This window comes from Janthinobacterium woesei, from assembly GCF_051380875.1.
Lineage (GTDB): Bacteria > Pseudomonadota > Gammaproteobacteria > Burkholderiales > Burkholderiaceae_D > Janthinobacterium.
This window is the reverse complement of the sequence record NZ_JBNYXW010000003.1, coordinates 112,121-224,816: the sequence shown is the minus strand read 5'-3', so window position 1 is coordinate 224,816 and position 112,696 is coordinate 112,121. Positions and strand designations below refer to the sequence as shown.

Genomic DNA, 112,696 nt, shown 5'->3' with positions numbered 1-112,696 from the left:
GCATCACGCCCACCTTTCTTACTCAACTGCTTTTCCACTTTTTCCAGTTCTTTAAAATCTGCACTGTCCGCTTCCATGGCATCGGCCTTGCGCCGCTGTCCATCAAACTCCTCATATCGCTCATGGGCAATCTTCAGCATGGCGTCATGGCTCATGCGTCCAGCGCCTTTTAACAATGGGCTTTCATTGAACTGAATGAAGTTGTCCACGTATTGGCGCCAGTCGGCCATCCTCAACTGCTTGCGCTGGCGGATGCGCAGTTCGGCAAACTCCAGGAAGGCGGTGACCATGCGATTCAGGTGATCGATTTCTTCCCCGTTGAGGTAATTCTTGGCAACGATGACATCCGTCTTGCGGATGCGCTCCGCCTTCCATGCCGTCAGCGCCATATTGGATTGACCAGAGTCGGCGCGATTGACGATCAGTTCTGCGGCGGTTTGCTGGGTGACGGCGTACAACATTTTATTTTGTACTTCTGCAAAGAAATATTTCAATGTCTCGGCGTTGTCTTTGTAATCCACGGACAAGGCAAGCAGGTCGCGCACTTTTTGATAAAAGCGTTTTTCGGAAGCCCGTATCTCACGGATACGTTCGAGCAGTTCGTCAAAGTAGTCCCAGCCCACCGGGTCTTTCATGCGCTCGTCATCCATGACAAAGCCTTTGACCAGGTATTCGCGCAAGTGCGTCGTTGCCCATTGGCGGAACTGGGTGCCACGCGGTGACTTCACCCTGTAGCCGACTGCCAGGATCATGTCCAAATTGAACAGTTTGGTACGATAGCGCTTGCCGTCTGCGGCAGTTGTCAAGTCTTCCTTGACAACTGAATTGACGTCCAACTCGCCTTCTGACAACACGTTTTTAACGTGCAGACTGATGTTCTGCTTGGTGGACTGAAATAGTTCCGCCAATTCCATTTGGGTCAACCATACGGTGCCCCCTTGCGCCCGTAAAAAGAAGGTCGCACTACCATCCTCGGAGGCATACAGCACCAATTCACCTTGGTCTACAATCGGCTTGCTGGCATCACTCATAGCCCAACTCCTTCAAGTACACCGCCATCTTCGCTTCCAAAACTGCCAGCTCTGCCTTGAGTTGCTCGCGCTCCTTGCGCACAGCCATCAGGTCAATCTCAGCCTCTTCCTCGAAGGTATTTTTCACGCTTTGCGCGTCAACGATCAACAGCGTCGGCTTGGCGCTGCGCTCCAGTCTCTCGCGGGCCGCGCCAACCTGATTTTTTTAATGCCCGCTCCAGCACGCTGATGCCGTGCTGGTCGGGCTCACTCCATTTGGCAAAGTACGAATGCACCGTCCTCCATTTCGGAAAATCCCATGGTAGCATCCTCCACTGGCAGCCACTGCGCAGCAGATACAGCACCGCGCAGAACACTTCGTACAAGTCCACCGTGGTCGGCTTCGTGCGTTTCCTCACGCTTTGCAGCAGCGGCAGGATTTCTTCAAACTTCTCTCGAATGATGTCGCTGGCGTAAGGCTTTCTCATCCCGCCATTATCCGGCCATTCGGATAGATTGTGAACCCGTTCTAAGAACGTGATGCACATAAATGACAAAATTATGCTCCTCATCTGAAGCGTTCATCACAACTACTTGGTTTGTTATTTATCTACGCATAAAAACCACGTCGACTGGTTTCTGCGCGCCGCACTATTGAATTTCCTCAACTGCCCCCCAAGATATAAAGTTAACAACAGGAAACCATTCTGTTCAGGACGAAAGGGGCACATGGTCGCGCCGCAAGATCACGAGTATTTGGTAATGGGAGGAGCCAATCGAGCCGGCGTTGGGCGGCTCTTAAGCTTTGCCGCGAGCGTGATTTCTGGTGGCCTGGTCTTTGGAATCCTTTACGCAATAGATTTAGCAGAACAATTGGGATGGAACGTCAACGCACCACCAACCCTGTTGTCATTGGTGGGCGCCGGTGCCGTCTTCGGCATCCTGTACTGGGTACTGAACAAATGGGCGTGGAGGTGGCCCGGTATCGGTACGTTTCTGAAGGTTCCCGATATATCGGGAACCTGGGACTGCCAGGGAAAAACCCTCGCTCCGGATGGATCAACTAAATTCGACTGGCAGGCTGAAGTTACGATCGTCCAATGCTGGGACAAGCTGCGTATCCGCCTGGCTACTAAGACCTCTGGTTCGAGCAGTATCTCCGCCGCGCTAGCTCACGATAGCGTCGACGGCTTCGTACTGCTATACCACTATCGGAACGACCCGCGGCCTGAGGCCGTTGAATTAAAACCGCATACCGGATGCGCTGTGATAACGATCGCCAAGGATCTCAAATCCGCCGACGGTGAGTACTTTAATGGCCGTGGTCGAATGACCTTCGGCACAATGACTTGGACGAAGAGGAACTAATGACCACAGATATCAACAAGCGCCTGATCCAGCTTAGGGCACGACGCACCGGCATGTCTACTGGCATGGAAGCATTTGCGAAGGCGGGCTCGGTCTTCGATAGCATCACCGAAGACGCGGCCGGCCCAGAATCGTGGGAGATTCGCGGAACTGCGACCCAGCAATGGACGAAATACACGATTGGAGCCATGGAGGCTGTCGGAAAAACTTACACCAAGGTCAGTTTGGCCACTGCAGATCGAGTGGCGGACCAACTACGCGGGCGCCTGGCCGCCGCCGGCATCAAAGTCGAATTCAAGCTGCAAGGCTCCGTACCGCTGGATGTTCACATTAAGCGCGTCAGCGACGTGGATCTGTTGACTATCCGAACCGACTTCCTGACCTACTCGTCGAATGGTGTGAAGGCGAGGCTGGGGAAATATGGTAATTCGAGTGATACGTCTAGCGAGAGAGTTCTGGCGACCCTCCGCACGCAGGTCGAATTAGATCTCCCTGAAGCGTTTCCTGCTGCCGATGTTGACAAGTCGGGGGCCAAGGCTGTGAAAATTTCCGGCGGCTCGCTTCAACGGTCCGTCGATGTCGTCCCAGCGCATTGGCTCGATACTGAGCCATACCAGCTTAGTGAACGAGAAGAGGACCGTGGAGTTCGAATCTACAACAAGAAGACCGGCGAGACTATCAAAAACCAACCCTTCCTGCACATCCATCTCATAGGCAGCAGATGTAATTTAATTCAAGGCGGTCTACGCAAAGCCATTCGGCTGTGCAAGAGCGTGAAGGCAGACTCAGATCGAGACATTCAGCTGTCAAGCTTTGACATTACCTCGATTATGTACCATGCCGACGTGAACGCGCTGCGCGCCGGACAGTTCACCGACTTGGCCGTGCTAGCCGAGACACAGCGCCACTTGGACGCGCTCTGGAAAGATCAGGCTAGAGCGGAAAAATTACTCGTTCCGGACGGTAGCCGCCGAATCTTCGATGCGCCCGAGAAGCGCAATTGGCTGGGCCTCTTGTCGAAAGAAATCGATGAGCTGCTCAGCAACGTCTATATGGAAATCGAGCCAGGCCGACGCTCGCCAAACCAGACGCTGGACGTTAAACGCAGCTTAGTGCAAGCAACAGCCATCTAAGGCCGCCACGATATCGGCATGACTCGCATTGCGGTGATACGGCCGACGCACGTCGGCCAGCACCTGCATCTGTGGTGGCTGGCCGAGTTGCCTTGCCCTACTATTGGTCGAAGTTACGCGGCGAGTAAGCCCACGCTGCCCCAAACTTATTTATAACTCATTTTCCTGGATGCCTTCCAGTCAGGAAAATGCTGGTGCAGGCAATTACAAGCCGGGAAAAAGCAACGTGCAACCACTCAAGGTCGCAGCGTACCAAGCGCATCGTCATGCATATCGTGACTGCTCACAGGCAGGCAGAAAGCAATGGACCGGATGAAGCACAGGTCGGCGCGCATGGTCATGACGACGGCATGCTCTTGAGGAGTCAAAGGTTTGTAGATTTTTTCCATGGCGGCACCTTACAACTAGAAGGTATTACACTTGGTCTTTGAGAACGCACGCTCTGCACACTCATATCAGACAACGAACCAAGCTAGACGACTTGACCGATACCCCGACCAATTTTATTAGCTCTAGTCACAACGCCAAGAAAAATCACTTTTGTTATACGGGCCAAATTAGGAATAGGGGCAGGGGCGGCCGCCCCTGCGCTTTGTCAAACTTTATTATTTTTTGTCAGACTTTATTATTTGCCGACACACTCGATTGATGTAAAAATTTAAATTACTCCACCGTCACCGACTTGGCCAGATTGCGTGGCTTGTCCACATCCGTGCCGCGTGCCAGTGCCGTGTGATAGGCCAGCAATTGCAGCGCCACCACGTGCAGGATAGGCGACAGGTCGCCGTAGTGCTCGGGCAGGCGGATGACGTGCAGGCCTTCGCCGGAGCTGATGCGCGAGTCGACGTCGGCGAAGACGTACAGCTGGCCGCCGCGGGCGCGTACTTCCTGCATGTTCGATTTGAGCTTTTCGATCAGCGCATCGTTCGGCGCGATGGTGACAACAGGCATTTCATTGGTCACCAGGGCCAGCGGGCCGTGTTTCAGTTCGCCGGCCGGGTACGCTTCGGCGTGGATGTAGGAAATTTCCTTCAGTTTCAAGGCGCCTTCCAGGGCGATCGGGTAGTGCATGCCGCGGCCCAGGAAGAGGGCGTTTTCCTTGCGCGCGAATTCTTCCGACCAGGCGATGATTTGCGGTTCCAGCGCCAGCACGGAGGCGATGGCGACGGGCAGGTGGCGCATGGCTTTCAGGTGCGCCGCTTCCTGTTCTTCGGACAGGCGGCCGTTCACTTGCGCCAGGCACAAGGTCAGCAGGAACAGTCCGGCCAGCTGCGTGGTGAAGGCCTTGGTCGAGGCCACGCCCACTTCCACGCCGGCACGCGTGATGTAGGCCAGCGCGCATTCGCGCACCATGGCGCTGGTGGCCACGTTGCAGATGGTCAGGGTGTGATGCATGCCCAGGCTGCGCGCATGTTTCAGGGCGGCAAGGGTGTCGGCCGTCTCGCCGCTTTGCGAAATAGTCACTACCAGGGTGTTCGGGTGCGGCACGCTGTCGCGGTAGCGGTATTCGCTGGCCACTTCCACGCTGACGGGCACTTTGGCGATCGATTCGATCCAGTATTTTGCCGTCATGCCGGCGTACGAGCTGGTGCCGCAGGCGAGGATCAGGACGCGGTCGATCTGCTTGAAGACTTTATACGCGTCGTCGCCGAACAGTTCCGGCATGATGGCCGTCACGCCTTCGAGCGTGTCGCCGATGGCGCGCGGCTGCTCGAAGATTTCCTTCTGCATGTAGTGGCGGTACGGGCCCAGTTCGGCCGCGCCCGTGTGCGCATGCACGGTTTTCACTTCACGCTCGACAGGTTTGCCATCGACGTCGACGATCCAGCAGCGCGACAGTTGCAAGTCGACCACGTCGCCTTCTTCCAGGTAGATGATCTGGTCGGTCGTGCCGGCCAGCGCCATGGCGTCGGACGCCACGAAGTTTTCACCGTTGCCCAGGCCCACGATCAAAGGCGAACCCTGGCGTGCGGCGACCACGCGGTGCGGCTCGTCGCGGCAGAAAACGGCGATCGCATACGCGCCGTCGAGGCGTTTCACGGCTTGCTGCACGGTCTCGAACAGGTCGCCGTTATACATGTGCTCGACCAGGTGGGCGATCACTTCCGTGTCCGTCTGGCTCTGGAAGACGTAGCCGAGGGCCGTCAGTTCGGCGCGCAGTTCGTCGTGGTTTTCGATGATGCCGTTATGCACCAGCGCCACGCGGGCGTTTTCTTCCGTTGGGGAAAAATGCGGATGCGCATTGAACGAGACAGGCGCACCATGCGTGGCCCAGCGCGTGTGGGCGATGCCCGTGAAGCCGCTCAAGCCTTCTTCGCCGATCTGCTTTTCCAGTTCTGCCACGCGCGAGGTGGAGCGCGAACGTTGCAAGTGGCCGTCGACGTGCAGGGCGATGCCGCAGGAATCGTAACCGCGGTATTCCAAGCGCTTCAAGCCTTCGAGCAGGATGGGAGTAATGTTACGTTGCGCTACTGCGCCGACGATGCCGCACATGGAAACCTCTGTTTAGTATTTAATCAATGCACGCATGCTAATGCAGAGCGCATGAAATAAGCTTTCTAAATCCATGTATTTTTGAACGAATATTTCACGCATATTTCATGGTGAAATATAATTTCATATAAACTCAATTTATTTGCCAATTCATCAAACCATGAGCGAGCACAACATTATCCTCGACGAGATCGATCGTCGCATCCTGAATGCGCTGCAAGTTGATGCATCGCAAACCAACAGCGAGCTGGCGCGATCGGTGCATGTGTCTGCGCCCACCTGTTTGCGGCGCGTCAAGCATTTGATCGAGAGCGGCGTGATCGAGCGGCAAGTGGCCATCGTTGCGCCGCAACTAGTGGGCGCGCGCCTGACGGCCATCGTGGAAATCACGCTCGACGTGCAAGCCTTCGAACGCATGGCGCAATTTGAACAGCTGGTGGCCAGCGAGCCGGCCGTGCTGCAATGCTATCGCGTCTCGCCCGGGCCCGACTTTGTGCTGATGGTACAGGTTGCCGACATGCCGGCCTACCATGCGCTGGCGCACCGCCTGTTTGCCGCGCACGCCAATGTGCGCAACGTGAAAAGCTATTTTTCCACCTTCCGCAGCAAGTTCGAGACGCGCATCGCCGTCTGAGGCAAGCTGGCTGACACTTATCCCGGGTTATCCTCGCTTCTCAGCCTGCTTATGCACACTGTTATCCACAGTTTGAAAATCATCCATTTTCACAACTGCAGCACCTGTGGCAATCTGCGGATGGCAGAAAGCGGTACTACGTACGTCCAAAGAAACTTATCCCGACTTATGCGCGGCTTACCCACCAGTTAGCAACATGCTTTTGCACAGATTTACCCACAGGCAGCACCCGGTTATGCTTCTTAAATAGCATTCAAATTCAATGACTTAAAAGTTATTCCTGGATTATCCTGGAATTACACACAGACTTATCCACACGCCAGGCAAACAACCTTGGAGATCTGCCTGATGTGTGCGTACAGCCTGGCCATCGCCATAACAATGCGAATGGCCAGCAAAACTTATCCCGCCTTTTCCACCGCTTATACCTGGCTTATCCCTGGCTTATCCAATACTTTTCAGCATGCTTGTTCACATCTTTATCCACACGCACAACTTCACCTGAAAAAATCGTTGCGCATGCATCCTTCAGTTATCCCGGGTTGCCAGCCATTTTTCCACAGGATTATCCACAGGCGTAAAAAACGCCACCAGCCCGGGCAGGCTGGCGGCGTCATGCATACTGAGCGCGGTACGGCTTATTTCGGAATTTTCACAGGACGCGCCCAGCCGTCGATGGTCACTTGCCGCGCGCGCGATACGGTCAGCTTGCCTGCTGGCGCATCTTTCGACAGGGTCGTGCCGGCGCCCAGGGTGGCACCCTTGCCCACCGTCACGGGAGCGATCAGCTGGCTGTCGCTGCCGATGAAGACATCGTCTTCGATGACGGTGCGGAACTTGTTGACGCCATCATAGTTGCAGGTAATCGTGCCGGCGCCGATATTGACCTTGGAACCGATGGTGGCATCGCCGATATATGCCAGGTGGTTGGCCTTGCTGTGCGCGGCGATCTGGCTGTTTTTCACTTCCACGAAATTACCAATGTGCACGTCTTCCGCCAATACCGTGCCCGGGCGCAGGCGCGCGTATGGGCCGATGATGGAGGCGGCGCCGACGACGGCGTCTTCGATATGGCAAAACGGCTTGATGTGCGCACCGGCCGCCACCTTGGCATTGATGATGACATTATTGGCGCCCACGCGCACGCCGTCGCCCAGTTCCACCCGGCCCTCGAACACGCAACCGACATCAATGGTGACATCGCGGCCACAAATGAGTTCGCCACGCACGTCGATGCGGGCCGGGTCGAGCAGGGTCACGCCACGTTCCAGCAGGGCCTGCGCGATATTATTTTGGTGAATGCGTTCCAGCTGGGCCAGCTGCACCTTGCTGTTGACGCCCGCCACTTCCCACACGGCACTCGGATGCGCAGAGGTGACGGCGACGCCATCGGCAACGGCCTGGGCAACGATATCGGTCAGATAGTATTCCCCTTGGGCATTGTTATTCGACAAGGCCGACAGCCATTTCTTCAAAGGCGCGGTGGGCACGACCATGATGCCGCTATTGATTTCGCGGATGGCGCGCTCGGTTGGCGTGGCATCCTTTTCCTCGACGATGCGCACGATGGCGCCCTGCTCGCGCACGATGCGGCCCAGCCCATACGGATCATCCTGTTCCACGGTGAGGATGGCCAGCTTGTCGCTGCCGGCCGCCTGTACCAGATGCTGCAAGGAAACTACGCTGGTCAGCGGTACGTCGCCATACAGGATCAAGGTGGGTACCTTGTCGTCCAGCAAGGACATGGCTTGCTGCACCGCATGGCCGGTGCCCAACTGCTGCGCCTGCTCGGCGGCGTCGATCTGCACGGCATGGCTGGCGTTGTAGCCATCGAGCAACTTCAGCACCGCTGCGCCCCCATGCCCATAAATCACGCATAATTTGGACGGCGCCAGGCTGCGCGCCGTATCGATTACGTGCGACAACAGGGGCTTACCAGCCAGCGGGTGCAGTACTTTTGGCAAGGCAGACTGCATGCGTTTGCCCATACCGGCAGCGAGAATGACAACGTTCATAGACCGTATTTACTTATTAAGTTGAGAATATGAAAAAGTTTAACACGCAGCCCCCTTATTTCACTCCCTTCAGCCGCTTTCGTTACGCCGTGCTGGCCTTGCTGTTGGTCATCATGGCCGGCTGCAGCGGCTTGCGCCTGGCCTATAACAATGGCGATACGGTGCTGTACTGGTGGCTCAATGCTTATGTCGACCTGGACCGCGACCAGAAAGGCTGGGTGCGCGAGGATATCGACAAGCTGTTCGACTGGCACCGCAAGACGCAACTGAAGGATTACGTGGAAATCCTGCGTACGGGCCAGAAGCAGCTGCAGGGCAATGTCACCCAGGCGGACTTGCTGGCGGACTATAGCGAGGTCAAGCAGCGCACCCAGGCGCTGCTACTGAAGGCGGCGCCCGAGCTGGCCGATCTGGCGCGTTCGCTGAAACCCGAACAAGTGGCGCAGATGGAAAAGAAGTTCAAGTCGAACAATGATGATTACCGCAAGAAATACCTGAGCGGCGACAAGGACAAGCGCCAGAAGCTGCGCTACAAGAAGGCCATGGAGCAATTCGAACTGTGGTTCGGCAGCTTCAGCAGCGAGCAGGAAGCCCACATCCGCCAAGCCTCGGACGCGCGTCCGCTGGACAACGAGATCTGGCTCGACGAACGCATGCGGCGCCAGCAAAATGTGTTGAATCTGGTCAAGAAAGTGCAGCAGGAAAAACTCGGCAAGGACGCCACCGTGCCCCTGATCAACACCTTGGTCAAGGACAGTTTTGCACGCCTGGACCACTCCGAGCGCAAGGCCTTTTTTGACGCCTACGAAAACAGCACGGCGCAGATGGTCTTGACGGTGATCAAGGTCGCCACGCCGGCGCAAAAAGCCCACGCCATCAAGCGCATGCAGGGCTGGATCGACGATTTCAATTCCCTCGCCAGCGAACCTAAATAGGAGCCTGTGGAACCTTTCGCCAGCCGGGGGGCTGGCAATGGGCGAGGAGGCCATATGCTATAGTGGCCGCCATCGAATTGAAGAAATCCCCCATGCAAAAGAAGATCAAAAAACCTGCCAAAGTCCCCGTCCACCACGCGCCGCCACCGAACCAGGTGCGCATCATCGGTGGTCAATGGAAACGTTCCGTGCTGCCTGTTTTGCAGGCACTGGGCTTGCGCCCCACGCCGGACCGCGTGCGCGAGACCGTGTTTAACTGGATCAATCACTTGCGCGACGGCGACTGGGCCAATGCCCAGGTGCTCGACCTGTTCGCCGGCAGCGGTGCACTGGGCTTCGAGGCGGCCAGCCGCGGCGCGGCGTCCGTCACCATGGTCGATACGCACACGCCCGTGATCCGCCAGCTGGAAGAGAACAAAGCCAAATTGCGCGCCGAGAATGTGCAACTGCTGCGCGGCGACGCGCTGCTGACGGCGCAAGGCCTGGCGGCACGCGGCCAGCGCTTCGACCTGATCTTCCTCGACCCGCCTTACCAGCAGGATTTCCTGGCGAAAGCCCTGCCGCTGTGCGCGAACCTGCTCAAGGAAGGCGGCATGGTGTATGCGGAATCGGGCTTGCCGCTGGTCTTCGATGCCGACAGCGAAGTGGAAAAGCCGGAGTGGATGGCGCCGTGGGAAGTCATCCGCGCCGACAAGGCGGGCACCGTCTACTATCATTTGCTGACTTACAACAAAGTGCCGTCAACGGCCTGAATCTGCTTATAAATTAAGCAGAAAAGGGCCCCAAGCCAAGGCGATGCACCAAAGTGGGCACCATTTTCAGGCATAATGCGCGTCTATATTGGTGCATCGTTAGGGAGCCGCAATGGTTGTAGCCGTTTATCCAGGAACATTCGATCCGCTCACGCGCGGTCATGAAGATTTGGTACGCCGCGCATCGGGTCTGTTTGACAAGCTGATCGTCGGTGTGGCCGACAGCAAGAACAAGCAACCGTTTTTCTCGCTCGACGAACGCCTGGAAATCGCCAACGAAGTGCTGGGCCATTACCCGAATGTGCAAGTGGAAAGCTTTTCCGGCTTGCTCAAGGATTTCGTGCGCAAGCACGAGGCGCGCGTCATCGTGCGCGGCTTGCGCGCCGTCTCCGATTTCGAATACGAATTCCAGATGGCGGGCATGAACCGCTACCTGCTGCCCGATGTCGAAACCATGTTCCTGACGCCGTCCGACCAATACCAGTTCATTTCGGGCACCATCGTGCGTGAAATCGCGGCCCTGGGTGGCGACGTCTCCAAGTTTGTCTTCCCCTCGGTGAACCGCTGGCTGCAAAACAAGATTGCTGCCAATGCTGCCTTACCCGAATAAGCTAGAGTTGAATTAAGCCATGGCACTACTGATCACTGACGAATGCATCAATTGCGACATTTGCGAGCCCGAGTGCCCGAATGACGCGATCTACATGGGCGCGGAAATCTACGAAATCGATCCCAGCAAGTGTACCGAATGCGTGGGCCACTTTGACGAGCCGCAATGCCAGCAAGTGTGCCCCGTCAGCTGTATCCCCTTCAATCCCGCCTGGCTTGAAAGCCCGGAACAGCTGATGGCCAAGTACGAACGGCTGCAAGCTGAGCTGCCAGCGGCAAAAACTTAAGCTTTTCTCCTGCGCCACTTCTGCGTGGCGCCAACTTCTGCCAACTGTTCTACACTGTGTGCTTGTGCAAACTTATCCACAGCACGGGGTTTCCACGGAGGTAGAAGATGCACATCAGCACATCCCGTTTGCGCCGCTGCCTGGCCGCCGCCTGCCTGTGCGGCGCCCTGGCGCCGCCCGCGCTGGGCGTCGAGGTGGGCGGCGTCAAGCTGGACGACACGGTACAGCTGGCCAACCACGAACTCAAGCTCAACGGTGCCGGCGTGCGCTACAAGGTCATTTTCAAGGTCTACACGATCGCGCTGTACCTGCCGGAAAAGAAAACCCAGCTGGCCGACATCCTGGCGCTGCCCGGGCCGCGCCGTCTCGAGATCGTCATGCTGCGCGACATCACCTCCGACGAACTGGGGCAAGCCTTCATGCAGGGCTTGATCCGCAGTTCCGAGCAAGCCGACCGCACGCGCCTGCTGAGCCAGACGATGCAGTTTGGCGCCATGTTCGAGATGGTGCCGGGCCTGAAAAAGGGCGACATCCTGACGGTGGACTGGCTGCCGGAAGAGGGCACCTTATGCAAACTGAACGGCAAGCAGGTGGGCGACAGGGTGCCGGAGCTGGCTTTCTACAATGCACTGCTGAAAATCTGGATCGGCAGCCATCCGGCCGACACCCAGCTGAGAGCACACTTGCTGGGCGAAGTAGCGTAACCGGCCAGCTACGGACGTAAAAAAAGCCGGTGCGCACACCGGCTTGTCTTTCTGCAACAGTTTCAGCTTAGGCGCGGGTCGACAAGGCGCGCAGTTCGGCGGCATTGCTCGGCGACACGCCACCCATCTTGCCCAAGGTACGCTGCAAGGCTTGCGCTTCGCGCATCTGCTGGCGGGCCAGGCGCTCTTCGCGGCTCAGCTTGGGGCGCACCACCAGCACCATGGCGCGCGCGATGCCTACCAGCAAAGGTTTGAACAGCAGGGCGAACGCGCCCACGGCGACGATCACCAGCACGATTTGCAGGGCGTTGAGCAGGGAAATCTCCAGCACGGGTGCGGATACTGCGTACAGGGCGGAGGCGAAGGTAGACATAGTGTTCCAGTGCATTATAGAATTTGACTGTACTATAGTGCAGTGCAACATATAAATCTAATTCCATTTCCTGATACCAATTATATGAATCATGAATGGGAAAGTGTAATATTTTTTAACGAGTGAAAATATTCGTGCCCGGCGCGGTTTACACTCTTAACTAATCTGATTATCTGAATTCAACTTTTATCTGGGCTTTCCATGAGTTTTCTGACGCTGGATCTGAACTTGCTGCGTGTTTTCGACGCCGTCATGACGGAACAAAACCTGACGCGCGCAGCCGGCCACTTGGCGATGACGCAGCCGGCGGTATCGAACGCCATCAAGCGCCTGCGCGAGAGCCTCGGTGACGAATTGCTGATCCGCACGGCGTATGGCGTGAAGCCCACGCCGCGCGCCGAAGCGCTGTGGCCTTCCGTGCGCTCGGCCCTGGCCAGCCTGGAAGCGGCCGTCACGCCGGAAACCTTCGACGTGTCGAAGACCCACGCCACCTTCCGCATGGCCATGGCCGACGCCACCGCCGCGTTCTGGCTGCCTTCCCTGATGCGTTCGATCGAACGCGAAGCGCCGGGCGTGAACGTGCGCATGATGCCTTTGACCACGCGCGAACCGCGTCCGATGTTGCTGCGCGGCGATATCGACCTGGCTGTGGGCTTCTTTCCCGGCGTGGCGGCGCAGTTGTCGAGCGACACCAGTTCGCCCATCCGCCACGAACGGCTGTATTCCGGCAAGTATGTGTGCGTGATGCGGCGCGGCCATCCGCTGGCGAAAGTGGAACTCAACCTGGACAATTACTGCGCCGCGAATCACTTGCTGGTGAGCTTTTCCGGCCGCGCCCACGGCCTGGTCGATGAGGCGCTGGCGCAAATCCACCGCGAACGGCGCATCTTGCTGACGGTGAACCAATTCTTCACGGCAGGGCGCGTGGTCGCCAATTCCGACCTGATCACCGTCTTGCCGCGCCATTTGATCGCTTCGACGGGCATGACGGAATCTTTGCTGCACAAGGATTTGCCGTTCACCTTGCCGGCCGTCCACCTGGACATGCTGTGGCACGAGCGCGACGCCCGCAGCCCCGCCCACAAATGGCTGCGCAACCATCTGGAAAGCATGAACACGCCAACTTTACGTACGGCAACGGCCGCCGGCGGCGGCGTGGCACCCAAGCCGTATGATGAGTAAGCCATAGGCAGGCACCCATAAAAACACCGGATGATCACTCATCAGGTGTTATGCATGGCTGCTGGAGCGGTAACCTACTCTAAACCCGCCCCAATGCTTGCCATCGACGTGGATGGGCACGGATAAATCATGCATGACTTCACCCGTGTCGCGCTTGTACGTCTGCAACAAGAACGCTTTCGTGTTGCTGCCGCAGCGCGTGCCAGTGCGGTCGCTGAAGATGCGCTTGGTACGGTTGTTAACAATATCGGTAGCGTAATCGCCCGTCAGCGGCTGGGAAAACTTCTTGTTGTGCGTAGGAAAGTAGCCATTATTGTCGACGGCGCCCGCATACGCCAGATGGGGCAGGGCGGCCAAGACGCCTTCCTGCAGGTCTGGCAAGACCTTGTCCGTAAATGCGTCGAATTTCGTGTTGTGCTTGGGCGGATTGGTATTCGGGATGGGGCGGTAGTGGCGGTCGAACAGCGCTTCGCGCGTGATGCGGCCCGCAGCGATGGCTTGTTCGAACAATTTCCCCACCTCGTGCGCGGCACGCTGGGCGGCTGCGCGGATTTCGTCGTGCGGCGTGGCCACCTTGGCTTCACCGAGGGCGCCGGCGATCACTTCGGCCCGCTCGGCCAGGGCCATCGCCGATTGCGTGGCGCGCGGCAATTCGGCATTGGTCGACAGCATGCTGTCGCGGATTTGCAAGATGGCGTCGGCGATCACTTGCGTCGTATCAACATGTTCACGCGAGGCGCGGGCGATCTGCCCGATCTCGTCTTCCGACACGCCCGACGATTCCTCGATATGGCTCAATGAAGCGTGCACGCTTTCCACATTGCGCGCCGCCTCCGTCACGCCCAGGGCCAGCGAGCTCATGCCGCGTGCGGCTTTTTCCGACTGTTCATTGATTTCGCGCACCATCACGCTGATTTCATCGGAAGCTTCCTTGGTGCGCTGCGCCAGTTGCCGCACTTCGCCGGCCACTACGGCAAAACCGCGGCCATGTTCGCCGGCGCGCGCCGCCTCGATGGCGGCGTTCAGCGCCAGCAGATTGGTGCGCGCGGAAATATCGGAAATGGCTTGCGTAAAACCGCTGATGCGTTTGGATTTTTCCTGCAAGCTCAGCATGGCGCTGGAAGCGCCCTGGGCTTCTTCGCGGGCGCTAATGATGCGCCGCAAACCCTGGTCCACTTCTGCCCGCGCCGCCACGCTTTCCACGCGCACGCCGGCAGCCACCTTGGCGGCCCGTTCCGCATTGGCGGCGATCTTTTCCGTCATCACGGCATTTTGTTCAGAACTGTCGGCGATGTCGCTGGCCGTCTGCACGTCGAGCTCCACCTTCTGTTTGACGGAATCGACAAAGTACGAGGTTTCCGCCGCGCCGATCATGATGGCGTCGATGGCATTGCCGACGGTGCCGGCGAACTGGAGTAAGTCTGACTCGCCGCGCGGGCGGCCGGCGAACGCCAGCAACGCGGCGCCGGTAACGGCAGCCACGCAGGCAATCAGATAGGGATATTCACCGCCGCCCAGCGCCAGCAGCAGAAAGACCAGGCAACAGGCCACGGCCATGGCCAGGATCGTGCATACAAAGAAACGCACCAGCTGATGCTGCAACTGCTTCATTTGTCCCCCGCTGCGAAAACCCGTCACGCCCCAGGCAGGGACGTGCCGTAACCGTATGCGGGGGGCACAATTGCCCGCCTTGCACCCTGAACTGACGTCTGCGCGTTGTTTCAGGCGGCTACCGGATAGCAGAATAGTAGTTCTACCCTACAACATTTGTTCCGATAGCTCAATCAGAAAAGTGGACCGGCTACACTTCGGTCACTTAATCGGCAGTTTAGTCGTGTTTTTGACCTCTTCCATGACGGCATAAGTGTGGGTTTCCCGCACACCCTTTTGCAACAGCGTCTTGCCCAGGAATTCGCGGTAAGCGGCCATATCCTTGACGCGCGCCTTGACCAGGTAATCGAAACCGCCAGCGACCATATGACATTCCAGTACCTCTGGAATGATTTGTACGCTATGCTTGAAGGCGTCGAACACTTCCGGTGTGGTGCGATCGAGCACGACTTCGATAAATACCAGCAACGACACGTCGAGCAACTGCGGGTTCAACTGAGCCGTATAGCCCATGATGTAACCGGATTCATGCAGCTTGCGCACGCGCTCCAGGCAGGCAGCCGGCGACAAGTTCACGCGCGCGGCCAGTTCCACATTGCTGATGCGTCCATCGCTCTGCAATTCCATCAAGATTTTCTTACTTATCTTGTCCAGCATTCGAACCACCCCCATATAAATATTATTTGGTTAAATTGTCGCATCAAAAACTATCTATTGCTAGTCCTCTGTATTACCAGAATTAATCCATAAGAATCCCCTTTACAATCGAATCATCTTAACGTTCGACTTTCTGTATTTTTTTGCACCAAAAAAGAGCAAAAAATACCGCAAGTTTCGTCTCCTTTTTCTTGTAAAGAGTTCCTATGCACCCTGCTGGTCCTTCGGCTTTTACCCCGATTCCATTTGCTGCGCTCCAGGCCGAAATCCTGCCCGAAGCGACGCCACAACGCGCCGCCATCACCGCTGCCTATAGGCGCGAAGAGGTTTCCGCCGTGCAGTGGCTGTTGCAACAAGTGCGCGCCAGCAGCACCGAAACGACGGCCGAAGGACAAGCGCTGGCGCACCGTCTGGTATCGAACGTGCGCCAAAAACGCACACGCGCGTCGGGTGTCGATGCACTGATGCATGAGTTCTCCCTGTCCTCGGAAGAGGGTGTGGCATTGATGTGTCTGGCCGAAGCGCTGTTGCGTATACCCGACACTCAAACGGCAGATCGCCTGATCGCCGACAAAATCAGCAAGGGCGACTGGCGCAAGCATCTGGGCGAATCGCCATCGCTATTCGTCAATGCGGCCACCTGGGGACTGTTGATTACGGGAAAATTGGTCAGTACCAGCAGCGAATCGGGCCTCGGTTCGGCCATGACCAAACTCATCGCCAAGGGCGGCGAGCCATTGATACGCAAAGGCGTCGATTTGGCCATGCGCATGCTGGGCAACCAGTTCGTGACGGGGCAAACCATCGAGGAAGCCTTGAAAAACAGCCGCGACAACGAAACACGCGGCTACCGTTACTCGTACGACATGCTGGGCGAGGCGGCGCTGACGGAAATCGATGCGGCCAACTACTATGCCTCGTATGAAACGGCGATCCACGCCATCGGCAAGGCATCGAATGGCCGCGGCATCCGGAATGGCCCCGGCATTTCCGTGAAACTGTCGGCCCTGCACGCGCGCTACAGCCGTGCCCAGCGCGCCCGCGTCATGGAAGAATTGTTGCCGCGCGTCAAAGCGCTGCTGTTGCTGGCAAAGCAGTACAACATCGGCTTCAACATCGATGCGGAAGAAACGGACCGTTTGGAACTGTCGCTGGACCTGATGGAGGCATTTGCTTTTGATACAGATTTGGCCGGCTTCGAAGGCATCGGCTATGTGGTCCAGGCGTATCAGAAACGTTGCCCGTTCGCCATCGATTACCTGATCGACCTGGCCCGCCGCAGCAACCGCAAGTTCATGGTGCGCCTGGTCAAGGGCGCGTATTGGGATGCGGAAATCAAACGTGCGCAAGTCGATGGCCAGGAAGGCTATCCCGTCTACACGCGCAAGGTTTACACAGACGTCTCCTACCTGGTGTGCGCGCAAAAACTGCTGGCCGCCAGCAGCCTGATCTACCCGCAATTTGCCACGCACAATGCGCAAACCTTGTCGACCATCTACACCTGGGCCAAGCGCGACGGTGTCGCCGACTACGAATTCCAGTGCCTGCACGGCATGGGCGAGACGCTGTACGACCAGGTTGTCGGCCCGGCCAACCTGGATAAACCTTGCCGCATCTACGCCCCTGTCGGCTCGCATGAAACCTTGCTGGCTTACCTGGTGCGCCGCCTGCTGGAAAACGGCGCCAACTCGTCGTTTGTGAACCAGATCGTCGACGAAAGCGTGGCCATCGATAGCCTGATCCGCGATCCACTGGAACTGGCGCGCCTGCAGGGTGGTTTGCCGCACCCGTCGATTCCCTTGCCGCTGGACATGTTTGGCAGCGAGCGCAAAAATTCCGCCGGTCTCGACCTGTCGAATGAAGACACCTTGCGCACCCTGGCCGTGGGCCTGGCGCAGCAGCACGAATGGCACGCTACGCCACTGATCGATGGCGCCGTCAGCCTGAATGCGCCCACGCAAACGCTGCACAACCCTGCCCGCCAGGACGATATCGTGGGCAAGGTCACGCAAGCGGGCCCGGCGGACGTGGAAACGGCCCTGGCCAGTGCCAGCGCGTATGCCATGGATTGGCAAAGCACGCAGCCGTCGCTGCGCGCGCAAGCGCTGCAGCGCGCCGCCGACCTGTTCGAGGAACACCATATCGAGCTGATGGCCCTGGCCGTGCGCGAAGCGGGCAAGTCGCTGCCGAACGCGATCGCGGAAATCCGCGAAGCCGTCGACTTCCTGCGCTACTACGCGGCGCAGGTCGAACACGCGCCCAACACCCTGGCACTCGGTCCCGTCACCTGCATCAGCCCGTGGAACTTTCCGCTGGCCATCTTTACGGGCCAGCTGGCCGCCGCCCTGGCAGCGGGCAACGTGGTGCTGGCCAAGCCGGCCGAGCAAACGCCGCTGATCGCCCACCGCGCCGTACAACTGCTGCATGCGGCAGGCGTGCCGCGCGGCGCGCTGCAATTCTTGCCAGGCAGCGGCGAGGTAGTCGGCGCCGGCCTGTGCAATGATGCACGCGTCAAAGGCGTGATTTTCACGGGCTCGACGGAAGTGGCGCAGTTGATCAATCGCCAGCTGGCTGCGCGCGCCGTGGCCGAGTCGATCGACATTCCCCTGATCGCCGAGACGGGCGGCCAGAACGCCCTGATCGTCGACTCGTCCGCCTTGCCGGAACAGGTGGTGCAGGATGTGATGTCGTCCGCGTTCGATAGCGCCGGCCAGCGCTGCTCGGCCTTGCGCGTGCTATTCCTGCAAACGGAAATCGCCGACAAGACCATCCATATGCTCAAAGGCGCCATGCAGGAATTGCGCGTCGGCAATCCTGACCACCTGGCCACTGATATCGGCCCCGTCATCGATGCCGAAGCGCAAGGTAATCTGCTGGCGCACATCAACAAGATGAAAACAGTGGCCATCGACCACTATTCGCTCGACTTGCCGACCGTTAATGGCACGTTTGTCGCACCGACCGTGCTGGAAATCAAGTCACTGGAGCAATTGACGCACGAAGTCTTCGGCCCCGTGCTGCACGTGATCCGCTACAAGCGCGCCGAATTGCCGCAATTGGTGCAATCGATCAATGACAGCGGCTACGGCTTGACCCTGGGCATCCATACGCGCATCGATGAAACCATCGACTTCATCACCAAGCGTGCGCATGTGGGCAATATTTATGTCAATCGCAATATCGTCGGCGCCGTGGTGGGTGTGCAGCCGTTCGGCGGCGAAGGCAAGTCGGGCACCGGGCCGAAGGCGGGCGGTCCTTTGTATCTGAAACGCTTGCAGCGCAATGCGCCAGCCGGTGCGCAGCACCAGCGCCAGGCGGCGCCGGCGCTCGACGCGCTGACCGTGTGGGCGAAGATGCATGGCCACGACAAGGTACAGCACCTGGCGCAGGAATACGCCCGCACGACCTTGCTGGGCAGCACCATCGTCTTGCCAGGCCCGACGGGCGAGCGCAACACCCTGAGCTTCGCCGCACGGGGCACCATCCTGTGTGCGGCGGCCACGACGGGTGTGCTGATGAATCAATTGGCGGCCGTGCTGGCCACTGGTAACCAGGCCCTGGTGCTGGCCCTGTCGCCAGCGCTGATTCCCAGCGATCTGCCGTCTGCATTGCAAGACCGCATTCAGGTGATCCACGATATCGCCTCGCTCAGGCATGACATCCACATCGCCATGATCGAGCCTGGCCTCGATAGCCAGCTCAAAGCGCTGCTGGCGGCCCGTGAGGGCGCCCTGGTGGGCACCATCGCGACGACCGAGGATGCAGTCATCCCCCTGTGGCGTCTGGTCGCTGAGCGGGCGCTGTGCGTGAATACGACGGCGGCGGGCGGGAATGCGAGTCTAATGATGCTGGGTGTCTAAAGGTTTTAAGATAAGTATTGGAATAGAAAATGGCAGAACCGCTGGTTCTGCCTTTTTTTTATGCACGCTTGAATACACTCAGCCAGCCAGGCGCTGGCACAGCTTTTGAATCACGGTAAACGCATAAGGCGAGGCGACGGTTTGCACAAAACGCATGAAGTCGACGGCCGCTTCTTCATTCGCGTTGTCGGAAATCGTGCGCATGACGGTAAACGGCACGCCCAGTTCAAAACACACTTGCGCCACGGCGGCGCCTTCCATTTCGAGCGCCAGCAAATCGGGCAAGTCCTGTTTCAACTGACGCACATGCGCGGCGCTGCTGATGAACTGGTCGCCGCTGGCAATCATGCCGCGGTGCACCTGTGCGTGCTGCAGCGCAAATTGCGCAATTTCCACGCCATGCAATACCTTCGCAAGGTCGTCGCGCAGGAAATCTTCTGCGGCAGCGGCCAGCTGTGAACTCAGTTCCAGGTCCGTGGCAAAGCGCTGCAGCCCCGTCAATGGCACTTCGAAGCGGGGAAACAGGGGCCGGGCATCCATGTCGTGCTGCAGCAACGCTTCGGCCACCACGATATCACCCACTTTCACGTTCTTATCTCCACTGCCAGCCACGCCCGTGAAGACGATGTGGGTAACTCCGTACTTTTCCACAAGGATAGAAGCTGTCATGGCAGCGGCAACCTTGCCCAGACGCGACAGGACGCACACAGCGTCGATATTCCACAGGGTTCCCAGGGTGTAGTCCCGCATGCCGTGCGAACGCTTCTGGGGGCCTTGCATGGCTTCTACCAGCCCCTGCTGTTCTTCGTGCAAGGCACTGATGATGCCTAAACGCATCTTTTTGCTTGAATTCATGCTTTTTTTACAGGGTTTTTAGGTTGGAAGACTTAAAAGACGGTGTTAACAGCCGTTTTGGCGACTTTTCCACCGTTCGCGTTTGTCTCTGTGTTTTAAATAAAGAGGTATACATAAAAATAGTAGTAATAGTAAACGCCTGTTTTTTTGTGGATAAGTCGGTATACCACCAAAGAATCATCAACTTAGCGTACAAAAAAGTACGCGCATAAACATTGTATCGAGATAGGACTTGTTTGGGATAAAAGTTCGCCTGTGGACAAAGAAGGAGTTTCCCCACATCTCATCCTGTGGATATGCAGGCACTTATCCACACCTGCGAGCCAAAAGCACCGTTTTTCTTGCCGTAGTGGTCAGTTTGTAGCGGGTCATGCGCGATGCCAGTGCCTGGCAATGCCTGTTGGCAAACCAGCGGCATGGTTTTGTCGCTGACGTTGGTGTCCAGGTGATTCCTGGAAGACGGTTTTGCAGTGAGCCGCGATGTTGCCGTGGGCATTTTTCTTGACGTTTTTTGTATGTTTTTTTGAAATATTCCCGGACTTCTGTTTTTTTTGTCGGTTTACAATAGATCTATATATAAAAATAGTAGTAATAGTAAACGCGCTTTTTTCTGTGGATAAGTCACTTTTTTTCAACAGGATCAAGCGTTTACGCTAAAAATAAAGCATGCATAATCGCTGTATCAGGCAAGGAGCAAAATTGTATAAAATGCGGGCCTGCGCATAACTTCGTGTTTACTCACAAGTCATCCTGTGGATATCAAGTGACTTATCCACAATCGTCTCAAATTCCCCCTGATTGATATCAAATTGCCGATTTGCCTGTAGGCCTGGCAGGACCGTTTGCATCTGTCTTTTGCAAAACGGTTTGGTAGTGCCGTGCGCGCGATACCGGCCGTGCCGCTTTTCGTCGCGTCTTGTTGGCCTGCTTTTTTTTTCTTGTGGAGCAAGTGTTTTTTTTGATGGCGCGTAGCGCAGAGGGGTGTGGACGCGAACAATGGCGAACAGGACAAAGTTCGCGTTGTCGGGTTTACCTTAACAAGCTTGTATACAAGCATAGTAATAGTAGTTAACGCGGACAACTTCTGTGGATAACTCTCAATTTATCCTTGTAAACAATCGCTTGGCGCGCGGATAAACGCTGAGTAAGCGCTGTATGCCGACAGGATGGTTTCTGGACAAAAAGAAGCGCCTGAAAAATTTTTTCGTTTACGCACATTTCGTCCCTGTGGATATCCATATGCTTATCCACAGCCTGTAGCCCTGTTTTCTTGTCTTTTTATCTGTCCGCTTGCAGCGCCAAAAATGCCTTACAGCACGATTAGTGTCGCCCTCGCATGGCACTGGTGGTAATCTCACTTGCGGCTCAGTAGCCATGCATGAACGAATACAGACTCTGGTAATGGGATGCGGCGGGGAGACACGCCGCGCGACCGTGCGACAGCACTCAAGACATACTTGAAGGAGCTTCATTGGAATCGGCAGGCGAATATGACTACATCATCGTTGGCGGCGGCACGGCAGGTTGCGTGCTGGCCAACCGGCTTACGCGCGACAAGGACGCCAGCGTCTTGCTGGTAGAAGCGGGCGGCAAGGACGATTACGTCTGGATCCACATCCCCGTCGGTTATCTGCATTGCATCGGCAATCCCCGCACGGACTGGCTGTATTCCACGCAAGCGGACGCCGGACTGGGCGGGCGCAGCCTGATTTATCCGCGCGGGAAAGTGCTGGGCGGCAGCTCTTCCATCAACGGCATGATCTATATGCGTGGCCAGGCGGGCGATTATGACCACTGGGCCGACCTGACGGACGACGCTTCCTGGCGCTGGGACAAAGTCTTGCCGCTGTTTAAACAAAGCGAGGATTATTACGGCGGCGCCTCGGAAAACCATGGCGCCGGCGGTGAATGGCGGGTGGAAAAACAGCGTCTGTCGTGGGATATCCTGAATGCGTTCCGCGATGCGGCGCAGCAAGTGGGCATCCCGAAAACCAGCGATTTCAATGGCGGCGACAACAGCGGCAGCGCGTATTTTGACGTCAACCAGCGCCGCGGCATCCGCTGGAATACCTCGAAAGCATTTTTGAAACCGGCTGCGCGCCGGCCCAATCTGACCATCATGACCGGTTGCCACGTGGAACGTTTGCTGCTCGAAGCGACGGACGCAGGGCCGCGCTGCACCGGTGTGGTATTTACGGGCGGCGGCACGCAATGGCAGGCCACCGCCAGGCGCGAAACCCTGCTGACGGCGGGCGCCATCGGTTCGCCGCAATTACTGCAATTGTCCGGTATCGGTCCGGCCGCCCTGCTGCAGCAGCACGGCATTGCGCCCGTGTTTGACGCGCCTGGCGTGGGCGGTAACCTGCAAGACCATCTGCAGCTGCGCATGGTGTTTAAAGTGCAGGGCGTCAAGACATTGAACATGCTGACTGGCAATTTGCTGGGCAAGATGCAGATCGGCTTGCAATATGCGCTATTCCAGAGCGGGCCCATGTCGATGGCGCCGTCGCAGCTGGGCGCATTTGCCAAGTCCGACCCGCAGCAAGCCACGCCGAACCTGCAATACCACGTGCAGCCGCTGTCGCTGGATAAATTTGGCGAGCCACTGCATGCGTTCCCCGCGTTTACGGCCAGCGTCTGTAATTTGCGGCCCACCTCGCGCGGGCGGGTAGACATCGCTTCCGCCGACAGTTATGCGGCGCCGAAGATTGCCCCCAACTATTTAAGTACGCCGCAGGACCGCGTCGTGGCGGCCGATGCCTTGCGCCTGACGCGGGCAATCGTTGCCGCGCCGGCCCTGAAGAAATTTTTGCCGGAGGAATACAAGCCAGGCCTGCAATTCCAGAGCGAGGAAGAGCTGGCGCAGGCGGCCGGCCAGATCGGCACCACCATCTTTCATCCGGTGGGCACTTGCCGCATGGGCTTGGCCAGCGACCCCTTGAGCGTCGTCGACAGCCAGCTGCGCGTGCTCGGCGTGGCTGGACTGCGCGTGGTCGACGCCTCCATCATGCCCTACATCACCTCGGGCAATACCAACTCGCCGACGGTGATGATTGCGGAAAAAGCGGCGCAAATGATACACGCGGCCTGGAAATAAGCAGGCTCAAATGTGAGTTTGCGCCATTCGGGCCGCCGCAAAATCCCCGTAGTTATACTGTATTGTGCGTTAAATTTAAGTTGTGTATTATAAAAATGACTAAGTAGTGCAAAAAGTACAACTAGGAGACACGATGTCAAACGTAATCTTGGAAACAAGAAATTTGACCAAGGAATTCAAGGGCTTCACCGCTGTCAGCGATGTCAACTTGAAAGTAGAGCGGGGCCACATCCACGCCTTGATCGGTCCGAACGGCGCCGGCAAGACCACGTGTTTCAACTTGCTCACTAAATTCCTGGTCCCTACTTCCGGACAGATCCTGTTCAATGGGAAAGATATCACTGCCGCCAAGCCGGCCCAGATCGCCCGTATGGGCGTGATCCGCTCATTTCAGATTTCCGCCGTTTTCCCCCATTTGTCCGTGCTGCAGAATGTACGCATCGGCTTGCAGCGCCAGCTAGGCACCTCGTTTCACTTCTGGCAAAGCGAACGCGCCCTAAACCAGCTCAATGACCGCGCCATGGCCTTGCTGGCTGAAGTCGATTTGACGGAGTTTGCCGACACCATCACGGTCGATATGCCGTATGGACGCAAACGGGCGCTGGAAATCGCCACCACGCTGGCGATGGAACCGGAAATGATGCTGCTCGACGAACCCACGCAAGGCATGGGCCACGAGGACGTGCACCGCGTCACGGAACTGATCAAGAAGGTCTCGGCCGGGCGCACTATTTTGATGGTGGAGCACAATATGAACGTGGTGTCGGGTATCTGTGACAAAATTTCCGTGCTGCAACGCGGCGCCATGCTGGCCGAAGGCACTTACGCGGAAGTGTCGCGCAATCCGCAGGTGATGGAAGCATACATGGGCACGACCCAGGCCGAACTGGAAGGGGCGCATTGATGGCGGCTACTAACAAGGCACCGGCGCTGGAAATTGCACAACTGCATACCTGGTATGGCGAATCGCACATCTTGCATGACGTCAATTTGACGGTGCAGCAGGGCGAAGTGGTGACTTTGCTGGGCCGTAATGGCGCCGGCCGCACGACCACCTTGCGCGCCATCATGGGCTTGACGGGCGCACGCACGGGTTCCATCAAGGTCAACGGCGTCGAAGCGATCGGTTTGCCTACGCACAAGATCGCCCACCTGGGCATCGGCTATTGTCCCGAGGAGCGCGGCATTTTTTCATCGCTGTCGACCGAAGAAAATCTGATGCTGCCGCCCACCCTGGCCAGCGGCGAGAAGGGCATGTCTGTGGAGGAAATCTACGCCATGTTCCCGAACCTGCAGGAGCGCCGCCACAGTCAGGGTACGCGCCTGTCGGGTGGCGAACAGCAGATGCTGGCCGTGGCGCGCATCTTGCGCACGGGCGCGCGCCTGCTGCTGCTCGATGAAATTTCCGAAGGCCTGGCGCCCGTCATCGTGCAGGGCCTGGCGCGCATGATCACCACCCTGAAGGCGAAGGGCTACACCATCGTCATGGTAGAACAGAATTTCCGGTTTGCCGCACCGCTGGCGGACCGGTTTTATGTGATGGAGCACGGTCAGATCGTCGAGACTTTTGCTGCATCCGAACTGGAGGCCAAGATGCCGGTATTGACCGAGCTGCTTGGCGTGTAGTCCCATGTAGTACCCGTCATCGTCCAGCAATCGTCTGAATAGCACACAATAATCCCAACGGAGACACTATGAAACGTAACGCTATCGCCATTGCCACCGCCACCCTGTGTACCCTGTCTGCACTGGGCTTTTCCGCTGCGGCGCACGCCCAGGTATCGGGCGACACCATCAAGATTGGCTTTATTTCCGACATGTCGGGCGTGTACTCCGACGTCGACGGTTTAGGGGGCGCGGAAGCCATCAAGATGGCCATCGCCGATGCTGGCGTCGTGCTGGCTGGAAAAAAAGTGGAATTCATTTCCGCCGACCATCAAAACAAGGCCGACATCGCCGCCTCGAAGGCGCGCGAATGGTTCGACCAGCAGGGCGTCGACATGCTGATCGGCGGCACCAATTCCGGCGCCAGCCTGGCCATGGCCAAGGTGGCGGCGGAAAAGAAAAAGATCTTCATCGCCATCGGCGCCGGTTCCTCGCGCCTGACGAATGAAGAATGCACGCCGTACACCGTGCATTACGCCTACGACACGGTGGCGCTGGCGCGCGGCACGGGCGGCACCATCGTCAAGCAGGGCGGCAAGAGCTGGTATTTCATGACGGCCGACTATGCGTTTGGCCATTCGCTGGAAAAAGACACGGCCGAGGTCGTCAAGGCGGCCGGCGGCAAGGTGTTGGGCAGCGTCAAGCATCCGCTGGGCGCTTCCGACTTTTCCTCGTTCCTGCTGCAGGCGCAAGCGGCCAAGCCGCAAATCCTGGGCCTCGCCAATGCCGGTGGCGACGCCATCAACAGCATCAAGGCGGCCAACGAGTTCGGCTTGACGAAATCCATGAAGCTGGCCGGCTTGTTGATCTTCATCAATGACATTCATTCGCTGGGCTTGAACCTGACGCAAGGCATGTACCTGACGGACGGCTGGTACTGGGACTTGAATGCGGAAACGCGCGCCTGGTCGAAGCGCTACTTCGCCAAGATGAAGAAGGAGCCGTCGATGCTGCAGGCGGCCGACTATTCGGCCGCCGCCAATTACCTGAAAGCCGTCAAGGCGGTCGGCACGGACGACACGGAGAAGGTCATGGCCTACCTGAAAAAGACCAAGATCAACGACATGTTCACCCAGAATGGCGAAGTGCGTCCCGATGGCCGCATGGTGCACGATATGTACTTGATGGAAGTGAAGAAGCCGTCCGAATCCAAATACCCATGGGATTACTACAAGGTGGTAGCCACCGTGCCCGGCGCGCAAGCGTACGTGACCAAGGCGGAATCGAAGTGTTCGCTGTGGAAGTAACGCTGTAGTAACACCTACGGATTGCCCGCCTGTGCGCGGGCAGTCTGTCCTGCACGCTCTTCGCTCGCAGGGTTCGCCTTGCGTCGCCGTGCCAGTGAGCGGCGGCGTATTTCCCTTGATACCACACCGTCACCCGGCGGTGCTTTTTATACTGTGATGCCATGGAAATTTTCGGCGTTCCATTACAAGCGATGATGAGCCAGCTGCTGCTGGGCCTCGTCAACGGCTCGTTCTATGCCATGTTGTCCCTCGGTCTGGCCGTCATTTTCGGCTTGCTCAACGTTATTAATTTCTCGCACGGCGCCATGTACATGATGGGCGCCTTTTTGGCCTGGATGGGCCTCAGCTATTTCGACATCAATTACTGGGCCATGCTGGTCATCGCGCCTGTCCTGGTTGGCCTGTTCGGCATCCTGATCGAAAAGACCATGCTGCGCTGGCTGTACAAGCTTGACCACCTGTATGGCTTGCTGTTGACCTTCGGCATCACCCTGATCATGGAAGGCGTGTTCCGCTCGTTCTACGGCGTCTCGGGCCAGCCGTATGCGGTGCCCGAAGCGCTGGCCGGCGCGACGGACCTGGGCTTCATGATCCTGCCAAACTACCGCGCCTGGGTGGTGGTCGCCTCGCTGTCGATTTGCCTGGCAACCTGGTTCGTCATCGAGAAAACCAAGCTGGGCGCCTACCTGCGCGCTGGCACGGAAAACCCGAAACTGGTGGAAGCGTTCGGCATCAACGTGCCGCTGATGGTCACGCTGACGTTCGGCTTCGGCGTGGCGCTGGCCGGTTTCGCCGGCGTGCTGGCCGCGCCCATCATCCAGGTGTCACCGTTGATGGGCTCGAACCTGATCATCGTCGTGTTTGCCGTGGTGGTGATTGGCGGCATGGGTTCCATCATGGGCTCCATCCTGACGGGCCTGGGCCTGGGCGTGATCGAAGGCCTGACCCGCGTGTTCTACCCGGAAGGCTCGGCCACCGTGGTCTTCGTGGTGATGGTCATCGTGCTGCTGCTGCGTCCCGCCGGCCTGTTCGGCAAAGAAAAGTAATTCTCATCAGTCATGTATTGGAGCTACCACGATGAATAAGAATGTAGGCTACGCCATCGCCTTGCTGCTGGCATTGGCCGCCCCGTTTTACGGCTATCCCGTCTTCCTGATGAAGTTGCTGTGCTTTGCCCTGTTTGCCTGCGCCTTCAATTTGCTGATCGGCTACACGGGCTTGCTCTCGTTTGGCCACGCTGCCTTCTTTGGTGGCGCCGGCTATGTCACCGGCTATGTGCTGCGCACCTGGGGCTGGCCGACGGAACTGGGACTGCTGGCCGGCGTCGCCACGGGCGCCTTGCTGGGCCTGCTGATGGGCGGCCTGGCAATCCGCCGCCAGGGCATCTACTTTACGATGATCACCCTGGCGCTGGCGCAGATGGTGTATTTCCTCGCCTTGCGCCTGCCGTTCACGGGTGGCGAAGATGGCTTGCAGGGTGTTCCACGTGGAACCTTGCTGGGCATGATCGATCTGGGCAACGACACCGTCTTGTACTATGTTGTGCTGGCCATCTTCATCGCCGGCTTCGCCCTGATCGTGCGCACCATCCACTCGCCGTTCGGACAAGTGCTCAAAGCGATCAAGGAAAATGAACCGCGTGCCATTTCGCTCGGTTACGACGTCAACAAGTACAAGCTGATGGCCATCGTGCTGTCCGCCTCGCTGACCGCGCTGGCCGGTGCCACCAAGACGCTGGTGCTGGGCTTTGAAACCCTCACCGACGTCTACTGGGGCATGTCAGGCCTGGTCGTGCTGATGACCCTGGTGGGCGGCATGGGCACCCTGGCCGGCCCCATCCTCGGCGCCGTGCTGATCATCGCGTTGGAAAACAAGCTGGGCGATGTGGGCACTTTTCTCGCTACCCACACCGGCATCGAGTGGTTCAGTACGCTGGGTGAATCGGTGGGCATCGTCACCGGCATCATCTTCGTCATTTGCGTGCTGATGTTCCGGCGCGGCATTGTCGGCGAAGCCATCGCCCGTTTCGGCGGCAGGACGGCCAAAGCCGCTGTCTGAGTTTCCAGCAACGCCGGACTGCCAGTCCGGCGTTTTTCATTGTGCGTCCAGTGTTACCTCAACGGAGAGAACCACCATGCAAACGACGATCACGCGCGCGGGCGGCAGCCTGTGCACCTTGCTGGCATTGACAGCCTGCGGCAGCAACCATGCACCGGAAGAACTGAACCAACTGCCCGCTTACCTGGGCAGCATCACGCAGGCAGACTATGACGGCAAGAGCAACGATTTGTTGACGGCCGGCCTGGGCAAGACGGGACTGGCTGCAGCGGCTCCCGCGTATGCCAATGCAGACCAGCCGACGCCGCAAGAGTTGCGCCGCAACGCCATCCACGCCAATTACCGTGCCGTGCTCGACATCGGCGCCAACAGCGGCTACGGCACGCTGTACGGGCCAAATGTCGATAGCAGCGGCAATGTGGGCGCGGGCGAAGGGCTCATAGGCGGCAGCGAATACATCGCCTATGCCGATGATGGCACGGGCAAGAAAAACGTCACCCTGATGGTGCAGATACCTGCCAGCTTCGATCCCGAGCGCGCCTGCATCGTCACGGGCACGTCGAGCGGCTCGCGCGGCATCTACGGCGCCATTGGTAGTTCCGGCGAATGGGGCTTGAAAAAAGGCTGTGCCGTGGCGTATGCCGACAAGGGCTCCGGCACGGGACTGTATGTGTTCGAAGATGACAGCGTCAACTTGCAAAACGGCCAACGCGCCGGCAGAGCCGCTGCCGCCAAGAACGCCATCTTCGCACCGGACTTGAGCGACGCCGAGCGGCTGGCCTTTGCCACCGCCAACCCGAACCGCATCGCCTTCAAGCATGCGCACTCGCAGCAGAACCCGGAAAAGGATTGGGGCAAGGCAACCTTGCAGGCCGTCGAGATGGCCTATTACGTCTTGAACGAACGCTATGGCGTGCTGGCGCGCGACAGTAGCAAGCACCTGGTGCGCCTGACGCCAAAGAACACCATCACCATTGCCTCGAGCATTTCCAACGGCGCCGGCGCGGCGCTGCTGGCGGCAGAACAAGATACCAAAGGCTTGATCAGCGGCGTTGCCGCCAGCGAGCCACAAGTCCAGCCTGCCGCATCGATTGCCTACAGCGTGCGCCAGGGCGGGGTGGCAGTGGCCGGTCCCGGCCGTGCGCTGTTCGACTATGCGACCTATGCGGCGCTGTATCAACCGTGCATCGCGTCAGTGGCCGGCAGTGCGGGACGCTGCACGGCGCTGGCCGCCAAGGGCCTGCTCACTGGTGCCGACCTGGCGGCGCAGCAGGCGGACGCGAAAAAGCGCTTGCAAGCCTATGGCTGGTTGCCGGAGTCCGATGCACTGCAGGCTGCGCATGCGGGCACGAATATTTTAGTAGCTGTCACGTATGCCTATGCCTACGGCAAGTTTTCCGTGACAGATAAAGTGTGCGGGTTCAGTTTTGCCCAGACGGACGGGACAGGCAATCCGACACCGTTGACCTCGGCGCAAAAGGCGGCCAGCTTTGCCGCGCAAAACGGCATCCTTGGCAGTGTCTTCTACGAGAACAGCGTCGGCGGGGCGAAGGTCTATACAGCGGGGGTGTCGCCATCGAACACGCTGGCGGACCAGTCACTCGATGGTTTCCTGTGCCTGCGCAGCCTGGCGACGGGACAGGATAGTGTCAGTGGCAGCGCCCTGCAGGGCGCGCTGGCCGCGCAGAGTGCCAGGGTGCGCGCCGGCATGGTCGAGGTGCAGGTCAGCGGTAAATTGAATGGCAAGCCGGCCATCATCGTGCAGGGCCGTAGCGATACCTTGATTCCCGTCAATCATGCCTCGCGCGCGTATCTGGGGCTGAACGCCGCGGTCGAAGGGGCAAACAGCAAGTTGCGCTATATCGAGGTGACCAATGCCAACCACTTCGATTCCTTCAGCAGCGCCTTGCCGACTTTGATCGTGCCCCTGCACGTATACCTGAACCGTGCGCTCGATGCCATGTATGCGCACTTGAAAACCGCGCAAGCCTTGCCGCCATCACAAGTGGTGCGCACGCTGACGCGGGCCGATGCCACGACGGCGATCACGAATGTCAACCTGCCGCCGATTGCAGCGGCACCTGTGCCGGGCAACCTGATCAATGTGACGGGAACGGTGGTGGACGTGCCGAACTAGCTTGCTGTCGTGTCTGCCACGCGAGCCACGTGTTTCACGTGGCTTTTTTATTACAGGGCCGCCGCATAGATGGCACGCGCATCATGGCGCGTGACGGCACGGGGATTATTGCTCAGCAAGCGCGTCTGCAGCATGGCTTCGTCGGCCAGGCGGTCCAGGTCACTGGCGGCGATGCCTACTTCGCGCAGGGTGCGCGCGATGCCGGTGGCAAGCGCCATGTCTTGCATGGCGTCGATCAGGACGTTCGCCCGCGCCTCGTCGCTGCCTGTGATGCCGGGCTGGAGAAGGGTGGCCAGCTCCGCATACAGGGGAGCGGCGTGGGACAGGTTAAAACGCAGTACATGCGGCAGCACCAGCGCATTCGACAGTCCATGTGGCACGTGGAACAGGCCGCCGATGGGATAGGCGAGGGCGTGCACGGCGGCGACGGGTGCATTCGAAAACGCCTGGCCGGCCAGCATGGCGCCCAGCAGCATGGCCTGGCGTGCTGGCAAGTTGGCGCCATCGTTGCATGCCGGGATGAGATTGGCGGACAGCAGCGACAGCGCCTGCTTTGCCAACATGTCGGACAAGGGATTCTTGTGCAGGCGGCTGGTGTAGGCTTCGATCGCATGCACCATGGCATCGATGCCAGTGGTCGCCGTGATCGCAGGCGGCAAGCCCAGGGTCAGGCTGGCGTCGAGGATGGCCAGGTCCGCATATAGTTGCGGTGCAACCACGCCCAGCTTGGTGGTGGCTCCCGTGGTGACGATGGCGATGTTGCTCACTTCGGAGCCGGTACCTGCCGTGGTCGGCAATTGCACCAGCGGCAGACGCTGACCGTGGACTTTGCCGATGCCATACAGCTGCGCCAGTTCCTGGCGACCGGGTGCCAGCACGGCGATCAGCTTGGCCACGTCCAGTGAGCTGCCGCCGCCTAGACCAATGATGAGTTCCACGTGAAACATCTGCGCCATCGCCACCCCGGCGTGCACGACGGCTTCCGCTGGATCGGCTTGCACCTCGGAAAATACATGCACCTCGATCCCTGCCGCCCGCAGGCTGCGCAGGGGAGCGTCGGCCAGGCCCGTGCGCAAAAAGCCCGCATCGGTGACGAGGAGGGCGCGGCGGACAAACGGGAAGTGGTGGCCGATGTGCGGACCAAGCTGAGCGGTAGCGCCTGCTTCAATGATCAAATGGGGCACGGTGCGAAACTGGAAGGCGGACATGCATACTCCTGTCAGTAGGGACAGGGATAAGCTTACTCCGCTTTACCGTACGGTGCATGTTTCACGTGGAACCAATTTCCCGCAGCAACAGGCTGGCCAGCACGCTGAGAAAACCCATCACGGCCCAGAAGCATGGACACGATACCGACCTGGATGCCGACGAGGATAAACAGCCGGACGGGAAAGTAGTTTTCAAGGAGCATGGGAATCCTGTGCAGTGCAGTGAAATGCTGGACAAGGAGGTAGCGCGGCGGACGTGCTTGCGCCCGGCGCTACCTCGTTCAGTTTGATTAATGTGCGGAGGACATCTTCATCAGCACGATGCCGCAGACGATGAGGATGGCGGCGCAAACGCGCATAAAGCTCAGCTGTTCGCCCAGGGCAACGATACCGACGATGAAGGCGCCGATGGCACCGATGCCGGTCCAGATGGTGTAGGCCGTACCCAGCGGAATGCTGCGCATGGCAAATGACAGCAAGCCGAAGCTGGCGATCATCATGACGAGCGTAACCAGGGAGGGGATAGGTTTGCTGAAGCCCTCGGAGAGCTTCATGGAATATGCCCAGACGACTTCAAAAATACCGGCGATGAATAAGAGTATCCAGACCACAGTGGCTCCTTGTGCAGAGCGGGCCGTCCCGGTGTGTTCCCATGGTGGGGGAGGCCGTCCTCCAGAGCATCGTTCCCTTGGGCACAGGCGTGGCCACGGTTGCGAACGATGCAGCAATTGTAGCGAAAAATGGCCACGACGGCTATAGCGCTGGCGCCCTGCCAGCCACGGGCGCCACAGCATGATTGTGTTTCACGTGGAACAAAATGGGCTGTTCCGCACGGCTTGCTGAGTAAAAATTAAGCAAAATATGGCCTGTGGAAGGTTGCGCCTGCAAAAAGACTCTATAATCGGAGCTCAATCCTCGCATTTTTACTCGCACTGTTACCTATTAATCATGTTATTTCCTACAGAATTCGACGTCATCGTTGTCGGTGGTGGTCACGCCGGTACCGAGGCGGCCCTCGCTTCGGCCCGCATGGGGCAGAAGACGCTTTTGCTCACGCATAATATTGAGACACTGGGCCAGATGTCGTGCAATCCCTCCATCGGTGGCATCGGCAAGGGCCACCTGGTCAAGGAGGTCGATGCCATGGGCGGTGCGATGGCGATTGCCACCGACGAGTCCGGCATCCAGTTTCGTATCCTCAATTCCTCGAAAGGCCCGGCAGTTCGCGCCACGCGCGCCCAGGCCGACCGCATTCTCTACAAGGCTGCCATCCGCTCGCGCCTGGAAAACCAGCCCAACCTGTGGCTGTTCCAGCAAGCTGTGGATGATCTGATCGTCGAAGGCGACCGGGTCGTCGGCGCCGTGACGCAGATCGGCTTGAAATTCCTCTCCCGCGCCGTCGTGTTGACGGCCGGTACCTTCCTCGATGGCAAGATCCACGTGGGCCTGAATAACTACTCGGCCGGCCGCGCCGGCGACCCGCCTGCCATTTCCTTATCAAGCCGCTTGAAAGAACTGAAGCTGCCGCAGGGCCGCTTGAAAACGGGCACGCCGCCGCGCATCGATGGCCGCACGATCGACTTTTCCGTGATGCAAGAGCAGCCGGGCGACCTCGATCCCGTACCCGTCTTCTCGGTGATGGGCAACACATCCATGCATCCGCGCCAGGTGCCGTGCTGGGTCACGCACACGAACGCACAGACGCATGACATCATCCGCGCCGGTCTCGACCGCAGCCCCATGTACACGGGCGTGATCGAGGGCGTTGGCCCCCGTTATTGCCCGTCGATCGAAGACAAGATCCACCGCTTCGCGGGCAAGGAATCGCACCAGATCTTCCTCGAACCGGAAGGCTTGACGACGCATGAATTCTATCCGAACGGCATTTCCACGAGCCTGCCATTCGACGTGCAGATCGCCCTGGTGCAGTCGATGAAGGGCATGGAAAACGCCCATATCCTGCGCCCCGGCTATGCCATCGAATATGACTATTTCGACCCGCGCGGCTTGAAAGCGTCGCTGGAAACGAAGGCCGTGGCGGGCCTGTTCTTCGCCGGCCAGATCAACGGCACCACCGGCTACGAAGAAGCGGCTGCGCAAGGCATGCTGGCGGGCCTGAATGCAGCCTTGTTGACGCAGGACAAGGACGCCTGGGTACCCGGCCGCTCCGAGGCTTACCTGGGCGTGCTGGTCGACGATTTGATCACCCAGGGCGTGCAGGAACCGTACCGCATGTTTACCAGCCGCGCCGAGTACCGTTTGAGCCTGCGCGAAGACAATGCCGACATGCGCCTGACGGAAATCGGCCGCAGCCTGGGTTGCGTGGGCGACGCCCAGTGGCAAGCGTTCGAGATCAAGCGCGAAGCGGTGGCGCTGGAATTGCAGCGCCTGCGTTCCACGTGGGTCAATCCACGCATCCTGGCGGCCGCCGAATCGGAGCGTATCGTTGGCCAGGCCATCGAGCGCGAATACTCGCTGGCGGACTTGCTGCGCCGCCCGAACGTCACCTATGACACCTTGATGAGCATGACGGGCATCGAAGGCCAGGCCCTGGCCGGCCCCGGCGTGATTGACCCCGCAGTGCGCGAGCAGGTGGAAATCCAGCTCAAATATGCGGGCTATATCGAGCGCCAGAGCAAGGAAATCGAGCGCCACGAACACTATGAAAACCTGGCTTTGCCCGAGGGTTTTAACTATCTGGATATCGGTGCGCTGTCGATCGAAGTGCGGCAAAAACTCGACAAGCAGCGCCCTGAAACGCTGGGCCAGGCATCGCGCATTTCTGGCGTGACGCCAGCGGCAATTTCGCTGCTGCTGGTCCATTTGAAAAAGCGCGGCTTCGGTGGCGCGCAAACGCAGACTTTAAAGGATGAGGTTGTTGAATGAAGCAGTTTGACCGGGCCGCACTGGCCCTGATCTTGAATGAAGGAATCGCCGCGCTGGAGCTGGACTTGAGCGCGGATCAGTCGGAAAAACTGCTCGATTACCTGGCCTTGCTGGCCAAATGGAATAGCGTGTACAACCTGACATCGGTGCGTGATCCGCTGCAGATGCTGACCTTGCATGTGCTCGATTCGCTGGCGGCCATTCCCGCCTTCGCCGACGCGAAAAACGTGCTCGACGTGGGTGCCGGCGGCGGCTTGCCAGGCATGGTATTGGCCATCGCGCGGCCCGATGTGAAGGTATCGATGATCGATACGGTGCATAAGAAGACGGCATTTTTGACGCAAGTGAAGGCCGAACTGGGCCTGGCCAACGTTACCGTGTACACCAAACGCGTTGAACAGCTGGAAGTGCAGCAGAAATTCGACGTGATCACCTCGCGCGCCTTTGCCGACCTGTCCGATTTCGTCAACTGGTCGAACCACGTGCTGGCAGAGGGCGGTCAATTCATCGCCTTGAAAGGGGTGGCACCACCAGACGAGAGAGAGAGACTGCCGGCAGACTGGCAAGTGACGCAATTATGGCCTATCCAGGTGCCAGGGCTAAATGCAGAGCGCCATCTGGTATTTATAGCAAGAATTTAAAAGATGAAAAATTAAACGATATAAATCGTATAAATAGTTTATACGGTATAAATTATATAAACCGTATAAACGATTTATATCGTATAAATGAAATAAACAGTATAAATCGTTTCGGTGAAATGCCGGGGCGCACGATGAAGTTTGCATCTCTTTACAACTAGAAGATACATGGCCAAAATTTTTTGTGTAGCAAATCAAAAGGGTGGTGTTGGTAAAACCACAACAAGCGTCAACCTCTCCGCCGGTCTGGCCAAGTTGAACCAGCGCGTGCTGCTGGTCGACCTCGATCCGCAAGGAAATGCGACCATGGGCGCCGGCATCAACAAGGCCGGCTTGAAGGCGTCCACCTATGAAGTGATGCTGGGCGAGTCCGATGTCAAAACGGCACGCCAGCGTTCAGAGGCGGGACGCTTCGATGTCTTGCCGTCGAACCGCGAGCTGGCCGGCGCCGAAGTGGAGATGGTCGAGCTGGACAATCGCGAGCGCCGTCTGAAAGATGCGCTGGCCGAAGTGGACAGCGAATATGACTTCATCCTGGTTGATTGTCCACCGGCACTATCGATGCTGACCCTGAACGGCCTGTGCGCCGCGCATGGCGTGATCATCCCGATGCAGTGCGAGTACTACGCATTGGAAGGCTTGTCCGATCTGGTCAACACCATCAAGAAGGTGCATGCCAACCTGAACCCGGATCTGAAGATCATCGGCTTGCTGCGCGTGATGTTCGATCCACGCATGACATTATCACAACAAGTGTCGGCCCAGCTGGAACAGCACTTTGGCGACAAGGTCTTCAAAACCATTATCCCGCGCAATGTGCGCCTGGCCGAAGCGCCATCGTACGGCTTGCCCGGCGTGACCTTCGATCCCAGCTCGAAAGGTGCCCAGGCGTATATCGCCTTCGGCGCCGAAATGGTGGAACGCATCAAACATATGTAAACAAGAGGCAAGCGCCATCAGTAATATGATGTAAGCGCTTACTTCGAAAACACGATTAGGACAGCATGGCTACGAAAAAACTAAAAGGACTGGGTCGCGGACTCGACGCCCTGTTGGGCGGCGGCGGCGACTTCACCAGTTCCGAGCAACATCAACCCTCCAGCTTGCCCGTGTCACAAATGCAAGCCGGCAAATACCAGCCACGCACGCGCATGGACGAGGGGGCCTTGAATGAGCTGGCCGCCTCGATCAAGGCGCAAGGGCTGATGCAGCCGATCCTGGTGCGCCCGATCGGGCAGGACACCTTGAGCGGACTTGTTAAATATGAAATTATCGCCGGTGAGCGCAGGTTCCGTGCTTCGCAACTGGCCGGCCTGACGGACGTGCCGGTACTGGTGCGCGATGTGGATGACCTGGCGGCCGCTGCCATGGCGCTGATCGAGAACATCCAGCGCGAAGACTTGAACCCGCTGGAAGAAGCGCAGGGCATCCACCGCCTGATCGCCGACTTCAGTTTTACGCATGAGCAAGCGGCCACTGCGCTGGGACGCTCGCGCAGCGCTGTCTCGAACCTGTTGCGTCTGATGAACCTGGCCAGCCCCGTGCAGACCATGCTGATGGCCGGCGATATCGACATGGGCCATGCGCGCGCCTTGCTGGCCGTCGACGCGGCCAGCCAGATCAACCTGGCGAACCAGGTCGTGGCCAAGCGCTTGTCGGTGCGCGAGACGGAAAAGCTGGTGACTCGCACGGCCGAGGAAGCGGCTAACCCGGTCGCGCCGCGGCAAAAGGAAAAGTCGGGTGATATTGCGCGCCTGGAAGAAGAGCTGTCCGACGCTCTTGCCACGCCCGTCATTTTCAAGATGGGCAACAAAGGCCGTGGGCAATTGGTGATCGATTTTGCGGATCTTGACGTGCTCGATGGTTTGCTGACCCGTTTGCGTGGTTAAATAGCAAGCTGCAAAGACAGGGGGAGAATCGCGATCTAGACAGGCAGTCAACGCTTTCCAGGCGCATCGCGTGATCGCTTGATAACATGGCTGGAAGCGGCCAGGCAAGCGACTTTGCCATATATCGGTGCAAATGGCAGCGAATAGTCGGTAAAGCGTCAGTTTCGCGCAGCAATTGCCCTGCTGCGGTGCAGCAACGTTTGACTCCATAGATCAAAGCCAACTATAATCCCGTGTCTTTGCGTGTGTCGATTTTTCTGGGAACTTGGTAATTGAGTGATTCACAACAAAATATTGCCAAACCAGTCTACAAAGTAGTTGCTTTGCAGCTAGCAATCGCTATCAGTTTTGCAACGGTCACCCTGTTTTTTGGTGGCAGTGTCAGAGGTTGGTCCGCCGCATACGGCGGCGCTATCGCAGTCATCGGTAGCCTGGTATATGCCATGTTGGTGGTTCGCGGTTCTAGCGATGCCAACAAGGCATTCCGGGCGCATTTGCGCGCAGAAGTGGTGAAAATATTTATCACAGCGGTGCTGTTTGTATTGGCACTGGTGTTGTTTCAGTCGGCCGCCTGGTTATGGCTGATCTTGGGTTTCGCGGTGGCAACCTTAGCATACTGGTTTTCATTGCTCGCTGTTTAATCATTGGTTTTGGGGCCTGTTGTGCTCTGGAACGACAAATCTAAATTCATTATGACCACAGAACACGCTATTGAAGCGGGCCATGCTGCCCCGGCCAACGCCACAGAATACATCAGCCACCACCTATCCCACTTGAAAAGTGCGGATGGCGCTTATAACCTGGATACCTTCTGGGTCTCGGCTATCCTGGGTTTTGTTTTTCTTGCCGTTTTCTACATGGCATCGCGCCGCGCGACCGCCGGTGTCCCTGGAAAGTTGCAAAATTTCGTCGAAATGATCATGGAAATGGTCAATGAAACTATTAATGGGGCCTTTCACGCAAAAAGCAAGATCATCGCGCCGCTGGCCATCACGATTTTTGTCTGGGTCTGGCTGTTGAACGCGATGGACTTCCTGCCGGTTGACTTGCTGCCGATGATTTTGAGCTGGTTTGGCGTGCACAAGCTGCGCGTTGTAGCAACGGCCGACGTGAATCACACCTTCGCCATGTCGTTCTCGGTGGTGCTGTGCATTATCGCTTTCTCGATCAAGGCCAAGGGCCTGGGCGGCTGGATCAAGGAATTGTTCACGGCGCCGTTCCATGCAAGCGGCATCATCGGCACGATCTTGCTGGCCCCTGTCAATTTCTTGCTGCAAATGGTTGAGCTGGTTGCAAAACTGATCTCCCTGTCGCTGCGACTGTTCGGCAATATGTATGCCGGCGAACTGATTTTCATCTTGATCGCGTTGTTGCCTTGGTGGGCACAGTGGGCGTTGGGTGGTCCATGGGCAATTTTCCATATCTTGATTGTAACTTTGCAAGCTTTTGTGTTTATGGCGTTGACGGTTGTGTATCTGAGCCTCGCGGTTGAGAAGCATTAATCATTAACTTTATATTTTGTTTTTTTAGTATCTTTCGTTTTTAAATTTAGGAGAATTTTATGCAAGCTCTGATCGCACAAGTACAAAGCATGACCGTTCTGGCAGCAGCAATCATCATCGGCCTGGCCGCAATCGGCACCGCTCTGGGCTTCGCTATCTTGGGTGGCAAATTCCTGGAAGCTTCGGCACGTCAACCAGAACTGATGCCACAACTGCAAACCAAACTGTTCGTTATCGCTGGTCTGCTGGATGCCATCTCGATGATCGGCGTTGGTATCGCTCTGCTGTACACGTTCGCTAACCCGTTCCTGTCCGCTCTGACGGCTGTTGCTCAGTAATTCGCTCCAACCCTAGGAGAAACTTTTAGTTAGGAGCAAAGGTATGGACATCAATATGTCGCTCATCGGCCAGATGATCACCTTCGCGGTGTTGGTCTGGTTCTCGATGAAGTTCGTATTTCCAGCGCTGAACACAGCGTTGGATGAGCGTGCCAAACGAATCGCGGATGGATTGGCTGCGGCCGATCAAGGTCAGGCTTCGATGGCTGTCGCTGAAAAGCGTGCGCAAGAGGCATTGAACAGTGCACGTGAAGAAGCTTCGCAACGCGTTGCGGACGCTGAAAAGCGCGCCCAGCTGGTTGCTGAAGAGATCAAGCAAAATGCACAAGCTGAAGCTGCGCGTATCATTGCGCAAGCCCAGTCGGACGCCGAACAGCAACTGTCGAAAGCACGCGAACAATTGCGCGCTCAGGTGGCTGACCTGGCGGTCAAGGGTGCCGAGCAGATCTTGAAGCGTGAAGTAAACCCTGCGGCTCACGCCGAAATGTTGCAGCGTCTTGCTGTCGAGCTGTAATCATGGCAGAACTCGCAACCGTCGCCCGTCCCTACGCGGAAGCTTTGTTCCGCGTAGCCCAAGCTGGTAAGGAGTCAAGCAACCTCGCGGCGTGGTACGAACTGGTGTCCGAATTGGCACAGATCGGTAGCCACCCCGAGGTACAGGCGTACGCGCGCAATCCGAAAGTTTCGGAAAGCGACGTCGCCGCCACCATCCTGTCGTTGTTGAAATCGCCGCTCAATGAAGAAGTGAAAAACTTCGTCACCTTGTTGATCGAAAATGGCCGCATCAGCCTGCTGCCGGAAATCGGCGCGCAATTCCATCTGTTGAAAAACAGCATGGAAGGTGCGGCTGACGCCGAGATCACGAGCGCTTTCGATCTGAGCGAAGGCCAAACGGCCGAGCTGGTCGCAACGCTGGAAAAGAAATTCAGTCGTAAGCTCAACCCTGCCGTCACAGTGGATCCATCGCTGCTCGGCGGCGTGCGCGTGGTTGTTGGCGACCAAGTGCTCGACACCTCGGTGCGCGCCAAGCTGCAGCAGCTGCACGCTGCACTGGTGTCGTAAGACACGCGCTTCGGCAGGCCAGCTAAGACAGACCCTTACCCCTCGCGCAAGCTGAGAGAAACACTTTTAGGAGTTAGTATGCAACTCAACCCATCTGAAATCAGCGAGTTGATCAAGAGCCGGATCCAAGGTCTTGATGGCGGCGCTGAAGTGCGTAATCAAGGCACGGTTATTTCCGTCGCCGACGGTATCTGCCGCATCCACGGTTTGTCGGACGTGATGCAAGGCGAGATGCTGGAATTCCCAGGCAACACGTTTGGCCTGGCCATGAATCTGGAACGCGACTCTGTCGGTTCCGTGATTCTGGGTGCCTACGAGCACATCTCCGAAGGCGACACGGTGAAATGTACCGGCCGCATTCTGGAAGTGCCAGTCGGTCCTGAACTGCTTGGCCGCGTTGTCAACGCGCTGGGTCAGCCTATCGACGGCAAAGGCGCCATCGATACCAAACTGACGGCGGCGATTGAAAAAATCGCTCCGGGCGTGATCGCCCGTGAATCCGTTTCGCAACCTATGCAAACCGGCCTGAAGTCGATCGATGCGATGGTTCCAGTTGGCCGCGGCCAGCGTGAACTGATCATCGGCGACCGTCAAACCGGTAAGTCGGCTGTGGCGATTGATGCGATCATCAATCAAAAAGGCCAGGGCATGAAATGTATCTACGTCGCGATTGGCCAAAAAGCCTCGTCGATCAAGAACATCGTGCGCTCGCTGGAACAGCACGGCGCGATGGAATACACCATCGTTGTCGCCGCTTCCGCTTCGGAATCGGCCGCCATGCAATACATCTCGCCGTACTCCGGTTGCGCCATGGGCGAATACTTCCGTGACCGCGGTGAAGATGCACTGATCGTCTACGATGATCTGTCCAAACAAGCTGTTGCATACCGTCAAATCTCGCTGCTGCTGCGCCGTCCACCAGGTCGCGAAGCGTACCCAGGCGACGTGTTCTACCTGCACAGCCGCCTGCTGGAACGCGCAGCACGCGTGAACGCCGACTACGTCGAGAAGTTCACCAACGGTGCCGTCAAAGGCAAGACCGGTTCCCTGACGGCTTTGCCGATCATTGAAACGCAAGCTGGCGACGTCTCCGCATTCGTTCCAACCAACGTGATTTCGATTACCGATGGTCAGATCTTCCTGGAAACCTCGCTGTTCAACGCCGGTATCCGTCCTGCCATTAACGCCGGTATTTCCGTATCGCGCGTCGGTGGCGCCGCCCAGACCAAGGTCATCAAAAACCTGTCCGGTGGTATCCGTACCGACTTGGCGCAGTACCGTGAACTGGCCGCGTTTGCGCAGTTCGCTTCCGACCTGGACGAATCGACCCGCAAGCAGCTGGACCGTGGTGCACGCGTAACGGAATTGCTCAAGCAAGCCCAATACTCGCCACTGTCGATCTCGCTGATGGCCGTATCGCTGTTCTCGGTGAACAAAGGCTTCATGGACGACGTGCCAGTCAAGCAAGTGCTGTCGTTCGAAGCTGGTGTCCACGCTTACATGAAGACCAAGCAAGCTGCTCTGCTGGCCAAGATCGAAGAAACCAAGCAACTCGACAAAGACAGCGAAGCAACTCTGTCGGCGGCCATTGCTGATTTCAAGAAATCCGGCGCATATTAAGCGGCCAGGCGGCGCCCACCTCGAGTGAGGCGCCGCCCTACGCGCAGAAGGAGTAAGGACTCATGGCATCAAGCAAAGAGATACGGGGCAAGATCAAGAGCGTAGAGAATACGAAGAAGATCACCAAGGCGATGGAAATGGTCGCCGCGTCCAAAATGCGCAAGGCGCAAGAACGGATGCGGGCCGCTCGTCCCTACAGTGACAAGATTCGCAATATCGCCGCCAATCTGGCGACCGCCAATCCGGAATATACGCACCCGTTCCTGGCAGCAGCCCAGGGTACGCAGGCGAAGGCAGTGGGTTTCATCGTTGTCACGACCGACAAGGGTCTGTGCGGCGGCATGAACACCAATATCTTGCGCCAGGTGACGTCCAAGTCGCGTGAGCTGGAAGCAGCCGGCAACAAGATTGAAGCAGTCGCCATCGGTAACAAGGGTTTGGGTTTTTTGAATCGCATCGGCGTCAAGGTCATCGCTCACGCGATCCAGACCGGCGACACGCCGCACCTGGATAAATTGATCGGACCTGTCAAGGTCATGCTCGAAGAGTTCCAGGCAGGCAAGATCGATGCAGTTTACCTGTGCTACACCAAATTCATCAATACGATGAAACAGGTACCAGTCGTGGAGCAGTTGTTGCCACTGACGGCCGACAAGATCGTCGCCGACAAGGGTGCTCACTCGTGGGATTACATCTACGAGCCGGACGCGCAAAGCGTGATCGACGAATTGCTGGAGCGCTATGTAGAAGCGCTGGTGTACCAGGCAGTCGCGGAGAATCTGGCGTCCGAGCAATCGGCACGGATGGTCGCGATGAAAGCTGCAAGCGACAACGCGGGTAGTGTGATCGGCGAATTGAAGCTGATTTACAACAAGACCCGCCAAGCTGCGATTACCAAAGAACTCTCCGAAATCGTCGCCGGTGCGGCTGCGGTTTAAACGAATTTAACTATATTGAAGGAACGAACATGGCTGATGGCAAAATCGTTCAGTGTATTGGCGCTGTGGTGGACGTTGAGTTTCCCCGCAACGCTGTGCCCAAGGTATTCGATGCCTTGAAAATGGAGGGCTCTGCACTGACCCTGGAAGTACAACAGCAGTTGGGCGACGGCGTGGTGCGTACCATTGCACTCGGCTCGTCCGATGGCCTGCGTCGCGGCATGATGATCCAGAACACCGGCAAACCTATCATGGTGCCAGTCGGTAAAGCAACCCTGGGTCGCATCATGGACGTGCTGGGTAACCCGATCGACGAATGCGGCCCAGTGTCGCACGAGCAGATCGCGTCGATCCACCGCACCGCTCCTGCTTACGACGAACTGTCGCCATCGCAAGAACTGCTGGAAACCGGCATCAAGGTGATCGATCTGGTTTGCCCGTTTGCAAAAGGCGGTAAAGTTGGTCTGTTCGGCGGCGCTGGCGTAGGCAAGACCGTGAACATGATGGAACTGATTAACAACATCGCCAAGGCGCACAGCGGCGTGTCCGTGTTCGCCGGTGTCGGTGAGCGTACTCGTGAAGGTAACGACTTCTACCACGAGATGGCTGACGCGAAAGTGGTCGATCTGGAAAACCCAGAGAACTCCAAAGTAGCGATGGTCTACGGTCAGATGAATGAGCCGCCAGGTAACCGTCTGCGCGTTGCGCTGACCGGCCTGACGATCGCTGAATCTTTCCGTGATGAAGGCAAGGATGTTCTGTTCTTCGTCGACAACATCTACCGCTTCACGCTGGCCGGTACCGAAGTATCGGCACTGCTGGGCCGTATGCCGTCGGCTGTGGGTTACCAACCAACCCTGGCTGAAGAAATGGGCCGTCTGCAAGAGCGCATTACGTCGACCAAGACCGGTTCGATCACCTCGATCCAGGCCGTCTACGTTCCTGCCGATGATTACACCGATCCGTCGCCTGCTACCACGTTTGCTCACTTGGATTCGACCGTTGCGCTGTCGCGTGATATCGCTTCCCTGGGTATCTACCCAGCCGTGGACCCACTCGATTCGACCTCGCGTCAATTGGATCCGCTGATCGTTGGTCAAGAGCACTACGACACCGCGCGTGCCGTGCAAACGACCCTGCAACGCTACAAGGAATTGCGCGACATTATCGCGATTCTGGGTATGGACGAGCTGGCACCGGAAGACAAACTGCTGGTCGCCCGTGCACGTAAGATGCAGCGTTTCCTGTCGCAGCCTTTCCACGTCGCTGAAGTCTTTACCGGCGCGCCTGGTAAATACGTTTCGCTCAAAGACACGATCAAGGGCTTCAAAATGATCGCTTCGGGCGAACTCGATCACCTGCCGGAACAAGCGTTCTACATGGTCGGCACGATCGAAGAAGCAATCGAAAAAGCCAAGAAACTTAACTAAGTTAAGTTTGGGCCTAACCCCGCCCGTTAAACGGCGGGGTTCTTCAACCCGATAGGACACACATGGCACACACAATTCACGTTGACGTGGTTTCCGCTGAAGAACTGATTTTTTCAGGCGAAGCAGAATTCGTCGCGTTGCCGGGTGAGCAGGGCGAGCTGGGTATCTACCCACGCCACACGCCTTTGATTACCCGCATCCGTCCGGGCGCGGTCCGCATCAAGGTAGTCGGCCAGGCTGAAGAAGAGTTCGTCTTCGTTGCCGGCGGCCTGCTGGAAGTGCAGCCCGGCACCGTGACCGTCCTGGCCGATACCGCGATCCGCGGTCACGACCTGGATGAAGCGAAAGCGCTGGAAGCGAAGAAGTTAGCGGAAGAAAACATCCACAACAAGGATTCGGGCATCGACTACGCGCAAGCGCAAGCCGAGCTGGCCAGCGCGATTGCGCAGCTGGCAGCGATCCAGAAGCTGCGCAAGCATTAATTTGCATGCAAGCAGCAATGCAAAAAGCAGCCTTCGGGTTGCTTTTTTTTTGCGCCATCGTTAGTGCATCAGCTGCACATGCCGTAGGCGCTGCGTTCGGGGAAATAGCGGTACGTAAAGGTGCGTACCGGATAGCGCTTGCCGCCGACCAGCATGTCGGGCATGGACAAATCAAAACGCTGCGGCAACTGGCGTGGCAGTTGCAAGCGCAAGCGCCATTGGGTTTCGGCGCTGGAACCCACGGCGGAAAACATGATCGGCAGTTTTTCGATGACGTCGACGATCTCCGCTTTCCGGTTCATGCCGCGCTGATAGATGGTCAGCACTTTCGCTTCGGCGAATGGTGACTGGTGCGGCTCCTCCAGCAAAAAGGACAGGCGCGTGAAGCTCGCCTGCGTACCGATGGGCAAGGTAAAAATCAGCGCCAGTTCCGTGCCGCCTTCCTTCAGGGTGACGGGTGGCGTGGCATACACGCTGATTGAGCGCGGCAGTTCGAAGCGCGAACCTTCTGTCCACGTCTTGCACTCGGGCGTGGTGGCCTGGTACAGGCTGGGCGCCGTGTAATCATTGCAGGCGGAGACCAGCAGCAGGGGCAGCAGGGACAGCAGGGGCAGGGCGGAACGGCGCATGGGAGTCATGGTTGGAGGATGAGCCGACAGTGTAAGCGATCCATCCCTGATCTACCAGCGCGCCTAGGCTTGCCCTGGCGGTGCACGCCGTACCGACTGCAGCTGGCATTGCGCCGCCTGCAGCGCGCCGCCGATGACGTCGAGCACCAGCTGCCGACGAATTGCTGGCACTGGCCAGCAGCGACTTGAAAACGGCGTATGGATGCGACTTTGCTAACTGCGTCGAGCGCGTCGACATCACCGTGCGCCTAGTGGCCGTCTGACCGACAGCGCATAAAAAAAGGCCGGCGCAAGCGCCGGCCTGAGCCCCCTAAGGCTCGAACTGGTCTACTTGTTCTTGTTGATCACATCGATGAACACGGCCGCCAGCAGCACCAGGCCTTTGATCACTTGCTGGTAATCGATGCCGATGCCCATGATGGACATGCCGTTGTTCATGACGCCCATGATGAAGGCGCCGATGACGGCCCCCATCACCTTGCCGACGCCACCTGACGCCGAAGCGCCACCGATGAAGCAGGCTGCGATCACGTCCAGTTCGAAGCCGGTACCGGCTTTTGGCGTGGCCGTGTTCAGGCGTGCGGCGAAGATCAGGCCTGCCAGCGCGGCCAGCATGCCCATGTTGACGAAGGTGTAGAAGCTGACGCGCTCGGTCTTGATGCCGGACAGGCGCGCCGCTTTTTCATTGCCACCCACGGCATACACGCGGCGGCCCAGCACGGTGCGATTGGCGATGAAGGTGTAGGCGACGATGAGTACCGACATCACGGCCAGCACGTTTGGAAAACCGCGGTACGACGACAGCAGATAGCTGAAATACACCATCACGGCGGCGAAGATAGCGTTTTTCAGCAGGAAGAAGGCGCGCGGCTCGTTTTCCATGCCGTGTTTCATTTGCTTGGCGCGGCTGCGCAGCGAAGTGAAGATCAGCGCGCAAGCGGCGATCACGCCCAGCAGCAGCGAGAAGCCGCGCAGGTTTTCACCGCCGAACGGGTCGGGCAAAAAGCCTGAGCTCAGCATCTGGAAGCCTTCCGGGAAGGGACCGACCGATTGGCCTGCCAGCAGCGCCAGGGTCAGGCCCTTGAAGACCAGCATGCCGGCCAGCGTGACGATGAACGACGGGATCTTGAAGAAGGCGACAAAGTAGCCTTGCGCGCCGCCGATGACGGCGCCGGCGATCAGGCAGATGATGCTGGCGGCAACAAAGTTCATCTCATAGTTGACGATCAATACGGCCGCCAGCGCACCGACGAAGCCGACCACTGAACCGACCGACAGGTCGATATGGCCGGCCACGATGACCATCAGCATGCCCAGTGCCATGATGACGATGTAGCTGTTTTGCAGCACCAGGTTGGTCAGGTTCAGCGGCTGCATCAAGGTGCCGTCGGTCATGTACTGGAAAAATCCCATGATGACGAGCAAGGAGAGCAGCATGCCGTAGTCGCGCATATTGTTTTTCAAAAAGCCGGCGTAGCTTTTCGCTTCCGGTGCGGCGCCTGCAGCCGTAGTTGCTCGCGCCTGCGCTCCCGCTGTCAGTTTATTGTCCATTGTTCTCTCCGTGTGTGACGATCGCGCGCATGATTCTTTCCTGCGACGCTTCTGCTGCGCTTAATTCGGCCGCAAAGCGGCCTTCGTTCATGACATAGATCCGGTCGCACATGCCCAGCAATTCCGGCATCTCCGAGGAAATCATGATGATGCATTTACCTTCGGCTGCGAGCTCGCTGATGATGCTGTAGATCTCGTATTTTGCGCCGACGTCGATGCCGCGGCTCGGTTCATCCAGGATGAGGATATCCGGGCGTGAAAACAGCCACTTCGCCAGCACCACTTTTTGCTGATTGCCACCGGACAGGTTAACCACTTTTTGCAAGATGCTCGAGCAGCGGATTTTCAGCTTGCGGCGGAAATCGTCGGCCACCGCGAATTCGCGCTCCTCGTCGATGACCAGATTTTTCGATACCGCGTCCAGGTTCGCCAGGCTGGTGTTTTTCTTGATGTCTTCTTCGAGGATCAGGCCCAGGCCCTTGCGGTCTTCGGTGACGTAGGCCAGGCCGTGGGCGATCGCCTTGCCGATCGTGCTGACGTCGATTTCCTGGCCGTTCTTGAGCACCGTGCCACTGATGCGCTGGCCGTAGGCGCGTCCGAAAATGCTCATTGCCAGTTCGGTGCGCCCGGACCCCATCAAGCCGGCGATACCGATGATTTCGCCCTTTTTGGCATGCATGTTGATGCCCTTGATGACTGGGCGGTCGGCGTGCTCGGGATGGAACACTTTCCAGTCGCGCACTTCGAAAATGGTCTCGCCGATTGTGGGCGTGCGCGGAGGATAGCGGTCGGCCATCTCGCGCCCGACCATTTTTTCGATGATGCGGTCTTCACTGACGGGTTCGACCCGGCAGTCGAAACTGTCGACAGTATTGCCGTCGCGCAGGACTGTGATGGCGTCCGCGACGCGCGAAATTTCATTTAATTTGTGCGAAATCAGGATCGATGCAATGCCCTGGCGTTTCAGCTCCAGCAGCAGATCGAGCAGGGCCGCGCTGTCGCTTTCGTTCAGGCTTGCAGTCGGCTCGTCGAGGATCAGCAGCTTGACGTCCTTGCACAGTGCCTTGGCGATTTCGATCAGTTGTTGTTTACCGACGCCGAGGTTGGTCACCAGGGTGTCCGGCGACTCCTTCAGGCCGACTTTTTTCAGCAGTTCGCGGGTTTTTCCCTGCGCGTATTCCCAGTCGATCACACCCCTTTTGGAGGGTTCATTACCGAGGAAGATATTTTCGGCAATCGACATCAACGGCACCAGTGCCAACTCCTGATGAATGATGATGATACCGATTTCTTCGCTGTCCTTGATGTCGCGAAACTCGCGGGTCTGGCCCTGGTAATCGATGTCGCCCGTGTAGGTGCCGTGGCCGTAGACGCCGCTCAGCACTTTCATCAGGGTCGATTTGCCGGCGCCGTTTTCACCGACGATGGCGTGGATTTCGCCGCTGCGTACCTTCAGGTTGACATTATCGAGCGCAACCACGCCCGGGAAGGTCTTGCGTATCCCGCGCATTTCCAGGATAGTGTTTGTCATATAACCTCTCTGGCACAGCCGTGCGCTGGTCGGCGCGCCGGTCGTGCGGCAGTCTTGTCTTGAATTCTGTGCAGCGAAAGGCCCGGCGTGGCCGGGCCTTCAGTACCGTGTACGTGTTATTTCACTTGCGCTTCGGTGTAATAGCCGCTGCCGCTGACCAGCACTTGTTTCCAGTTCGCCTTGTCGACGGTGACGGGTTTCAACAGGTACGATGGCACGACTTTCACGCCGTTGTTATAGGTCTTGGTATCGTTGACGGTGGGCGTTTTGCCAGTCATCATCGCGTCGACCATGTTCGCCGTTACCTTGGCCAGTTCGCGCGTGTCCTTGAACACGGTTGATGCCTGCTCGCCGCGGATGATGGATTTGACGGAAGGGATTTCCGCATCTTGGCCCGTGACGATTGGAAAGGGTTGTTTCGGCGTGCCGTAGCCGACGCCTTTCAGCGACGACAGGATGCCGATGCTCAGGCCATCATACGGCGACAGCACGGCATCGACCCTGGCATTGCCGTAATAGGCGCTTAGCAGGTTATCCATGCGCGATTGCGCCACGGCGCCGTCCCAGCGCAAGGTCGCTACCTTGTCCATGCCCATCTGCTTCGAGCGCACCACCAGCTTGCCGCTGTCGATATACGGCTTCAGCACGGACATGGCACCGTTGTAGAAGAAGTGCGCGTTATTGTCGTCGGCCGAACCGCCGAACAGTTCGATATTGAATGGACCCTTGCCTTCTTTTAGCTTCAGCGCCGATTCGATATAGCCCGCTTGCAGCACGCCCACCTGGAAGTTGTCGAAGGTGGCGTAGTAATCGATGTTCTTCGTGCCGCGGATCAGGCGGTCATAGGAAATGACCTTGATGCCCTTGTCGGCCGCTTTTTGCAGCACGTTCGACAGCGTGGTGCCATCGATGGCGGCGATCACCAGCACCTTGGCGCCCTTGGTGATCATGTTTTCCACTTGCGCCAGCTGGTTCGGGATATCGTCGTCGGCGAACTGCAAGTCCGTCTTGTATCCCCGTTCCTTGAATACCTTGACCATATTGTCGCCGTCGGCGATCCAGCGCATCGACGATTTGGTTGGCATCGAAATGCCGACCGCGCCCTTGTCGGCGGCGTTCGCCATTGGTACCACGGCCATGCCGGACATGGCCAGCGCCAGGCTCGCGGCCAGCATTTTCATTGTTGTTTTCATTTCGGGTCTCCACCGTCTTTGATAGTTGAAGGTGCCAGGGGCGCGGTCTCTGTGGCCGGCTCCGTGCGGATGGCTAAATGCAGGCCACGGCAGATACTAGTTTGTCCACCCCGGACCCACCAATCAATTTTTTTACATCGGTGATATCCAAAACGGTATCGCCGTCGCAATTAATGCGATGCACCATTGGCTATCCCAAAACCCGAAATGGGCGTTGTGGCGTGTATGTAAAGCGTTTTTTGTTGCGTTGCAATACAAATAATCATCATGCAATTTGGTGATTTTCGTAATTGCGGCTGCCGATGGCGGCGCGCAGAATCGGTTCGGACTTGACTTGATTTCTCCCTGTAACCGCATTTCTGAAAGCCGCCATGCTGCCGATTTCTCCCGCTTCCCTGCTGCCCTTCGACCTTGCGCAGGCCACCCTGATTGGCCGCATGTGGCGCGACGGACCTTGCGTCGTCGCCGTGCGCGGCGGCGAAGTGGTCGACATCACCGCCACGGTACCGACGGTGGCCGAGTTGTTCGAACGCGCCGACGCGCTCGATATCGCCCGCCATGCGCCGGGCATCGCCCTTGGCCCCGTGCAGGCATTGCTGGAGCAGGCCCTCGCAGCCCCGCTGGATCAGCCGCTGCTGCTGGCACCGTGCGACCTGCAAGCCGTCAAGGCATGCGGCGTGACGTTCGCCGTCAGCCTGCTCGAAAGAGTGATCGAGGAGCAGGCGGGAGGCGATGCTGCAAGGGCTGCCAGCCTGCGCGCCGCGCTGCAAGAGACCCTGGGCAGCGACCTGTCGGCCTTGCGCCCTGGTTCGGATGCGGCGCAGCGCCTGAAACAGCAACTGCAGCAGCGCGGCGCCTGGTCGCAGTACATGGAAGTGGGCATTGGCCCCGATGCGGAAGTGTTCACCAAGGCGCAAGCCATGTCGTCCGTCGGCTGCGGTGCGCAGGTGGGCTTGCTGCCATCTTCCGCCTGGAACAACCCGGAACCGGAGATCGTTCTTGCCGTCAACAGCCGTGGCGAGGTGCTGGGGGCAACCCTGGGCAACGACGTCAACCTGCGCGATATCGAGGGACGCAGCGCGCTCTTGCTGGGCAAGGCCAAGGACAACAACGGTTCCTGCGCCATCGGCCCCTTCATTCGCCTGTTCGATGAACGCTTCACGCTCGACACCGTGCGCCAGGCGGAAGTATCCCTGCTGATCGAAGGCGCGGACGATGGTTTTGTATTGGAAGGCGCCAGTTTCATGCGCGAGATCAGCCGCGACCCGCTCGACCTGGTGCGCCAGACGGCGGGTTCGTACCACCAGTATCCGGACGGCTTCATGCTGTTTTTAGGCACCATGTTCTCGCCCGTGAAAGACCGCGATGCGCAGGGCGGCGGCTTTACGCACCACCTGGGCGACCGGGTCACCATCGCCAGCCCATCATTGGGCGCGCTGGTCAACGAAGTGCAGCGCTGCGATGCGATTGCTCCCTGGACGTTTGGCGTGCGCGCGCTGTACCAGAGCCTGGCCCAGCGCGGGCTGGCCTGATCCTATTTTTCAAACATTGAAATGAGAGACACCATGCAGCATGCAACCTATCCCAGCCTGGCCAACAAGCGCGTCGTCATCACGGGCGGCGGCACCGGCATCGGCGTGGCCTTCGTCGAAGCGTTTGCGCGCCAGGGCGCCCATGTGACCTTCGTCGATATCGCCCAGGACGCCGCGCGCGCGCTGGAAGCGCAACTGGTGGACCTGCCGCACCCGCCGCGTTTCCGCCATTGCGACCTGACGGACCTCGATGCGCTGGCCGCGACCTTTGCCGACATCGAAAGCAGCGCCGGTCCTACCGATATCCTCATCAACAACGCGGCCAACGACGACCGGCATCAGTTGCAGGAAGTGACGCCGGCCTACTGGGACGAGCGCATCGCAGTCAACCTGCGCCACCAGTATTTCTGCGCCCAAGCCGTGGCGCCTTCCATGCGTGCCAAGGGCAGCGGCGTGATCCTCAACCTGGGTTCGATTTCCTGGCACCTGGCGCAGGCAAACTTGTCGATCTATATGACGGCCAAGGCCGGCATCGAAGGCTTGACGCATGGCCTGGCGCGCGACTTGGGCGTGCACGGTATCCGCGTCAACTGCATCATTCCCGGCGCCGTGCGCACGCCGCGCCAGGAAAAACTCTGGCATACGCCGGAAGCGGAAGCCGTGATCCTGCAAGGCCAATGCCTGCAGGTGCGCGTAGAGCCGCACGACGTGGCGGCGCTGGCGCTGTTTCTCGCCTCCGATAACGCGGCCAAGTGCACGGGTCGCGAGTATTTTGTCGATGCGGGATGGTACGGCGCATGAGTATTTCCGCCAACCGCCCGGCACGGCGTTTCCGCTCGCAGGACTGGTTCGACAATCCCGATCATATCGACATGACGGCGCTGTATCTGGAGCGTTTCATGAATTACGGGATCACTGCCGAGGAACTGCGCTCGGGCCGGCCCATCATCGGCATCGCGCAAAGCGGCAGCGACATCAGCCCTTGCAACCGCATCCATCTGGAACTGGCCCAGCGCGTGCGCGATGGCATCCGCGACGCGGGCGGCATTCCCATGGAATTCCCCCTGCATCCCATCTTTGAAAATTGCCGCCGTCCCACGGCGGCGCTGGACCGCAACCTGGCCTATCTGGGCCTGGTGGAAATCCTGCATGGCTACCCGATCGATGCCGTGGTGCTGACGACGGGCTGCGACAAGACCACGCCGGCTCAATTAATGGCCGCCGCCACGGTGGATATTCCCGCCATCGTGCTGTCCGGTGGCCCCATGCTGGATGGTTGGATGGATGGTGAATTGGTGGGTTCCGGCGCCGCCATCTGGAAGGGCCGCCGCCAACTGGCCGCTGGGGTCATCGACAATGACAAATTCCTGCAGATTGCCGCTGCCTCGGCGCCATCGGCCGGTCACTGCAACACCATGGGCACGGCGTCGACCATGAACGCGCTGGCCGAGGCGCTGGGCATGTCGCTGACGGGCTGCTCGGCGATTCCCGCCCCGTACCGCGAGCGAGGCCAGATCGCCTATGAAACAGGGCGCCGCATCGTCGGCATGGCATTCGAGGACGTGCGGCCGTCCAGCATCCTGACGCGCGAGGCATTTCTTGATGCGATCATCGTCAACGCCGCCATTGGCGGCTCCACCAACGCGCAGCCGCATTTGATGGCCATGGCCCGTCACGCGGGCGTGGCACTGCATTCGAGCGACTGGATGGAACACGGCTATGACGTGCCGCTGCTGCTGAATATGCAGCCTGCCGGAAAATACCTGGGCGAGCGTTTTCACCGTGCCGGAGGCGTACCGGCCGTGATGTGGGAACTGCAGCAGGCGGGCTTGCTGCACTCGGACCGTCCAACCGTTACGGGCCAAAGCATGGCGGCCAACCTGGCCGGGCGCGAAAGTGCTGATCGCGAAATGATCCTCCGATTCAAGTCTCCGCTGAAGGAAAAGGCGGGCTTCCTGGCACTGCAGGGCAACCTGTTCGATTTCGCCATCATGAAGACCAGCGTGATCTCGCCGCAGTTCCGTGAACGCTACCTGTCGCGCGTCGGCAGCGAGGGCGTGTTCGAGGCGCGCGCCATCGTCTTTGACGGCTCTGCCGATTATCACGCGCGCATCAACGACCCGGCGTTGGCGATTGACGACAGCTGCATGCTGGTCATGCGCGGTGCCGGCCCCGTGGGCTGGCCCGGCTCGGCCGAAGTGGTCAACATGCAGCCGCCCGACGCGCTGCTCAAGGCGGGCATCCTGAACTTGCCGACCCTGGGCGACGGACGCCAGTCGGGTACTTCGGACAGCCCCTCGATTCTGAACGCCTCGCCGGAAAGCGCCGTAGGCGGTGGCCTGGCGCTGCTGCGCACGGGTGACATCATCCGCGTCGATTTGAACGCAGGCCGTTGCGACATGCTGGTGGACGCGCCGGAACTGGCGCGCCGCGCTACGGCGCTGCCGCCCCCCATCAATGACAGCGCCACGCCGTGGCAGGAAATCTACCGCGCCAACGTGGGCCAGCTGGAAACGGGCGCCTGCATGGAGCTGGCGCTGAAGTACCGCGCTGTGGGACAGACCCTGCCCCGGCACAATCATTAAGGAGCCATTTTTTGTCGTACCCTGTAGTTAAAAACGTTGTTAATAAAATCCAACAAGGAGACACGTAATGAACAAGATCATCAGTGCAGCCATCATGACCGCCATGCTGGCATTGAGCAGCAGCGCCGCCCTGGCCGACGCGAAAAATCCGAAGATCGGCTTTTCCATCGACGACTTGCGCGTGGAGCGCTGGACGCGCGACCGCGATTTCTTCATCGCCGCAGCCGAAAAGCAGGGCGCCAAGGTCTTCGTGCAATCGGCCGATGCCAGTGAGCAGCGCCAGATTTCGCAAATCGAGAATCTGATTTCGCGCGGCGTGGACGTGCTGGTCATCGTGCCATTCAACGCGACCGTCCTCAATAACACCATCAAGGAAGCGAAAAAGGCCGGTATCAAGGTGCTGTCGTATGACCGTTTGATCCTCAACGCCGATATCGACGCGTACATCTCGTTCGATAACGAGAAAGTGGGCGAGATGCAGGCCGAGGGCGTCGTCAAGCTGCAGCCGAAGGGCAATTACTATCTGCTGGGCGGCGCGCCGACCGACAACAACGCCAAGATGCTGCGCGAAGGACAGCTGAAGGTCTTGAAGCCGTACATCGACAAGGGCGATATCAAGGTCGTGGGCCAGCAGTGGGTGAAGGACTGGAGCGCCTCGGAAGCGCTGTCCATCGTGGAAAACGCGCTAACGGCCAACAACAACAAGATCGATGCCATCGTCGCTTCGAATGACGGCACGGCAGGCGGCGCCATCCAGGCCCTGGCCGCGCAAAAACTGGCGGGCAAGGTGCCGGTATCGGGCCAGGACGCCGACCTGGCAGCGGTCAAGCGCGTGATTGCCGGTACGCAGGCGATGACCGTCTACAAGCCGCTGAAAACCATCGCTGCCGAAGCGGCCAAGCTGGCGATCCAGTTGGCGCGCAATGAAAAGCCGGCCTACAACTCCAGCTATGACAATGGCCTGAAAAAAGTCAGCACCGTGCTGCTCAAACCGACGCCGCTGACCAAGGCGAACGTGAATATTCTCGTCGATGACGGCTTTTATACGAAGGCGCAGCTGGGGAATTGATTACCCGCTAAGGGCCGGGGGCGGTTCCGTTGGAACTGACCCCGGTTACCGCTTCGTACTGCAACGAGAGTGAGCATGTCTGATTATCTGCTTGAAATGAAAGGCATCGTCAAACAGTTTGGCGGTGTCCGTGCGCTTGACGGTATCGACCTTCAGGTGCGGGCTGGCGAGTGCATCGGCCTGTGCGGCGAGAATGGCGCCGGCAAGTCGACCCTGATGAAGGTACTGTCTGGCGTCTACCCGCACGGTAGCTGGGATGGCGAAATTCTGTGGGAAGGCAAGCCTTTGCGCGCGCAGTCCATCCGCGACACCGAGGCGGCCGGCATCATCATCATCCACCAGGAGCTGATGCTGGTGCCGCAGCTGTCCGTGGCCGAGAATATCTTCATGGGCCGCGAGATCACCCTGCCCGGCGGGCGCATGCATTACGCGGCCATGTACAAGCGCGCCGATGAGCTGCTGCGCGAATTGAAGATACCCGAATTGAACGTGGCGCTGCCTGTGATGAACTACGGCGGCGGCCACCAGCAGCTGGTGGAGATCGCCAAGGCGCTCAACAAGAATGCGCGCCTCCTGATACTTGACGAGCCATCGTCGTCGCTGACGGCGTCGGAAATCGCCGTGCTGCTTGACATCCTGCGTGCATTGAAGGCGCGCGGCGTCACCTGCATCTACATCTCGCACAAGCTCGATGAAGTGGCCGCCATCTGCGACACCATCGTCGTCATCCGCGACGGCAAGCATATCGCCACCACGCCGATGAAGCAAATGAATGTGGAGCGCATCATCGCGCAGATGGTGGGCCGCGAAATGAGCCAGTTGTATCCGCAGCGCGCGCAGCAGCCGAGCATCGGCGAGGTGCTGTTCGAGGCGCGCCATGTGACGTGCATCGATGCAGACAACCCGCAGCGCAAGAGGGTCGACGATGTGTCGTTCAGTTTGCGCCGTGGAGAAATCCTCGGCATCGCGGGGCTGGTGGGGGCGGGGCGCACGGAGCTCGTTTCCGCCCTGTTCGGCGCCTACCAGGGGCCGTGCCAGGCCGAAGTGTGGCTCGATGGTTGCCGCATCGATACCTCGACGCCGCAAAAGGCCATTGCCATGGGCCTGGCCATGGTGCCGGAAGACCGCAAGCACCACGGCATCGTGCCCGACCTGGACGTGGGGCAGAACATCACTCTGGCCGTGCTGGGAGAGTTTGCGCGCGCCACGCGCATCGATGGCGAGGCGGAACTGGCGGCCGTACGCGGCGAGATCGCGCAGCTGGAACTGAAGGCCGCCAGCCCGTCGCTGCCGATTACCAGCCTGTCGGGCGGCAACCAGCAAAAGGCCGTGCTGGCGAAGATGCTGCTGACGCGTCCGCGCGTGCTGATACTCGATGAACCCACGCGCGGCGTGGACGTGGGCGCCAAATATGAAATCTACAAGCTGATGCTGGCGCTGGCCGACCAGGGCGTGGCCATCATCATGGTCTCGTCGGAGCTGGCCGAAGTGCTGGGCGTGTCCGACCGCGTGCTGGTGATGGGCGAAGGCCGGCTGCGCGGCGACTTTATCAACGATGGCCTGAGCCAGGAAACCGTACTGGCTGCGGCGCTCGACCAGCGCCCGGCGCCAGGCGCCAATACCGACCACAAGGAACCCGCCGCATGAAACCGCATAGCATCAAACAGTTGTTCACCCAATACAAGATGCTGGCCCTGCTAATCGCCGTGGCGCTGATCTGGGCCTTCTTTTCGTGGAAGACGGAGGGCAGTTTCCTGACGCCGCGCAACCTGTCGAATTTGCTGCGCCAGATGTCGGTCACCGGCATCCTCGCCTGCGGCATGGTGCTGGTGATTATCGCTGGCGAGATCGACCTGTCCATCGGTTCCCTGCTGGGGTTACTGGGCGGCATCGCCGCCGTGCTGGACGTGACGCAGCACTGGCCGCTGGCGCTGAACCTGGCGGCCGTGCTGGGCTGCGGGCTGGTGATCGGCCTCTTGAACGGCTACCTGACGGCGTATCGGGGCATCCCGTCCTTCATTGTCGGCCTGGGCGGCATGCTGGCCTACCGCGGCATTTTGCTGGGCATCACGGGCGGCATCACCATCGCCCCCGTCTCCGAGCCGCTGGTGTACCTGGGACAGGGCTACTTGCCTGCGCTGCCCGGCATCGTGCTGGGCATCGGCCTGTTTGTATTGGCCGCCTTCTTGACATGGCGGCAGCGCGCCAGCCGCGCGCAGCATGGCTTGCCGCAGACGGCGGCGTGGGCGGATGGCTTGCGCCTGGCCGTCATCGGCGCCGTGCTGTACGCCTTCGTGCAAACTCTGAATGGCTATGAAGGCATTCCGCTGCCGGTGCTGATGTTGCTGGCGCTGCTGGGGCTATTTAGCTATATCACCAGCCAGACCGTGTTCGGGCGGCGCATCTATGCCGTGGGCAGCAATATGGAGGCGACGCGCCTGTCCGGCATCAATGTGAAAGCCGTCAAGCTGTGGATCTTCGGCATCATGGGGCTGATGTGCGCGCTGGCGGGCCTGATCAACACGGGCCGTTTGGCGGCCGGTTCGCCGTCGGCCGGCACCTTCAGCGAACTCGATGCCATCGCCGCCTGTTTCATCGGCGGCACCTCGATGCGCGGCGGCTCGGGCACCGTGTATGGCGCCCTGATCGGCGCGCTGGTCATGGCCAGCCTGGATAATGGCATGTCCATGCTGGACGTGGACACCTACTGGCAGATGATCGTAAAAGGCAGTATCCTCACCCTGGCCGTGTGGGTCGATGTCAGCACGCGTGCCGGACGCCGATAGCCGTGAAGAAATCTGGCACGCGAGGAGACACCATGAAGATGCCGACCGCGCACCGGATCGCGCTGCTATTTAACGGGAACAAAATCTACGACCGCGACATCATCGCGGGCATTGCCGCCTACCTCAATACTACGCGGGTGTCGTGGGATTTGTTCCTGGAAGAGGATTTTCGTTGCCGCCTGCCCGGCATCGAGCGCTGGCAGGGCGACGGCATCATCGCCGATTTCGACGATCCTGCCGTGTGCGCGGCGCTGGCACACAGTAATATACCCGTGGTGGCCATCGGCGGCTCGTATGCGCGCGAGACCGACTATCCCGTGGGTATTCCGTACGTCGCGACTGATAATTTCAAGATCGTCAAGCTGGCCTACGACCACCTGGTGGAAGCGGGATTGACGCGTTTTGCCTGTTTCAGCCTGCCCGAGGCGGATGTCAACCGCTGGGCCCAGGAGCGTGAAACGGCGTTTTGCACGCTGATGCAGCGTGACCACATGCGCGCCGACGTATACCGTGGCGTCGCCACCAGCGCGCCCGCATGGGACGAGGCGGTGGAGCAGCAGATCGCCTGGCTCAATAGCCTGGAAAAGCCCGTCGGCATCATCGCCGTCAGCGATGCGCGCGCGCGCCAGTTGCTGCAAGCCTGCATGCATGCGGGCATCGCAGTACCGGAGCAGGTAGCGCTGATCGGCATCGACAATGACCCACTGGCGCGTATGCTCACGCGCATCCCCTTGAGTTCCGTTATTCAAGGCACTGAGGAAATGGGGCGCACGGCGGCCCATCTGCTGCACCAGATGCTAAATGGCGCGCGCCTGTCCGGCACGCGTATTCTCGTGCCGCCGGCCGGTCTGAACGTGCTCGCTTCCACGCGTCACCAGCCTTTCCAGCATCCGCAGGTGATGCAGGCGCGCCATTTCATTCGCCAGTATGCCTGCCAGGGCATCAAGACGGAGCAGGTGGCTGATTACGTGGGTGTATCGCGCTCTTCGCTGGAGGCGCATTTTCGGCATGAGCTGGGACGCAGCGTGCATGATGAAATCCTGCACTTCAAGCTCGATGCGGCCAAGACCCTGCTGACGCGCGAACCGGGCCAGGTGGCAGAGGTAGCCGTGCGCTGCGGCTTTACCACGGTGCAGTACATGCACGCCGTTTTCAAGCGCGAACTCGGTTGCACGCCGCGTGAATTCCAGCAGCGCAGCCGGCCCCCGCCACCGGCCGGGCCTGCGCCATGAGCCATACGCTGCGCAATGGGCGCGGCATGCGCGTGGAGGTCAACACGCATAATGCCAGCCTGTTGTCGTGGCAGGCGCCCGACCGTTATGGCCGCATGGCCGACGTGCTGGCCGCAGTGCCCCTTGCCGCGCCATCGCTGACTGGCTGGTGGTGCACTGCACTGGGCGAGGCCAGCATGCTGCTGCAATTGGCGCACGAAGGGCGGCTCCTCGCGCTGCATTTTCAGCTCGATGGCGATGGCACATTGCACATCGAAGGCGATGCCATTTTTCTGCCGGCGCCGTGCTTCAACCTGCAGGGCCATGGCGCCGGCGTGGGTGACCACGTGCTGCGCCTGGCCGCCAGCCGCTATTTTCCGGGGGCGGTGGCACAAGCGCGCGAGGTGGCCGGTTCCGCCTTCGATTTTCGCCAGCCCGCGCCGCTCGGTGCGCGCCTGGTCTGGCCAGAGCTGGCGGGTGCGCCCGGCTTTGCGCATGACTTCTGCCTGGCAGGCACCAGCGGATTGCACGAAGCGGCGCGCGTCAGCGATCCTGCATCAGGCCGCATTTTGCGTTTCTCCAGCACCTTGCCAGCCCTGCATCTGCGCTCCGATGGCGGCTGTTTTTGCCTGGCCTCCCCGAGGCTGGGGAGGGCATCTGGCAGCACGCTGCAGGCCAGCGTGGCTTACCGTTTAGGGGTACAGGATATGGATGTCTTTGACATATCCGAAGCGGTATCAATGATGTTAAATAAGTGATTGGTCAGATATACGGAGCGGTTCTACCATGGGGTAGTTTCCTTCCTTTTATCCTTTACCGACGCTGTGAATCTGCCCATGAATATAGTCACCATCGATGCCGGCACCACCAATACGCGCACCCTGTTATGGCGCGACGGCGTCGTGCTCGCCCAGGCGCAGCTGGAAACGGGCGTGCGCAATACGGCCATCGATGGCCATAACGGTGCGCTGAAGCAGGCACTGCGCGAGTCCATGGCCACGCTGCTGGCGAGTGCCGGCATCGCGCCATCCGAAGTGCATCTGGCGCTGGCGTCAGGCATGATCAGCTCGCCCATGGGCGTGCAGGAAGTGCCGCACCTGCCAGCACCGGCCGGCCTGGCGCAGCTGGCGCAAGGCATGCACGCAGTGGCGCTGCCCGACGTGCTGCCGCAGCCCCTGTGGCTGATTCCCGGCGTGCGCAACCAGCATGGCGCCATTGGCTTGCATAACGTCGAAGCGATGGACATGATGCGCGGCGAAGAAACGGAAGTCATCGGTTTGCTGGACCGGCTACAGCTGCGCGGTGCGGCCACCATCATCGTGCCTGCCTCGCACACCAAACTGATCAGCGTGGACGACCAGCGCCGCATCCTTGGCTGCAGCACCACCATCGCCGGTGAACTGTTGCAGGCGATTTCGCAGCATACCCTGATCAGACAATCAGTCGATGGCGGCTTTGCGCAGACACTCGTGCCGAAGATGCTGCTGGCCGGCGCCGCTGCAGCGCAAAAAACCGGCCTGGCGCGCGCCTGTTTCAGCGTGCGTACCCTGAGCCAGTTCAGCGCCGTCGAATGCAATGAACGGGCTAATTTTCTGATGGGCGCCGTGCTCAGTGGCGACTTGCTGGCGCTGCGCAATAGTACGGCGATCCAGATGCGCCCCGATATGCCGCTCGTCATTATGGGCAAACCCATGCTGCGCCAGGCACTGTCCCTGCTGATCGAGGAGCAGGGCTTCTTTTATGGCAAGCACATCGTCGTCGACGACCGGCAGCAAGATTGTCTGGCGGGTCACGGCGCGCTGCTGATCGCTGCCGCGCGCGGCCTGATTCCCCGCCAGGAAGCGGCTTGATAAATACAGAGCAAAAAGGAAAAAAGATGGGGGCACAGGCTCAATTACTGGTCGACGCGCAGGATTTTCTGGGCGAGGGTGTGCGCTGGTGCGAACGCAGCGGCCGCGTTTTCTGGACGAATATCGAAGGCTGCCAGCTGCATGCGCTGGTGCTGGCCACGGGCGAGCGCCACAGTTGGGATATGCCCGAGCGCCTGGCCTGCTTCGCGCTGACGGACAGCGATGAGGTACTGCTGCTGGGATTGGCCTCGCGCCTGGCGTGGTTTGACGCACGTAGCGGGGCCGTCACGCCCTTGCATGCGGTGGAGGCGGACTTGCCCATGACGCGCCTGAACGATGGCCGCTGCGACCGGCAGGGACGCTTTGTCTTCGGTACGCTTGATGAACGTCCGTGCCGTGATGCCATCGCCAGCTTCTACCGCCTCAACCTGGATCTGACGCTGGAACGACTGCCGCTGCCGCATATCGCCATTTCCAACAGCATCTGCTTTAGCGTCGATGGCACGGCCATGTATTTTTGCGACTCGATGAAGAAGGCGATCTACCGGTGGGATGATTACCTGGGGGGCGATGCCAGCCGGGTGCGTGTGTTTGCCGTGCTCGATGCGGGTCCTGGTGCGGCCGATGGCGCCACCATCGATGCGCACGATCACCTATGGAGCGCACAGTGGGGCGCAGGGCGCGTGTTGCGCTTCGCGCCCGATGGCAGCATCGAGCGCACGGTGCATCTGCCCGTGTCGCAGCCCAGCTGCGTGAGCATGGGTGGCCCGGAATATGACGAATTGTTCGTCACCACGGCGCAGGAGAGCCTGGCGCCAGCGCAGCTGCAGTGCGAACCCCTGGCCGGTGGCCTGTTCCACGCGCGCCAGCCCGGTGTGCGCGGCTTGCCGGAAGTGCGCTTCGGCGCGGTGCCGGCCTGAGAGTAAAAATCAGGTACGCCTCCAGGCTAGCTCCAAGGATGGCTCCCAAGCACGGATAATTCTGCTACGCTAGGCGGGCAATGTCGCACGCCTAACTACGCACAATATGTCCAACATCGCCCGCATCTTGCAAGACAGCCGCATCATCGCCATCGTTGGCATGTCCAACAAGCCGGAACGCGCCAGCCACGAGGTGGCCGACTATCTGCTGCAGCATGGCTACCGCGTGCTGCCCGTCAATCCTGCCATTGCCGGCCAGGAGGTGCTGGGCCAGCGCGCCTATGCCACCCTGGCAGAGGCCGCCGCCTTTGTCGCGCCGGCGCGCATCGACATCGTCGATTGCTTTCGCAAGTCGGCAGATATTGCGCCCATCGCAGAGGAAGCCATAGCCATCAAGGCGGGCTGTTTGTGGCTGCAACTGGACGTCATCAACGAGGAGGCGGCGCAACTGGCGCGGGCAGCGGGACTGGAGGTGGTGATGGATCGCTGCACAAAAATTGAGCACCGCAACCTGGCGCTGGCAGCATGAAGGCGCGCACGCAGTTCCGCGCCGGCAAGGGCTTCGACCTGCAAGAAGACTATGCGGGCAAGCGCTTGCTGGGCGCGGCCATCAAGGCGGCGAATAAAAAGCTGACAGTGGCCCAGTGCAAGGCCATGGATCGCGAGGAAACCGTGGCGCTGACGGCGCAGATCGCCGAGTGCCAGAGCATGCTGTACGCGCAGCACAAGAAAAAAGTGCTGCTGGTCTTGCAGGGCATGGATACCTCAGGCAAGGATGGCACGGTCAAGGCCATTTTCAGCAATATCAACCCGATGGGCATCCGCGCCGTGGCGTTCAAGAACCCCACCGACATCGAACTGGCACACGATTATCTGTGGCGCGTGCACCAGCAGGTGCCCGTCAAGGGAGAGATCGCCATCTTCAACCGCAGCCATTATGAGGATGTGCTGATCACGCGCGTGCAGGACATGATCGACAAGCCAGAATGCCAGCGCCGTTATGCGCAGATCCGCGATTTCGAGCGCATGCTCAGCGAAACGGGTACCGTCATCCTGAAAATTTTCCTGCATATCTCCAAGGACGAGCAACGCGGACGGCTGCAGGAGCGGCTCGATGATCCCGACCGTCAATGGAAGTTCGATCCCAACGATATCGCCCAGCGCAAGAAGTGGGATGCCTACCAGCGCGCCTATGAAACGGCGATCCGCGAGACCGATGCCGATCACGCGCCCTGGTATGTGGTGCCGTCCAATTCCAAGACCCAGCGCAACCTGGTGGTGGCGTCCCTGCTGCTGGAAACCTTGCAGGCCATGAAGCTGGCTTACCCGCCGCCGGACCCGAAGCTGTCGTCCTTCAAGGTTGAGTAAAAGGAGGGGCAGTTCGGCTGCCCGCCTGCGAAATTGGCCGCGCTGTGGCATAGTATCTCCCGTCGATAATTCAAACCAGACCGGAGATCCATATGCTGCAGTTGAAAGATCCTACCTTGTTGCGTCACCAGGCTTACTTGAACGGTGCCTGGGTTGACGCCGACGGTGGCCAGACGCTGAACGTCACCAATCCTGCCACCGGCGAGCATATCGGCACAGTGCCCTTGATGGGCGCGGCCGAGACGCGCCGCGCCATTGAAGCTGCCAACGCGGCATGGCCCGCCTGGCGCAAGAAGACGGCCAAGGAGCGCGCTGCGGTGCTGCGCCGCTGGCATGACCTGATCCTGGAAAATGCCGACGACCTGGCGCTGATCATGACCACCGAACAGGGAAAACCCCTGGCGGAAGCGAAGGGTGAAGTGCAGTTTGGCGCCTCGTTCATCGAATGGTTTGCCGAGGAAGGCAAGCGCGTTTCGGGCGATACCCTGCAGTCGCCATGGCCGGACCGCCGTCTGGTGATCACCAAGGAGCCGATTGGCGTGTGCGCCGCCATCACGCCGTGGAATTTCCCTGCCGCGATGATCACGCGTAAAGTTGGCCCGGCCCTGGCGGCCGGCTGCCCGATGGTCTTGAAGCCGGCCGAGGCGACGCCGTTTTCCGCACTGGCGCTGGCAGTGCTGGCCGAGCGTGCGGGTGTGCCAGCGGGCGTGTTCAGCATCGTCACCGGCGCGCCGAAAGAGATCGGCGGCGAAATGACCTCGAATCCCATCGTGCGCAAGCTGACGTTTACGGGCTCGACCCAGGTCGGCCGCTTGCTCGCTGAGCAGTGCGCGCCGACGATCAAGAAACTGTCGCTGGAACTGGGCGGCAATGCGCCCTTCATCGTCTTTGACGATGCCGACCTCGATGCGGCCGTGGAAGGCGCCATCGCCTCGAAATACCGCAACGCGGGCCAGACCTGCGTCTGCGCCAACCGCCTGTACGTGCAGGACAGCGTGTATGAAGCGTTCGCCGAGAAACTGGTGGCGGCTGTGGCCAGGCTGAAAGTGGGCAATGGCATCGAGGCGGGAGTGACGCAAGGCCCGCTGATCGATGGCAAGGCAGTGGCCAAGGTGGAAGAGCACGTGGCCGATGCGCTGGCCAAGGGCGGGCGCCTGCTGGCCGGTGGCAAGCGCCATGCACTGGGCAATGGCTTCTTCGAGCCGACCATCATCGCCGACGTGACGAACGACATGCGCGTGGCGACCGAAGAAACCTTCGGCCCGCTGGCGCCGCTGTTCCGCTTCAAAACGGACGATGAAGTCATCGCCCTGGCCAACAACACTGAATTTGGCCTGGCCGCTTACTTCTATTCGCGCGACATCGGCCGTATCTGGCGTGTGGCAGAAGGTCTGGAAACGGGCATGGTCGGCGTCAACACGGGCCTGATCTCGAACGAGATCGCGCCCTTCGGCGGTGTCAAGCAATCGGGCCTGGGCCGCGAAGGGTCGACCTACGGCATTGAAGACTATCTGGTCATCAAGTACATCTGCATGGGCGGTATCTAACTAAGCCGCCTAACGCGAGCCGCGGCGCGCGGCGAGGCGGTCCAGCATGCCCTTGACCGCTTCCATTTGCGTGCCGCTCTTGCGGTAGAAATCCGGGTCGATCGGGTTGATGCTGGTGTAGCCCCAAAAGTCCCAGCAGCCCTTCGGGTTGTAGGGATGGATCGGGCTCGGTTCGGCCTGCGGATACAGCACGATGATCTTGTTGGCGTCGGCTACCTGGTTGTAACCGGTGCTGGTGTAGAAGCGCTCGCCGATGGCTTGCGTCGTTTGCAGGCAGCCGTGGAACACCACGTGCACGCGGCAGCTCTCGCTGTCGCAGATTTTCGGGATGTAGGCGTAGGCCGTATTGCTCATGCTGGAGTAAGCGCCCTGGATAAAGCGGCGCTGGTTGAAGGCAATCACCTTGCCCGTCAGGGTGGTCGACGATGGCAGCAAATCCGGATACAGGTGCTGCAGGATGTCGCGTGCCTGCACGTAGTTGCAGTCGTTGATGAACGGTGATTGCGTCGCGGCGCACGGCTTGTCGCCGCTGCTGTCCGTCAAGATGGCGTGGCCTGCGCCGACATTGTCGACGAAGCGGATCTGCGCCGCCGGCGTGCCTGCCAGCGCATAGAACTTCCCCACCTGCTCGACGACCGGCCGTGTCACGGTGCGGTCTTTCGTTGCGCTGAACAGATATACGCGCTGGCGTTTCAGGTTGGCCGTATCGTCGATCAGATTGGCGCGCGCGAAGTCGTTCGCTGCGCGCAGCAATTCGCTCGCCACGGGCGGCGCCACCTGCGTCTCGCCCGGATTCATGCAGGTCGTCAGGGCATTCGTCAGATACGGAATGTAGGGAAAGCGGCCCGGCTGGCCCGAGCAGAAATACGGGCCGCCCGCGATGATGCCGGCACCGGCAACGGTGGCAGAGTAGGCGACGGCAAACTGCGCCGCCATGAAGCCGCCCGACGACAGGCCGGAAACGGTGGTCTGGCTCAGGTCGGCCTGATACGCGGGCAGGGCCGGTGCGTCTTTGGTTGCGGCGGGCTTGATGGCCGTGGCGGCGTGCACGCCGGTCGGCGCCAGGGTGAGCAGGCTGGCGGCCAGCAAGGCAGTGGGTAGTGCAGTCGGGTGCGGGAAGGACATGGCAACTCCACGTGGCAAGGAAAGGGGCAGGAAGGCCGAGCATAGGTAAAAAAAACTATCCGCTGGGCAAGTACTGCACCGTCCTTGATGTGGCTCAAGCAATCACTGTTGTTGTTGTCCTCATACGCGCGCGCGGCGTTTGGCATAGAATGGTTTTTTCCTTTTCGACCATGGTATCGCTCATGTCCAAGACCCTTGCCCAGCTGTTTGTGCTGACCACACTCGCCGCCAGCGCCAGCCTGGCCGTACCGGCCCATGCTGCCGATGCTGCCACCACCGCTGCCGCGCCCGCAGCCTGTCCCGCCATCCTCAAGCAGACCTTCAACCGCCTGCAGGACGAAGCGCCACAAAACTTGTGCCAGTACGCGGGCAAGGTCGTGCTGGTGGTCAACACCGCCAGCTATTGTGGTTTTACCAATCAATATGAAGGGCTCGAGGCGCTGTACGCCAAATACGGCAGCAAGGGCCTGGTGGTGCTGGGCTTCCCATCGAACGATTTTGGCAAGCAGGAGCCGGGCAACAGCAAGGAAATCGCCGATTTTTGCTACAACACCTACGGCGTGAAGTTCCCCATGTTTGCCAAATCGGTGGTCTCCGGCCCGACGCCGAATCCGCTGTATGTGGATTTGATCAAGCAGACAGGCAAGACGCCAGCCTGGAATTTCCACAAATACCTGATCGACCGCCATGGCAAGGTCGTCGATAGCTTCCCCAGCAAAGTGACGCCGGACGATAAAAAACTCGTGGGCGCGGTGGAAAGAGCACTGGCGCTGTGAAGGTAAGGAAGCAGCAGGCCACCAGCCTGCTTTTTTTTATGCTGAGCTTGTTGTCTGGCGATCATTGTCCTAAGCTGTTTATTCGTGTTTGTAAAAATAACAGTCAAGGAGATCATCATGGCGTATGTCGATGGATTTGTGGTGCCTGTACCGAAAGCCAAGCTCGATGCCTATCTGGCCATGTCGCGTAGCTGCGGCGCCGTCTGGCGCGAATACGGCGCGCTGGAGTTTCGCGAATGCGTGGGCGATGATGTCAGGCCGGGCAAGCTGACCTCGTTCCCGCAGGCGGTGGACTTGCAGGATGGCGAAGTGGTGGTGTTTTCCTGGATCGTGTACGAATCGCGCGCCAAACGCGATGAAATCAATGACAAGGTCATGAAGGACCCGCGCCTGGCCGACATGATGGACCCGAGCAAGCTGCCATTCGATGGCAAGCGGATGATTTATGGCGGCTACGAGATGCTGGTGGATGCTTAAATAAGCACGGCCGCTATCGCGCCGCGCAGTGCATTGCACACGACAATGGTTTGCGCTTGCGCCAGCATGGCGCGTGTGATGATGGTTTCCTGTGCATCCCACGCGGGATCGGCCAGCATGGCGGCACGCTGCACGCCGGGCAGCAGGCCGCAGGAGAGCGGCGGCGTATGCCAGCGGCCGTCCAGCTGGACGAATACATTGCTGCGCCCACCTTCCGTCAGTTCGCCCCGTTCGTTAAAGAACAGCATGTCGAAGCCGCCTTGCGCCTCGGCCGCGCGCCAGGCGGCATCGTAGCGCGTGCGCACGCTGCTCTTGTGGCGCAGGAACAGGTCGTCTGCCGCCGTGGTGTCGGACGCCAGCATGATTTTCACCGTCTCCGGCAAGGCTGTCAGGGTGCCGCTTTGCACGCTGAACCGGCCTTCCAGCACCAGCGCCAGGCGCAGGCGGAATGGCAGGTCGTCAGGGCGCGTCGTGCATGCTGCCAACAAAGCGGCGCGGGCAGCGCTTTCATCCCAGGTAAAACCAAAGTAGGCGCTGGAAGCGGCCAGGCGCGCCAGGTGGCGCTCTTGCTGGCGGCAGCCATCGGCACGGCTGGCATGCAGGGTTTCAAACAGCTCGAAGTCGTTCGTCAACCCCGTCAGGAAGCGCGCCTTGAGCTGGCATTCCGCAAATTCATCTTGTGGATCGCTGTCGAGCACGATGCCGGCGCCCACGCCCATCTCGCCGCGCCGTATGCCACTGGTGCCGTCCGCAGGCGGCTGCAGGGCCAGGGTGCGGATCGGCACGGACATGCAAAAGTCGCCCACAGCGTGGCTGGCGCCTGCTGCCGGTGGATCGAACCAGCCGATGGCGCCCGTGTAGATGCCGCGCGGTGCCGGCTCCAGTTCGGCGATGATCTCCATGGTGCGGCGTTTCGGCGCGCCCGTGATCGAGCCGCACGGGTACAGTGCCTGGAAGATCTCGGCCAGGCTGGCGTCATCGCGCAGGCGCGCCTGCACGGTGGACGTCATTTGCAGCACGCTGCTGTAGCGCGTCACCTGGAACAGCGCTGGCACCGTGACGGTGCCGGTGACGGCGATGCGGCCGATGTCGTTGCGCAGCAGGTCGACGATCATCAGGTTTTCCGCGCGGTTTTTTGGGTCATTTGCCAGGGCGCTGGCGCGGCGCGCGTTCTCTTCCACCTGTCCGGCAGGGGCGGCCGGCGCCGTGCCTTTCATGGGCCGCGCCGTCAGCTCGCCTTGCGCATGGCGCACGAACAGCTCGGGCGACAGCGACAGCAGGGCGCCGCCATCGGGCAGCATCACCAGCGCGCCATACGGCACCGGCTGGCGTGCGCGCAGCCGCGCGTACAGCGCCAGGGGCGAGCCGAAGGCGTCGAAGCGCAAACGATAAGTGTAGTTGACCTGGTAGGTGTCGCCAGCCACGATGTAGTCGTGGATGCGCTGCAATGCCTGCGTAAATTGCGCCTGGCCGACATTCGCGCGGATGCCGGCCACGCCGGCCGGTGCCCCGGTAGCCGGCGCAGGTGCATTCGCGGCCAGCCACTGCGCCACGTCTTCCTGCGACAACTGCCGGCAGTGTTCAAAGACGAGAATTTGCGCCAGCGGCGGCGCGTCGGTGCTGGCCGTGCGCGGCGGCATGGCCAGCAAGTGCGCACCGAGTTCGTAGCTGCATACGCTGACGGCGTACTGGCCGCGCTGTAAGGCCTCTTGCAGCCCTTCGAGCAAGGCTGGCCACTCGCTGCCCTCGGTGCAGCGCAACACCGCCGCCAGGCCCGTGTACAGGCGCGAACCGGCGCCGGGTGTGCTGGCGTCGTCGAGCAGGGCGAAACAGTCGGTGTGCATGGGGACAGCTACGGCAGTGATTTATCCCAACAGCATGGCGATTTGCAGCGCCGCTTCCTGGGATGGATTGATCTTGAAGCCGCTCTTGGCGTAGCGGTGCCAGCGTCCGATGACGAAGCTGACGATCAGGGTAGCACGCGCCGCCACTTCGCTTTCCTTGCCGTGGCCTTCGGTGGCGGCCACGCGCAAGGCCTGCTTGAGTGCCAGTTCCACGCGGTCGTAGAACTGGTTCATGCGTACTTGCAGGCGCTCGTCTTCATTCACCAGCGCGTCGCCGATCAGCACGCGCGTCATGCCCGGGTTGCTGATGGCGAAATTGAGCAGCATGCCGATAATGTCGCGCGTTTGCGTCATGCCGTCGCTGTGCTTCTCCGCGATCTGGTTGATCAGGCCGAAGACGCTCGACTCGATGAACTCGATCAGCCCCTCGAACATTTGCGCCTTGCTGGCGAAATGGCGGTACAGGGCCGCTTCCGATACGGCCAGTCTGGCAGCCAGTGCGGCAGTGGTGATCTTTTCGCCTTTCGGCTGCTCCAGCATTGCGGCGAGGGCCTGAAGAATTTGTAGCCTGCGTTGGCCCGGCGGTGTGCTTGCCATATTTTCTCTTGTCGTTAAAAAAATGCTGCCTTGATGGGGAGTGCCAAAACCGCCGCTAGCGGTCCGGCTTCCGGTGTCAACCGAAGGCCCAGGAGTTCCCTTTCAACGCAGGCGGTGAAGGCGGCGTGCCAAATGCCGGACAGATTTTACTTTGACATCGACGTAAGCGGGGCGATTTAACGCCTTGGGCAACTTTGCTACGCCGATCGGATCGGCCATTTTCAGGTATTGGGTGACCCAGGCCGTGCGCAAGCCCAGTCTTTTTGCGCCCTTCAGGTTGGCCAGGGTATCTTCCACCAGGATGCAACGGCTTGGCCGAATCTGGTGCTTGCGCAGTAATTTGCGCAGCATCAGGGTCGATGGCTTGGGCCGCAGCTGGCGGTGCACATGCATCGCTTCGATGGCGATGTGCTGCGAAAAATGCTGGCGCAAGCCCAGGTGGCGCATCACGTCGCTCGAATAGCGCAGCGGCGCGTTGGTGAGTAAAATTTTACGGCCAGGCAGGCGTTTGAGTAAAGCACCCAATCCCCGTTCGGCGCGTATCATTGCCCGCAAATCGTCAAAGGTGTGCGTCTCGTGCAAAAAATGCGCAGCTTGCACCTGGTGGTGCTTGACCATGCCCAGCAAGGTCGCGCCATAGCGGTGCCAGTAGGCCGCGCGCGCCGCATTGACGATAACGTCATTGGCCGGCGTCACGCCGTCGCCCAGCACGCGGGCAATATACGTGTTCATATTAGCCGTGATGGTGGGGAAGATGGCGTGCGAAGCATTGTGCAGCGTGTTGTCGAGGTCAAACAACCAGACCGGCGACGAGCGGTTAATAGGGGACACAGGCACAAGAGTCTTTGCTAGCTAAGATAAGATAAGATGAAAAATTCAACAATCAGGAAAACCATGCGACGCCAGATTATAGTGATGTTTTGCGGATTATTCTTGCTGCCGTTGCAGGTTACCCGCGCCGAAGCACCGCCCGTAGCACAAAACCGGGGCGCCCTGTTCAAGGTGCACGATGCCAGCCACACCCTGTATCTGTTTGGCACCATCCATGTTGGCGCGCCCGATTTCTATCCGCTCGAGCCGACGGTGACGCAGGCATTGGAAGGTGCAGGCGCGCTGGCGCTGGAGATCGATCCCGGCGTCGATCCGCGCGCCGCCGTCAGCGCTGTGCTGAAATACGGCATGGAGGCGCCGGGTAGCGAGGTTCCCTCTGATTGCCGCCAGACCCTGGCGCCGCGTTTGGCGCCGCTGTTGCAAAAATACGGCATACCACTTGAAGCGATGGCGCCAATGAAGCCGTGGATGCTGGCCAGCATGCTGGCCATCGGCGAATTTGCCACGCTGGGCTACCGCTCCGAGCTGGCCGTCGATAATTACCTGTCGCAGCAGGCCAAGGCGCGCAAGATCCCCGTGGTGGAACTCGAATCGATGGAAAGCCAGATGGCGCTGTTCGGTGCAATGACGCCGGCTGACGAGTGTCGCTTCCTGGAAGACGGCGTGGCTTCGATCGAAGACCAGGAGCAGGGCCAGGAAGCGCGCGAGATCGCCCAGGCCTGGCGCACGGCCGATGCGCAAGCGTTCGACAGGCTGGCGGCGAAAGCGGCGCAGGACCCGTCGTTTGCCGCGCAGTTTGTGCAAAAGGTGCTGCTCGACGGACGCAATCCGGCGCTGGCTGACGGCATCGCCAAATTGCTGGCGCGCGAAAAGAACAGCCTGGCGGCGATCGGCGTGCTGCATCTGGTGGGCGAGAAAAGCGTACCGGACTTATTGCGCAAACGCGGGCTGACGGTCGAGCGGGTGTATTGAACCGGTGGCTTAGCCGCGCAAGAAACGGCGGCAAAGTAGATGGAAAGTGTTCAGGGCAAGGCGCCGAGCCGAAGACAGTACGAATGGTCGGCGAGGCGAGGCAACGCAGCCATGGACATTTTTCAGATACGGGGATAAGTCGATGGTGCCCTTGACGTGGATCGAACACGTGGCCTCTCCCTTACCAAGGGAGTGCTCTACCACTGAGCTACAAGGGCAAAATAAAAGCGGCGCCTGGTTATCTGCGCCGCCAAACTACTCGCTGTGATGCTTGCGATTTTTTTAGTGCGAACGGATCATAGTACCAAAAGCCTGCTCGGTCAACACTTCCAGCAATAATGAGTGTTCGATGCGGCCATCGATGATGTGTACCGTGTTCACGCCGGACTTGGCAGCGTCGAGCGCCGACGAGATTTTTGGCAGCATGCCGCCCGAGATCGTGCCATCGGCGAACATTTCATCGATTTCGCGCGCCGACAGGTCGGTCACCAGGTTGCCCTGCTTGTCCTGGACGCCAGCGATGTTGGTCATCATGATCAGCTTTTCCGCTTTCAGGATTTCCGCGATCTTGCCCGCCACGACATCGGCGTTGATGTTGTAGGCCTGGCCATCCTGGCCGAAACCGATCGGCGAGATGATGGGAATGAAGGCATCGTCCTGCAGCGCCTTGACGACAGCCGGGTTGATCGCGTCGATCTCGCCGACAAAACCGATGTCGAGGAACTCGCCCGGATGTTCGCGGTCCGGCATCTGCATCTTGCGCGCACGGATCAAGCCGCCATCCTTGCCCGTCAGACCGACAGCCTGGCCGCCGTAATGGTTGATCAGCATGACGATGTCTTGCTGGACTTCGCCGCCCAGCACCCACTCCACCACTTCCATGGTTTCTTCATCGGTGATGCGCATGCCCTGCACGAAGGTGCCTTGCTTGCCGATTTTTTTCAGCGCGTTGTCGATTTGCGGGCCGCCGCCGTGGACCACGACGGGGTTCATGCCGACCAGCTTGAGCAGAATGACGTCGCGCGCGAAGCCGTGCTTCAGGCGTTCGTCCGTCATGGCATTGCCACCGTATTTGATGACGATGGTTTTGCCATGGAAATTGCGAATGTATGGCAGGGCCTCGGCCAGAATCTGCGCCTTGATTTGCGGCGACACCGCCGTCAAGTCGTCATTCGTGTCCAGGTTCAAGTTAGCTAGTTGATTCATGGCGAGTCCGGAAAATTGATTTGTGAGATTTTACAGGGAAGACGAAAATCTTGGAGGCATTATAGGGCGATCTTGTTGTATTTTTCCTGATGATCCTATAGTCTGGCCTGATATGTGTCCCAGCCAGCCCTTTTACTGCCAGTTACATGTGCGTCACACCCTACTGTCGCGTGTCACACACTTGCCAATTCACACATAGCCATGAGCCAATGTAGCCTCTGCGGCGCCACGTTCCAGTGTGGCCAGCTTGACCCGCATGCCAGCGAACCGTGCTGGTGCACGACTCTGCCGCCGGCCGTCCCCATGCCTGGCAACACGGCAACCGCATGCTGGTGCCCGGCCTGCCTGCAAACCCACATCGCCAGCCTCGGCAGCGACGGAAAAGCCCCAACTTCGGCCAAATAAGCGTATCGGCGCGCAATTGTTTCGCAATAAACCTTGCAATCTGTAGGGGAATACGGTCAGACTGCGTTTTTTAAGAATTTCTGACGGGAATGTCATGCGTTTCAGGGATATCCGGATCGGCGTGCGCATCAACGCGGGTTATGCCATTCTGATTGGACTGATGCTGGTCGTCATCGTGCTGTCGGGCAGCCGCATCTATGCGATCCGCGCCGAGACCGACGATATCTTGCAGCGCGACTGGGTCGCCGCCAAGGCCACCAGCAAGATCCATGGCTTGGCGCGCGAGGCGGCCACGCGCATTGCCAGCCTGCCAATCCAGCACAAGCTGGCGCTGCGCCAGGCGAATCAGGCGCGCCTGGAAACGATCAAGCAAGGCATTGACGAACAGGTGCGCATCCTCGATGGCCTCGATGCGCGGCCCGGGGAACGGCGCTTGCTGGAACTGATGCACCAGGCCCGTGCCGACTATTATGCATCGCTGCAGGCCATGTTCGCGCTGGTCGAGCAGGGAGATGGCGCCGCTGTCGAGCAGGCGATGCAGACGCAGACCTTGCCCGTGCTGGAAAAAGTGCTGCTGTACGTGGGCCAGCTCGATGACCTGCAGCAGCAGCAGATCCGCGATAGCGCGGCCAGGATACGCACTGACATCGACACCTCGTTGATGCTGATGGCAGGGATCGGCCTGGCCGCCTTGCTAGTCGGGCTGGCCTTTGCCTGGTCGGCGCGCTCGATCACGCGGCCGCTGGGCGAAGCGGTGGCGATCGCCACGCGCGTGGCTAATGGCGATTTTAGTTCCGCCATCGAAGTGACGTCGCGCGACGAGACGGGCGAATTGATGCAGGCGCTGAAAAACATGAGTACCAGTCTGGCAGTCGAGCAGGACTTGCGCCACGCCGTCGAGGTGGCCGAGGATGCGACCAAGATGAAGTCCGATTTCCTGGCCAATATGTCGCACGAGATCCGCACGCCGATGAATGGCATCATCGGCATGACCCACCTGGCGCTGCAGACCGAGCTGACGCCGACCCAGCGCAACTACCTGGAAAAGGTGGAGTCGGCATCGAAGAACCTGCTGGCCATCATCGACGACATCCTGGATTTCTCGAAGATCGAAGCGGGCAAGATGGCCTTTGAAAAGGTCGATTTTTTTCTGGAAGACGTGCTGGCGCAGATCGCCAACCTGTCCGTGATGCGGGCCCAGGACAAGGGGCTGGAGCTGCTGTTCGATATCGCCCCGAACGTACCCAATGCGCTGCAGGGCGACCCGCTGCGCCTTGGCCAGGTGTTGATCAATCTCACCAACAACGCCATCAAATTCACGGACAAGGGCGAGATCGTCGTCAGCATCCGTTTGCAGCAGATCAACGACCATGCAGCGGTGCTGCGCGTTGATGTGCGCGATACGGGCATCGGACTGACGCCGGTCCAGCGCAGCAAACTGTTCCAGGCGTTTACGCAGGCCGATACCTCCACTACGCGCCACCATGGCGGCACGGGCCTGGGGCTGACCATCAGCAAGCGCCTGGTGGAAATGATGGAAGGCGAGATCGACCTGGTCAGCGAAGCGGGCGTGGGCAGCACCTTCTTCTTTACTGCCCGCTTCGGCCTGGCTGCCGTGCGGCGCGACAGCCTGCCGCAACTGCAGCATCAGCAGCAGCGGTTCAAGGACCTGCGCGTGCTGGTGGTTGACGATAACCCCAGCGCGCGCGACATCTTCGTCAGCATGCTGACGGCGCTGGGCTTCGAGGCGCGCGCCGTGCACAGCGGCGTGCTGGCCATCGGCGCCGTGGCGCAGGCGCGCGCCGAAGGGCGTCCCTATGGTTTGGTGCTGATGGACTGGAGAATGCCGGGCATGAATGGCTTGGATGCCCTGGCAGGTATTCGCGCCGCCGCCGGCATCGATGCGGTTCCAGCCTGCATCATGGTCACCGCATACCATCGCGAAGCGTTGCTTGAGGCGGCGCGCCAGCGCGAGCTGCCGCTCGATGGCGTGCTGACCAAGCCGGTCAGTGCCTCGACGCTGCTCGATCAGATTGCGTTCGTATTTGGCGGCGTGACGGGACAAGGCCGCAAGACGCAGCGCCAGAGCAGCTACCGCGACGACGGGCGGGCCTTGCGCGGCGCCTGGCTGCTGCTGGTGGAAGATAATGAGGTGAACCAGGAAGTGGCTCAGCACATTCTCAGCGCTGCAGGCATTCGCGTCGATATTGCCGGCAATGGCGCCATCGCGCTGGCGAAAATCGAGGAAAACGCCTATGACGGCGTGCTGATGGACTGCCAGATGCCGGTGATGGACGGCTACCAGGCCACGCGCAAGCTGCGTCAGGACCCGCGCTATTCCAATTTGCCCGTGATCGCCATGACGGCCAACGCCATGGTCGGCGACAAGGAGAAATGCCTGGATGCCGGCATGAACGATTTCATTGCCAAGCCGATCGACGTGGCCCAGCTGTTCGCTATCCTGGCGCGCTGGATCGCGCCGGCCGTGCCGCAGGACGTGCACCTGGCGATGGCACAGACGCAGTCGGAAGAGGAGCTGCCCGCGATCGCCGGCCTGAAAATGGTGGAGGCCATGCGCCGCGTGGGCGGCAACGCCGCTTTGATGCGAAAATTGTTGGAGCGTTTTGTGGAAACCCAGTTCGACGCCATGCCGCGCATTGTCGCCGCCATCGAGAACCAGCAGTTGGAAACGGCTATCCGCGAAGCACATACCTTGAAGGGCTTGGCCGGCAATATCGGTGCCGGCGGCCTGGCTGACAGCGCGGCGCGGGTCGAATATTTGCTCAGCCTGGGCTCGCACGATGGCTTGCCGCAGGCGCTGGCCGCCTGCACCCTGGCGCTGGGCGAACTGGTGCCGAAGATCGTGCTGGCCATGCAGGCGCGCACCAGCATGGGAGAACCGGGCGGCGCGATGTTGACGCCCGTGGCGCCGGTGGACAGGGTGCAGCTGGAGGCAGGCTTGCGCGAACTGTCGCAGCTGCTGCTGCAGGATGACGCGCAGGCGGTCAGGCATCTCGATGGCATCGGGCCGGTGCTGGTCGCCGCTGGGCAGGCTGAACACGCGCGCCAGTTGAAGCGCATGCTGGGACAATACGATTTCGAAGGTGCGCTGGCGCAGCTGGGCGAGGTTGCCGAAGCGCTGGAACTGACACTGTGACAAGGATAGATATGCAAAGCGAAGGACGGGCATGAGAGCGCCGGTAAGCAAGCCAACCATCCTGGTGGTCGATGACACGCCAGACAATATCGATTTGCTGCGCGCCGTGCTGGAAGACGATTACCGCACCAAGATTGCTGTCAATGGCGAGCGCGCCCTGAAGATCGCCGGCGGCAGCGACCAGCCAGACCTGATCATGCTCGACATCATGATGCCGGGCATGAGTGGCTATGATGTGTGCCGCGCGCTGAAGGCCAATCCCGCCACCGCCGGCATTCCCGTGATTTTCGTCACGGCCATGAGCGAAGTGGCCGACGAGCAGCTGGGCCTGGCCTTGGGGGCCGTCGACTACATCACCAAGCCGATTTCCGCGCCCATCGTGCTGGCGCGTATCAAGACGCAGCTGGGCATGAAACAGATGCAGGATTTTTTGCGCGACCAGAACCAGTATCTGGAAACTGAGGTGGAGCGGCGGGTGCAGGAAGTCAAGGCACTGCAGGACGTCACCATCCACGCCATGGCCTCGCTGGCCGAGACGCGCGACAGCGAGACGGGCAACCATATCCGCCGCACTTCGCATTACCTCAAGGCGCTGGCGGAAAAAGTACGCGACCTGCCCCGCTTCCGCGATTTTTTGACCGACAAGAATATCGAACTGCTGTTCAAGACGGCGCCGCTGCACGACATCGGCAAGGTAGGCATTCCCGACCATATCCTTCTCAAGCCCGACCGTTTCGAGCCGCATGAAATGGCCATCATGAAGACGCATACCACGCTGGGGCGCGACGCCATCCTGGCGGCCGAGCACGAGCTGGGCATCGAGGTTGATTTTTTGAAGTATGCCAAGGAGATCGCCTATAGCCACCATGAAAAATGGGATGGCAGTGGCTACCCGCAAGGGCTGGCGGGCGAGTCTATTCCGATTTCGGCGCGCCTGATGGCGCTGGCCGACGTGTATGACGCCCTGATCAGCCGGCGTATCTATAAGCAGGGCATGGGCCATGCGCAGGCCGTGCAGATCATCGTCGAGGGACGCGGCACGCATTTCGATGCCGAGATCGTCGACGCCTTCCTGGAGATCCAGGAGCAGTTCATCGCCATCTCCAGCCGCTACGCCGACGGTGTGTGCGAGATCGCCGACAAGCAGCGGCAGATCGCGCCGTTCGTTGAAAAAGTCAGCTGACGGTCTTGAAAAAACGCAGCATCTCGCGGCTGGCGTCCGGCCCCTTGCCGTCCGTGTAGCTGCCATTGCCGCTGCCGCCCGACCAGGCATGGCCGGCGCCGTGAATGACCCAGTACTCACCGAGTGGCGAGCCGTCGGCCTGGCTATGCATGGTGCGTGTGTAGCGGTGGCCATTCGGTACGCTGCCGCCGACGGAGGCCGCCTTGGCCGCCTTGCCACCTGCCTGGCTGCGCACGCCCTGGGCAATCAGTTCATCGCCATTGCGCAAGTTGACGGTGGTGTCGCGGTCGCCGTGGAAGACGATGATGGGTACGCCGCCGGCAGGTGCCTGGCGTTTGGGGTTCGGCATGGCGCCGCCCTTCATGGCCGCCAGGGCCGACGGCAAGTCTTGCGCCGAGGCGAAGGGCAGGCCCGAATGCACGCCGACGGCGGCAAACAGTTCCGGATACAGGGTACCGACGATGACGGCCATGGCGCCACCCGCCGACAGGCCGGCGACGAACACTTCGCGTTCATTGACCGGGTATTCGTCGATCACCTGCTGCGCGATGCCGGCGATCAGCGACGGTTCGCCCTGGTCGCGTTGCTGGTCGAGCGCATTGAACCAGTTCCAGCAGCGCGAACTGTTGGCGCCCTGTGTTTGCGCCGGATAGACGACAAAACACTCTTTTTCTTCGGCCAGTGCGTTCATCTGCGTGCCGGCGGCAAAATCGTCGGGGTTTTGCGTGCAGCCGTGCAGCATGACGATCAGCGGCATGGCCTGGCCCTGGTAGCTGCTGGGGATATACAGTTTGTACGTGCGCGTGCCCGCATGGTTGCGGTACACGCCGTCGAGGAATTGCGCGCCCACTGGTAGTTCCACCGGCGTGGTGGCCGGCGTGTTGAAAGCGGGCGGGTGGAAGTTCGGCATCTCGAAGCTGGGCATGTCAAAGCTGTGTTGACCCAGGCCGGCGGGCACGCCCAGGCGCGCCATGAAATCCTGCGCAAATTCCTGCGCCGCCTGTGCTGGCGTGGGCGGTGCGCAAGGGGTTTCTGGCGTGGCGGCCGGCTGCGGCTGCGCCCCCGCTGGCGGCGGCGCTGGTGGTGGATTAATATCGTGCATGGGTTGCTGCGGCTGCGGCTGCGCAGCTGCCTGCGGCGCCAGGCCTGCTGCGGCCAGCGCTTGCTGGATGGCTACGGTGGCGGCGGCGGGACCGCTGCCCATCAGATTGCGGGTTGCTGCGCGCATTTGCGCGAACATGTCTTGAGCTAGTTTCATGACCATCCTTAACGGTGCGGCGCATCGGCCGGGCCATCGCCACAAACCAATACGCTAGTGAATTCGCCCTGCGAGCGCCGTCTTGACGACGGTGCTGGCGTGCAGGGCACCTAATACGAAGATAGACTCGATGGTGGCAAGTGCCAGTTCCACGGAGACGTCGGTGGCGATGCTGGCCAGTCCCAGCACTTGGATCTGCAGGCGCTGGCCGGCTGCCTGGATCGCTTCCAGGTCGGCGCGTGAATAATGCTGCATGCCCAATACCAGGCTTTTACGGGCGACGGTTTGCCTGACCACGTCGGCGTGAATACCCAGCTGGTTGCGGATGGCCGTACGGATCAGATCCGTGCGGTTGGAATAAAATCCTTCCTGCACCAGTAGATCAATCTGCCCCAGGTCGATCAAACCCAGGTTGATCGTGATTTTTTCTGATTCCCCAATTTTGGGCTTGCTGTCTTGCTTGGCCATAAGTCTCCAGAAACTCCGTGTGGCATCCAATTGCCATCTACATGGATGGTAGTATAGTTCTGAAATATCTCAAGTCAAGCAGGATTTGGCCACGTCAAGGTGTAGGACGGACGCCCGCAGAGTGAAAGCACGGCATAAAATAAATGACGAAAGATGACTTTTCAATCATGTTTCCCCTAAAAGATATAGCGACAGAAACATTGCCTAAGCTGCACACTGCATCACGGCGTCACTTTCGCGGCATAATGAAAGCCTGTACATTTACCGATGCCGCTCCATGATGGTCGATACCACGCCAGCCGTTCCGCTCCCCTTGCCGTCACCGGTGCCGTCGCCGTGCGTCAGCCTGTGCAAGATGAACCGCAACAGTGGTGTGTGCGAAGGCTGTCTGCGCACGCTCGACGAGATCATCGCCTGGGGCAAGGCCGACGATGATTTCAAGCGCACCGTGTGGGCCCAGCTGCCGGGACGCGAATCCCTGCTCGATTTCGAGCCCGACTACTGAGGATGCGATGACGCTGCTGCCCGCGCTCTTGCCTGCGCTTTTGCCTGATGCGATTCAGGTATTCGAACGCGGCTGGCTCTCGTCGAATAACATCCTGTTCAAGGGGAAGGGTGACGCGGCCCTGATCGACAGCGGCTATGTTACGCATGCGCCGCAAACCCTGGCCCTCCTGCGCCATAGCTTGGCCGGGCAGCCACTGGACCGGCTGTTCAACACCCACCTGCATTCCGACCATTGCGGCGGCAACGCGCTGCTGCAAGCCGAATACGGCTGCCACACGGCCATCCCCGTGACGGAGGCGGACAAGGTGCGCACCTGGGATGTCGACGCCCTCAGCTTCCAGGCCACGGGCCAGCAATGCCCGCGCTTCGGCTTTGATGCCACCGTCTCCCCTGGCGACACGTTGACTCTGGCAGACATGCGCTGGCAGGCGCTGGGCGCACCTGGCCACGACCCGCATTCATTGATCTTCTATTGTGCCCAAGAGGGCATCCTCATCTCCGCCGACGCGCTGTGGGAAAACGGTTTTGGCGTGATTTTCCCCGAACTCGATGGCGGCTCCGGTTTCAGCGAGGCGCGCGCCACCCTGGACCTGATCGCCAGCCTGGACGTGCGCGTCGTCATCCCCGGTCACGGCCGGCCGTTCCAGGATGCCGCCGGCGCCCTGCAGCGCGCCTATTCGCGCCTCGACTACCTGTCGTCGGACCCCGTGCGCAATGCGCAGAACGCCGTCAAGGTACTGCTGAAATTCCTGCTGCTGGAACGCCAGCGCATCGCCATCGCCGACGTGCCGGCGCTGCTGCGCGGCATGCCCATCTTCGAGGAAGCCAACCGGCGCTTCTTGCGCCAGGAGGCGGCCGCGCTGGCCGAGTGGGCAGTGTCCCAATTGATCAGGGCTGCAGCGGCGCGCGTCGAGGGTGAGTACTTGCTTAACGAGGGCTGAGGCGGCTGGCAATTAAATTCAGCACGATCGTACTTTTTTTGCACTATAATCGTTGCTCTAGTGTTTAATCTATTCGTCCGATCAACTTTTCAGCGAGTCCGCCATGGCACTGCCTGTAGCGTTGCAAAACCTCTCCTTACCCGTTATCGCCTCGCCGATGTTCATCGCCAGCGGCCCGGCCCTCGTCGCGGCGCAGTGCAAGGCCGGCATCGTCGGTTCCTTTCCGGCCCTGAACGCGCGTCCCGCTGAATTGCTCGACACCTGGCTGACCGATCTGCAGGCCGAACTGGCCGCCTTCCAGGCTGCCAATCCGGACAAGAAGGTAGGGCCAATCGCCGTCAACCAGATCGTGCACCAGTCGAACGACCGCCTCGCGCATGACGTGGCCGTGTGCGTCAAGCACCAGATCCCCATCATCATTTCCTCGCTGCGTGCGCCGCCCAAGGAAATGCTCGACGCCATCCACAGCTATGGCGGCATCGTGCTGCATGACGTGATTTCGATCCGTCACGCGAAAAAGGCGCTGGAAGCGGGTGTCGATGGCTTGATTCTGGTGGCCAGCGGCGCCGGTGGCCATGCGGGCACCCTGTCGCCGTTCGCGCTGGTGGGCGAAGTACGCAAGTTCTTTGACGGTCCGCTGGCGCTGTCCGGCTCCATCGCCACCGGCGACGCCGTGCTGGCGGCACAGGCCATGGGCGCCGATTTCGCCTACATCGGTTCGCGCTGGCTGGCGACGCAAGAGTCGAATGTCAGCGACAGCTACCGTGATGCCATCGTCGATTCTGCCGCGGCCGACATCGTCTACACGAATCTGTTTACGGGCGTGCATGGCAATTATCTGAAGAAATCGATCGTCGCGGCCGGACTCGATCCGGAAGCCTTGCCCGAGGCGGACAAGAGCGCGATGAATTTTGGCTCGGGCAGCGCCAAGGCCTGGCGCGACATCTGGGGCGCTGGCCAGGGCGTGGGCTTGATGGATGACGTGCCGAGCGTGGCGGAGATGGTGGCGCGCCTGAAGGGCGAATACGATGCAGCGCGCGCACGCTTGAAATTGTAACTGCGGGTGCCGGACGACGCCATGCGTCATCCGGCAGGATTTAATCCTGCTTCAAATCCTCGGGCTTGATGGCCCACAGGCCCGGCAGGTTGCGCCAGTAGCCATATGCATCCATGCCGAAGCCGACGACGAAGCGGTTCGGGATCACCAGGCCGACGATGTCGGCTTGCACCGGCTTCTTCTTGCCGATGGCCTTGTCGGCAAACACGGCCAGGATCACTTCGGAAGCACCCATGTCGAGCAGGCGCTGCTTGACGTGCGCCAGGGTTTCGCCCTCGTCGAGAATATCGTCGAGCACGATGACGGTGCGGCCCGCTACGTTCGAGCGCGGGATGACTTTCCACACCACTTCGCCACCCTTGTCGTCGTCGCCATAGCGGCTCACATGGATATAATCGAATTCGAGCGGGAAGCTCAGTTGCGGCAGCAGGTTGCCCGTAAACACGACCGCGCCGCCCATGACGCCCAGCACCAGCGGAAATTCCTTGGAATCGGCGGCGTTGAAGCGCGTGTTGAGCACATCGGCCATGCGCGTGATCGACGCCTGCACGGCATCTTGGTCGAACAGCAGTTCCGCGTTCTTGATCAGGTCACGGGCACGGTTGTGATGAAATTCTTGCATGGACTCTTGCATGGCGATGAATGGGGCTGATGGTCAATGCCGGTATTATCCCGCAAATTTCCATCAGCGTGCTACGCGCGTTATTTGTAATCGCGGATATCGTCGATGACCTTGCCATCCTGCGCCAGGCTGCCCACGGCCACCAGCACGACGTCGCCACGCAGCTTGGTCAGTTCGCGGATCGAGCCGATGATGGCCTCGGTGCCGCTGGCATCCGTCGGATCCTCGACTTCGCAATGCAAAGTCATCTCGTCGTTGGCCATGCGCCCCGACACCACCAGCCGCGCCTTCTTGATTTGCGGATGGCGGCGCGCGATCTCGTGCACCTGCGACGGATGCACGAACATGGCGCGCACCTTGGTGGTCTGGTCGGCACGTCCCATCCAGCCCTTGATGCGCGTATTCGTGCGCCCGCATGCCGAGGCTGGCGTATCGAGCAGCACAGCCGACAAATCGCCCGTGGCGAAGCGGATCAGCGGATAGTCGGAATTGAAAACGGTGACGACCACTTCGCCCACTTCGCCCGGTGCGACGGGCATGCCGCTGCCCGGATGGACGATTTCCAGCAGCACGTTTTCGTCGATGACCATGCCCGGATTGAGCTTGCCGTTGCTGGCCGTTTCATAGGCGATGCTACCGATATCGGCCGAGGCATAGGTCTGGAAGACGTGCGGTACGCCATTCTCGGCAAACCAGCTGCGCAAGGATTCGGGCAGCGCCTCGGCGCCCATCACCGCTTTCGTGACGCTGCTGATGTCGGCGCCCATTTCGCGCGCTTTCTCGATGATCAGTTTTAAAAAGGAGGGCGTGCCGATATAGGTATCCGGCCTCAGGTTCACCATCGCCTGCACCTGCATTTCCGTCTGCCCGATGCCGGCCGGGATCACCGTGCAGCCGATGCGCGCAGCGCCCCCTTCGACCATGAAGGCGGCCGGCGTGAAGTGGTAGGAAAAGCAGTTTTGCAGCAGGCCGCCAGCGCGTACGCCAGCCGCATACATGGGCCGCGCGAAGCGCCACCAGTCGGGCCCCCGGCCTTCCGGATCGAAGATGGGGCCGGGCGAGACGAAGACGCGCGAGAGGGCATTTTTCGGCGTCGTGTTCAGGCCGCCGAACGGCAGTTCCGCGTGCTGCAATTGCTTGAGGTCGGACTTGCGCGTGACGGGCAGTTGTGCCAGCGCCGCGCGGCTGGTGATGTCCTGGGCATGGATGCCGTCGAGGATGCGGGCCCAGCCCGGCGCCTTTTGCGCGCGCGCGATCAGCTGCGGCAGGCCGGCCATCAATTCGCGTTCGCGGGCATCGGGGGCGCGCGTTTCCAGACTGTCGAGCGTATCGGTCATGTTACGGATTCTCCAATGTCAATTGCAGTTTTTTTGTCAGCCCGGCAAAGGCCAACTTGTATGAGCGGCGGAGCAGGACTTGCCCCTCTGTTCAGGCCAGCCAGCGCTTGCGGCGGCGGTAGAACTTCATGTCGCGGAAGCTCTTGCGCCCGGCGCTGGAGACGCCCAGATAAAACTCCTTGACGTCTTCGTTGCTGGCCAGATCCTGGGCTTGCCCTTCCATCACGACCCGCCCGTTTTCCAGGATGTAGCCGAAGTCGGCGTAGCGCAGGGCCACGTTGGTATTCTGCTCGGCCAGCAAAAAGGAGACGTTTTCCTTCTGGTTCAAATCCTTGACGATGCCGAAGATCTCCTCGACGATCTGCGGCGCGATGCCCATCGATGGCTCGTCGAGCAGGATCATGGAGGGCTTGGCCATCAGTGCGCGGCCGATGGCGCACATCTGCTGCTCGCCGCCCGAGGTATAGCCGGCCTGGCTGCTGCGGCGCGTTTTAAGACGGGGGAAATAGTGGTACACCTTTTCCAGCGCGTCTTTCAGTTCGCCGCGCGAAATGCTGCGCGTGTAGGCGCCCGTCAGCAGGTTTTCCTCGATCGTCAGGTGGCCGAAACAATGGCGCCCTTCCATCACTTGCGACAGGCCCCGCTTGACCAGTTCATTCGGTGTCAGCTGGTCCACGCGTTCACCCTTGAACTGGACTTCGCCCTTGGTGACGTCGCCGCGTTCGCCGCGCAGCAGGGTCGAGATGGTTTTCAGGGTGGTCGACTTGCCGGCGCCGTTCGCGCCCAGCAGGGCGACGATCTTGCCCTGCGGGACTTGCAGCGAAACGCCCTTCAAGACCAGGATCACGTGGTCGTAGATGACTTCGATATTGTTCACCGACAGGTAGGGCGGCGGCGCGTCTACCTTGGTGGCGGGTGCGGTGGCAGTGAGTGTCATGGCTGCTTCTTCATCATGTAATGGTGACTGCGGGTGACTGCGCGGGCCGGATTGGCCTGTACGCCAAGCCGGCCAGCACATTTAGTTCAAACCCTGCGTGCTTAGTTCAAACAGGCCGGCGTGATGTTTTTCTCGGCCGCGTACTTGGCCGACGATTCGTCGACCAGTTTGCGCACGAGCGCCCGGTCGCCGACGATCCATTTCGGCGTGATGGCGGTCCACTTCTTGCCATCCCACTGCTGCACCTTCACGGCGCCCGAGCCTTCATGGTCGTCGCAGCTGGTCTTCACGGTGGGGAACATGCCCAGCGCGCCGACGGCTTTTTGGCGCGCATCGTCGACGTTCAGGTTTTCCAGGCCCCAGCGCATCTGCTCGCCCGTGACCGGCTTGCCCTTGCCGAATTTTTCCTGCGCCACGCGAATCGCTTCCACCCACAGGATGCCGGCCGTCACGCCGCGCATGTGATAGACGGAGCCGATGCGAGCCTGGTCGGCCAGGTTGCCCTTGCCGGCGGCGTAGACTTTTTTACGGATATCGTCCAGCACGGGGTAGTTGCCCGGCGTATTGAAGCTCATCGCCGTGTAGCCCTTGGCCGCATCGCCCGATGGAATCGTGTCTTCCTCGGAACCGGCCCACCATACGCCCAACATTTTTTCGCGCGGGAAGCCGTTGCGCTGCGCCGTCTTGATGGCGACGGAATTCATCACGCCCCAGCCCCACAGGATCACGTGGTCCGGCTTGGCTTGGCGGATCTGCAGCCATTGCGATTGTTGTTCGCTGCCTGGTGGCGCGACGGGAATTTTCACCAGTTCAAAACCGTACTGCTTGGACAGCGCTTCGAGCACGGGCATTGGCTCTTTGCCGAAGGCCGAATCGTGGTACAGATGAACGATCTTCTTGCCTTTGAGCTTATCCATGCCGCCGTCCTTGTCGCCCAAATACTTGATCATGGCGGCTGCCTGGCTCCAGTAGCTGGAAATCAGCGGATACACATACGGGAAGACCTTGCCGTTGGCGGCGTCCGAGCGGCCGTAGCCGATCATCGTCATGGGGATCTTGTCCTGCGCCACGCGGTCCAGGATGCCGTAGGCGACGCCCGTGGACAGGGTTTCCACCAGGGTGGCGCCGCCCTGCTTGGTTTTCAGGCGTTCATAGCACTCGACGCCACGCGACGGGTTGTATTCGGTTTCGCATTCTTCCCAGCTGATTTTCACGCCATTGACGCCGCCGGCCTGGTTGACCAGGTTGAAGTAGTCGATGATGCCGCCGTAGAAGCCCGAACCGCCGGCCGCGTATGGACCCACGCGGTAGGACGGCAGGGCGATGTACTGCTCCTTCACTTGTGCCTGCGCGCTGGCGGAGATGGTGAGTGCGGCACTGGCGATGGCGGTGGCCAGCATGAGCGATTTGATGTGTTTCATTGTGTCTCCTCTTGTTTTATGTAGTTATCAAGTGAACCGACATCCAGACTGCAAAGTAAAGCGGTTAATGCGGGAAAGGCCAGAGTCTTAATTTTTCTTTCGCGATCTGCCACAGCCTGGCCAGGCCGTGTGGTTCGACGATCAGGAAGAAGATGATCAGCGCGCCGAACACCATCAGCTCCAGGTTCGAGGCCACGTTGGTAGGCAGCGACAGGCCGTGCGCGACGATGTTCAGGAAGACGGGCAGCAGCACGATGAAAGCGGCGCCGAGGAAGGAGCCGAGGATGGAGCCGACACCGCCGATGATGATCATGAACAGGATGCGGAAGGACAGGTCCAGGTTGTACGCTTCCGGCTCCACCGTGCCCAGGTAGGCATATGCATACAGGGCGCCGGCCACGCCGCAATAGAAGGAGCTGACGGCGAACGCCAGCAGCTTGGTGCGCATCAATCGAAAACCGATCACCTCGGCCGCCATGTCCATGTCGCGCACGGCCATCCACGAGCGGCCCACGTTCGAGCGAATCATGTTCTTGGCCAGCAGCGCCATGCCTGCGACGATGGCCAGCACCAGGATGTATTTGCTTTGCGGCGTATCGAAGTGGTAGCCGAGTATCGTCATCTTTTGCACCGTGATCACGCCCGAGGAGCTGTAGTTGGTCAGGTACGGGATCTTGGTCAGGCACCAGACGACGAAGAACTGCGTCGCCAGGGTCGAGGCGGCCAGGTAAAAGCCGCGGATGCGAAGCGACGGCAGGCCGAAGGCGATACCCACCATGGCCGCGCATAGGCCGCCCAGGATGAACGACACCAGCAGGGGCAGGCCGGGCAGGCGCGCCATGAAGTTATACGAGGCGAAAGCGCCGACGGCCATGAAGGCGGCCGTGCCCAGCGACAGCTGGCCCGCATAGCCCGTCAAAATGTTCAGGCCCAGCGCCGCCAGGGCGAAGATCAGGAAGGGAATCATGATCGCCGACAGGATGTAGGGCGAGGCGAAATACGGCAGGAGGAAGACGGCGGCGATCAGGGTTGCCGTCAATGCCAGGCGGTCTTGCCGGATTGGGAAGATCTGGTTGTCAGCCTGGTAGCTGGTCTTGAATTGTCCTGCTTCACGATAAATCATGGCGTGTCCTTTGCGATGGAGCGGGTGCGTTGTGCGTGATATGCGGCGTGGGTGGCGTCAGATGCGCCGGATGATTTTTTCGCCAAACAGGCCTTCCGGGCGCACCAGCAGGAACAGCAGGGCCAGCACATACGGGAACCAGCCTTCGATGCCGCCGCCGACCATGGGGCCCAAATAAACTTCAGCCAGTTTTTCCGAGGCACCGATGATCAGGCCGCCGACGATGGCGCCCGGCACCGAGGTAAACCCGCCGAGTATCAGCACGGGCAGGGCCTTTAATGCGATGAAGGTGAGGGCGAACTGCACGCCGTTGCGGGCGCCCCACAGCAAGCCTGCCACCATGGCCACCAGGCCCGCCACGCCCCACACCACGGCCCAGATGCGCTGCAGCGGGATGCCGACCGCCAGTGCCGCCTGGTGGTCGTCGGCGACGGCGCGCAGGGCGCGGCCCACCTTGGTTTTCGAAAACAGCAAGGCCAGGCAAATCACCAGCAGCGCGCAGATGCCGGCCGCCACCACGTCGAATTGCGAGACGATGATATTGAAGTGATCCATCAGGAACGGCATCGGTACGTCTTCGATGGGCAAGTCCAGCTTGTGCACCTGCGAGCCCCACATCAGTTGCGCCAGGCCTTCGATGAAGAAGGCCAGGCCGATGGTGGCCATGAAGAGGGTAATTTCAGGCTGGTTGACGAGCGGGCGCAAGACCACGCGCTCGATCGCCATGCCCAGCACGATCATCGTCACCATCGTCAGCGGGATGGCCAGCCACAGCGACAGGCCGAACTTGTCCATGATGCCGACGCAGGTGAGGGCGGCAAAGAACACCATCGCGCCCTGGGCAAAGTTGAATACGCCCGAGGCCTTGTAGATCAGGACGAAGCCGATGGCCACCAGCGCGTACATGACGCCCGACAGCAGGCCGCCGATCAGCACTTCAAAGAAAAAATTGATATTCATTTCGATCCCTATGTGCGTGGAGCCCTGCCCGATTACGGGCAGGTCGTTTCGCCGGCAGGCAGCGCGCTGCCCGAATTCCCGGCTACACTGCCGAGATACGCGTTGATGACATCCTGGTTGCTGCGCACCTCGTCGGGCGTGCCGTCGCCGATCTTCCTGCCGTAGTCGAGCACCACCACGCGGTCGGAGATATCCATCACCACGCCCATGTCGTGCTCGATCAGTACGATGGTCGTGCCCAGCTGGTCGTTGACGTCGAGGATGAAGCGGCACATGTCCTGTTTTTCTTCCACGTTCATGCCGGCCATCGGTTCGTCCAGCAGCAGGATTTCCGGCTCCGCCACCAATGCGCGGCCCAGTTCCACGCGCTTTTGCAAGCCATACGGCAGGCGCCCCACGGGCGTCTTGCGTATCGCCTGGATTTCCAGGAAGTCGATGATTTCCTCGGCCTTCTTGCGGTGTTCGATTTCCTCGCGCCGCGCTGGGCCCCAGTACAGGGCTTGCAGCAGGAAGTTCGACTTCATCTTCAGGTTGCGCCCCGTCATGATGTTGTCGAGTACCGTCATGCCTTTGAACAGGGCGATGTTCTGGAAGGTGCGCGCGATGCCGGACTTGGCGGCCGCATAGCAATCCATGCCGCGCCGGTGTTCGCCGCGGTAGATGATCTCGCCCTGCTGCGGGCGGTACACGCCGTTGATCACGTTCAGCATCGAGCTTTTTCCGGCGCCGTTCGGGCCGATGATGGCGCGGATTTCATGCTGCTTGACGTCGAAGGAAATATCGGTCAGGGCCTTCACGCCGCCGAACGACAGCGAGATGTTCTTCAGGTCGAGAATCACGGGGCCGGTCTTGCGTGCCGTGCCGAAGTGGGCGTCGGGTTCGTTCATTTGCATCGTGCTGTGCTCCATCATGCGGCCAGGCCCTGGGGCCGATACGTTTTGCTGTCCCAGATCTGCAGGTCGGCACTGGTCGAACCAGTGCGGCCATCCTCGAATTTCACCTGGGTCTCGATGTATTGCGTTGCCTTGCCTTCATACAGGGCCGAAATCAGCACCGCGTATTTTTCGGCGATGAATTTGCGGCGCACCTTGCGCGTGCGGGTCAGTTCGTCGTCGTCCGGGTCCAGCTCCTTGTGCAGCACGAGGAAGCGATGTACCTGCGTGCGATCCATCAGCGGGTCGGCGGCCAGTTCCGCGTTGACTTGCTCGATGCAGTCGCGGATCAGGCCATAGGTTTCGGCGCGCGCCGCCAGGTCGGTGTAGCCGGCATAGGCGATGCCGCGCCGTTCGGACCAGTTGCCCACTGCTTCGATGTCGATATTGATGAAGGCGCAGACCTGGTCGCGCGCATTGCCGAAGGCCACCACTTCCTTGATGAAGGGGAAGAACTTGAGCTTGTTTTCGATGTAGTTGGGGGCGAAGATGGCGCCGCAATTCATCTTCCCCACGTCGGCCGCGCGGTCGATGATTTTCAGGTGGCCTTCACTGTCGAACACGCCCGCGTCCCCCGTGTGGAAGTAACCATCGGCGTCGATCACTTCGTTTGTCGCCTCGGGACGCTTGAAGTAGCCGCTCATGGTGGCTGGCGACTTGACCAGCACTTCGCCATTCGCCGCCAGTTTTACTTCCACGCCCGGCGCCGGCAAGCCCACACTGTCGAACTTGATGTTACCGTCCGGTTGCAGGCACACATAGGCGCAGGTTTCGGTGGAGCCGTACAGCTGCTTGAGGTTGACGCCGATGGAGCGGTAGAAGCGGAACAGGTCGGGGCCGATGGCGGCGCCTGCCGTGTAGGCGACACGTACGCGCGACAGTCCCAGCACGTTTTTCAGGGGGCCATAGACGAGAAGTTCGCCCAGTTTGTAGCTGATACGGTCAGTCATGGAAACGGGTTTGCCATCCAAAATCTGTGCGCCGCAGCGCTTGGCCACGTCCATGAAATGGCTGAACATGCGGCGCTTGATGGCGCTGGCGTCTTCCATGCGTATCATCACGCTGGTGAGCATGTTCTCGAACACGCGCGGCGGCGCAAAGTAGCAGGTGGGGCCGATTTCGCGCATGTCGATCATCACCGTGTCGCCCGACTCGGGGCAATTGACGGTGAAGCCGGCCACCATCGCTTGCGCCAGCGAGAACAGGCAGTCGCCCACCCACGCCATGGGCAAATAGGACAGGATATCTTCCTTGTCCGTCAACTGGTCGAAGGCCACGCAGCCAACGCCTGCTGCCAGCAGCGCCGTGTGGCTCTGGCACACGCCCTTGGGCTTGCCCGTGGTGCCCGAGGTGTACAGGATGACGGCTGAATCGCTACCCCGTCCCGCTTCCACGGAGGCTTCGAAAAAGCCCGGGTGTTCGCGGTCGTACGTCCTGCCCAGCGCCTGCAGTCCGGCAAAGGAAATGAGTTCGGGCTGGCGGTAATGGCGCATGCCCCGTTCATCGTCATAGACGATGTGGGCGATGTGCGGATACAGGGCCTTCACTTCGAATAGCTTGTCGACCTGCTCCTGGTCTTCGACGATGGCATAGCGGATTTCCGCATCTTGCAGCACATAGGCCATGTCGGCCGCCGGCGCATCCTGATACAGGGGCACGGGCACGCCGCCGAGGCTTTGCGCGGCCAGCATGGCCCAGTACAGGCGGGGCCGGTTGTCGCCGATGATGGCCAGGCTCATGCCGCGCTGGAAACCGATGGCGGCCAGGCCGCATGCCAGCGCGCGCACTTCGTCGTTGACCTGGGACCAAGTCCAGGTTTGCCAGATGCCCAGGTATTTTTCGCGAAATGCGGGCTTGTCGGGCCGTACAGTCCCGTGTTGCAATAAGCGCCGCGGAAAAGTCGGCATAGCTGCAGTGGTATTCGTTTGCACCAGTGTCTCCCTGTTGCTTGTCTCAGGCGCCACCTCGTTGGATGGTGCTCTGTGTTTTTTGTATGTAAGGCGTTTGTGCAATGATAGTAGCTTGCGTTAGTTTGACGAGTTGTCTTTTCGGGGACATTTACCCACCTTTCGATGGTGCATTGCACAATGACCACACCTGATATCAGTCTCAAGGATGCCGTGCGCGCGGCCCACTGGGCGCAGCTGCTCGACGCCCATCAAATGGCGCGGGTCGAGGCGGATGTGTTTGAAACCTTCGTGCCGAAAGGCGGATTTGTCTGCCGCAAGGGCGAACCGGTGGAGCACTGGATCGGCGTCATCAGCGGCATGGTGAAAATGAATAATTTTTCCGCCTCCGGCAAGGCCATGACCTTCATCGGTGTGCCACCGGGCAGCTGGTTCGGCGAAGGCTCGCTGCTGAAGAGCGAAATCCGCAAATACGACACCATGGCCCTGCGCGACACGCGCGTGGCGCGCCTGCCCGGCGCCACCTTCCACTGGCTGCTGGAAACGAGCTTGCCGTTTACGCGCTTCCTGCTGATGCAGCTCAACGAGCGGCTGGGCCAGTTCATCGGCATGGTGGAAAACGAGCGCCTGATGGACTTGAACACGCGCGTGGCGCGCTGCCTGGCGTCGATGTTCAACTCGCATTTGTACCCGGGCGTCGCTACGCTGGTGCAGCTGTCGCAGGAAGAAATCGGCCTGCTTTCCGGCTCTTCGCGCCAGCGCGCCAACCAGGCCTTGCAGGTGCTGGAAAAGAAAGGCTTGCTGCGCCTCGATTACGGCGGCATCCGCGTGCTGGACCTCGACGGCTTGCGCCGCTATGAAGCCGATGATGCGCAATGAGGCAATACTGCTGGCGCAGCAGGCATGCTAATCGCGGTATCATAGGCACTTCCCAGCATCGCTCTTTCGCTCCCATGCAGACACCTGACCTCGCCGCCCTCCCTGCCACTCCCGCCGCCCGCCTGGCGCAACTGCGCAGCGCCATGCGCGCCCAGCATATCGACGCCTGCATCGTGCCCTCGGCCGACCCGCATTTGTCTGAATATCTGCCGGCGCGCTGGCAGGGCCGCGAGTGGCTGTCGGGCTTTACGGGTTCCGTCGGTACCTTGGTCGTCACGCAGGATATGGCTGGCGTGTGGACCGATGGCCGCTACTGGGAACAGGCAGAGACGGAACTGGCCGGCAGCGGCATCGCCTTGAAAAAAATCCCGTCCGGCGCCAGCGTGCTGTATATCGACTGGCTGGGCGAGACCATGCAGCCGGGGCAGACGGTTGCCGTCGACGGCGCCGTGCTGGGCCTGGCCAATGCGCGCCTGCTGCAGCAGGCGCTGGGCGCGCAAGTGTTACTGCGCACCGATACCGATTTGCTGCAAGCCGTATGGCCCGAGCGCCCGGGCATGCCCGCCGCGCCGGTGTATGAACATGTGCCCGCGTATCCGGCCCTGTCGCGCACGCAAAAACTGGCGGCCCTGCGCGCCAGCATGGCCGCGCATGGCGCCAGCCACCATGTGATTTCCACCGTCGACGATATCGCCTACCTGTTCAACCTGCGCGGCGCCGACGTGAACTACAACCCGGTCTTTCTCGCCCATGCGTTGCTTGGCCCCGAGCGTGCCACCCTGTTCGTTGCCGATGGCAAGCTGCCGTCCGCCCTGCGCGCCACACTCGAAGAACAGGGCGTGGACGTGGCCGCGTATGCTGGCGCTGGCGCTGCACTGGCGGCATTGCCCGCCACGGCAACGTTGCTGCTCGATCCGCGCCGCATCACCTTCGGCACGCGCCAGGCGGTGCCAGAATCGGTGCGTGTGGTGGAGTCCATCAACCCGACCACCCTGGCCAAGTCGCGCAAGACGGAGAGCGAAGCGGCGCACGTACGTGCCGCCATGGAGCACGATGGCGCCGCCCTGTGCGAATTTTTCAGCTGGCTCGATCGCACCCTGGCCGACCCGCAGCGCGCGCCGTTGACGGAAATCGGCATCGACGAGCACCTGACGGCCGCGCGTGCGCGCCGCGCGCACTTTGTCAGCCCCAGTTTTGGCACCATCGCCGGCTTCAATGCGCACGGCGCCATCATGCATTACCACGCGCATGCCGGTTCGGCAGCGACCATAGCCGGCGACGGCTTGCTGCTGATTGATTCGGGTGGCCAGTACCTGGGTGGCACCACGGATATCACCCGCGTGGTCCCTGTCGGCACGCTCACGGCAGCACATAAACGCGACTTCACGCTGGTCTTGCGCAGCATGATCGCCCTGTCGCGCGCGCAGTTTCCGCGCGGCGTGAAGTCGCCCATGCTCGATGCCATCGCGCGCGCACCGCTGTGGGCCGAGGGCATCGATTTCGGCCACGGCACCGGTCACGGGGTGGGCTTTTTCCTGAACGTGCATGAAGGGCCGCAATCGATTTCGCAGTCCGCCATGCCGGAGCCGCAGACGGCCATGGAGCCCGGCATGATCACTTCCATCGAACCGGGCATCTATCGTCCCGGACAGTGGGGCATCCGCATCGAGAACCTTGTGCTCAACGTGCCGGCGGGGACGACGCAGTTCGGCGAATTCCTGCGCTTTGAAACCCTGACCCTGTGCCCGATCGACACGCGCTGCGTGGAGCGAGTCCTGTTGCGCGACGACGAGGCGGCCTGGCTGAATGACTATCACGCCACCGTGCGTGCGCGCCTGTCCCCGCATTTGTCCGGCGATGCCCTGGCATGGCTGGCGCAGCGCACGGGAGCCATCTGATGCGCTCGACCCGCGCCACCTCCGCCATCGAGCGGCTCAAGGAACGCAGCGGCAACCGCCTGTACACGATGGCGCGCACCGGCGACGAGCTGTTTTTTCTCACGCAAGGCCCCGGCTTGCCGCCTTTGTGCCCGCCGCTGGAACTCGACGCCTTTGTTGCCTTCGTCAATGGCCTGGGGCCGCAAAAGGCGCGCCGCGTCAGCAAGCTCGACGTGGCGTTTGAGAAGCAGCTGACAAAAAAACCTTAACATGCCGACCATCGACTTCCTGCGTGCCTACTGGTCGCCGGCCGAGCTGGCGACGAATGGCGTGATCCTGCTGAACATGCTGGGTGCGCTGGTGCTGGGCTTGCTGGTGGGCTATGAGCGCTCGTATCACGGGCGTGCGGCCGGCATGCGCACCTACAGCCTCGTATGCATGGCCTCGGCCGCGCTGACGGTGCTGGGTGGTTATCCCGAGTTCTGGTATGGCGGCCACGGTGCCATCGTCGGCAGCGACCCCACGCGCGTCATCCAGGGCATCGTCACGGGCGTGGGCTTTCTGGGCGCTGGCGTGATCATGCGCGAGGGATTCAATATCAGCGGCTTGACGACGGCCGCCTCGATCTGGGCCTCGTCCGTGATCGGCATCATGGTGGGCATCGGCTTTTACCTGTCGGCCATGGGGCTGGCCTTTTTGTGCGCGATGGCGATGATTTTTCTGTCAAAATTGGAAAACTTGCTGCCGTCGCGCCACGCGGTAGCCATCACCATGCGCTTCAAGCGTGACTTCATTCCGCGCGAAGATGCGCTGCGGCGCATGGCCGCCAAGCGCGGCTACGACATCGCCAGCGGTTCGCTGACCATCGGCAGCACGGACGGCATGCAGGAATGGCGTTTTGTCGCCATTGCGCATGGCAAGAACACGGGCGCCAGCCTGTCGGCCATGTCGGCCGAACTGGCCGCCTTCGACGGCATCGCCGGCTTCCAGCTGTCGCATGCCCGCAATTGACAAGGATGATCATGGACGCACAGGCGCAGGCGGTACTCGATTTCTGGTTTTTGCCACCGGATAAGCCAGGCTACGGCCAGGCGCGCGCGCAATGGTTCCGCAAGGACGCCGCCTTCGATGCGCGCATCGCCGAGCGCTTCGGCGCACTGATCGACGCCGCCATCGATGGCGGCTTGCGAGGTTGGGAAGCCACGCCGCACGGCACGCTGGCGCGCATCATCGTGCTCGATCAATTCACGCGCAACGTGCATCGCGGCACGCCGCGCGCCTTTGCCGGCGATGGCCAGGCGCTGGCGCTGGCCGTGTCCCTGACGCAACAGGAGCGGGATCAGCAACGGGATCGGCAATTGCAGCCGATGCTGCGCGCCTTTGTGTATCTGCCGTTCGAACATGCGGAAGACCTGGCCATGCAGGCCCGCGCCGTCGAATTGTTCCAGCTGCTGTCGCAGGCGCATCCCGGTTTTGAGGGCATGCTCGATTATGCCCAGCGCCACCAGGAAGTCATCGCCCGCTTTGGCCGCTTCCCGCACCGTAATGCCATCCTGGGGCGCGAATCCACGCCGCAAGAGATGGAATTCTTGCGCCAGCCGGGATCGGGTTTTTAGCTTGCCATGAACGTGACTCTCAATATCATCGGCGCCGGCCACGTGGGCCGTGTGCTGGGCCGGTTGTTCGCCAGCGTGGACGGCATCGCCGTGCAGGACGTGCTGACCCGTTCCATGGCCTCGGCGCAGGCGGCGGTCGATTTTATCGGTTGCGGCACGCCCGTCGACAGCCATGCGGCGCTGCGGCGCGCCGACGTCACCATGCTGGCCGTGTCCGACGATCAGATCGGCCCCGCCTGCGCCGCATTGGTGGCCCAAGGGCGCCAGGCGGGCGCCATCGTGTTTCACTGCAGCGGCGCGCTGGCCTCGAACCAGCTGCTGGCGGCCACGCAGGCGGGGGCCCTTGTCGCCAGCGCGCATCCGATCCGCAGCTTTGCCGATCCGGCCCAGGTGGCCGCCAGTTTCGACGGCACCTTTTGCGGCGTCGAGGGCGATGCGCAGGCGCTGGCCTTTTTGACGCCGGCCTTGATCGCCATCGGCGCGCGTCCCGTGCCCATCGATCCAGCCGCCAAGACCCTGTATCACGCCGCCGCCGTGTTTGCCAGCAATTACCTGGTAACGGTGCTCGATGCCGCCCTGCGGGCCTACCAAGCGGCTGGCATCCCCGAGCCGGTGGCGCGCGAACTGGCGCAACCTTTGGTGACGGAAGCGGTGGCGAACGTATTCCGCCTCGGTGCGGCGCCCGCGCTGTCCGGTCCCATCGCTCGCGGCGACATGGCCACCGTGGCGCGCCAGCAGCAGGCGGTGCAGCAATGGGATGCGGCCACGGGCGAGCTGTATAGCGCCCTGGTGGCGCCGACCGTTGACTTGGCCGGGCGCAAGCGCAAACAATAATTTCAGGCCGTGCCTGGCTTTATTGGCAATTTACCTATCGAACGCAACAAGATAACCACGACTTACCAAATAAAAGTGCCAATTTGTCGACAAAGATGCAAATTGGCAATAAAATTTGACGAGGGGAATCATCGCGCATCGCCCCCGTCTTGCTGCCGTTTCAGGCGCAGGGCACCCCGCGCAGGGAGTGTTGCATGTTATTTTTAAAGAGTACTTCAGTCAGCAAGGCGCCCGGGATTTATGAGGTTGATATTGCCGCCAAGCCACCTGGCAAGACCTTCGGCGTCTTCCTGGCCACCGATCCCGATCATCCACCACAGGCCTTGCTGGGACAACTGAAGGTGCTTGGCTACGAGAACACCTACAGCTCGCCGTATCTGCACAAGGACCAGGGCAAGGTGCTTGACCTGCATTTCCAGAAAGATGGCAGCGACATCTTCAAGGGCTGGAAGACGGACGAGTGCACGCACAACCTGGCGGCCATCACGGCCCTGTTCCAGGAACACGGCATTGCCATCGCGCCGCGTGTTATGTCGATGGCGGAAGCCTACGCCTGATAACGCCATCAAAACCTACTGCGCGTCGTGATTTGCGGCCTCCGATGCTCACTGCCTCGGCGGCCCCGTGCATTCGCACAGCTCCGCTTCTCAGGCCAACGGGGGCGCCGAGCCTCACATCGGCTCGCTACGGTTTTGTTGGCGTTATAAACTGCCTCAACCCGTCTCCACGCCGATGTGGTACAGGGCCCACGGGCAACTGGCGTAACGTTCGGCCAGGGGCAGCGCCGCCACGGCCGCGATGCGGTCCGCATCATGGATCGCCCATAGCGGCCCCAGGCCACCCAGTGCCATCGGCTGGCCATCGAGGTGGGTGGCGACAATAAAGCGCTGCGCGCGCGCCTGCGCTACCGTCAGCGCCGCCGCATAGCCATCCACGGCGCGCAGCAGCAGGCGTACGGAGTCTTCCTCGGGTGCGCCCGCCGCCTTCAGCACATCGACCAGCAGCGGTCCGCGCAGGGCGTGCACCTTGCCATCGTATTCCAGGGTGGGGTGGATCGTGCGCGCCGGCAAGTTCGCCAGCGCCGCGAAGTCGAACGCCCGTGCCCGTTCAAAGCTGATCTTCTGCTTGTGCATCATCTGGTCGCGCACGGCATCGAAAGGCCCCCTGTTTGGTTTGTCGACGCTGCCCGTGACGGTCAGCAGGGCCGGACCGCGCATGGCCACCGGTACTGCGCGCGCACTGGCGGGCAGGGTGCTGGCGGCCAGGGCGGCAGCAAGAAACTGGCGTTTATGCATCACCTCTCCTCATCATCTAAAAATGTATATTTCTCTTAAGTCTAGCTTAAGTTCGTTCAACAGTGTGCATTTTGACGTTATTGTCAGTTTGTAATGTCTGCTTACATCTTGTCACAGTTCTTACGGAATGGAGCAAGACGTAGATTTTTTCGGCTGTTATTGTGACTCCATCGCACTTCGCTGAACTGCGAATCAAGGCACCTCAACTAATTGAAAGAGAGAACATGATGAAAAAGAAAATCCTGTTTGCAATGATCGCTTCCGCTACCGCATTGACCGGCATGAGCGCCGCCCACGCTGAAGGCGGCGCCTACGTGGGTGCTGGCATCACGGGTAACCGCTACAATTTCGATGTTCCTGGCGCCACCAGCGCCGATAATCACAGCGGCTACAAGGCTGGCGGCAAGGTCTTCGCAGGTTATGATTTCGACAAGACCTGGGCAGTTGAGGGTGGCTATGCCGATTTCGGCAGCAAGGATTACAGCTATGTCACCGGCGCCGGCAATGGCTCAGTGAAAAGCGACTCACACGGCTACTACCTGGCTGGCAAGGCCACCATGCCCGTGACCGATAAGGTCGGCGTGTTCGGCAAGCTGGGCGTGGCCCGGGTCGACAATAGCCTGAGCGGCACTGGCCTGTCGACCGGCGTGAGGGGTGAAAACAAGACGGGCGTGTACGCTTCCGTCGGCGCCCAGTACGCGATCAACGAAAAAGTCTCGCTGACGGCGGAAGTGGAACACTTCGGCAAGAGCGCCGACCAGGGTCACAAGGCTACCGGCTTGGCACTGGGTGCACGCTACAACTTCTAATGTATTAGAAGTTTGCTGAAAAAAAAGGCAGTTACCGCGAGGTAACTGCCTTTTTGCATTGCCAGACCTGGCTTAGGTCGTCAGTGGCTTGTAGCGGATACGCTTCGGCTTGGCGCCTTCTTCACCCAGGCGTTTCTTCTTGTCCGCTTCGTATTCCTGATAGTTGCCGTCAAAGAAGGACACTTGCGAGTCGCCCTCGAAGGCCAGGATATGCGTGGCGATGCGGTCGAGGAACCAGCGGTCATGGGAAATGACCATGACGCTACCGGCAAATTCGAGCAAGGCGTCTTCCAGCGCGCGCAAGGTTTCGACGTCCAGATCGTTCGACGGTTCATCGAGCAGCAAGACGTTGCCGCCCATCAGCAGGGTTTTTGCTAGGTGCAGACGGCCGCGTTCGCCGCCCGACAGGTTGCCGACGATTTTTTGCTGGTCGCCGCCTTTGAAGTTGAAGCGGCCCAGGTAGGCGCGCGACGGCATTTCGAAACGGCCCACCGTCAGCATGTCGGCGCCGCCGCAGACGTCCTGGAACACGGTCTTGTTGTCCGACAGCGAGTCGCCGCGGTTCTGGTCGACAATCGAGACGCGCGCCGTCTGGCCGATCGCCACTTCGCCGCTGTCGGGCTGTTCCTTGCCGGTGATCATCTTGAACAGGGTCGATTTACCGGCGCCGTTGGGGCCGATAATGCCGACGATGGCGCCTGGCGGCACCGTAAAGCTCAGGTTATCGATCAGCAAACGGTCGCCAAACGCCTTCGACACGTTCTTGAACTCGATGACGTCATTGCCCAGGCGCTCGGCCACGGGAATGAAGATCTCCTGCGTTTCGTTGCGTTTCTGGTATTCGTGCTCGGACAGCTCGTTGAAGCGGGCCAGGCGGGCTTTCGACTTGGCCTGGCGCGCTTTCGGATTCTGGCGCGACCATTCGAGTTCCTTCTGCAGCGCCTTCTGGCGTGCCGATTCGGTCGACTCTTCCTGCTTCAGGCGCGCCTGCTTTTGCTCCAGCCAGGTCGAGTAATTACCTTTCCATGGAATGCCGCTGCCGCGATCCAGCTCCAGGATCCATTCGGCGGCGTTGTCGAGGAAGTAACGATCATGGGTGATGGCCACAACGGTGCCCGGGAAGCGCAGCAGGAATTGTTCCAGCCAATCGACCGATTCTGCATCCAGATGGTTGGTCGGTTCGTCGAGCAGCAGCATGTCCGGCTTCGACAGCAGCAGCTTGCACAGCGCCACGCGGCGCTTTTCACCGCCGGACAGCACGCCGATCTTGGCGTCCCATGGCGGCAGGCGCAGCGCGTCGGCGGCCATTTCCAGCTGCAAATTCAAATTGCCGCCGTCGGAAGTCGAAATGATCGCTTCCAGGCGTCCCTGCTCGGTCGCCAGGGCGTCGAAATCGGCGTCTTCCTCGGCGTAGGCGGCGTACACGGCTTCCAGCTTGGCTTGTGCTTCAAACACTTCGCCCAGGCCCGATTCGACTTCCTGGCGCACAGTTTTTTCCGGGTCCAGTTGCGGTTCCTGCGGCAGGTAGCCGATGTTCAGGCCCGGCATCGGCACGGCTTCGCCCTGGATGTCGGTGTCGATGCCTGCCATGATTTTCAGCAGGGTCGATTTGCCGGAGCCGTTCAGGCCCAGCACGCCGATCTTCGCGCCTGGGAAGAAGGACAGGGAAATATCTTTCAGAATCTGGCGCTTGGGCGGGACGATTTTGCCCACGCGATTCATGGTGTAGACGTAATTTGCCATTAGAAATCTCGGGTGATATACAAAGACGGACAGGATACGGTAAACGCCCGCTTCCGGCCAGCGCTGCGCGCTGCGGAAACGGACACAAGGAGCGTCAGGCGGCGCCGCGCGCGCGGCGGGCCGTCCACAGGCCCTCCGCCGCGTACAGGCCCAGCGCCGTCCAGATGACCAGGAAGCCCAGCATGCGCTCGGTGCTGAACGCTTCGTGGAAGACCCACACGCCGATCAGCAACTGGCCCGTGGGGGCGATGTATTGCAGCAAACCCAGCACGGCCATCGGCAAACGCCGCGCACCGGCGGCGAACATCAGCAGGGGAATCGCCGTGATGGGGCCGGAAGCGAGCAGCAGGGCGCGCGTGGCGGACGAGTCTGTATTGACGAAGCCGCTCTGGCCATGCCAGGCCAGCCACAGCATGTAGGCCAGCGCCAGTGGGAACAAAATCAATGTTTCAAACGACAAGCCTTCCAGCGCGCCCAGCGCGGCCGTCTTGCGCAGCAAGCCATAAGCGCCAAAGGTGGCCGCCAGCAGCAGGGCGATCCACGGAATCTGCCCCGCCTGCCAGGTGAGCCAGGCCACGCCGCCGGCGGCCAGACATATGGCCAGCCACTGCAACCGGCGCAGGCGCTCGTGCAGCAGCAAGAAGCCCAGCATGACATTGATCAGGGGCGTGATGAAATAACCGAGGCTGGCATCGACCACATGGCCATTGTTGACGGCCCAGATATAGATGAACCAGTTGGCAGAAAGCAAGAACGCGCTGGCGACGAAGCCGGCCACCACCTTTGGCTGGCCGCGCAGGGTGCCCAGCCAGCTCCACTGGCGGCGGATGGTCAGCACGATGCCGAGGAACAATAGCGACCAGACCATGCGGTTGGCCAGGATTTCCTGCGGCGCGATTTCATCGATGGCATGGAAATACAGGGGAAACAAGCCCCAGCACAGGAAGGCGAGGGAGGCGTATAACATGCCTGGATTCATGATGGCGTTCGCTTCAGAGTAGACAGTCTGTCATTATGGCTGAAAACATCGGGGGCTGCCCGGCGCCGCTGCCTAGGCGTAGAATGGCAACAAATCAATGGCCGCAAGTTCGCGCATCAAGGCGGAGCGGCATAAAACAACGACCTTGGGGACAGCCCGGAACCATGCAAAAATACTCTTGCAATTTGCTAATACCTATCATATTGTGCGATGCAACAATACAAAAACGGGTGCAACCTTGACGTCGGAACACAAAAAAAGCAGCCTGGTCGGCTTGACTCTGGCTGCCGTCGGCATCGTCTATGGCGATATCGGTACCAGCCCGCTGTACACCCTCAAGACCGTCTTTGATCCGGCGCATGGCCTGGCGTTGACGCACAACAACCTGCTGGGCATCGTCTCGCTGATTTTCTGGGGCCTGACGTTCATCGTTTCGCTCAAGTACGTGACCCTGGTGTTGCGCGCCGACAACCGTGGCGAGGGCGGCATCATGGCCTTGATGGCACTGGTGCTGTCGGCCGTCAGCCGGGGCTCGCGCTGGCATTTCCCGTTGATGGTGATCGGCGTTTTCGGCGCCACGCTGTTCTATGGAGACAGCGTGATCACGCCGGCCATTTCCGTGCTGTCGGCCATCGAGGGCCTGGAAGTGGCTACGCCGGCCCTGAGCGCGTATGTCGTGCCGCTGACCATCGTGGTGCTGGTGGCCCTGTACTCCGTGCAGTCGCACGGCACGGCCGGCATCGGCCGTTATTTTGCACCCATCATGGTGCTGTGGTTCGCCGCGCTGGCCGGCATGGGCGTGGTCAACATCATCAAGTCGCCCGCCATCCTGGCTGCGCTCAACCCGCTGCACGCGGCCAGCTTCCTGCTCGACAACGGCTTTGTCGCGTTTGTCGCGCTGGGTGCCGTGGTGCTGGCGTTTACGGGCGCCGAGGCGCTGTATGCGGACATGGGCCACTTCGGCAAGAAGCCGATCCGCATGGCCTGGTTCCTGATCGCCTTCCCGGCCCTGAGCCTGAACTACCTGGGCCAGGGCGGCTTGCTGCTGGCCCATCCGGAAGCCATTTCGAATCCGTTTTACCAGCAGCTGGGCGCCTGGAGCGTGTATCCACTGGTGATTTTGTCGACCATGGCCACCGTGATCGCCTCGCAGGCAACCATTTCCGGCACCTTCTCGATGACCAAGCAAGCCATTGCGCTGGGCTTTTTGCCGCGCATGCGCGTGCGCCATACGTCGGAAAGCGAAATCGGCCAGATTTATATTCCCGCCGTGAACTGGCTGCAACTGGCCGTGGTGCTGCTGGCCGTGGTCGGTTTCGGTTCTTCGGAAAACCTGGCTGCCGCCTACGGCATCGCCGTCACGGCCACCATGCTGTCGACGACGATCCTGACCTTCTTCGTCATCCGCTACCGCTGGAAGATGAACCTGGCGCTGTGCTGGGCCGCCACCGGCTTCTTCCTGGCCATCGACATCATGTTCTTCTCGGCCAGCGCCTTGAAGCTGTTCCATGGCGGCTGGTTCCCGCTGCTGCTGGGCGCCATCCTGTTCATCGTCATGCTGACCTGGAAGCGCGGGCGCCAGCTGGTATTCCAGAACCTGGAAAAACACGCGATTCCGCTCAACGATTTTCTGTCGTCGCTGTTCATCGCGCCGCCGCTGCGCGTGCCCGGCACGGCCATTTTCCTGCGCGGCGAAACGGATGGCGTGCCGCATGCGCTGCTGCATAACTTGTTGCATAACAAGGTGTTGCATGAACGCGTCATCTTCCTCACCGTCTTCATGCATGAAGAGCCGTGGGTGGCACATGCTGAGCGCGTGCGCGTGGTGGACCTGGGCCACCAGTGTTTCCAGGTGAATGTGCATTACGGCTTCAAGGATGAGCCCGATATTCCCGATGCGCTGGCACAATGCGCGGGGCAGGGGCTCGATTTCGAGATGATGGAGACGTCGTTCTTCATCGCCCGCCAGACCATCATCTCGACGCCGGGCGCCGGCATGATGCCGTGGCGCGAGCACTTGTTCGTCACCATGTCGCGCAATGCACGCACGGCGGCCGATTATTACCAAATCCCCAGCAACCGGGTGATCGAACTGGGCACGCAGGTAGAAATATAGACATTGTGCCAATGTTGTATTGATGCACAATTTTCCGCCGCGCTTACGTCTGCTTACAAATGGGCTACGCGACTCCTGTTAAACTCCAGCCCGTACCGGTCCGCACCGTACGGGCCTCAGTCACACTCCAATATTTAAAGCAATATTTAAAGGGAAACCATGAAATCGGTATTTCAATTGATCGCCACTCTTGCCTGTGCCGTGGCACTGACCGCCTGCGGCGCCGCCGCAAACACCGAGAAGCTGGTCGTGCTCGATCCGAACACGCAAGTCAAGGAACTCACCATTACCGATGTGGTAGCCGGCACCGGCACGGCAGCGGCAGCGGGCGATACCTTGCTGGTGACTTACACTGGCTCGCTGTATGACGCGAGCAAGCCAGGCAACAAGGGTGCGCAGTTCGATGCGACCGCAGCCGGTGCCGGTTTCACGTTCACGCTGGGCATCGGCCAGGTCATCCTGGGCTGGGACCGCGGCCTGGTCGGCATGAAAGAGGGCGGCACGCGCACCCTGGCCATTCCGTATGACCTGGGCTATGGCAAGGCGGGCAGCCTGCCGAAGATTCCTGGCTACTCGGGCTTGTTGTTCGAAGTCAAGCTGGTGGGCGTGACGAAAAAATAAGCCCGCACAGGGCAGCAGTGAAAAGGGCGATTCCACGGAATCGCCCTTTTTGCTTTGCTGGCCAGTTGAGGCTAGCCCAGGCCCCTTCAGGCCGGGGCCAATTCCTGGAAGTAATACGTGGCGCCGCCCAGATTGGCCGGCGCGTCATATTGCAGCACCTGCGTGCGGCGCAATGCCACCGGCGCGCTGAAGGCGGGGCCGTCGTAGACGAAGGTGTGGAATTCGCCATTTTCGCCACAGGCGTCGACGCCGGGCGGCAGGTCGGCCAGGAAGGCGGCGTCGAATTCGCGCCCGCAAAAGCTTTTCGGCAGGTGCTGGCCATTGATGCAAACGACGATGGCCTTGAAGCCGGCGGCGAGAAACTCGTCGACCAGCGCGCGGCGGGCCTCGCCCCACAGCGGCAGGTGCGCCGTCAGGCCGGCGGCAGCGCAGACTTTTTCTTCCCAGTCGCGGTGCGGCTGCAAGTCGATGTCGCCAAAGATGGCGTGGTCGATGCCATCGTCCTTCGCCGCGCGCAGCATGGTGATGAATTGATCTTCATAGCTGGCCCAGCTGGCGCAATAGCGCTGCAGGCGCGCGCCCAGGCTGGCCGCCTGCGCTTCGAGCAGTGCCGGTGGCACGCCATGCGAGCGCGACTTGCGGCCATCTTCATCCATGGCCGTGATCAACAGCGGCACGGCCATGCCGGCGTTGCGCGCGCGCCACAGTGCCAGACAGGAATCCTTGCCGCCGCTCCAGGAAATGAGGGCCGTGGTCATGTTGTGGTCTGCGCTGCAGGCGGGCCCGCGCGCAGCATGTCGATATGCTGGATGCCGTCTTCATCGTATGGCGCGCTGACGGTGACAAAACCGAAGGACTGGTAGAAGCGCTCCAGGTACTGTTGCGCGCCGATGCGGATGGCGTGGCCCGGGTGCTGGCGCTCGGCGTGTGCGATGCCTTCGCGCAATAGCTGCTTGCCGGCACCCGTGGTGCGTGCCTCGGGCGCCGTCAGCACGCGGCCCAGCGACATTTCGACGTACTTGGCGCCGGGCGCCAGCACGCGCAGATACGCCGCCAGCTGGCGCTGGCCGTCCCGCGTTTGCCAGCCCAGCAGATGCATGGCTTGCTGGTCATGGCCGTCCAGGTCCTGGTAGATGCATTGTTGCTCGATGGCAAACACGCGCTGGCGCAGGGCCAGCACCTGGTACAGCGTGTGGGTGCCGAGTTCTTCAAAACTTTGCCATTGCCAGGTGATCATGCTTGCTCCAGAGAGGGGGAAAGGCCGCTATTTTAGCGGCCAGCAGCCCTGTTTGCAGCAATGTCTTACACCAGCGTCAGGGTGACGTCGATGTTGCCGCGCGTGGCGTTCGAGTACGGGCAGACGATGTGGGCGGCGGCGACCAGCGCTTCGGCGGCGGTGCGTTCCATGCCCGGCAGCGAAATTTTCAGTTCCACTTCGATGCCGAAGCCCGTTTCAATCGCGCCGATGCCGACATGGCCTTCGATCGACAGGTCGGCCGGGATGGCGATCTTGTCGCGGCCGCCGACGAATTTGACGGCGCCGATGAAGCAGGCCGAGTAGCCGGCGGCGAACAATTGTTCGGGATTGGTACCCACGGCGCCATTGCCGCCCAGTTCCTTTGGCGTGGTCAGTTTGACGTCCAGCACATTGTCGGACGAGACGGCACGGCCTTCGCGGCCTCCGGTGGCAGTGGCGACGGCGCGGTACAGGACTTGTTTGATCGACATGATAATTTTCCTAGTGTGATTTAAATAGTTGGCTACTAAATAGTGTGCTACTTATTGCATGGGCCTGCACGTCAGAAGAAACTGTTCACTGCGGTGTCCATGTACTGAATATATATAGTGTGCAATTTAATTGCAAGCTATTTAAAAAAATGAACTCACGATACCTGACAAAACCGTCGCGAGCGGAAGGGAGAGGTGGCTGAGAAGCGCAACCGTACTTCTAGTACGGTGAGCGTCGCAGGCCGCCTATACCGACGCGCAGCAGGTTTTCTCAGGTGTCTGAGGCTATATTTTCTTGCCTATGTCGCCGCTACGGGGCTTCCGTCGCATAATGGCCACCGCCGCTGGCGCCGATTGTTATGCTCGGCCCATGTTACTACTCAGGGAAAAATCATGACCAGCCTCTTTTTTATCCTCCGTCTCACCTTGGCCACGATGCTCACCTACATCATCGCCATGGCCATCCTGGTCGAGAATTTCCTGCCCGATGTCTTCGGGCATACCGAAGGCTTCTTTGTCATCGTCGGCGCGCTGCTGGCCTGCGCCGTCATCACGAATGCGTTTTCGCATGTGCGCCGCGTGCGCCTGATCGCCGGCGCCGTCAACGCCAGTACCCTGTCGAGTCGCCAGCGGCGTCAGATCGAGATCCCGTTCGAGGCGGGCGAAGCGTTCGACATGGTCGACGCCGCCATCCGTGAATTGCCGGGCAGCGAAATGGTTGAAAGTGCGCGCGACAGCCTGCAAGTGCAGGCCCGCGTGCGCCGCGCGGCGCCGTACACGCAGTCGGGCTTGCCGCGCATGCGTATGTTCGCTTTCCTCGAACCGCGACCGAACCAGATCCTCGCCACCGTCACGCCGAATGGCGAAGCGGGCAGCGTGACCCTGATCTGCGAACCGGCGCGCAATGCCTGGACCGACTGGTTCCTGGTCGACCATGGCAGCAACCTGGAAAATGCGGAAGCGGTGACGCGGGCCATCACGCGCCGCGTGGCGCAGCGCCGCCGCGGCGAACAGGCCGAGGCGCGCCAGACGGTGACGGAAAAGGAACTCACGGTGGCCAAACTGAGCTTGCTGCATGCACAGGTGGAGCCGCACTTCCTGTACAACACCCTGGCCAGCGCGCAGCTGCTGACGCGCAGCGACCCGGTGCGTGCCGACGAGATGCTGGGCAATCTGATCTTGTACCTGCGCCACTCGCTGCCGCGCACGGAGCAAGCCATGTCGACCCTGGGCACGGAACTGGAGCGGGCGAGCGCCTACCTCGATATCCTGAAAATCCGCATGGGCAACCGTTTGAACCTGCAAATTGAGGTACCGCAATACCTGCGCCAGGTGGAACTGCCGCCGATGATGCTGCAAACCCTGGTGGAAAACGCCATCAAGCATGGCCTGGAGCCGAAAAGCGGCGGCGGCACCATCTGGATCATGGCGCGCAGCGGCAACGGCACGGTGATCGTCACGGTGGCCGACGATGGCAAGGGCTTCAGCGACGACGGCGCCGGCACGGGTATCGGCCTGCGCAATGTGCGCGAACGCCTGCGCCTGACCTACGGCGCGGCCGCCGCCTTTGCCATCGTCGCCAATTTCCCCGACGGCGTGACGGCCACCATCACGGTGCCCGACAGCACGGCGCAAGGAGCATCGTATGGATAAGCCTGAGATGAGCTGTGTCATCGCCGAAGACGAGAGCCTGCTGCGCGAGGCGCTGGTGGACTTGCTGGGCGAACTGTGGCCGGACCTGCGCATCGCTGCCGCCTGCGATGACGGCGGTACGGCGCTCGACGCCATCGCCACCTTGCGGCCCGATATCGCCTTCCTGGATATCCGCATGCCGGGCTTGACGGGACTGGAAGTGGCGGCCGGCGCGCTGGACGCGAGTCCGGCCACGCAAATCGTTTTCGTCACAGCCTACGACCAGTATGCGATCGACGCGTTCGACAAGGGCGCCGTCGATTATTTATTGAAACCCATCGCCCGCGAGCGCCTGCAGGCCACCTTGCAGCGCGTGCAGGCGCGCGCCGGCAAGGCGAAGGCGAATGACAGCGCGCTGGCCGGCCTGCTGCAGCAGCTGAGCGGGGTTTTGCCGGCGGCGGCCAAGTCGCCGCCGCTGGTGTGGCTGACGGCCAGCAGCGGCAAGGATACGCGCCTGATCATGGTGGAAGACATCGCCTATTTCCAGTCCGATACCAAGTATACGGCCGTCATGACGGCGCAAGGCGAGGCGCTGCTGCGCAAACCGATTCGCGAACTGCTCGACGTGCTCGACCCGGCCATCTTCAAACAGATCCACCGCTCCACCATCGTCAACATGAAGGCGGTGGCGTCGGTCACGCGCGACGAGGTGGGGCGCGGCACCCTGCGCCTGAAAACGCGCCCGGAAACGCTGGCCGTGAGCCAGCCGTTCATGGCGCTGTTCAGGAATATGTAGCGCCTAATCGGCCGTCTCGAAGCCTTCAAGTACATTCACGACATTGATGCCCAGCTCCTTGACGGCATAGCCCCCTTCGAGAATGAAGGCGGTGGGCAGGTCCAGGTGGGCCAGGCGTTCGCCCACGCGCAGATAGTCGCCGCTTTGCAGGGCGAAGTGCGACAGGGGATCACCAATATAGGTATCGACGCCCAAGGACACCACCAGCGCGTCGGGCGCGTACATATTGATGCGCAGGCACGCCGTTTCCAGCGCCGCGAACCAGTTGGCCGTGGAACTGCCGGCCGGCAGCGGCAAGTTGACGTTGTAGCCGGTGCCCGCGCCGCTGCCCGTTTCATCGGCATGGCCCAGGTAAAACGGATATTCATTGCGCGGGTCGGCGTGGATGGAGGCGAACAGCACGTCGTCGCGCTGGTAGAAAATGCTCTGCGTGCCGTTGCCGTGGTGGTAGTCGATATCCAGGATGGCCACCTTGCGCGCGCCATCGTCGAGCAAATGCTGCGCTGCCAGGGCTGCGTTGTTCAGGTAGCAGTAGCCGCCAAAAAAATCGCTGCCCGCATGGTGGCCCGGTGGACGTGTCAGGGCAAACGTGGCCCGCTCGCCCAGGCGCAGCGCGTGCGCCGCGTTGACGGCGCAGTCGGCGCCCGTCTTGGCCGCCGTCCACGTGCCGCTGGTCAGCGGCGTGCCATTGTCCATCGAGTACAAGCCCAGCTTGGCCGTGAAATTATCCGGTTCGATATCGTGGCGCAAAGTGCGCACAGGCCACACAGAGGGCAGTGCATCCTTGCCCGCGTTGTCGGGGGCGAGCGCCAGCCAGTCCTGCCAGGCGTGGCGCAGGAAATGCAGGTAACGCGGCGTGTGGATGCGCTCCAGGGAAGTGAGCGGCACGCCATGCGGCGTGACGATGCGGCCCAGGTTGCGCCGTCCCAGTTCGGCCACCACCATGTCGGCCCGTTCCGGCGTCTCGAAGCAGGGCACCATCTCGCCGCGGAACCATTCGAAGCGGCCCCTATGCTGGCCGTGCAATTCATTGTAGAAGGTCAGCATGGGGGCGTGTCGAGGAAGGTCAGGCTCAGGTGTGCGAGCACAGGGTGCTGGCGCGGTAGGCGGCGACGAAATCGTCGAAGCTGCCCGCCGGTGCCGCTTCCATGGCGCGCTGCTCGGCCAGCGAGCTGGCCGCCAATTGGTCGAAATACGCGCTTTGCCCTGGCGTCGGCGGATGCGCGCGGAAGTAGGCGGCGTGACGCTCGCTCTGGCGCAGGCCGAAGGCGGCAAACGAGCCGCCGTTGGCGCGCAGCTCGGCCAGGACCCTGGCCGACGGCGTCGTGTCCGGATCGGCCAGCTTGGCTGCCTGCGCCGCCAGGCTGTCCGCATGGACCGTGCTGCCGTGGCGCGCGTCGAGCAGGGCTGCCACGGGCGCGATGCGCGAAAGCAACTCTTCGCCCCAGGCTTGCAGGGTGATGGCTTCGCCGTCGCGGCGCAGGGTCAGGCCCGGCGTGCGGCCTTCCTTCACGGTGCGGGCAAAGTTATTCGTGTAGCAGGCGCTTTCTTCGGCCGAGATGGGCGCGCTGTTGTCGAGCGCACAGAACAGCAAAAAGGCGTCGAGGAAGCGGCCCGTTTCCAGGCTGATGCCCACCGGTTCGAACGGGTCGACATCCATGCAGCGCACTTCGATGTATTGCACGCCGCGCAGGCACAGGGCCTGGATCGGGCGCTCGCCCATGCGGATAACGCGCTTCGGGCGGATGGTCGAATAGTATTCATTTTCGATCTGCAGCACGTTCGTGGAGAGCTGTATCCACTCGCCATCCTTCTTCGTGCCCAGCGCTGCATAGGGCGCATACGGGTCGTTGACCGCGTGCGTCAGCGCATTCACGTAGTCGTCGAGACTGTTTTCATGCGGACGCAGGCCGGACTGGGCATCGTTCTGGTAGCCCAGGTCGCTCATGCGCAGGCTGGTGGCATACGGCAGGAACAGGGTGTCGTCGGACAGCGTGTCGAGCTTGTGTGCGCGTCCGCGCAGGAAACCGGCGGACAGGGCTGGCGAGGCGCCGAACAGATACATCAGCAGCCAGCTGTAGCGGCGGAAATTGCGTATCGTTGCCAGGTAGCTTTCCGACTGCACGTCCTTGGCCGAGGCCGCCGCCTGCGCCGGGCTGGTGTTGGTAGCGGTATTGCTTGCCAGCACTTGCCACAGCTGCTCGTCGAGCGAATAGTTGTAATGGATGCCGGCGATGCATTGCATGGCTTTGCCATAACGCAAGGCCAAGCCGCGCCGGTAGACATGCTTGAGCATGCCCATGTTCGAGCTGCCATAGTTGGCGATCTCGATTTCCGCTTCCGGCGGCAGCTGGCAAGGCATCGACTGGCTCCACAGCAACTCGTCGCCGAGGCGGCTGTAGGCGTGGCGGTGCACCGTGTCCAGCTTGGCCAAGGTGGTGGCGATGTCGGCTTCGGCCGGCGTGATGAATTCCAGCAGCGCTTCGGCGTAGTCGGTGGTGATCTCGGGGTGCGTCAGCGCCGAGCCCAGGGCGGCGGGGTGGGGCGTGGAAGCCAGATGGCCGGCGTGGTCGACGCGCAGGGTTTCACGCTCGATACCGCGCAAGCCACCCAGCAGCGCGCGGTTGGCATCTTCGGTCAGCAATGCCAGGCGGCGAGTCAACAGGTTGGGCAATTTGAGCTTCCTTTCTTGTGCAGCAGATAAATAATTTGTGCTGAGATTAACCGAAAATTGGCAAATGCGTCGGCACCGGCCCAAAAAACGCCGCCTCGCCAGCGTTTGCCCCGGGCAACAAGGGCAGCGCTTCGGTCAGGAATTGGCTTGATAGTTTAACAAACTGCGGGGCATTTGGCGCGTCGCTGGATCAAGCGGCGCGCACAGGAAGGGGCTCAGCCCAGGCGGGCGCCGCTGACTCTTTCGATGCCGGCCAGGTCGCGCCAGCTTTGTACTTTGGCGTAGCCGGCATCGGCCAGCAAGGCGCGCACGGATTGCGCCTGGTCATAGCCGTGTTCCATCAGCAGCCAGGCACCCGCCGCCAGATGGCGCGCGGCACCGGCGACGATGCTGCGCAGGGCCGACAAGCCATCGGCATGGTCGGTCAGCGCGCCGGCCGGCTCGAAGCGCAAGTCGCCTTCGCCCAGGTGGCGGTCGCCGCTGGCGATGTACGGTGGATTCGAGACGATCAGGTCAAACTTTTCCGTGCCCAGCGCTTCGAACCAGTCGCTGGCCATGAAGGTGATGTTGACGCCATTGGCGCTGGCGTTGCGGCGCGCCACGGCCAGCGCCGCACTGCTGACGTCCAGGGCCGTGACGACGGCGTCGGGCCGCGTATGCGCCAGCGCGACGGCGATGGCGCCGCTGCCGGTGCCCATGTCGAGCACGCGCCCGCCCGGCGGCAGGCGGTCGAGTGCCAGTTCCACCAGCACTTCCGTATCGGGACGGGGGATCAGCACGGCGTCGTTCACTTCGAAGGGCAAACCGAAGAATTCGCGCTGGCCGACGATATAGGCAATCGGTTCACCCTGCAGGCGGCGTGTCAGAAGCGCTGATAGACGTTCGGCTTCATCGCTAGTGAGTGCTCGCTCCGATTGTGTGATCAGCGACACGCGCGACAGGCCCAGCGCGTGGCCCAGCAAGATGCGGTTGTCGAGCGGGTCGAGCAGCGGACGGATTTGCAGGGCGCCGACAGTGCTGCCGGCGGGTATCAATGTTTCTGGCATGGTTCTTTCAATTATTTCTTGCGGCGCAGCATAGTCCACAGCAGGCCGATGGCAAAAATGGCGAACCAGGCAAATGCCCATTGCGGTATCGACAGGCCGAAAAACGGCTCGCCGGCATTTTCGCAGGCGCCGTACGATTCAAACATGAACGGCATGAATTGGGCCGTGAAAATCTTGTTCAGCACCGTTTCCACCGGGTCGATGCCGCAGGAGAAGCCGGGATGGGCCAGCACATACAGATGCTTGGCGCCGACGCCCAGGCCACCCAGGGCCGCCAGCAGACCGATGCCGGCGCCGATCTGCGGCCGCTTGGCGGCGGCGCCAGCCAGGCAGGCGATGGCGATGGCGAGGAACAGGTAGCGCTGGATCACGCACAGCGGACAGGGCGCCATGTGCATGGCATGCTGCAAATACATGGCCACGCCCAGCATCAGGAAACACAGGGCGGCGATCAACAGGAGGACGGTGCGTGAATTTTTCATGGGCGACACGGTGAGGTGGATGGGTGAGTTACGCATTCTCGCACAAGGGCTGTTTTTTATTGCTTAGCAGCTACTTAAACCTTTGATATGGCTGGACGATTTTTAATCGCCCAGCGCCGCCAACAATTCGGCCTGGTGCTCTGCTGCCAAGGCATTCGTCAGGTCCGTCAAATCACCATCCATGATGAAGTCCAGCTTGTACAGGGTCAGATTGATGCGGTGGTCCGTCAACCGCCCTTGCGGGAAGTTATATGTACGGATGCGCTCGCTGCGGTCGCCAGAGCCGATCAGGCTCTTGCGCGTGGCCGCTTCCTTCGACTGCTGCTCGCGCAACTGCACGTCCTTGATACGCGCGGCCAGCACTTTCAGTGCCTGCGCCTTGTTCTTGTGCTGGCTGCGGTCATCCTGGCATTCGACAACGATGCCGGTCGGCAAGTGGGTGAGGCGCACGGCCGAGTCTGTCTTGTTGATGTGCTGTCCGCCGGCGCCCGAGGCGCGGTAGGTGTCGATGCGCAGGTCGGCCGGGTTGATGTTGACGTCTTCCACCTCGTCCGCTTCGGGCATCACGGCCACCGTGCAGGCCGAGGTGTGGATGCGGCCCTGCGTTTCCGTGGCCGGCACGCGCTGCACGCGGTGGCCGCCCGATTCGAATTTCAGCTTGGAATAGGCGCCATTGCCCACCACGCGCACGATGACCTCGCGGTAGCCGCCAAGGTCGGAGTCGGAGGCCGATACCAGTTCCACCTGCCAGCGGTTGCGTTCGGCAAAGCGCGTGTACATGCGCAGCAAGTCGCCCGCGAACAGGGCCGACTCGTCGCCGCCCGTGCCGGCGCGAATTTCCAGGAAGATATTGCGCTCGTCGTTGACGTCCTTCGGCAACAGCATGGTTTGCAATTCGCGTTCCAAGCGCGCCATGGTGGCTTTCGCCGCCTCGATCTCTTCCTGGGCAAATTCCTTCATGTCCGGGTCGGCCAGCATTTCTTGCGCTGCCGCAATATCATTGTTCGCTTCCTGGTAGGAGCGGTACAGCGCCACCAGCGGGCCCAGTTCGGCGTGCTCGCGCGTCATCTTGCGGT

Annotated in this window: 107 protein-coding genes, 1 tRNA gene and 1 pseudogene (3 of these 109 running past the window's edge); 64 read left to right on the top strand and 45 right to left on the bottom strand. The window is 60.5% G+C overall.

Annotated features, from left to right (window positions below):
* On the bottom strand, positions 1 to 7 hold the start of the coding sequence (locus ACQ4W6_RS04355; protein WP_436565955.1) for a hypothetical protein. It extends 176 nt beyond the left edge of the window; the window shows 7 of its 183 coding nt (coding positions 1–7); it begins with the start codon at positions 5 to 7; the stop codon falls past the left edge of the window.
* A protein-coding gene (locus ACQ4W6_RS04350) for a virulence RhuM family protein (RefSeq protein ID WP_436565954.1) crosses the window boundary here: on the bottom strand, positions 1 to 1,031 show its 5' portion. 7 nt of this gene lie to the left of the window's left edge; 1,031 of the gene's 1,038 nt are visible here — the first part of the coding sequence; it begins with the start codon at positions 1,029 to 1,031; the stop codon falls past the left edge of the window. The genes ACQ4W6_RS04355 and ACQ4W6_RS04350 overlap by 14 nt, the downstream gene beginning before the upstream one ends.
* Positions 1,024 to 1,158: a hypothetical protein gene (locus ACQ4W6_RS04345; RefSeq protein ID WP_436566057.1), complete on the bottom strand. Its 135-nt coding sequence runs from the start codon at positions 1,156 to 1,158 to the stop codon at positions 1,024 to 1,026. The genes ACQ4W6_RS04350 and ACQ4W6_RS04345 overlap by 8 nt, the downstream gene beginning before the upstream one ends.
* Positions 1,147 to 1,498, bottom strand: a pseudogene (locus ACQ4W6_RS04340) (transposase); the annotation flags it as partial. The gene ACQ4W6_RS04345 and the pseudogene ACQ4W6_RS04340, both read right to left, overlap by 12 nt.
* A gap of 241 nt (positions 1,499 to 1,739) precedes the next feature.
* Here ACQ4W6_RS04340 and ACQ4W6_RS04335 point away from each other — a divergent pair.
* Positions 1,740 to 2,378, top strand: coding sequence for a Cap15 family cyclic dinucleotide receptor domain-containing protein (locus ACQ4W6_RS04335; RefSeq protein ID WP_436565953.1), 639 nt, complete (start codon positions 1,740 to 1,742; stop codon positions 2,376 to 2,378).
* Positions 2,378 to 3,511 (top strand): nucleotidyltransferase family protein, encoded by a 1,134-nt coding sequence (locus ACQ4W6_RS04330; RefSeq protein ID WP_436565952.1) that lies wholly within the window; start codon positions 2,378 to 2,380, stop codon positions 3,509 to 3,511. The genes ACQ4W6_RS04335 and ACQ4W6_RS04330 overlap by 1 nt, the downstream gene beginning before the upstream one ends.
* Before the next feature lie 236 nt (positions 3,512 to 3,747).
* On the opposite strand, the gene ACQ4W6_RS04325 is transcribed toward ACQ4W6_RS04330, so the two are convergent.
* Positions 3,748 to 3,900, bottom strand: coding sequence for a hypothetical protein (locus ACQ4W6_RS04325; RefSeq protein ID WP_436565951.1), 153 nt, complete (start codon positions 3,898 to 3,900; stop codon positions 3,748 to 3,750).
* Between the two features lie 274 nt (positions 3,901 to 4,174).
* Positions 4,175 to 6,004, bottom strand: coding sequence for a glutamine--fructose-6-phosphate transaminase (isomerizing) (gene glmS / locus ACQ4W6_RS04320; protein WP_436565950.1), 1,830 nt, complete (start codon positions 6,002 to 6,004; stop codon positions 4,175 to 4,177).
* Positions 6,005 to 6,164: 160 nt separating this feature from the next.
* Here glmS and ACQ4W6_RS04315 point away from each other — a divergent pair, with 160 nt between their 5' ends.
* Positions 6,165 to 6,638: an Lrp/AsnC family transcriptional regulator gene (locus ACQ4W6_RS04315; protein ID WP_436565949.1), complete on the top strand. Its 474-nt coding sequence runs from the start codon at positions 6,165 to 6,167 to the stop codon at positions 6,636 to 6,638.
* Positions 6,639 to 7,276: 638 nt separating this feature from the next.
* Here the strand turns inward: ACQ4W6_RS04315 and glmU are convergent.
* Positions 7,277 to 8,653, bottom strand: coding sequence for a bifunctional UDP-N-acetylglucosamine diphosphorylase/glucosamine-1-phosphate N-acetyltransferase GlmU (gene glmU, locus ACQ4W6_RS04310; protein WP_436565948.1), 1,377 nt, complete (start codon positions 8,651 to 8,653; stop codon positions 7,277 to 7,279).
* 29 nt (positions 8,654 to 8,682) lie between these two features.
* Here glmU and ACQ4W6_RS04305 point away from each other — a divergent pair, with 29 nt between their 5' ends.
* The 5 genes from ACQ4W6_RS04305 (at position 8,683) to ACQ4W6_RS04285 (ending at position 11,940) form a co-directional block, all read left to right on the top strand.
* Complete coding sequence (locus tag ACQ4W6_RS04305; RefSeq protein WP_436565947.1) at positions 8,683 to 9,588, top strand: DUF6279 family lipoprotein; 906 nt, start codon at positions 8,683 to 8,685, stop codon at positions 9,586 to 9,588.
* A gap of 92 nt (positions 9,589 to 9,680) precedes the next feature.
* The gene (gene rsmD / locus ACQ4W6_RS04300; protein WP_436565946.1) at positions 9,681 to 10,340 is read left to right on the top strand and encodes a 16S rRNA (guanine(966)-N(2))-methyltransferase RsmD; all 660 of its coding nucleotides are present in this window, start codon (positions 9,681 to 9,683) and stop codon (positions 10,338 to 10,340) included.
* A 112-nt stretch (positions 10,341 to 10,452) separates the two neighbouring features.
* On the top strand, positions 10,453 to 10,950 hold the full coding sequence (gene coaD / locus ACQ4W6_RS04295; RefSeq protein WP_071325932.1) for a pantetheine-phosphate adenylyltransferase: 498 nt from the start codon (positions 10,453 to 10,455) through the stop codon (positions 10,948 to 10,950).
* Positions 10,951 to 10,969: 19 nt separating this feature from the next.
* Positions 10,970 to 11,236: a YfhL family 4Fe-4S dicluster ferredoxin gene (locus ACQ4W6_RS04290; protein ID WP_436565945.1), complete on the top strand. Its 267-nt coding sequence runs from the start codon at positions 10,970 to 10,972 to the stop codon at positions 11,234 to 11,236.
* A gap of 107 nt (positions 11,237 to 11,343) precedes the next feature.
* Positions 11,344 to 11,940 (top strand): chalcone isomerase family protein, encoded by a 597-nt coding sequence (locus tag ACQ4W6_RS04285; RefSeq protein ID WP_436565944.1) that lies wholly within the window; start codon positions 11,344 to 11,346, stop codon positions 11,938 to 11,940.
* 67 nt (positions 11,941 to 12,007) lie between these two features.
* Here ACQ4W6_RS04285 and ACQ4W6_RS04280 read toward each other — a convergent pair whose 3' ends face one another.
* The gene (locus ACQ4W6_RS04280) at positions 12,008 to 12,313 is read right to left on the bottom strand and encodes a hypothetical protein (RefSeq protein WP_436565943.1); all 306 of its coding nucleotides are present in this window, start codon (positions 12,311 to 12,313) and stop codon (positions 12,008 to 12,010) included.
* A 201-nt stretch (positions 12,314 to 12,514) separates the two neighbouring features.
* On the opposite strand from ACQ4W6_RS04280, the gene ACQ4W6_RS04275 reads away from it, so the two are divergent.
* On the top strand, positions 12,515 to 13,495 hold the full coding sequence (locus tag ACQ4W6_RS04275) for a LysR family transcriptional regulator (RefSeq protein ID WP_436565942.1): 981 nt from the start codon (positions 12,515 to 12,517) through the stop codon (positions 13,493 to 13,495).
* A 48-nt stretch (positions 13,496 to 13,543) separates the two neighbouring features.
* Here ACQ4W6_RS04275 and ACQ4W6_RS04270 read toward each other — a convergent pair whose 3' ends face one another.
* Positions 13,544 to 15,106, bottom strand: coding sequence for a methyl-accepting chemotaxis protein (locus ACQ4W6_RS04270; protein ID WP_436565941.1), 1,563 nt, complete (start codon positions 15,104 to 15,106; stop codon positions 13,544 to 13,546).
* Positions 15,107 to 15,307: 201 nt separating this feature from the next.
* A complete protein-coding gene (locus ACQ4W6_RS04265) occupies positions 15,308 to 15,763 on the bottom strand; it encodes an Lrp/AsnC ligand binding domain-containing protein (protein ID WP_010393827.1) in 456 nt (151 codons plus the stop codon).
* Positions 15,764 to 15,969: 206 nt separating this feature from the next.
* Between ACQ4W6_RS04265 and putA the strand changes: the two genes are divergently transcribed.
* Positions 15,970 to 19,623 carry a trifunctional transcriptional regulator/proline dehydrogenase/L-glutamate gamma-semialdehyde dehydrogenase gene (gene putA, locus ACQ4W6_RS04260; RefSeq protein ID WP_436565940.1) on the top strand — a complete coding sequence of 1,218 codons (3,654 nt, stop codon included), beginning with the start codon at positions 15,970 to 15,972 and terminating at the stop codon, positions 19,621 to 19,623.
* Between the two features lie 78 nt (positions 19,624 to 19,701).
* Here the strand turns inward: putA and ACQ4W6_RS04255 are convergent, their stop codons facing one another.
* On the bottom strand, positions 19,702 to 20,460 hold the full coding sequence (locus tag ACQ4W6_RS04255; RefSeq protein ID WP_436565939.1) for a 5'-methylthioadenosine/adenosylhomocysteine nucleosidase: 759 nt from the start codon (positions 20,458 to 20,460) through the stop codon (positions 19,702 to 19,704).
* A gap of 1,489 nt (positions 20,461 to 21,949) precedes the next feature.
* On the opposite strand from ACQ4W6_RS04255, the gene ACQ4W6_RS04250 reads away from it, so the two are divergent.
* The 7 genes from ACQ4W6_RS04250 (at position 21,950) to ACQ4W6_RS04220 (ending at position 30,682) form a co-directional block, all read left to right on the top strand.
* Complete coding sequence (locus ACQ4W6_RS04250; protein ID WP_436565938.1) at positions 21,950 to 23,575, top strand: GMC family oxidoreductase; 1,626 nt, start codon at positions 21,950 to 21,952, stop codon at positions 23,573 to 23,575.
* Positions 23,576 to 23,708: 133 nt separating this feature from the next.
* Complete coding sequence (locus ACQ4W6_RS04245; RefSeq protein WP_436565937.1) at positions 23,709 to 24,479, top strand: ABC transporter ATP-binding protein; 771 nt, start codon at positions 23,709 to 23,711, stop codon at positions 24,477 to 24,479.
* Positions 24,479 to 25,201 (top strand): ABC transporter ATP-binding protein, encoded by a 723-nt coding sequence (locus ACQ4W6_RS04240; protein ID WP_436565936.1) that lies wholly within the window; start codon positions 24,479 to 24,481, stop codon positions 25,199 to 25,201. Before ACQ4W6_RS04245 ends, ACQ4W6_RS04240 begins: the two co-directional genes overlap by 1 nt.
* Positions 25,202 to 25,269: 68 nt before the next feature.
* Complete coding sequence (locus ACQ4W6_RS04235; RefSeq protein WP_436565935.1) at positions 25,270 to 26,487, top strand: ABC transporter substrate-binding protein; 1,218 nt, start codon at positions 25,270 to 25,272, stop codon at positions 26,485 to 26,487.
* Positions 26,488 to 26,648: 161 nt separating this feature from the next.
* Positions 26,649 to 27,533, top strand: a complete 885-nt coding sequence (locus tag ACQ4W6_RS04230; RefSeq protein ID WP_436565934.1) for a branched-chain amino acid ABC transporter permease — start codon at positions 26,649 to 26,651, stop codon at positions 27,531 to 27,533.
* Positions 27,534 to 27,564: 31 nt separating this feature from the next.
* On the top strand, positions 27,565 to 28,545 hold the full coding sequence (locus ACQ4W6_RS04225) for a branched-chain amino acid ABC transporter permease (RefSeq protein ID WP_436565933.1): 981 nt from the start codon (positions 27,565 to 27,567) through the stop codon (positions 28,543 to 28,545).
* 76 nt (positions 28,546 to 28,621) lie between these two features.
* Complete coding sequence (locus ACQ4W6_RS04220; RefSeq protein WP_436565932.1) at positions 28,622 to 30,682, top strand: 3-hydroxybutyrate oligomer hydrolase family protein; 2,061 nt, start codon at positions 28,622 to 28,624, stop codon at positions 30,680 to 30,682.
* A 50-nt stretch (positions 30,683 to 30,732) separates the two neighbouring features.
* On the opposite strand, the gene ACQ4W6_RS04215 is transcribed toward ACQ4W6_RS04220, so the two are convergent.
* The 3 genes from ACQ4W6_RS04215 to ACQ4W6_RS04205 all read right to left on the bottom strand — a co-directional run bounded on the left by ACQ4W6_RS04215 (position 30,733) and on the right by ACQ4W6_RS04205 (position 32,501).
* Positions 30,733 to 31,890, bottom strand: coding sequence for an iron-containing alcohol dehydrogenase (locus ACQ4W6_RS04215; RefSeq protein WP_436565931.1), 1,158 nt, complete (start codon positions 31,888 to 31,890; stop codon positions 30,733 to 30,735).
* Between the two features lie 32 nt (positions 31,891 to 31,922).
* On the bottom strand, positions 31,923 to 32,093 hold the full coding sequence (locus ACQ4W6_RS04210; RefSeq protein WP_436565930.1) for a hypothetical protein: 171 nt from the start codon (positions 32,091 to 32,093) through the stop codon (positions 31,923 to 31,925).
* A gap of 87 nt (positions 32,094 to 32,180) precedes the next feature.
* Positions 32,181 to 32,501 carry a DMT family transporter gene (locus ACQ4W6_RS04205; protein WP_436565929.1) on the bottom strand — a complete coding sequence of 107 codons (321 nt, stop codon included), beginning with the start codon at positions 32,499 to 32,501 and terminating at the stop codon, positions 32,181 to 32,183.
* 337 nt (positions 32,502 to 32,838) lie between these two features.
* Here ACQ4W6_RS04205 and mnmG point away from each other — a divergent pair, with 337 nt between their 5' ends.
* The 13 genes from mnmG (at position 32,839) to ACQ4W6_RS04140 (ending at position 44,678) form a co-directional block, all read left to right on the top strand.
* Positions 32,839 to 34,776: a tRNA uridine-5-carboxymethylaminomethyl(34) synthesis enzyme MnmG gene (gene mnmG / locus ACQ4W6_RS04200; RefSeq protein ID WP_436565928.1), complete on the top strand. Its 1,938-nt coding sequence runs from the start codon at positions 32,839 to 32,841 to the stop codon at positions 34,774 to 34,776.
* Entirely contained in the window at positions 34,773 to 35,417 is a 645-nt protein-coding gene (gene rsmG, locus ACQ4W6_RS04195) for a 16S rRNA (guanine(527)-N(7))-methyltransferase RsmG (protein WP_436565927.1), read from the top strand. Before mnmG ends, rsmG begins: the two co-directional genes overlap by 4 nt.
* A gap of 168 nt (positions 35,418 to 35,585) precedes the next feature.
* Positions 35,586 to 36,356 carry a ParA family protein gene (locus tag ACQ4W6_RS04190; protein WP_096232943.1) on the top strand — a complete coding sequence of 257 codons (771 nt, stop codon included), beginning with the start codon at positions 35,586 to 35,588 and terminating at the stop codon, positions 36,354 to 36,356.
* 65 nt (positions 36,357 to 36,421) lie between these two features.
* Positions 36,422 to 37,306, top strand: coding sequence for a ParB/RepB/Spo0J family partition protein (locus ACQ4W6_RS04185; protein ID WP_436565926.1), 885 nt, complete (start codon positions 36,422 to 36,424; stop codon positions 37,304 to 37,306).
* Between the two features lie 272 nt (positions 37,307 to 37,578).
* Complete coding sequence (locus ACQ4W6_RS04180; protein ID WP_436565925.1) at positions 37,579 to 37,947, top strand: ATP synthase subunit I; 369 nt, start codon at positions 37,579 to 37,581, stop codon at positions 37,945 to 37,947.
* Between the two features lie 51 nt (positions 37,948 to 37,998).
* Positions 37,999 to 38,808 (top strand): F0F1 ATP synthase subunit A, encoded by an 810-nt coding sequence (atpB, locus tag ACQ4W6_RS04175; protein ID WP_436565924.1) that lies wholly within the window; start codon positions 37,999 to 38,001, stop codon positions 38,806 to 38,808.
* A gap of 59 nt (positions 38,809 to 38,867) precedes the next feature.
* Positions 38,868 to 39,146, top strand: a complete 279-nt coding sequence (atpE, locus tag ACQ4W6_RS04170) for a F0F1 ATP synthase subunit C (protein WP_071080009.1) — start codon at positions 38,868 to 38,870, stop codon at positions 39,144 to 39,146.
* 43 nt (positions 39,147 to 39,189) lie between these two features.
* Entirely contained in the window at positions 39,190 to 39,660 is a 471-nt protein-coding gene (locus ACQ4W6_RS04165; RefSeq protein ID WP_436565923.1) for a F0F1 ATP synthase subunit B, read from the top strand.
* Between the two features lie 2 nt (positions 39,661 to 39,662).
* A complete protein-coding gene (locus ACQ4W6_RS04160; RefSeq protein ID WP_436565922.1) occupies positions 39,663 to 40,208 on the top strand; it encodes a F0F1 ATP synthase subunit delta in 546 nt (181 codons plus the stop codon).
* 78 nt (positions 40,209 to 40,286) lie between these two features.
* Complete coding sequence (atpA, locus tag ACQ4W6_RS04155; RefSeq protein ID WP_183736595.1) at positions 40,287 to 41,828, top strand: F0F1 ATP synthase subunit alpha; 1,542 nt, start codon at positions 40,287 to 40,289, stop codon at positions 41,826 to 41,828.
* A 62-nt stretch (positions 41,829 to 41,890) separates the two neighbouring features.
* Entirely contained in the window at positions 41,891 to 42,766 is an 876-nt protein-coding gene (gene atpG / locus ACQ4W6_RS04150; RefSeq protein ID WP_436565921.1) for a F0F1 ATP synthase subunit gamma, read from the top strand.
* Between the two features lie 29 nt (positions 42,767 to 42,795).
* Complete coding sequence (atpD, locus tag ACQ4W6_RS04145) at positions 42,796 to 44,196, top strand: F0F1 ATP synthase subunit beta (RefSeq protein WP_102122748.1); 1,401 nt, start codon at positions 42,796 to 42,798, stop codon at positions 44,194 to 44,196.
* A 62-nt stretch (positions 44,197 to 44,258) separates the two neighbouring features.
* A complete protein-coding gene (locus ACQ4W6_RS04140; RefSeq protein WP_010393776.1) occupies positions 44,259 to 44,678 on the top strand; it encodes a F0F1 ATP synthase subunit epsilon in 420 nt (139 codons plus the stop codon).
* Positions 44,679 to 44,746: 68 nt separating this feature from the next.
* On the opposite strand, the gene ACQ4W6_RS04135 is transcribed toward ACQ4W6_RS04140, so the two are convergent.
* The 4 genes from ACQ4W6_RS04135 to chvE all read right to left on the bottom strand — a co-directional run bounded on the left by ACQ4W6_RS04135 (position 44,747) and on the right by chvE (position 49,537).
* Positions 44,747 to 45,307, bottom strand: coding sequence for a hypothetical protein (locus tag ACQ4W6_RS04135; protein ID WP_436565920.1), 561 nt, complete (start codon positions 45,305 to 45,307; stop codon positions 44,747 to 44,749).
* Between the two features lie 327 nt (positions 45,308 to 45,634).
* Complete coding sequence (gene mmsB / locus ACQ4W6_RS04130; protein ID WP_436565919.1) at positions 45,635 to 46,858, bottom strand: multiple monosaccharide ABC transporter permease; 1,224 nt, start codon at positions 46,856 to 46,858, stop codon at positions 45,635 to 45,637.
* The gene (gene mmsA / locus ACQ4W6_RS04125; RefSeq protein WP_436565918.1) at positions 46,848 to 48,389 is read right to left on the bottom strand and encodes a multiple monosaccharide ABC transporter ATP-binding protein; all 1,542 of its coding nucleotides are present in this window, start codon (positions 48,387 to 48,389) and stop codon (positions 46,848 to 46,850) included. The genes mmsB and mmsA overlap by 11 nt, the downstream gene beginning before the upstream one ends.
* 116 nt (positions 48,390 to 48,505) lie before the next feature.
* Positions 48,506 to 49,537 (bottom strand): multiple monosaccharide ABC transporter substrate-binding protein, encoded by a 1,032-nt coding sequence (chvE, locus tag ACQ4W6_RS04120; protein WP_436566050.1) that lies wholly within the window; start codon positions 49,535 to 49,537, stop codon positions 48,506 to 48,508.
* A 416-nt stretch (positions 49,538 to 49,953) separates the two neighbouring features.
* On the opposite strand from chvE, the gene ACQ4W6_RS04115 reads away from it, so the two are divergent.
* The 13 genes from ACQ4W6_RS04115 (at position 49,954) to gabD (ending at position 64,450) form a co-directional block, all read left to right on the top strand.
* Positions 49,954 to 51,114, top strand: a complete 1,161-nt coding sequence (locus ACQ4W6_RS04115) for a fumarylacetoacetate hydrolase family protein (RefSeq protein WP_436565917.1) — start codon at positions 49,954 to 49,956, stop codon at positions 51,112 to 51,114.
* A 33-nt stretch (positions 51,115 to 51,147) separates the two neighbouring features.
* Positions 51,148 to 51,915 (top strand): D-xylose 1-dehydrogenase, encoded by a 768-nt coding sequence (gene xylB / locus ACQ4W6_RS04110; RefSeq protein WP_436565916.1) that lies wholly within the window; start codon positions 51,148 to 51,150, stop codon positions 51,913 to 51,915.
* A complete protein-coding gene (locus ACQ4W6_RS04105; protein WP_436565915.1) occupies positions 51,912 to 53,699 on the top strand; it encodes an IlvD/Edd family dehydratase in 1,788 nt (595 codons plus the stop codon). The genes xylB and ACQ4W6_RS04105 overlap by 4 nt, the downstream gene beginning before the upstream one ends.
* A 67-nt stretch (positions 53,700 to 53,766) precedes the next feature.
* The gene (gene xylF / locus ACQ4W6_RS04100) at positions 53,767 to 54,768 is read left to right on the top strand and encodes a D-xylose ABC transporter substrate-binding protein (RefSeq protein WP_436565914.1); all 1,002 of its coding nucleotides are present in this window, start codon (positions 53,767 to 53,769) and stop codon (positions 54,766 to 54,768) included.
* 75 nt (positions 54,769 to 54,843) lie between these two features.
* Positions 54,844 to 56,415 (top strand): D-xylose ABC transporter ATP-binding protein, encoded by a 1,572-nt coding sequence (gene xylG / locus ACQ4W6_RS04095; RefSeq protein WP_436565913.1) that lies wholly within the window; start codon positions 54,844 to 54,846, stop codon positions 56,413 to 56,415.
* Positions 56,412 to 57,554, top strand: a complete 1,143-nt coding sequence (locus ACQ4W6_RS04090) for a sugar ABC transporter permease (protein WP_436565912.1) — start codon at positions 56,412 to 56,414, stop codon at positions 57,552 to 57,554. The genes xylG and ACQ4W6_RS04090 overlap by 4 nt, the downstream gene beginning before the upstream one ends.
* A 32-nt stretch (positions 57,555 to 57,586) precedes the next feature.
* On the top strand, positions 57,587 to 58,786 hold the full coding sequence (locus ACQ4W6_RS04085; RefSeq protein ID WP_436565911.1) for a XylR family transcriptional regulator: 1,200 nt from the start codon (positions 57,587 to 57,589) through the stop codon (positions 58,784 to 58,786).
* Positions 58,783 to 59,523 (top strand): aldose epimerase family protein, encoded by a 741-nt coding sequence (locus ACQ4W6_RS04080; protein ID WP_436565910.1) that lies wholly within the window; start codon positions 58,783 to 58,785, stop codon positions 59,521 to 59,523. Before ACQ4W6_RS04085 ends, ACQ4W6_RS04080 begins: the two co-directional genes overlap by 4 nt.
* A gap of 78 nt (positions 59,524 to 59,601) precedes the next feature.
* Positions 59,602 to 60,615, top strand: coding sequence for a 2-dehydro-3-deoxygalactonokinase (locus tag ACQ4W6_RS04075; RefSeq protein WP_436565909.1), 1,014 nt, complete (start codon positions 59,602 to 59,604; stop codon positions 60,613 to 60,615).
* Positions 60,616 to 60,641: 26 nt separating this feature from the next.
* A complete protein-coding gene (locus tag ACQ4W6_RS04070; protein ID WP_436565908.1) occupies positions 60,642 to 61,535 on the top strand; it encodes an SMP-30/gluconolactonase/LRE family protein in 894 nt (297 codons plus the stop codon).
* Between the two features lie 106 nt (positions 61,536 to 61,641).
* Positions 61,642 to 62,064, top strand: a complete 423-nt coding sequence (locus ACQ4W6_RS04065; RefSeq protein ID WP_436565907.1) for a CoA-binding protein — start codon at positions 61,642 to 61,644, stop codon at positions 62,062 to 62,064.
* Entirely contained in the window at positions 62,061 to 62,903 is an 843-nt protein-coding gene (locus ACQ4W6_RS04060; protein ID WP_436565906.1) for a PPK2 family polyphosphate kinase, read from the top strand. The genes ACQ4W6_RS04065 and ACQ4W6_RS04060 overlap by 4 nt, the downstream gene beginning before the upstream one ends.
* A 92-nt stretch (positions 62,904 to 62,995) precedes the next feature.
* Complete coding sequence (gene gabD, locus ACQ4W6_RS04055; protein WP_436565905.1) at positions 62,996 to 64,450, top strand: NADP-dependent succinate-semialdehyde dehydrogenase; 1,455 nt, start codon at positions 62,996 to 62,998, stop codon at positions 64,448 to 64,450.
* A gap of 9 nt (positions 64,451 to 64,459) precedes the next feature.
* Here gabD and ACQ4W6_RS04050 read toward each other — a convergent pair whose 3' ends face one another.
* Complete coding sequence (locus tag ACQ4W6_RS04050; protein WP_436565904.1) at positions 64,460 to 65,575, bottom strand: extracellular catalytic domain type 2 short-chain-length polyhydroxyalkanoate depolymerase; 1,116 nt, start codon at positions 65,573 to 65,575, stop codon at positions 64,460 to 64,462.
* Positions 65,576 to 65,757: 182 nt separating this feature from the next.
* On the opposite strand from ACQ4W6_RS04050, the gene ACQ4W6_RS04045 reads away from it, so the two are divergent.
* Positions 65,758 to 66,351: a glutathione peroxidase gene (locus ACQ4W6_RS04045; RefSeq protein WP_436565903.1), complete on the top strand. Its 594-nt coding sequence runs from the start codon at positions 65,758 to 65,760 to the stop codon at positions 66,349 to 66,351.
* 117 nt (positions 66,352 to 66,468) lie between these two features.
* A complete protein-coding gene (locus ACQ4W6_RS04040) occupies positions 66,469 to 66,828 on the top strand; it encodes a DUF1428 domain-containing protein (RefSeq protein WP_436565902.1) in 360 nt (119 codons plus the stop codon).
* On the opposite strand, the gene pabB is transcribed toward ACQ4W6_RS04040, so the two are convergent.
* From pabB to ACQ4W6_RS04025, 3 genes are all read right to left on the bottom strand, one after another.
* Positions 66,825 to 68,672, bottom strand: a complete 1,848-nt coding sequence (gene pabB / locus ACQ4W6_RS04035; RefSeq protein WP_436565901.1) for an aminodeoxychorismate synthase component I — start codon at positions 68,670 to 68,672, stop codon at positions 66,825 to 66,827. The genes ACQ4W6_RS04040 and pabB overlap by 4 nt on opposite strands.
* A 21-nt stretch (positions 68,673 to 68,693) precedes the next feature.
* Positions 68,694 to 69,269 (bottom strand): nucleoid occlusion factor SlmA, encoded by a 576-nt coding sequence (gene slmA, locus ACQ4W6_RS04030; protein ID WP_076564812.1) that lies wholly within the window; start codon positions 69,267 to 69,269, stop codon positions 68,694 to 68,696.
* A 102-nt stretch (positions 69,270 to 69,371) separates the two neighbouring features.
* Positions 69,372 to 70,106, bottom strand: coding sequence for a pyrimidine 5'-nucleotidase (locus tag ACQ4W6_RS04025; RefSeq protein WP_436565900.1), 735 nt, complete (start codon positions 70,104 to 70,106; stop codon positions 69,372 to 69,374).
* Between the two features lie 96 nt (positions 70,107 to 70,202).
* On the opposite strand from ACQ4W6_RS04025, the gene ACQ4W6_RS04020 reads away from it, so the two are divergent.
* Positions 70,203 to 71,072, top strand: coding sequence for a TraB/GumN family protein (locus ACQ4W6_RS04020; protein ID WP_436565899.1), 870 nt, complete (start codon positions 70,203 to 70,205; stop codon positions 71,070 to 71,072).
* 143 nt (positions 71,073 to 71,215) lie between these two features.
* Here ACQ4W6_RS04020 and ACQ4W6_RS04015 read toward each other — a convergent pair.
* Positions 71,216 to 71,290, bottom strand: a tRNA-Thr gene (locus ACQ4W6_RS04015).
* Positions 71,291 to 71,354: 64 nt separating this feature from the next.
* Entirely contained in the window at positions 71,355 to 72,278 is a 924-nt protein-coding gene (argB, locus tag ACQ4W6_RS04010) for an acetylglutamate kinase (RefSeq protein WP_436565898.1), read from the bottom strand.
* A gap of 201 nt (positions 72,279 to 72,479) precedes the next feature.
* Here argB and ACQ4W6_RS04005 point away from each other — a divergent pair, with 201 nt between their 5' ends.
* From ACQ4W6_RS04005 to ACQ4W6_RS03995, 3 genes are all read left to right on the top strand, one after another.
* Positions 72,480 to 72,683: a cysteine-rich CWC family protein gene (locus tag ACQ4W6_RS04005; RefSeq protein WP_436565897.1), complete on the top strand. Its 204-nt coding sequence runs from the start codon at positions 72,480 to 72,482 to the stop codon at positions 72,681 to 72,683.
* Between the two features lie 94 nt (positions 72,684 to 72,777).
* A complete protein-coding gene (locus ACQ4W6_RS04000; protein ID WP_436565896.1) occupies positions 72,778 to 75,840 on the top strand; it encodes a response regulator in 3,063 nt (1,020 codons plus the stop codon).
* A gap of 31 nt (positions 75,841 to 75,871) precedes the next feature.
* Entirely contained in the window at positions 75,872 to 77,023 is a 1,152-nt protein-coding gene (locus ACQ4W6_RS03995; RefSeq protein WP_436565895.1) for a response regulator, read from the top strand.
* Here ACQ4W6_RS03995 and ACQ4W6_RS03990 read toward each other — a convergent pair.
* Positions 77,016 to 78,281, bottom strand: a complete 1,266-nt coding sequence (locus ACQ4W6_RS03990) for an extracellular catalytic domain type 1 short-chain-length polyhydroxyalkanoate depolymerase (protein ID WP_436565894.1) — start codon at positions 78,279 to 78,281, stop codon at positions 77,016 to 77,018. The genes ACQ4W6_RS03995 and ACQ4W6_RS03990 overlap by 8 nt on opposite strands.
* 54 nt (positions 78,282 to 78,335) lie before the next feature.
* Positions 78,336 to 78,749: a CopG family transcriptional regulator gene (locus ACQ4W6_RS03985; RefSeq protein WP_436565893.1), complete on the bottom strand. Its 414-nt coding sequence runs from the start codon at positions 78,747 to 78,749 to the stop codon at positions 78,336 to 78,338.
* A gap of 277 nt (positions 78,750 to 79,026) precedes the next feature.
* Here ACQ4W6_RS03985 and ACQ4W6_RS03980 point away from each other — a divergent pair, with 277 nt between their 5' ends.
* The 3 genes from ACQ4W6_RS03980 (at position 79,027) to ACQ4W6_RS03970 (ending at position 81,254) form a co-directional block, all read left to right on the top strand.
* Positions 79,027 to 79,254 carry a DUF1289 domain-containing protein gene (locus ACQ4W6_RS03980; RefSeq protein WP_436565892.1) on the top strand — a complete coding sequence of 76 codons (228 nt, stop codon included), beginning with the start codon at positions 79,027 to 79,029 and terminating at the stop codon, positions 79,252 to 79,254.
* Positions 79,255 to 79,261: 7 nt separating this feature from the next.
* Positions 79,262 to 80,197 carry an MBL fold metallo-hydrolase gene (locus ACQ4W6_RS03975; protein ID WP_436565891.1) on the top strand — a complete coding sequence of 312 codons (936 nt, stop codon included), beginning with the start codon at positions 79,262 to 79,264 and terminating at the stop codon, positions 80,195 to 80,197.
* A 103-nt stretch (positions 80,198 to 80,300) separates the two neighbouring features.
* Positions 80,301 to 81,254 (top strand): NAD(P)H-dependent flavin oxidoreductase, encoded by a 954-nt coding sequence (locus ACQ4W6_RS03970; RefSeq protein WP_436565890.1) that lies wholly within the window; start codon positions 80,301 to 80,303, stop codon positions 81,252 to 81,254.
* Positions 81,255 to 81,294: 40 nt separating this feature from the next.
* Here the strand turns inward: ACQ4W6_RS03970 and ACQ4W6_RS03965 are convergent, their stop codons facing one another.
* From ACQ4W6_RS03965 to ACQ4W6_RS03930, 8 genes are all read right to left on the bottom strand, one after another.
* Positions 81,295 to 81,876: a hypoxanthine-guanine phosphoribosyltransferase gene (locus ACQ4W6_RS03965; RefSeq protein WP_436565889.1), complete on the bottom strand. Its 582-nt coding sequence runs from the start codon at positions 81,874 to 81,876 to the stop codon at positions 81,295 to 81,297.
* An 80-nt stretch (positions 81,877 to 81,956) separates the two neighbouring features.
* Positions 81,957 to 83,213, bottom strand: coding sequence for a phenylacetate--CoA ligase family protein (locus ACQ4W6_RS03960; protein ID WP_436565888.1), 1,257 nt, complete (start codon positions 83,211 to 83,213; stop codon positions 81,957 to 81,959).
* Positions 83,214 to 83,304: 91 nt separating this feature from the next.
* Positions 83,305 to 84,150: an ABC transporter ATP-binding protein gene (locus tag ACQ4W6_RS03955; protein ID WP_436565887.1), complete on the bottom strand. Its 846-nt coding sequence runs from the start codon at positions 84,148 to 84,150 to the stop codon at positions 83,305 to 83,307.
* A 101-nt stretch (positions 84,151 to 84,251) separates the two neighbouring features.
* Positions 84,252 to 85,571, bottom strand: a complete 1,320-nt coding sequence (locus ACQ4W6_RS03950; RefSeq protein WP_436565886.1) for an ABC transporter substrate-binding protein — start codon at positions 85,569 to 85,571, stop codon at positions 84,252 to 84,254.
* A 64-nt stretch (positions 85,572 to 85,635) separates the two neighbouring features.
* Complete coding sequence (locus ACQ4W6_RS03945; protein ID WP_436565885.1) at positions 85,636 to 86,694, bottom strand: branched-chain amino acid ABC transporter permease; 1,059 nt, start codon at positions 86,692 to 86,694, stop codon at positions 85,636 to 85,638.
* A 57-nt stretch (positions 86,695 to 86,751) separates the two neighbouring features.
* On the bottom strand, positions 86,752 to 87,648 hold the full coding sequence (locus tag ACQ4W6_RS03940; protein WP_436566049.1) for a branched-chain amino acid ABC transporter permease: 897 nt from the start codon (positions 87,646 to 87,648) through the stop codon (positions 86,752 to 86,754).
* Between the two features lie 38 nt (positions 87,649 to 87,686).
* Entirely contained in the window at positions 87,687 to 88,547 is an 861-nt protein-coding gene (locus ACQ4W6_RS03935; protein ID WP_436565884.1) for an ABC transporter ATP-binding protein, read from the bottom strand.
* Positions 88,548 to 88,561: 14 nt separating this feature from the next.
* The gene (locus ACQ4W6_RS03930) at positions 88,562 to 90,493 is read right to left on the bottom strand and encodes an AMP-binding protein (RefSeq protein ID WP_436565883.1); all 1,932 of its coding nucleotides are present in this window, start codon (positions 90,491 to 90,493) and stop codon (positions 88,562 to 88,564) included.
* A gap of 180 nt (positions 90,494 to 90,673) precedes the next feature.
* On the opposite strand from ACQ4W6_RS03930, the gene ACQ4W6_RS03925 reads away from it, so the two are divergent.
* From ACQ4W6_RS03925 to ACQ4W6_RS03895, 7 genes are all read left to right on the top strand, one after another.
* Entirely contained in the window at positions 90,674 to 91,372 is a 699-nt protein-coding gene (locus ACQ4W6_RS03925) for a Crp/Fnr family transcriptional regulator (RefSeq protein WP_436565882.1), read from the top strand.
* A 74-nt stretch (positions 91,373 to 91,446) separates the two neighbouring features.
* A complete protein-coding gene (locus ACQ4W6_RS03920; RefSeq protein ID WP_436565881.1) occupies positions 91,447 to 93,270 on the top strand; it encodes an aminopeptidase P family protein in 1,824 nt (607 codons plus the stop codon).
* Complete coding sequence (locus ACQ4W6_RS03915) at positions 93,270 to 93,518, top strand: hypothetical protein (protein ID WP_436565880.1); 249 nt, start codon at positions 93,270 to 93,272, stop codon at positions 93,516 to 93,518. Before ACQ4W6_RS03920 ends, ACQ4W6_RS03915 begins: the two co-directional genes overlap by 1 nt.
* 1 nt (position 93,519) lies before the next feature.
* Positions 93,520 to 94,260, top strand: a complete 741-nt coding sequence (locus tag ACQ4W6_RS03910; RefSeq protein ID WP_436565879.1) for an MgtC/SapB family protein — start codon at positions 93,520 to 93,522, stop codon at positions 94,258 to 94,260.
* 5 nt (positions 94,261 to 94,265) lie between these two features.
* On the top strand, positions 94,266 to 94,865 hold the full coding sequence (locus ACQ4W6_RS03905) for a DUF924 family protein (RefSeq protein ID WP_436565878.1): 600 nt from the start codon (positions 94,266 to 94,268) through the stop codon (positions 94,863 to 94,865).
* Positions 94,866 to 94,871: 6 nt separating this feature from the next.
* A complete protein-coding gene (locus tag ACQ4W6_RS03900; RefSeq protein ID WP_436565877.1) occupies positions 94,872 to 95,699 on the top strand; it encodes a Rossmann-like and DUF2520 domain-containing protein in 828 nt (275 codons plus the stop codon).
* A 194-nt stretch (positions 95,700 to 95,893) separates the two neighbouring features.
* A complete protein-coding gene (locus ACQ4W6_RS03895; protein WP_436565876.1) occupies positions 95,894 to 96,256 on the top strand; it encodes a hypothetical protein in 363 nt (120 codons plus the stop codon).
* 156 nt (positions 96,257 to 96,412) lie between these two features.
* On the opposite strand, the gene ACQ4W6_RS03890 is transcribed toward ACQ4W6_RS03895, so the two are convergent.
* Positions 96,413 to 96,994 (bottom strand): putative pterin-binding protein, encoded by a 582-nt coding sequence (locus ACQ4W6_RS03890; protein WP_436565875.1) that lies wholly within the window; start codon positions 96,992 to 96,994, stop codon positions 96,413 to 96,415.
* Between the two features lie 224 nt (positions 96,995 to 97,218).
* Here ACQ4W6_RS03890 and ACQ4W6_RS03885 point away from each other — a divergent pair, with 224 nt between their 5' ends.
* On the top strand, positions 97,219 to 97,803 hold the full coding sequence (locus ACQ4W6_RS03885) for a porin family protein (RefSeq protein ID WP_436565874.1): 585 nt from the start codon (positions 97,219 to 97,221) through the stop codon (positions 97,801 to 97,803).
* A 72-nt stretch (positions 97,804 to 97,875) separates the two neighbouring features.
* Here the strand turns inward: ACQ4W6_RS03885 and ettA are convergent, their stop codons facing one another.
* Entirely contained in the window at positions 97,876 to 99,546 is a 1,671-nt protein-coding gene (ettA, locus tag ACQ4W6_RS03880) for an energy-dependent translational throttle protein EttA (RefSeq protein WP_436565873.1), read from the bottom strand.
* A gap of 94 nt (positions 99,547 to 99,640) precedes the next feature.
* The gene (rarD, locus tag ACQ4W6_RS03875) at positions 99,641 to 100,525 is read right to left on the bottom strand and encodes an EamA family transporter RarD (RefSeq protein ID WP_436565872.1); all 885 of its coding nucleotides are present in this window, start codon (positions 100,523 to 100,525) and stop codon (positions 99,641 to 99,643) included.
* Positions 100,526 to 100,763: 238 nt separating this feature from the next.
* On the opposite strand from rarD, the gene ACQ4W6_RS03870 reads away from it, so the two are divergent.
* Both ACQ4W6_RS03870 and ACQ4W6_RS03865 read left to right on the top strand, forming a co-directional pair.
* Positions 100,764 to 102,641: a potassium transporter Kup gene (locus ACQ4W6_RS03870; protein ID WP_436565871.1), complete on the top strand. Its 1,878-nt coding sequence runs from the start codon at positions 100,764 to 100,766 to the stop codon at positions 102,639 to 102,641.
* Positions 102,642 to 102,800: 159 nt separating this feature from the next.
* Positions 102,801 to 103,262: an FKBP-type peptidyl-prolyl cis-trans isomerase gene (locus ACQ4W6_RS03865; protein ID WP_436565870.1), complete on the top strand. Its 462-nt coding sequence runs from the start codon at positions 102,801 to 102,803 to the stop codon at positions 103,260 to 103,262.
* 86 nt (positions 103,263 to 103,348) lie between these two features.
* On the opposite strand, the gene ACQ4W6_RS03860 is transcribed toward ACQ4W6_RS03865, so the two are convergent.
* The 3 genes from ACQ4W6_RS03860 to ACQ4W6_RS03850 form a co-directional block, all read right to left on the bottom strand.
* Positions 103,349 to 104,020, bottom strand: a complete 672-nt coding sequence (locus tag ACQ4W6_RS03860; RefSeq protein ID WP_436565869.1) for a Dph6-related ATP pyrophosphatase — start codon at positions 104,018 to 104,020, stop codon at positions 103,349 to 103,351.
* Positions 104,017 to 104,499, bottom strand: a complete 483-nt coding sequence (locus tag ACQ4W6_RS03855; protein WP_436565868.1) for a GNAT family N-acetyltransferase — start codon at positions 104,497 to 104,499, stop codon at positions 104,017 to 104,019. Before ACQ4W6_RS03855 ends, ACQ4W6_RS03860 begins: the two co-directional genes overlap by 4 nt.
* A gap of 65 nt (positions 104,500 to 104,564) precedes the next feature.
* Entirely contained in the window at positions 104,565 to 104,990 is a 426-nt protein-coding gene (locus ACQ4W6_RS03850) for an organic hydroperoxide resistance protein (protein ID WP_436565867.1), read from the bottom strand.
* 393 nt (positions 104,991 to 105,383) lie between these two features.
* Between ACQ4W6_RS03850 and ACQ4W6_RS03845 the strand changes: the two genes are divergently transcribed.
* A complete protein-coding gene (locus ACQ4W6_RS03845; RefSeq protein WP_436565866.1) occupies positions 105,384 to 106,643 on the top strand; it encodes a histidine kinase in 1,260 nt (419 codons plus the stop codon).
* The gene (locus ACQ4W6_RS03840) at positions 106,636 to 107,418 is read left to right on the top strand and encodes a LytR/AlgR family response regulator transcription factor (protein ID WP_436565865.1); all 783 of its coding nucleotides are present in this window, start codon (positions 106,636 to 106,638) and stop codon (positions 107,416 to 107,418) included. The genes ACQ4W6_RS03845 and ACQ4W6_RS03840 overlap by 8 nt, the downstream gene beginning before the upstream one ends.
* 3 nt (positions 107,419 to 107,421) lie before the next feature.
* Here ACQ4W6_RS03840 and ACQ4W6_RS03835 read toward each other — a convergent pair whose 3' ends face one another.
* The 5 genes from ACQ4W6_RS03835 to prfA form a co-directional block, all read right to left on the bottom strand.
* Positions 107,422 to 108,465, bottom strand: a complete 1,044-nt coding sequence (locus tag ACQ4W6_RS03835) for a histone deacetylase family protein (RefSeq protein WP_436565864.1) — start codon at positions 108,463 to 108,465, stop codon at positions 107,422 to 107,424.
* A gap of 25 nt (positions 108,466 to 108,490) precedes the next feature.
* Positions 108,491 to 110,092, bottom strand: coding sequence for a glutamate--cysteine ligase (gshA, locus tag ACQ4W6_RS03830; protein ID WP_436565863.1), 1,602 nt, complete (start codon positions 110,090 to 110,092; stop codon positions 108,491 to 108,493).
* A 215-nt stretch (positions 110,093 to 110,307) separates the two neighbouring features.
* Positions 110,308 to 111,138 (bottom strand): peptide chain release factor N(5)-glutamine methyltransferase, encoded by an 831-nt coding sequence (gene prmC / locus ACQ4W6_RS03825; protein WP_436565862.1) that lies wholly within the window; start codon positions 111,136 to 111,138, stop codon positions 110,308 to 110,310.
* Positions 111,139 to 111,149: 11 nt separating this feature from the next.
* A complete protein-coding gene (locus tag ACQ4W6_RS03820; RefSeq protein WP_436565861.1) occupies positions 111,150 to 111,620 on the bottom strand; it encodes a disulfide bond formation protein B in 471 nt (156 codons plus the stop codon).
* A 102-nt stretch (positions 111,621 to 111,722) separates the two neighbouring features.
* Positions 111,723 to 112,696: the 3' portion of a peptide chain release factor 1 gene (gene prfA / locus ACQ4W6_RS03815; protein WP_436565860.1), read on the bottom strand. It continues 103 nt past the right edge of the window; 974 of the gene's 1,077 nt are visible here — the last part of the coding sequence; its start codon lies off the right edge, out of view; its stop codon occupies positions 111,723 to 111,725.

Excerpts from the sequence above, each read along its gene's own strand:
- ACQ4W6_RS04335 (WP_436565953.1), top strand. The coding sequence starts at position 1,740 with ATGGTCGCGCCGCAAGATCACGAGTATTTGGTAATGGGAGGAGCCAAT.
- ACQ4W6_RS04330 (WP_436565952.1), top strand. The coding sequence starts at position 2,378 with ATGACCACAGATATCAACAAGCGCCTGATCCAGCTTAGGGCACGACGC.
- ACQ4W6_RS04325 (WP_436565951.1), bottom strand. The coding sequence starts at position 3,900 with ATGGAAAAAATCTACAAACCTTTGACTCCTCAAGAGCATGCCGTCGTC.
- glmS (WP_436565950.1), bottom strand. The coding sequence starts at position 6,004 with ATGTGCGGCATCGTCGGCGCAGTAGCGCAACGTAACATTACTCCCATC.
- ACQ4W6_RS04315 (WP_436565949.1), top strand. The coding sequence starts at position 6,165 with ATGAGCGAGCACAACATTATCCTCGACGAGATCGATCGTCGCATCCTG.
- glmU (WP_436565948.1), bottom strand. The coding sequence starts at position 8,653 with ATGAACGTTGTCATTCTCGCTGCCGGTATGGGCAAACGCATGCAGTCT.
- ACQ4W6_RS04305 (WP_436565947.1), top strand. The coding sequence starts at position 8,683 with ATGAAAAAGTTTAACACGCAGCCCCCTTATTTCACTCCCTTCAGCCGC.
- rsmD (WP_436565946.1), top strand. The coding sequence starts at position 9,681 with ATGCAAAAGAAGATCAAAAAACCTGCCAAAGTCCCCGTCCACCACGCG.
- coaD (WP_071325932.1), top strand. The coding sequence starts at position 10,453 with ATGGTTGTAGCCGTTTATCCAGGAACATTCGATCCGCTCACGCGCGGT.
- ACQ4W6_RS04290 (WP_436565945.1), top strand. The coding sequence starts at position 10,970 with ATGGCACTACTGATCACTGACGAATGCATCAATTGCGACATTTGCGAG.
- ACQ4W6_RS04285 (WP_436565944.1), top strand. The coding sequence starts at position 11,344 with ATGCACATCAGCACATCCCGTTTGCGCCGCTGCCTGGCCGCCGCCTGC.
- ACQ4W6_RS04280 (WP_436565943.1), bottom strand. The coding sequence starts at position 12,313 with ATGTCTACCTTCGCCTCCGCCCTGTACGCAGTATCCGCACCCGTGCTG.
- ACQ4W6_RS04275 (WP_436565942.1), top strand. The coding sequence starts at position 12,515 with ATGAGTTTTCTGACGCTGGATCTGAACTTGCTGCGTGTTTTCGACGCC.
- ACQ4W6_RS04270 (WP_436565941.1), bottom strand. The coding sequence starts at position 15,106 with ATGAAGCAGTTGCAGCATCAGCTGGTGCGTTTCTTTGTATGCACGATC.
- ACQ4W6_RS04265 (WP_010393827.1), bottom strand. The coding sequence starts at position 15,763 with ATGCTGGACAAGATAAGTAAGAAAATCTTGATGGAATTGCAGAGCGAT.
- putA (WP_436565940.1), top strand. The coding sequence starts at position 15,970 with ATGCACCCTGCTGGTCCTTCGGCTTTTACCCCGATTCCATTTGCTGCG.
- ACQ4W6_RS04255 (WP_436565939.1), bottom strand. The coding sequence starts at position 20,460 with ATGCGTTTAGGCATCATCAGTGCCTTGCACGAAGAACAGCAGGGGCTG.
- ACQ4W6_RS04245 (WP_436565937.1), top strand. The coding sequence starts at position 23,709 with ATGTCAAACGTAATCTTGGAAACAAGAAATTTGACCAAGGAATTCAAG.
- ACQ4W6_RS04240 (WP_436565936.1), top strand. The coding sequence starts at position 24,479 with ATGGCGGCTACTAACAAGGCACCGGCGCTGGAAATTGCACAACTGCAT.
- ACQ4W6_RS04235 (WP_436565935.1), top strand. The coding sequence starts at position 25,270 with ATGAAACGTAACGCTATCGCCATTGCCACCGCCACCCTGTGTACCCTG.
- ACQ4W6_RS04230 (WP_436565934.1), top strand. The coding sequence starts at position 26,649 with ATGGAAATTTTCGGCGTTCCATTACAAGCGATGATGAGCCAGCTGCTG.
- ACQ4W6_RS04225 (WP_436565933.1), top strand. The coding sequence starts at position 27,565 with ATGAATAAGAATGTAGGCTACGCCATCGCCTTGCTGCTGGCATTGGCC.
- ACQ4W6_RS04220 (WP_436565932.1), top strand. The coding sequence starts at position 28,622 with ATGCAAACGACGATCACGCGCGCGGGCGGCAGCCTGTGCACCTTGCTG.
- ACQ4W6_RS04215 (WP_436565931.1), bottom strand. The coding sequence starts at position 31,890 with ATGTCCGCCTTCCAGTTTCGCACCGTGCCCCATTTGATCATTGAAGCA.
- ACQ4W6_RS04210 (WP_436565930.1), bottom strand. The coding sequence starts at position 32,093 with ATGCTCCTTGAAAACTACTTTCCCGTCCGGCTGTTTATCCTCGTCGGC.
- mnmG (WP_436565928.1), top strand. The coding sequence starts at position 32,839 with ATGTTATTTCCTACAGAATTCGACGTCATCGTTGTCGGTGGTGGTCAC.
- rsmG (WP_436565927.1), top strand. The coding sequence starts at position 34,773 with ATGAAGCAGTTTGACCGGGCCGCACTGGCCCTGATCTTGAATGAAGGA.
- ACQ4W6_RS04190 (WP_096232943.1), top strand. The coding sequence starts at position 35,586 with ATGGCCAAAATTTTTTGTGTAGCAAATCAAAAGGGTGGTGTTGGTAAA.
- ACQ4W6_RS04185 (WP_436565926.1), top strand. The coding sequence starts at position 36,422 with ATGGCTACGAAAAAACTAAAAGGACTGGGTCGCGGACTCGACGCCCTG.
- atpB (WP_436565924.1), top strand. The coding sequence starts at position 37,999 with ATGACCACAGAACACGCTATTGAAGCGGGCCATGCTGCCCCGGCCAAC.
- atpE (WP_071080009.1), top strand. The coding sequence starts at position 38,868 with ATGCAAGCTCTGATCGCACAAGTACAAAGCATGACCGTTCTGGCAGCA.
- ACQ4W6_RS04165 (WP_436565923.1), top strand. The coding sequence starts at position 39,190 with ATGGACATCAATATGTCGCTCATCGGCCAGATGATCACCTTCGCGGTG.
- ACQ4W6_RS04160 (WP_436565922.1), top strand. The coding sequence starts at position 39,663 with ATGGCAGAACTCGCAACCGTCGCCCGTCCCTACGCGGAAGCTTTGTTC.
- atpA (WP_183736595.1), top strand. The coding sequence starts at position 40,287 with ATGCAACTCAACCCATCTGAAATCAGCGAGTTGATCAAGAGCCGGATC.
- atpG (WP_436565921.1), top strand. The coding sequence starts at position 41,891 with ATGGCATCAAGCAAAGAGATACGGGGCAAGATCAAGAGCGTAGAGAAT.
- atpD (WP_102122748.1), top strand. The coding sequence starts at position 42,796 with ATGGCTGATGGCAAAATCGTTCAGTGTATTGGCGCTGTGGTGGACGTT.
- ACQ4W6_RS04140 (WP_010393776.1), top strand. The coding sequence starts at position 44,259 with ATGGCACACACAATTCACGTTGACGTGGTTTCCGCTGAAGAACTGATT.
- ACQ4W6_RS04135 (WP_436565920.1), bottom strand. The coding sequence starts at position 45,307 with ATGCGCCGTTCCGCCCTGCCCCTGCTGTCCCTGCTGCCCCTGCTGCTG.
- mmsB (WP_436565919.1), bottom strand. The coding sequence starts at position 46,858 with ATGGACAATAAACTGACAGCGGGAGCGCAGGCGCGAGCAACTACGGCT.
- mmsA (WP_436565918.1), bottom strand. The coding sequence starts at position 48,389 with ATGACAAACACTATCCTGGAAATGCGCGGGATACGCAAGACCTTCCCG.
- chvE (WP_436566050.1), bottom strand. The coding sequence starts at position 49,537 with ATGTCCGGCATGGCCGTGGTACCAATGGCGAACGCCGCCGACAAGGGC.
- ACQ4W6_RS04115 (WP_436565917.1), top strand. The coding sequence starts at position 49,954 with ATGCTGCCGATTTCTCCCGCTTCCCTGCTGCCCTTCGACCTTGCGCAG.
- xylB (WP_436565916.1), top strand. The coding sequence starts at position 51,148 with ATGCAGCATGCAACCTATCCCAGCCTGGCCAACAAGCGCGTCGTCATC.
- ACQ4W6_RS04105 (WP_436565915.1), top strand. The coding sequence starts at position 51,912 with ATGAGTATTTCCGCCAACCGCCCGGCACGGCGTTTCCGCTCGCAGGAC.
- xylF (WP_436565914.1), top strand. The coding sequence starts at position 53,767 with ATGAACAAGATCATCAGTGCAGCCATCATGACCGCCATGCTGGCATTG.
- xylG (WP_436565913.1), top strand. The coding sequence starts at position 54,844 with ATGTCTGATTATCTGCTTGAAATGAAAGGCATCGTCAAACAGTTTGGC.
- ACQ4W6_RS04090 (WP_436565912.1), top strand. The coding sequence starts at position 56,412 with ATGAAACCGCATAGCATCAAACAGTTGTTCACCCAATACAAGATGCTG.
- ACQ4W6_RS04085 (WP_436565911.1), top strand. The coding sequence starts at position 57,587 with ATGAAGATGCCGACCGCGCACCGGATCGCGCTGCTATTTAACGGGAAC.
- ACQ4W6_RS04080 (WP_436565910.1), top strand. The coding sequence starts at position 58,783 with ATGAGCCATACGCTGCGCAATGGGCGCGGCATGCGCGTGGAGGTCAAC.
- ACQ4W6_RS04075 (WP_436565909.1), top strand. The coding sequence starts at position 59,602 with ATGAATATAGTCACCATCGATGCCGGCACCACCAATACGCGCACCCTG.
- ACQ4W6_RS04070 (WP_436565908.1), top strand. The coding sequence starts at position 60,642 with ATGGGGGCACAGGCTCAATTACTGGTCGACGCGCAGGATTTTCTGGGC.
- ACQ4W6_RS04065 (WP_436565907.1), top strand. The coding sequence starts at position 61,642 with ATGTCCAACATCGCCCGCATCTTGCAAGACAGCCGCATCATCGCCATC.
- ACQ4W6_RS04060 (WP_436565906.1), top strand. The coding sequence starts at position 62,061 with ATGAAGGCGCGCACGCAGTTCCGCGCCGGCAAGGGCTTCGACCTGCAA.
- gabD (WP_436565905.1), top strand. The coding sequence starts at position 62,996 with ATGCTGCAGTTGAAAGATCCTACCTTGTTGCGTCACCAGGCTTACTTG.
- ACQ4W6_RS04050 (WP_436565904.1), bottom strand. The coding sequence starts at position 65,575 with ATGTCCTTCCCGCACCCGACTGCACTACCCACTGCCTTGCTGGCCGCC.
- ACQ4W6_RS04045 (WP_436565903.1), top strand. The coding sequence starts at position 65,758 with ATGTCCAAGACCCTTGCCCAGCTGTTTGTGCTGACCACACTCGCCGCC.
- ACQ4W6_RS04040 (WP_436565902.1), top strand. The coding sequence starts at position 66,469 with ATGGCGTATGTCGATGGATTTGTGGTGCCTGTACCGAAAGCCAAGCTC.
- pabB (WP_436565901.1), bottom strand. The coding sequence starts at position 68,672 with ATGCACACCGACTGTTTCGCCCTGCTCGACGACGCCAGCACACCCGGC.
- slmA (WP_076564812.1), bottom strand. The coding sequence starts at position 69,269 with ATGGCAAGCACACCGCCGGGCCAACGCAGGCTACAAATTCTTCAGGCC.
- argB (WP_436565898.1), bottom strand. The coding sequence starts at position 72,278 with ATGAATCAACTAGCTAACTTGAACCTGGACACGAATGACGACTTGACG.
- ACQ4W6_RS04005 (WP_436565897.1), top strand. The coding sequence starts at position 72,480 with ATGAGCCAATGTAGCCTCTGCGGCGCCACGTTCCAGTGTGGCCAGCTT.
- ACQ4W6_RS04000 (WP_436565896.1), top strand. The coding sequence starts at position 72,778 with ATGCGTTTCAGGGATATCCGGATCGGCGTGCGCATCAACGCGGGTTAT.
- ACQ4W6_RS03995 (WP_436565895.1), top strand. The coding sequence starts at position 75,872 with ATGAGAGCGCCGGTAAGCAAGCCAACCATCCTGGTGGTCGATGACACG.
- ACQ4W6_RS03990 (WP_436565894.1), bottom strand. The coding sequence starts at position 78,281 with ATGAAACTAGCTCAAGACATGTTCGCGCAAATGCGCGCAGCAACCCGC.
- ACQ4W6_RS03985 (WP_436565893.1), bottom strand. The coding sequence starts at position 78,749 with ATGGCCAAGCAAGACAGCAAGCCCAAAATTGGGGAATCAGAAAAAATC.
- ACQ4W6_RS03980 (WP_436565892.1), top strand. The coding sequence starts at position 79,027 with ATGATGGTCGATACCACGCCAGCCGTTCCGCTCCCCTTGCCGTCACCG.
- ACQ4W6_RS03975 (WP_436565891.1), top strand. The coding sequence starts at position 79,262 with ATGACGCTGCTGCCCGCGCTCTTGCCTGCGCTTTTGCCTGATGCGATT.
- ACQ4W6_RS03970 (WP_436565890.1), top strand. The coding sequence starts at position 80,301 with ATGGCACTGCCTGTAGCGTTGCAAAACCTCTCCTTACCCGTTATCGCC.
- ACQ4W6_RS03965 (WP_436565889.1), bottom strand. The coding sequence starts at position 81,876 with ATGCAAGAATTTCATCACAACCGTGCCCGTGACCTGATCAAGAACGCG.
- ACQ4W6_RS03960 (WP_436565888.1), bottom strand. The coding sequence starts at position 83,213 with ATGACCGATACGCTCGACAGTCTGGAAACGCGCGCCCCCGATGCCCGC.
- ACQ4W6_RS03955 (WP_436565887.1), bottom strand. The coding sequence starts at position 84,150 with ATGACACTCACTGCCACCGCACCCGCCACCAAGGTAGACGCGCCGCCG.
- ACQ4W6_RS03950 (WP_436565886.1), bottom strand. The coding sequence starts at position 85,571 with ATGAAACACATCAAATCGCTCATGCTGGCCACCGCCATCGCCAGTGCC.
- ACQ4W6_RS03945 (WP_436565885.1), bottom strand. The coding sequence starts at position 86,694 with ATGATTTATCGTGAAGCAGGACAATTCAAGACCAGCTACCAGGCTGAC.
- ACQ4W6_RS03935 (WP_436565884.1), bottom strand. The coding sequence starts at position 88,547 with ATGCAAATGAACGAACCCGACGCCCACTTCGGCACGGCACGCAAGACC.
- ACQ4W6_RS03930 (WP_436565883.1), bottom strand. The coding sequence starts at position 90,493 with ATGCCGACTTTTCCGCGGCGCTTATTGCAACACGGGACTGTACGGCCC.
- ACQ4W6_RS03925 (WP_436565882.1), top strand. The coding sequence starts at position 90,674 with ATGACCACACCTGATATCAGTCTCAAGGATGCCGTGCGCGCGGCCCAC.
- ACQ4W6_RS03920 (WP_436565881.1), top strand. The coding sequence starts at position 91,447 with ATGCAGACACCTGACCTCGCCGCCCTCCCTGCCACTCCCGCCGCCCGC.
- ACQ4W6_RS03915 (WP_436565880.1), top strand. The coding sequence starts at position 93,270 with ATGCGCTCGACCCGCGCCACCTCCGCCATCGAGCGGCTCAAGGAACGC.
- ACQ4W6_RS03910 (WP_436565879.1), top strand. The coding sequence starts at position 93,520 with ATGCCGACCATCGACTTCCTGCGTGCCTACTGGTCGCCGGCCGAGCTG.
- ACQ4W6_RS03905 (WP_436565878.1), top strand. The coding sequence starts at position 94,266 with ATGATCATGGACGCACAGGCGCAGGCGGTACTCGATTTCTGGTTTTTG.
- ACQ4W6_RS03900 (WP_436565877.1), top strand. The coding sequence starts at position 94,872 with ATGAACGTGACTCTCAATATCATCGGCGCCGGCCACGTGGGCCGTGTG.
- ACQ4W6_RS03895 (WP_436565876.1), top strand. The coding sequence starts at position 95,894 with ATGTTATTTTTAAAGAGTACTTCAGTCAGCAAGGCGCCCGGGATTTAT.
- ACQ4W6_RS03890 (WP_436565875.1), bottom strand. The coding sequence starts at position 96,994 with ATGCATAAACGCCAGTTTCTTGCTGCCGCCCTGGCCGCCAGCACCCTG.
- ACQ4W6_RS03885 (WP_436565874.1), top strand. The coding sequence starts at position 97,219 with ATGATGAAAAAGAAAATCCTGTTTGCAATGATCGCTTCCGCTACCGCA.
- ettA (WP_436565873.1), bottom strand. The coding sequence starts at position 99,546 with ATGGCAAATTACGTCTACACCATGAATCGCGTGGGCAAAATCGTCCCG.
- rarD (WP_436565872.1), bottom strand. The coding sequence starts at position 100,525 with ATGAATCCAGGCATGTTATACGCCTCCCTCGCCTTCCTGTGCTGGGGC.
- ACQ4W6_RS03865 (WP_436565870.1), top strand. The coding sequence starts at position 102,801 with ATGAAATCGGTATTTCAATTGATCGCCACTCTTGCCTGTGCCGTGGCA.
- ACQ4W6_RS03860 (WP_436565869.1), bottom strand. The coding sequence starts at position 104,020 with ATGACCACGGCCCTCATTTCCTGGAGCGGCGGCAAGGATTCCTGTCTG.
- ACQ4W6_RS03855 (WP_436565868.1), bottom strand. The coding sequence starts at position 104,499 with ATGATCACCTGGCAATGGCAAAGTTTTGAAGAACTCGGCACCCACACG.
- ACQ4W6_RS03850 (WP_436565867.1), bottom strand. The coding sequence starts at position 104,990 with ATGTCGATCAAACAAGTCCTGTACCGCGCCGTCGCCACTGCCACCGGA.
- ACQ4W6_RS03845 (WP_436565866.1), top strand. The coding sequence starts at position 105,384 with ATGACCAGCCTCTTTTTTATCCTCCGTCTCACCTTGGCCACGATGCTC.
- ACQ4W6_RS03840 (WP_436565865.1), top strand. The coding sequence starts at position 106,636 with ATGGATAAGCCTGAGATGAGCTGTGTCATCGCCGAAGACGAGAGCCTG.
- ACQ4W6_RS03835 (WP_436565864.1), bottom strand. The coding sequence starts at position 108,465 with ATGCTGACCTTCTACAATGAATTGCACGGCCAGCATAGGGGCCGCTTC.
- prmC (WP_436565862.1), bottom strand. The coding sequence starts at position 111,138 with ATGCCAGAAACATTGATACCCGCCGGCAGCACTGTCGGCGCCCTGCAA.
- ACQ4W6_RS03820 (WP_436565861.1), bottom strand. The coding sequence starts at position 111,620 with ATGAAAAATTCACGCACCGTCCTCCTGTTGATCGCCGCCCTGTGTTTC.